The 115,343-nt window shown below is 31.0% G+C and carries 109 protein-coding genes and 2 tRNA genes (2 of these 111 only partly in view); 19 read left to right on the forward strand and 92 right to left on the reverse strand.

Annotated elements, in window-relative coordinates:
• The 4 genes from ACEN92_RS11010 to ACEN92_RS11025 all read right to left on the reverse strand — a co-directional run.
• Window positions 1-333: the beginning of a GDSL-type esterase/lipase family protein gene (locus ACEN92_RS11010; RefSeq protein ID WP_495638438.1), read on the reverse strand. Its footprint begins 999 nt before the window's first position; the window shows 333 of its 1,332 coding nt (coding positions 1-333); its start codon is at window positions 331-333; its stop codon lies off the left edge, out of view.
• A gap of 82 nt (window positions 334-415) precedes the next feature.
• On the reverse strand, window positions 416-1,894 hold the full coding sequence (locus ACEN92_RS11015) for an SGNH/GDSL hydrolase family protein (RefSeq protein ID WP_495638439.1): 1,479 nt from the start codon (window positions 1,892-1,894) through the stop codon (window positions 416-418).
• 264 nt (window positions 1,895-2,158) lie between these two features.
• Window positions 2,159-3,571: an HmuY family protein gene (locus ACEN92_RS11020; RefSeq protein ID WP_495638440.1), complete on the reverse strand. Its 1,413-nt coding sequence runs from the start codon at window positions 3,569-3,571 to the stop codon at window positions 2,159-2,161.
• A gap of 20 nt (window positions 3,572-3,591) precedes the next feature.
• A complete protein-coding gene (locus tag ACEN92_RS11025; RefSeq protein ID WP_495638441.1) occupies window positions 3,592-5,742 on the reverse strand; it encodes a TonB-dependent receptor plug domain-containing protein in 2,151 nt (716 codons plus the stop codon).
• A gap of 105 nt (window positions 5,743-5,847) precedes the next feature.
• On the opposite strand from ACEN92_RS11025, the gene ACEN92_RS11030 reads away from it, so the two are divergent.
• Window positions 5,848-6,750, forward strand: a complete 903-nt coding sequence (locus ACEN92_RS11030) for a DUF6607 family protein (RefSeq protein ID WP_495638442.1) — start codon at window positions 5,848-5,850, stop codon at window positions 6,748-6,750.
• A 76-nt stretch (window positions 6,751-6,826) separates the two neighbouring features.
• Here ACEN92_RS11030 and ACEN92_RS11035 read toward each other — a convergent pair whose 3' ends face one another.
• The 3 genes from ACEN92_RS11035 to argS form a co-directional block, all read right to left on the reverse strand.
• Window positions 6,827-7,435, reverse strand: a complete 609-nt coding sequence (locus ACEN92_RS11035; RefSeq protein WP_495638443.1) for a hypothetical protein — start codon at window positions 7,433-7,435, stop codon at window positions 6,827-6,829.
• A 9-nt stretch (window positions 7,436-7,444) separates the two neighbouring features.
• A complete protein-coding gene (locus ACEN92_RS11040) occupies window positions 7,445-9,172 on the reverse strand; it encodes a hypothetical protein (RefSeq protein WP_495638444.1) in 1,728 nt (575 codons plus the stop codon).
• 198 nt (window positions 9,173-9,370) lie between these two features.
• Window positions 9,371-11,152 carry an arginine--tRNA ligase gene (argS, locus tag ACEN92_RS11045; RefSeq protein WP_495638445.1) on the reverse strand — a complete coding sequence of 594 codons (1,782 nt, stop codon included), beginning with the start codon at window positions 11,150-11,152 and terminating at the stop codon, window positions 9,371-9,373.
• Window positions 11,153-11,450: 298 nt separating this feature from the next.
• On the opposite strand from argS, the gene ACEN92_RS11050 reads away from it, so the two are divergent.
• The gene (locus tag ACEN92_RS11050) at window positions 11,451-13,871 is read left to right on the forward strand and encodes a TonB-dependent receptor (protein WP_495638446.1); all 2,421 of its coding nucleotides are present in this window, start codon (window positions 11,451-11,453) and stop codon (window positions 13,869-13,871) included.
• Between the two features lie 85 nt (window positions 13,872-13,956).
• On the opposite strand, the gene ACEN92_RS11055 is transcribed toward ACEN92_RS11050, so the two are convergent.
• On the reverse strand, window positions 13,957-14,628 hold the full coding sequence (locus ACEN92_RS11055) for a copper homeostasis protein CutC (RefSeq protein ID WP_495638447.1): 672 nt from the start codon (window positions 14,626-14,628) through the stop codon (window positions 13,957-13,959).
• A 333-nt stretch (window positions 14,629-14,961) separates the two neighbouring features.
• On the opposite strand from ACEN92_RS11055, the gene ACEN92_RS11060 reads away from it, so the two are divergent.
• The gene (locus ACEN92_RS11060) at window positions 14,962-15,393 is read left to right on the forward strand and encodes an IS110 family transposase (RefSeq protein WP_495638448.1); all 432 of its coding nucleotides are present in this window, start codon (window positions 14,962-14,964) and stop codon (window positions 15,391-15,393) included.
• The gene (locus tag ACEN92_RS11065) at window positions 15,387-15,962 is read left to right on the forward strand and encodes a transposase (protein ID WP_495638449.1); all 576 of its coding nucleotides are present in this window, start codon (window positions 15,387-15,389) and stop codon (window positions 15,960-15,962) included. The genes ACEN92_RS11060 and ACEN92_RS11065 overlap by 7 nt, the downstream gene beginning before the upstream one ends.
• A gap of 111 nt (window positions 15,963-16,073) precedes the next feature.
• On the opposite strand, the gene ACEN92_RS11070 is transcribed toward ACEN92_RS11065, so the two are convergent.
• On the reverse strand, window positions 16,074-17,081 hold the full coding sequence (locus ACEN92_RS11070; protein ID WP_495638450.1) for a 3-oxoacyl-ACP synthase III family protein: 1,008 nt from the start codon (window positions 17,079-17,081) through the stop codon (window positions 16,074-16,076).
• 465 nt (window positions 17,082-17,546) lie between these two features.
• Between ACEN92_RS11070 and ACEN92_RS11075 the strand changes: the two genes are divergently transcribed.
• A complete protein-coding gene (locus tag ACEN92_RS11075; RefSeq protein ID WP_495638451.1) occupies window positions 17,547-19,958 on the forward strand; it encodes a S9 family peptidase in 2,412 nt (803 codons plus the stop codon).
• A 63-nt stretch (window positions 19,959-20,021) separates the two neighbouring features.
• On the opposite strand, the gene ACEN92_RS11080 is transcribed toward ACEN92_RS11075, so the two are convergent.
• The 6 genes from ACEN92_RS11080 to ACEN92_RS11105 form a co-directional block, all read right to left on the reverse strand.
• Window positions 20,022-21,881 carry a M61 family metallopeptidase gene (locus ACEN92_RS11080; protein WP_495638452.1) on the reverse strand — a complete coding sequence of 620 codons (1,860 nt, stop codon included), beginning with the start codon at window positions 21,879-21,881 and terminating at the stop codon, window positions 20,022-20,024.
• A gap of 100 nt (window positions 21,882-21,981) precedes the next feature.
• Entirely contained in the window at window positions 21,982-22,260 is a 279-nt protein-coding gene (locus ACEN92_RS11085) for a DUF2805 domain-containing protein (RefSeq protein WP_495638453.1), read from the reverse strand.
• A 342-nt stretch (window positions 22,261-22,602) separates the two neighbouring features.
• Window positions 22,603-22,842, reverse strand: a complete 240-nt coding sequence (locus ACEN92_RS11090) for a GlsB/YeaQ/YmgE family stress response membrane protein (protein WP_495638454.1) — start codon at window positions 22,840-22,842, stop codon at window positions 22,603-22,605.
• A 34-nt stretch (window positions 22,843-22,876) separates the two neighbouring features.
• Window positions 22,877-23,584: an aquaporin Z gene (aqpZ, locus tag ACEN92_RS11095; RefSeq protein WP_495638455.1), complete on the reverse strand. Its 708-nt coding sequence runs from the start codon at window positions 23,582-23,584 to the stop codon at window positions 22,877-22,879.
• A 30-nt stretch (window positions 23,585-23,614) separates the two neighbouring features.
• Window positions 23,615-23,968: a DoxX family protein gene (locus ACEN92_RS11100; RefSeq protein WP_495638456.1), complete on the reverse strand. Its 354-nt coding sequence runs from the start codon at window positions 23,966-23,968 to the stop codon at window positions 23,615-23,617.
• 75 nt (window positions 23,969-24,043) lie between these two features.
• Window positions 24,044-24,946: an EamA family transporter gene (locus ACEN92_RS11105; RefSeq protein ID WP_495638457.1), complete on the reverse strand. Its 903-nt coding sequence runs from the start codon at window positions 24,944-24,946 to the stop codon at window positions 24,044-24,046.
• 186 nt (window positions 24,947-25,132) lie between these two features.
• Between ACEN92_RS11105 and ACEN92_RS11110 the strand changes: the two genes are divergently transcribed.
• Complete coding sequence (locus ACEN92_RS11110; RefSeq protein ID WP_495638458.1) at window positions 25,133-25,852, forward strand: DUF4369 domain-containing protein; 720 nt, start codon at window positions 25,133-25,135, stop codon at window positions 25,850-25,852.
• 116 nt (window positions 25,853-25,968) lie between these two features.
• Here ACEN92_RS11110 and ACEN92_RS11115 read toward each other — a convergent pair.
• Window positions 25,969-26,039, reverse strand: a tRNA-Gln gene (locus ACEN92_RS11115).
• A 244-nt stretch (window positions 26,040-26,283) separates the two neighbouring features.
• On the opposite strand from ACEN92_RS11115, the gene ACEN92_RS11120 reads away from it, so the two are divergent.
• Together ACEN92_RS11120 and ACEN92_RS11125 are read left to right on the forward strand one after the other, a co-directional pair.
• The gene (locus tag ACEN92_RS11120; RefSeq protein WP_495638459.1) at window positions 26,284-29,565 is read left to right on the forward strand and encodes a glycosyltransferase family 117 protein; all 3,282 of its coding nucleotides are present in this window, start codon (window positions 26,284-26,286) and stop codon (window positions 29,563-29,565) included.
• A gap of 92 nt (window positions 29,566-29,657) precedes the next feature.
• Window positions 29,658-30,293: a polysaccharide deacetylase family protein gene (locus ACEN92_RS11125; RefSeq protein WP_007803884.1), complete on the forward strand. Its 636-nt coding sequence runs from the start codon at window positions 29,658-29,660 to the stop codon at window positions 30,291-30,293.
• A gap of 23 nt (window positions 30,294-30,316) precedes the next feature.
• Here the strand turns inward: ACEN92_RS11125 and ACEN92_RS11130 are convergent, their stop codons facing one another.
• The 6 genes from ACEN92_RS11130 to ACEN92_RS11155 all read right to left on the reverse strand — a co-directional run bounded on the left by ACEN92_RS11130 (window position 30,317) and on the right by ACEN92_RS11155 (window position 34,814).
• Window positions 30,317-30,619 (reverse strand): thioredoxin family protein, encoded by a 303-nt coding sequence (locus tag ACEN92_RS11130; protein ID WP_243230929.1) that lies wholly within the window; start codon window positions 30,617-30,619, stop codon window positions 30,317-30,319.
• A gap of 72 nt (window positions 30,620-30,691) precedes the next feature.
• Entirely contained in the window at window positions 30,692-31,927 is a 1,236-nt protein-coding gene (locus tag ACEN92_RS11135; RefSeq protein WP_495638460.1) for a metallophosphoesterase, read from the reverse strand.
• Between the two features lie 177 nt (window positions 31,928-32,104).
• The gene (locus tag ACEN92_RS11140) at window positions 32,105-32,290 is read right to left on the reverse strand and encodes a hypothetical protein (protein ID WP_495638461.1); all 186 of its coding nucleotides are present in this window, start codon (window positions 32,288-32,290) and stop codon (window positions 32,105-32,107) included.
• Window positions 32,291-32,395: 105 nt separating this feature from the next.
• On the reverse strand, window positions 32,396-33,736 hold the full coding sequence (locus tag ACEN92_RS11145; RefSeq protein ID WP_495638462.1) for a sensor histidine kinase: 1,341 nt from the start codon (window positions 33,734-33,736) through the stop codon (window positions 32,396-32,398).
• Window positions 33,737-33,746: 10 nt separating this feature from the next.
• Window positions 33,747-34,421 (reverse strand): response regulator transcription factor, encoded by a 675-nt coding sequence (locus tag ACEN92_RS11150; protein ID WP_495638463.1) that lies wholly within the window; start codon window positions 34,419-34,421, stop codon window positions 33,747-33,749.
• A 177-nt stretch (window positions 34,422-34,598) separates the two neighbouring features.
• Window positions 34,599-34,814: a hypothetical protein gene (locus ACEN92_RS11155; protein WP_495638464.1), complete on the reverse strand. Its 216-nt coding sequence runs from the start codon at window positions 34,812-34,814 to the stop codon at window positions 34,599-34,601.
• 250 nt (window positions 34,815-35,064) lie between these two features.
• Here ACEN92_RS11155 and polA point away from each other — a divergent pair, with 250 nt between their 5' ends.
• Window positions 35,065-37,908 carry a DNA polymerase I gene (polA, locus tag ACEN92_RS11160; RefSeq protein ID WP_495638465.1) on the forward strand — a complete coding sequence of 948 codons (2,844 nt, stop codon included), beginning with the start codon at window positions 35,065-35,067 and terminating at the stop codon, window positions 37,906-37,908.
• 211 nt (window positions 37,909-38,119) lie between these two features.
• Here polA and ACEN92_RS11165 read toward each other — a convergent pair.
• The 6 genes from ACEN92_RS11165 to idi form a co-directional block, all read right to left on the reverse strand.
• Window positions 38,120-38,193, reverse strand: a tRNA-Thr gene (locus ACEN92_RS11165).
• Window positions 38,194-38,272: 79 nt separating this feature from the next.
• Window positions 38,273-38,539, reverse strand: coding sequence for a hypothetical protein (locus tag ACEN92_RS11170; RefSeq protein ID WP_026982865.1), 267 nt, complete (start codon window positions 38,537-38,539; stop codon window positions 38,273-38,275).
• A gap of 57 nt (window positions 38,540-38,596) precedes the next feature.
• A complete protein-coding gene (locus ACEN92_RS11175) occupies window positions 38,597-39,565 on the reverse strand; it encodes a type I phosphomannose isomerase catalytic subunit (RefSeq protein ID WP_495638466.1) in 969 nt (322 codons plus the stop codon).
• A gap of 60 nt (window positions 39,566-39,625) precedes the next feature.
• Entirely contained in the window at window positions 39,626-40,084 is a 459-nt protein-coding gene (locus tag ACEN92_RS11180) for a peroxiredoxin (RefSeq protein ID WP_495638467.1), read from the reverse strand.
• Between the two features lies 1 nt (window position 40,085).
• Window positions 40,086-40,499, reverse strand: coding sequence for a 6-carboxytetrahydropterin synthase (locus ACEN92_RS11185; protein ID WP_495638468.1), 414 nt, complete (start codon window positions 40,497-40,499; stop codon window positions 40,086-40,088).
• Window positions 40,500-40,519: 20 nt separating this feature from the next.
• Window positions 40,520-41,047, reverse strand: coding sequence for an isopentenyl-diphosphate Delta-isomerase (idi, locus tag ACEN92_RS11190; protein WP_495638469.1), 528 nt, complete (start codon window positions 41,045-41,047; stop codon window positions 40,520-40,522).
• A gap of 285 nt (window positions 41,048-41,332) precedes the next feature.
• Between idi and msrB the strand changes: the two genes are divergently transcribed.
• From msrB to ACEN92_RS11205, 3 genes are all read left to right on the forward strand, one after another.
• Entirely contained in the window at window positions 41,333-41,896 is a 564-nt protein-coding gene (gene msrB, locus ACEN92_RS11195; RefSeq protein WP_495638470.1) for a peptide-methionine (R)-S-oxide reductase MsrB, read from the forward strand.
• Window positions 41,897-41,902: 6 nt separating this feature from the next.
• Complete coding sequence (gene msrA / locus ACEN92_RS11200) at window positions 41,903-42,520, forward strand: peptide-methionine (S)-S-oxide reductase MsrA (RefSeq protein ID WP_495638471.1); 618 nt, start codon at window positions 41,903-41,905, stop codon at window positions 42,518-42,520.
• A gap of 121 nt (window positions 42,521-42,641) precedes the next feature.
• On the forward strand, window positions 42,642-44,048 hold the full coding sequence (locus tag ACEN92_RS11205; RefSeq protein WP_495638472.1) for an aminopeptidase P N-terminal domain-containing protein: 1,407 nt from the start codon (window positions 42,642-42,644) through the stop codon (window positions 44,046-44,048).
• A 154-nt stretch (window positions 44,049-44,202) separates the two neighbouring features.
• Here ACEN92_RS11205 and ACEN92_RS11210 read toward each other — a convergent pair whose 3' ends face one another.
• The 3 genes from ACEN92_RS11210 to ACEN92_RS11220 all read right to left on the reverse strand — a co-directional run bounded on the left by ACEN92_RS11210 (window position 44,203) and on the right by ACEN92_RS11220 (window position 48,101).
• Complete coding sequence (locus ACEN92_RS11210) at window positions 44,203-45,012, reverse strand: polysaccharide lyase family 7 protein (RefSeq protein WP_495638473.1); 810 nt, start codon at window positions 45,010-45,012, stop codon at window positions 44,203-44,205.
• Between the two features lie 425 nt (window positions 45,013-45,437).
• Entirely contained in the window at window positions 45,438-46,532 is a 1,095-nt protein-coding gene (locus ACEN92_RS11215; protein WP_495638474.1) for a DUF6630 family protein, read from the reverse strand.
• Between the two features lie 9 nt (window positions 46,533-46,541).
• Window positions 46,542-48,101, reverse strand: a complete 1,560-nt coding sequence (locus ACEN92_RS11220) for an NAD(P)/FAD-dependent oxidoreductase (RefSeq protein WP_495638475.1) — start codon at window positions 48,099-48,101, stop codon at window positions 46,542-46,544.
• Window positions 48,102-48,212: 111 nt separating this feature from the next.
• Here ACEN92_RS11220 and ACEN92_RS11225 point away from each other — a divergent pair, with 111 nt between their 5' ends.
• Window positions 48,213-48,452: a hypothetical protein gene (locus ACEN92_RS11225; protein ID WP_495638476.1), complete on the forward strand. Its 240-nt coding sequence runs from the start codon at window positions 48,213-48,215 to the stop codon at window positions 48,450-48,452.
• An 88-nt stretch (window positions 48,453-48,540) separates the two neighbouring features.
• Here the strand turns inward: ACEN92_RS11225 and recQ are convergent, their stop codons facing one another.
• The gene (recQ, locus tag ACEN92_RS11230; protein ID WP_495638477.1) at window positions 48,541-50,733 is read right to left on the reverse strand and encodes a DNA helicase RecQ; all 2,193 of its coding nucleotides are present in this window, start codon (window positions 50,731-50,733) and stop codon (window positions 48,541-48,543) included.
• 84 nt (window positions 50,734-50,817) lie between these two features.
• Here recQ and ACEN92_RS11235 point away from each other — a divergent pair, with 84 nt between their 5' ends.
• The 4 genes from ACEN92_RS11235 (at window position 50,818) to lptB (ending at window position 53,841) form a co-directional block, all read left to right on the forward strand.
• On the forward strand, window positions 50,818-51,783 hold the full coding sequence (locus ACEN92_RS11235) for a KpsF/GutQ family sugar-phosphate isomerase (RefSeq protein WP_495638478.1): 966 nt from the start codon (window positions 50,818-50,820) through the stop codon (window positions 51,781-51,783).
• 1 nt (window position 51,784) lies between these two features.
• Window positions 51,785-52,600, forward strand: a complete 816-nt coding sequence (tatC, locus tag ACEN92_RS11240) for a twin-arginine translocase subunit TatC (protein ID WP_495638479.1) — start codon at window positions 51,785-51,787, stop codon at window positions 52,598-52,600.
• Complete coding sequence (locus tag ACEN92_RS11245) at window positions 52,593-52,943, forward strand: carboxymuconolactone decarboxylase family protein (protein WP_078225803.1); 351 nt, start codon at window positions 52,593-52,595, stop codon at window positions 52,941-52,943. The genes tatC and ACEN92_RS11245 overlap by 8 nt, the downstream gene beginning before the upstream one ends.
• A 157-nt stretch (window positions 52,944-53,100) precedes the next feature.
• Entirely contained in the window at window positions 53,101-53,841 is a 741-nt protein-coding gene (lptB, locus tag ACEN92_RS11250) for an LPS export ABC transporter ATP-binding protein (RefSeq protein ID WP_007803831.1), read from the forward strand.
• A gap of 74 nt (window positions 53,842-53,915) precedes the next feature.
• Here lptB and ACEN92_RS11255 read toward each other — a convergent pair whose 3' ends face one another.
• Window positions 53,916-54,773, reverse strand: coding sequence for a glycoside hydrolase family 25 protein (locus tag ACEN92_RS11255; RefSeq protein ID WP_495638480.1), 858 nt, complete (start codon window positions 54,771-54,773; stop codon window positions 53,916-53,918).
• Window positions 54,774-54,783: 10 nt separating this feature from the next.
• Window positions 54,784-55,494 (reverse strand): CDP-alcohol phosphatidyltransferase family protein, encoded by a 711-nt coding sequence (locus ACEN92_RS11260; RefSeq protein WP_495638481.1) that lies wholly within the window; start codon window positions 55,492-55,494, stop codon window positions 54,784-54,786.
• A gap of 189 nt (window positions 55,495-55,683) precedes the next feature.
• Between ACEN92_RS11260 and ACEN92_RS11265 the strand changes: the two genes are divergently transcribed.
• Both ACEN92_RS11265 and ACEN92_RS11270 read left to right on the forward strand, forming a co-directional pair.
• Window positions 55,684-56,751 (forward strand): putative type IX sorting system protein PorV2, encoded by a 1,068-nt coding sequence (locus ACEN92_RS11265; RefSeq protein WP_495638482.1) that lies wholly within the window; start codon window positions 55,684-55,686, stop codon window positions 56,749-56,751.
• Window positions 56,752-56,787: 36 nt separating this feature from the next.
• Complete coding sequence (locus ACEN92_RS11270; RefSeq protein WP_495638483.1) at window positions 56,788-57,921, forward strand: lipoprotein N-acyltransferase Lnb domain-containing protein; 1,134 nt, start codon at window positions 56,788-56,790, stop codon at window positions 57,919-57,921.
• A 4-nt stretch (window positions 57,922-57,925) separates the two neighbouring features.
• On the opposite strand, the gene ACEN92_RS11275 is transcribed toward ACEN92_RS11270, so the two are convergent.
• From ACEN92_RS11275 to ACEN92_RS11560, 58 genes are all read right to left on the reverse strand, one after another.
• Entirely contained in the window at window positions 57,926-59,320 is a 1,395-nt protein-coding gene (locus ACEN92_RS11275; protein ID WP_495638484.1) for a sugar transferase, read from the reverse strand.
• 55 nt (window positions 59,321-59,375) lie between these two features.
• A complete protein-coding gene (locus tag ACEN92_RS11280) occupies window positions 59,376-60,722 on the reverse strand; it encodes an O-antigen ligase family protein (RefSeq protein ID WP_495638485.1) in 1,347 nt (448 codons plus the stop codon).
• Complete coding sequence (locus tag ACEN92_RS11285) at window positions 60,722-61,798, reverse strand: glycosyltransferase (RefSeq protein ID WP_495638486.1); 1,077 nt, start codon at window positions 61,796-61,798, stop codon at window positions 60,722-60,724. The genes ACEN92_RS11280 and ACEN92_RS11285 overlap by 1 nt, the downstream gene beginning before the upstream one ends.
• A complete protein-coding gene (locus ACEN92_RS11290; protein ID WP_495638487.1) occupies window positions 61,795-62,913 on the reverse strand; it encodes a glycosyltransferase in 1,119 nt (372 codons plus the stop codon). The genes ACEN92_RS11285 and ACEN92_RS11290 overlap by 4 nt, the downstream gene beginning before the upstream one ends.
• Window positions 62,913-63,467: a serine O-acetyltransferase gene (locus ACEN92_RS11295; RefSeq protein WP_495638488.1), complete on the reverse strand. Its 555-nt coding sequence runs from the start codon at window positions 63,465-63,467 to the stop codon at window positions 62,913-62,915. Before ACEN92_RS11295 ends, ACEN92_RS11290 begins: the two co-directional genes overlap by 1 nt.
• A gap of 3 nt (window positions 63,468-63,470) precedes the next feature.
• Window positions 63,471-64,280, reverse strand: a complete 810-nt coding sequence (locus tag ACEN92_RS11300) for a class I SAM-dependent methyltransferase (RefSeq protein WP_495638489.1) — start codon at window positions 64,278-64,280, stop codon at window positions 63,471-63,473.
• 91 nt (window positions 64,281-64,371) lie between these two features.
• On the reverse strand, window positions 64,372-65,550 hold the full coding sequence (locus ACEN92_RS11305) for a glycosyltransferase family 4 protein (RefSeq protein WP_495638490.1): 1,179 nt from the start codon (window positions 65,548-65,550) through the stop codon (window positions 64,372-64,374).
• Window positions 65,551-66,201, reverse strand: coding sequence for a CatB-related O-acetyltransferase (locus ACEN92_RS11310; protein WP_495638491.1), 651 nt, complete (start codon window positions 66,199-66,201; stop codon window positions 65,551-65,553).
• Entirely contained in the window at window positions 66,198-67,607 is a 1,410-nt protein-coding gene (locus ACEN92_RS11315) for a CDP-glycerol glycerophosphotransferase family protein (protein WP_495638492.1), read from the reverse strand. The genes ACEN92_RS11310 and ACEN92_RS11315 overlap by 4 nt, the downstream gene beginning before the upstream one ends.
• A 40-nt stretch (window positions 67,608-67,647) precedes the next feature.
• A complete protein-coding gene (locus tag ACEN92_RS11320; protein ID WP_495638493.1) occupies window positions 67,648-68,523 on the reverse strand; it encodes a hypothetical protein in 876 nt (291 codons plus the stop codon).
• Complete coding sequence (locus ACEN92_RS11325) at window positions 68,523-69,956, reverse strand: MBOAT family O-acyltransferase (RefSeq protein ID WP_495638494.1); 1,434 nt, start codon at window positions 69,954-69,956, stop codon at window positions 68,523-68,525. The genes ACEN92_RS11320 and ACEN92_RS11325 overlap by 1 nt, the downstream gene beginning before the upstream one ends.
• Window positions 69,957-70,078: 122 nt before the next feature.
• Window positions 70,079-71,788, reverse strand: a complete 1,710-nt coding sequence (asnB, locus tag ACEN92_RS11330; RefSeq protein WP_495638495.1) for an asparagine synthase (glutamine-hydrolyzing) — start codon at window positions 71,786-71,788, stop codon at window positions 70,079-70,081.
• The gene (locus ACEN92_RS11335) at window positions 71,776-72,738 is read right to left on the reverse strand and encodes a 2-hydroxyacid dehydrogenase (protein WP_495638496.1); all 963 of its coding nucleotides are present in this window, start codon (window positions 72,736-72,738) and stop codon (window positions 71,776-71,778) included. The genes asnB and ACEN92_RS11335 overlap by 13 nt, the downstream gene beginning before the upstream one ends.
• A complete protein-coding gene (locus tag ACEN92_RS11340) occupies window positions 72,720-73,409 on the reverse strand; it encodes an acylneuraminate cytidylyltransferase family protein (RefSeq protein WP_495638497.1) in 690 nt (229 codons plus the stop codon). Before ACEN92_RS11340 ends, ACEN92_RS11335 begins: the two co-directional genes overlap by 19 nt.
• A 1-nt stretch (window position 73,410) precedes the next feature.
• The gene (locus tag ACEN92_RS11345) at window positions 73,411-74,217 is read right to left on the reverse strand and encodes a glycosyltransferase family 2 protein (RefSeq protein WP_495638498.1); all 807 of its coding nucleotides are present in this window, start codon (window positions 74,215-74,217) and stop codon (window positions 73,411-73,413) included.
• Window positions 74,218-74,230: 13 nt separating this feature from the next.
• Window positions 74,231-75,388, reverse strand: a complete 1,158-nt coding sequence (gene neuC, locus ACEN92_RS11350) for a UDP-N-acetylglucosamine 2-epimerase (RefSeq protein ID WP_495638499.1) — start codon at window positions 75,386-75,388, stop codon at window positions 74,231-74,233.
• Window positions 75,385-76,389, reverse strand: a complete 1,005-nt coding sequence (locus tag ACEN92_RS11355; RefSeq protein ID WP_495638500.1) for an N-acetylneuraminate synthase family protein — start codon at window positions 76,387-76,389, stop codon at window positions 75,385-75,387. The genes neuC and ACEN92_RS11355 overlap by 4 nt, the downstream gene beginning before the upstream one ends.
• 3 nt (window positions 76,390-76,392) lie before the next feature.
• The gene (locus tag ACEN92_RS11360) at window positions 76,393-77,490 is read right to left on the reverse strand and encodes a glycosyltransferase family 4 protein (protein ID WP_495638501.1); all 1,098 of its coding nucleotides are present in this window, start codon (window positions 77,488-77,490) and stop codon (window positions 76,393-76,395) included.
• Window position 77,491: 1 nt separating this feature from the next.
• Entirely contained in the window at window positions 77,492-78,517 is a 1,026-nt protein-coding gene (locus ACEN92_RS11365) for a glycosyltransferase family A protein (RefSeq protein WP_495638502.1), read from the reverse strand.
• Window positions 78,518-79,522 carry a glycosyltransferase family 2 protein gene (locus ACEN92_RS11370; RefSeq protein WP_495638503.1) on the reverse strand — a complete coding sequence of 335 codons (1,005 nt, stop codon included), beginning with the start codon at window positions 79,520-79,522 and terminating at the stop codon, window positions 78,518-78,520. It lies immediately after the preceding gene.
• Window positions 79,503-80,390, reverse strand: coding sequence for an FkbM family methyltransferase (locus ACEN92_RS11375; protein WP_495638504.1), 888 nt, complete (start codon window positions 80,388-80,390; stop codon window positions 79,503-79,505). Before ACEN92_RS11375 ends, ACEN92_RS11370 begins: the two co-directional genes overlap by 20 nt.
• A gap of 45 nt (window positions 80,391-80,435) precedes the next feature.
• Window positions 80,436-81,335 (reverse strand): glycosyltransferase family 2 protein, encoded by a 900-nt coding sequence (locus ACEN92_RS11380; RefSeq protein ID WP_495638505.1) that lies wholly within the window; start codon window positions 81,333-81,335, stop codon window positions 80,436-80,438.
• Entirely contained in the window at window positions 81,332-82,255 is a 924-nt protein-coding gene (locus ACEN92_RS11385) for a glycosyltransferase family 2 protein (RefSeq protein ID WP_495638506.1), read from the reverse strand. Before ACEN92_RS11385 ends, ACEN92_RS11380 begins: the two co-directional genes overlap by 4 nt.
• 20 nt (window positions 82,256-82,275) lie before the next feature.
• Window positions 82,276-83,190 carry a glycosyltransferase family 2 protein gene (locus tag ACEN92_RS11390; protein WP_495638507.1) on the reverse strand — a complete coding sequence of 305 codons (915 nt, stop codon included), beginning with the start codon at window positions 83,188-83,190 and terminating at the stop codon, window positions 82,276-82,278.
• A 6-nt stretch (window positions 83,191-83,196) separates the two neighbouring features.
• Window positions 83,197-84,252 carry a glycosyltransferase family 2 protein gene (locus ACEN92_RS11395; RefSeq protein WP_495638508.1) on the reverse strand — a complete coding sequence of 352 codons (1,056 nt, stop codon included), beginning with the start codon at window positions 84,250-84,252 and terminating at the stop codon, window positions 83,197-83,199.
• A 110-nt stretch (window positions 84,253-84,362) separates the two neighbouring features.
• Entirely contained in the window at window positions 84,363-85,148 is a 786-nt protein-coding gene (locus ACEN92_RS11400) for a glycosyltransferase family 32 protein (protein WP_495638509.1), read from the reverse strand.
• Window positions 85,138-86,094: a glycosyltransferase family 2 protein gene (locus ACEN92_RS11405; protein ID WP_495638510.1), complete on the reverse strand. Its 957-nt coding sequence runs from the start codon at window positions 86,092-86,094 to the stop codon at window positions 85,138-85,140. The genes ACEN92_RS11400 and ACEN92_RS11405 overlap by 11 nt, the downstream gene beginning before the upstream one ends.
• A 158-nt stretch (window positions 86,095-86,252) precedes the next feature.
• Window positions 86,253-86,861, reverse strand: a complete 609-nt coding sequence (locus tag ACEN92_RS11410) for an acyltransferase (RefSeq protein ID WP_495638511.1) — start codon at window positions 86,859-86,861, stop codon at window positions 86,253-86,255.
• A gap of 5 nt (window positions 86,862-86,866) precedes the next feature.
• Window positions 86,867-87,994, reverse strand: coding sequence for a dTDP-4-amino-4,6-dideoxygalactose transaminase (rffA, locus tag ACEN92_RS11415; RefSeq protein ID WP_495638512.1), 1,128 nt, complete (start codon window positions 87,992-87,994; stop codon window positions 86,867-86,869).
• Window positions 87,995-87,996: 2 nt separating this feature from the next.
• Complete coding sequence (locus ACEN92_RS11420; protein ID WP_495638513.1) at window positions 87,997-89,031, reverse strand: ketoacyl-ACP synthase III; 1,035 nt, start codon at window positions 89,029-89,031, stop codon at window positions 87,997-87,999.
• Window positions 89,006-89,755, reverse strand: coding sequence for an SDR family NAD(P)-dependent oxidoreductase (locus ACEN92_RS11425; protein WP_495638514.1), 750 nt, complete (start codon window positions 89,753-89,755; stop codon window positions 89,006-89,008). The genes ACEN92_RS11420 and ACEN92_RS11425 overlap by 26 nt, the downstream gene beginning before the upstream one ends.
• Before the next feature lie 2 nt (window positions 89,756-89,757).
• The gene (locus ACEN92_RS11430) at window positions 89,758-90,816 is read right to left on the reverse strand and encodes a 3-oxoacyl-ACP synthase III family protein (RefSeq protein ID WP_495638515.1); all 1,059 of its coding nucleotides are present in this window, start codon (window positions 90,814-90,816) and stop codon (window positions 89,758-89,760) included.
• 9 nt (window positions 90,817-90,825) lie between these two features.
• Complete coding sequence (locus tag ACEN92_RS11435) at window positions 90,826-91,371, reverse strand: GNAT family N-acetyltransferase (protein WP_495638516.1); 546 nt, start codon at window positions 91,369-91,371, stop codon at window positions 90,826-90,828.
• A 3-nt stretch (window positions 91,372-91,374) separates the two neighbouring features.
• On the reverse strand, window positions 91,375-91,608 hold the full coding sequence (locus ACEN92_RS11440) for an acyl carrier protein (protein ID WP_495638517.1): 234 nt from the start codon (window positions 91,606-91,608) through the stop codon (window positions 91,375-91,377).
• Between the two features lie 12 nt (window positions 91,609-91,620).
• Entirely contained in the window at window positions 91,621-92,943 is a 1,323-nt protein-coding gene (locus ACEN92_RS11445; RefSeq protein ID WP_495638518.1) for a glycosyltransferase, read from the reverse strand.
• Window positions 92,931-94,184 (reverse strand): ABC transporter ATP-binding protein, encoded by a 1,254-nt coding sequence (locus tag ACEN92_RS11450; RefSeq protein WP_495638519.1) that lies wholly within the window; start codon window positions 94,182-94,184, stop codon window positions 92,931-92,933. The genes ACEN92_RS11445 and ACEN92_RS11450 overlap by 13 nt, the downstream gene beginning before the upstream one ends.
• 61 nt (window positions 94,185-94,245) lie before the next feature.
• Window positions 94,246-95,109: an ABC transporter permease gene (locus ACEN92_RS11455; protein ID WP_495638520.1), complete on the reverse strand. Its 864-nt coding sequence runs from the start codon at window positions 95,107-95,109 to the stop codon at window positions 94,246-94,248.
• Between the two features lie 111 nt (window positions 95,110-95,220).
• Complete coding sequence (locus ACEN92_RS11460; protein WP_495638521.1) at window positions 95,221-97,188, reverse strand: polysaccharide biosynthesis protein; 1,968 nt, start codon at window positions 97,186-97,188, stop codon at window positions 95,221-95,223.
• Between the two features lie 82 nt (window positions 97,189-97,270).
• Window positions 97,271-98,155 carry a glucose-1-phosphate thymidylyltransferase RfbA gene (gene rfbA, locus ACEN92_RS11465; protein ID WP_495638522.1) on the reverse strand — a complete coding sequence of 295 codons (885 nt, stop codon included), beginning with the start codon at window positions 98,153-98,155 and terminating at the stop codon, window positions 97,271-97,273.
• A gap of 84 nt (window positions 98,156-98,239) precedes the next feature.
• Window positions 98,240-99,088 carry a dTDP-4-dehydrorhamnose reductase gene (rfbD, locus tag ACEN92_RS11470; RefSeq protein ID WP_495638523.1) on the reverse strand — a complete coding sequence of 283 codons (849 nt, stop codon included), beginning with the start codon at window positions 99,086-99,088 and terminating at the stop codon, window positions 98,240-98,242.
• Window positions 99,088-99,636, reverse strand: a complete 549-nt coding sequence (rfbC, locus tag ACEN92_RS11475) for a dTDP-4-dehydrorhamnose 3,5-epimerase (protein ID WP_495638524.1) — start codon at window positions 99,634-99,636, stop codon at window positions 99,088-99,090. Before rfbC ends, rfbD begins: the two co-directional genes overlap by 1 nt.
• 14 nt (window positions 99,637-99,650) lie before the next feature.
• Entirely contained in the window at window positions 99,651-100,790 is a 1,140-nt protein-coding gene (locus ACEN92_RS11480) for a DegT/DnrJ/EryC1/StrS family aminotransferase (protein ID WP_495642342.1), read from the reverse strand.
• Window positions 100,783-101,208 (reverse strand): cupin domain-containing protein, encoded by a 426-nt coding sequence (locus ACEN92_RS11485; RefSeq protein ID WP_495638525.1) that lies wholly within the window; start codon window positions 101,206-101,208, stop codon window positions 100,783-100,785. Before ACEN92_RS11485 ends, ACEN92_RS11480 begins: the two co-directional genes overlap by 8 nt.
• Window positions 101,205-102,170: an MraY family glycosyltransferase gene (locus tag ACEN92_RS11490; RefSeq protein WP_495638526.1), complete on the reverse strand. Its 966-nt coding sequence runs from the start codon at window positions 102,168-102,170 to the stop codon at window positions 101,205-101,207. Before ACEN92_RS11490 ends, ACEN92_RS11485 begins: the two co-directional genes overlap by 4 nt.
• Before the next feature lie 39 nt (window positions 102,171-102,209).
• On the reverse strand, window positions 102,210-103,277 hold the full coding sequence (locus tag ACEN92_RS11495; RefSeq protein ID WP_495638527.1) for an EpsG family protein: 1,068 nt from the start codon (window positions 103,275-103,277) through the stop codon (window positions 102,210-102,212).
• A 94-nt stretch (window positions 103,278-103,371) separates the two neighbouring features.
• A complete protein-coding gene (locus ACEN92_RS11500) occupies window positions 103,372-104,271 on the reverse strand; it encodes an NAD-dependent epimerase/dehydratase family protein (RefSeq protein WP_495638528.1) in 900 nt (299 codons plus the stop codon).
• The gene (locus ACEN92_RS11505) at window positions 104,271-105,086 is read right to left on the reverse strand and encodes a glycosyltransferase (RefSeq protein WP_495638529.1); all 816 of its coding nucleotides are present in this window, start codon (window positions 105,084-105,086) and stop codon (window positions 104,271-104,273) included. The genes ACEN92_RS11500 and ACEN92_RS11505 overlap by 1 nt, the downstream gene beginning before the upstream one ends.
• A 206-nt stretch (window positions 105,087-105,292) precedes the next feature.
• Window positions 105,293-106,426, reverse strand: coding sequence for a glycosyltransferase (locus ACEN92_RS11510; protein ID WP_495638530.1), 1,134 nt, complete (start codon window positions 106,424-106,426; stop codon window positions 105,293-105,295).
• A gap of 10 nt (window positions 106,427-106,436) precedes the next feature.
• Window positions 106,437-107,210 (reverse strand): glycosyltransferase family 2 protein, encoded by a 774-nt coding sequence (locus ACEN92_RS11515; protein WP_495638531.1) that lies wholly within the window; start codon window positions 107,208-107,210, stop codon window positions 106,437-106,439.
• 20 nt (window positions 107,211-107,230) lie between these two features.
• Window positions 107,231-108,466: a hypothetical protein gene (locus tag ACEN92_RS11520; RefSeq protein ID WP_495638532.1), complete on the reverse strand. Its 1,236-nt coding sequence runs from the start codon at window positions 108,464-108,466 to the stop codon at window positions 107,231-107,233.
• Window positions 108,456-109,283, reverse strand: a complete 828-nt coding sequence (locus ACEN92_RS11525) for a glycosyltransferase family 2 protein (RefSeq protein WP_495638533.1) — start codon at window positions 109,281-109,283, stop codon at window positions 108,456-108,458. The genes ACEN92_RS11520 and ACEN92_RS11525 overlap by 11 nt, the downstream gene beginning before the upstream one ends.
• A gap of 2 nt (window positions 109,284-109,285) precedes the next feature.
• Window positions 109,286-110,389 carry a polysialyltransferase family glycosyltransferase gene (locus ACEN92_RS11530; RefSeq protein ID WP_495638534.1) on the reverse strand — a complete coding sequence of 368 codons (1,104 nt, stop codon included), beginning with the start codon at window positions 110,387-110,389 and terminating at the stop codon, window positions 109,286-109,288.
• Window positions 110,389-110,898, reverse strand: a complete 510-nt coding sequence (locus ACEN92_RS11535; RefSeq protein WP_495638535.1) for an acyltransferase — start codon at window positions 110,896-110,898, stop codon at window positions 110,389-110,391. The genes ACEN92_RS11530 and ACEN92_RS11535 overlap by 1 nt, the downstream gene beginning before the upstream one ends.
• The gene (locus tag ACEN92_RS11540) at window positions 110,895-112,163 is read right to left on the reverse strand and encodes an oligosaccharide flippase family protein (RefSeq protein ID WP_495638536.1); all 1,269 of its coding nucleotides are present in this window, start codon (window positions 112,161-112,163) and stop codon (window positions 110,895-110,897) included. Before ACEN92_RS11540 ends, ACEN92_RS11535 begins: the two co-directional genes overlap by 4 nt.
• 76 nt (window positions 112,164-112,239) lie before the next feature.
• Window positions 112,240-113,472, reverse strand: a complete 1,233-nt coding sequence (locus tag ACEN92_RS11545; protein WP_495638537.1) for an N-acetyl sugar amidotransferase — start codon at window positions 113,470-113,472, stop codon at window positions 112,240-112,242.
• Window positions 113,472-114,128 carry an imidazole glycerol phosphate synthase subunit HisH gene (hisH, locus tag ACEN92_RS11550; RefSeq protein WP_495638538.1) on the reverse strand — a complete coding sequence of 219 codons (657 nt, stop codon included), beginning with the start codon at window positions 114,126-114,128 and terminating at the stop codon, window positions 113,472-113,474. Before hisH ends, ACEN92_RS11545 begins: the two co-directional genes overlap by 1 nt.
• Window positions 114,128-114,973 (reverse strand): imidazole glycerol phosphate synthase subunit HisF, encoded by an 846-nt coding sequence (gene hisF, locus ACEN92_RS11555; protein ID WP_495638539.1) that lies wholly within the window; start codon window positions 114,971-114,973, stop codon window positions 114,128-114,130. The genes hisH and hisF overlap by 1 nt, the downstream gene beginning before the upstream one ends.
• Window positions 114,974-115,006: 33 nt before the next feature.
• On the reverse strand, window positions 115,007-115,343 hold the end of the coding sequence (locus ACEN92_RS11560; protein ID WP_495638540.1) for an oxidoreductase. The gene runs 407 nt beyond the window's last position; only the last 337 of its 744 coding nucleotides appear in the window; its start codon lies beyond the right edge, outside the window; it ends in the stop codon at window positions 115,007-115,009.

The raw sequence follows: 115,343 nt of genomic DNA on the forward strand, positions 1-115,343 counted from the left end.
ATATTTTTTGACAGGATAAATGTTTCGGTAACCCTCCCATTTTCTGTTTGAATAAAAACGTTCATTATAAGAACCGTTTGTTTTTGCCAATTGATAAGGAAAAACAAATCCGCGTCCTGCATTCCCAAACTTTTGCTGCAGTTTTTTCCTGATTTCATTGGTCATTAAATCTCCCTGAATATGCGAGTCACCAATATGAACAATATTTATTTTTTGATTATTGCCAACCTCATTTTCTTTTAATTTAGCAAAAACACTTTCTAATACTTTAGCATTATAAAGATGATTCCCTGTGTAGATTTCAATCGTAGCGGTATCGATTTTACTAATCATGTTTTTAACTGTTGAAAGTGAGACTGACTTTTGCGCTTTGCTGTTTACCGATAATAAAAGACAGCAAAAGAAAATAATAAGTTTATTCATTTACACTATCTTTTATGACAGATACAGAATCTGTTTTAGTTTTTCTAACGGGTTTTGATGCACCTGAATCACGTTTTTCACGCAACGCCTTATATTGTTCATAACCTTTATTCAGCTGGCTATATAATAAATTTCCTATTGCCTTTGCTCCACGCTGGTTAAAATGCGTATAATCTTTATTAGCCCGTACAGGAGATTCATCTGTCCATTTTACCATAGATCCGTCACCACCCATTAATGTATACAGATTCACAAATCCTGATTCGGTTTCGAGAGCATATCTTTTTTGAGCTTTCATTAAAGGAACTACTGCGGAATCTGTTTTCATTTCAAGATCATATTTAGTCGATTTATCAGCTGTTGAAACAATCAAAATAGAAACGCCCGGAAAAGACTCTTTTATTTTATTTACTGTTTTAGTCATCCCTCTTTGATACCAGGAATAATTTTTGGTTCCATAATTAAGAACATTGGTTCCATAATGCAAAACAATAAGGTCATACTTCAGATTGTTATTGAATGCCTGCATTACACTGGCATTAAACATTGAAATTGGCAATCCGGAATTTCCTCTTTGTGAAAAGTTATCTACATGAACTCCGCTTCCGTTATCAAAATTAAAACCGTAAATCGGAATTGAATCTGACTGTGTAAAATTTGCTTTGAATGCTTTTATACTTCCTGAAGTTACTTTTAATGTGTTGACCAAATTATTCGGAACAAGATTTTTTCGCAATGTATCTTTACCGATAATAAAACTCACATTCCCCTTTTTGGATGATTTCCCGTAAAATAAGGTTGGATTGTCTAAAGCAGTCGAAAATTTATTGCGTCCAGCTTCATATTGCACCCATGTCGCATTTGCTTTATCGTTTGCAAAAAACACATGTCCGTTCACTCCAAAAGGACTTATTGGTCTTTTTACATTTAAATACGATTGTGTTTTCCAGTTTTTTGAAAACAGTGTTTTTACAGAACCTCTTGATGCAGATGATTCTGAAATTATCGAAACAAAACCAACTCCATTTCCGCCGAAACGTTCCTGATAATTCATTCGGATATCCTGTACGATTAAATCGCCGTCAGTCATAGAGTCTCCATAATAAGCAATACGAACTTTTGCTTGTGGATTTTTTTCAAGCTGATATAATTTTTCATAAAAAGAAATCAGGTATTGATATCCTTTATAATCCTCAAAAGTTTCAGATGGAAATTCTATACCTTCGGAAGCATCGAAAATAATTTTTTCCTTGTCGAGATTTTTCTCATCTTCATTAATACTATCTCCATTTTGAGACAGGGAATCTTTTGCTACCGATTCTAAAAGCAGCCTGTCGATGAGTACATTCTTGGAATCAACTTTGGTATCCGAGAAAATTTTATTCGGCAAAACTTGTTTAAATCCAATAAAAGCTATGAATGCCAATGCTACAATTGCAAAAGACTGAAAAAAATATGATTTTGTATTCACTTAGTACTTATATATTTGAAGAATAAATTCACAAAAAATTAATTTAAATTCCTATTAATTCTTTATAAAAAAATCTGCGCAAAGATAGGATTAAACATTAATTTATAATCCTTTTTAACAATAAAAAAAGAGGCCAGATAAATCTAACCTCTTTTCAAAAAAAACAAAAAAACAAAGCTAATGAGTGACTAAATATCATGTCGGAATTATTTAACACTCTGTCAAAAATTTGAAGTGTAAAAGATTCCTATATGTTTTATTAGATTATTTTAAAATTGCATATTGAAAAGTAGGATGACCTCTTTCTAAATCAGCTTTCGCACCACCCGTAAATTTCAATTTATAAACATTTCCTGCCGGATCTTTAATTACAAAGAAACGGTCTGTTTTTAATACAAATTGAGAAACTGGAATTCCGTCAGCACCAGTAACACTAGTACCTCTCCAATTTGATCCGATATTTCTCTGATCAGCTGTAAATTTAGTGTTATCAACATTTGCTAAGGTAAATGCTTCATAGGTAAATGCAGTAGTAAGCACTTGATATGCTTTTGCATTTCCATTTAAGTTATTAGAAACAAAATCTGGGTAAAAATATGGTACAGTTGATGCTCCAGAAGGAATAATATTTGTAAAAGTTGTAAAATTAATATCCCACTGATTTTTTTGTGGTTCAACATTTACTACTTTTTTATCTGTTAAGCTAAAAAACGTAAAATTATAAGCACTGTTTTTAGAAATAATAATTTCTTCGTGAGTAGTTGCATCAATGTTAGCATATTGAACTTTATAATCGTTTCCGCTTTTCAAAACTCTAATTTTTTTCCATCCTCTGGTGTCTCCTCCAACAGCTCCTTCTTTTCCTAAAACTGGCGCTGTCGCAGCTGGCTTATTACCTAAGTAAAGTAAATATACTTTATTTTCAGAATCAGTAGCAGAAACAGCCGCAATAGCAGTTTTTGTAATATCCCCAGTTGGATCATCAACTTGAGAAGCAATTCCTGTTCCTTGAGAAATAATCATAGTTTCATCAGAAATCTGAACTTCATCAATATTAGTAGTGGCCAATTGTTTAGCAGCCATTTTTACAGAACCGTTCAAAACCACTCTAAAATCTGTCCCGGAATAAAATCCTAAATCCCAAGAATCTCTAACGATTGTAGTCATTTTTCCACTACTCAAATCAACATATACCTGATTTGGCTCTAAAGGTCCGCCAACTTCAGCAGCTAAAACACCTCCTAAAGAAGCCGCTTCATTAAAGTTAATCTGAATTGATTTGTTACCTAATATCTGAGCACCAAAAGAAGTTCCTGTAATACTAAAAACAACGTTTTTAACTTCTGTCGCAGCTGCATTTTTAATTTTATTAAAAATAAACTCAACCGATGTTGCGTTCTGTGCAAAAGGTAAAATTATTTTTTTTGAAGCCGCCGCAGGAGTTGTAGTGTAGTCAGTAGAATAAGCCACTGCGGTTTCACTATACTCAATAGTTATTGTTCCTGCAACAGAAGCAGGTCTAGAGAATTTTATTTGAATTGGTGTTGCATCACTTGTCAAATTGTATGAAGCTTCAGCAAATGCAACAGCAACGTCTGACTGTTCATTATCGTCACTGTTACAGGCTGTAAAAACAAGTAAAACGAATGTAAGAATTAAGACAAAGTTCTTTTTCATAGTATTTAGGTATTTATATATTAATTAAAGTTTAAGTTATATGTAAGTTTAAGAAAATAAGAGCGCCCATATCCGAGCATCAGATCACTATTTGCTGGAGCATGTGCGCCTCCCGTTGATCCAGCATTGCCTTGTACAATTTGTACATTTGTGATATTAAACAGATTGCGTGCTCCAATAGTAACTTCAAATTGATTATTGAAGAATGATTTTCGAACGGAAGCATCCATCCAGCTGTATGGCTTTATTTCATTTAAATAAAATTTAGCATTACCGTTTTCATCGGTTCCTGCCGCAAACTGTTGCTGCTGTCCGTTGTATTTGTAATAAAGTGCCAACAAAACATTCCATTTTGGAATATTATAAGACAGGCTAGAATTCAATTGTAAAGAATACAAGTATTTATCGTCTGAAGTTATATTCAACTCAGCCAAATCAAGTTTTTGTGAAATCCCAACTAAGGCAGCCCCTACTTTTACATTCCAGTTTTTGTACGCATACTGTTCTGTTGTAGAAATATTCCACATTTTATATTTGTTGATATTAATATATTTGTATCTTGAAGGAACGACTTGCGTCAACACCATATCAATCCTGTCATCAACATCTAAAAAAGTCAAGGCTACATTATTAGCAATCTGTACTCCCGATTTAAAATTGCAAATTCGTTTAAAACTTAATTCGTATGAAGTACTGTTTTCCGGAACTAAATTAGGGTTCCCCTGCACATTATGATTAGAATCAACAAAATAAGTGTAGAGTTCATCAAAATTTGGTGTCCGATATGATTTTCCAAGTGAAGCCCGAGCCTCTAATCCTTTTTTGAAAAGATATCTTAATCCTAAAGAACTAGCATACTGATCCTCAAATACAGATTGAATCGAATAACGAAGTCCTGGACGAATGGATAATTTATCTGATAAACTAATTTCTGCAACTGTAAAAATGTCGTAATTTTCTAATCTCTTCCTAACATCTACAGACTGCAATACATTATCTAAAAATGTTCCCGCTGCACCGCTATAAAAGCCATTTTCATTTGTAATTTCATAACCTAATTGAAAATCAACTTTTTTATTGTTAAAAAAATTACTTAATGTTCCTGTAGAATAAAGCACTTCCTTAGACTGGTATGTAAATCTGTAATTCTCAGATTCTTCCTTTGTTTCTAATTGGTAATCAAACAATTCAGCATCTCTTTCCTGCTTTTGATGGGATATTGAAATATTATAATTTAATTTAGAAAACAACTTTCCATTAGCATTTAAATGGTGGTAAAAACGATTTGTTATATAACGCTTATCCCTCGCAAAATAAGTTTCCGGAAAAGGATAATTATCCTGAGGAACTAATATTGGACTATAATAGTCGACGTTCTCTCCATAATAATCAAACTTGTAAAAAATTTTAAAACTGTTCTTTTGATATCCCAACATGGCATTGCCAACCCATTGTTCTTTTGGCAGCCAAGTATATCCTCTTAACCCATCATTAACACTATAATCTTTACCTTGTTTATCATCATAAAATCCTTCAAAATTATTATGATTCCCACCAATATTAATAAACCAGTTTTCATTAAAATTATGCCCAACTTTTGCAGACTGAATATGACGCCCTTTATCAGAAATCGAATATTCATTTCCAACTGTTTCTTCCTGAACTGTGGCGCTAATATCCCATTTATGTAATCCGCCTTTTTTAGTTATAATATTCAAAATTCCACTAACAGCATTGGCTCCGTGAGTTACTCCCATCGAACCTTCAATTATCTCGATGCGTTCAACGTCATCAAGATTTACCTGTGTCAAATCTACATTGGTCCCCATTCCTGTATCACTTACTAATGGTATATTATCTACTAAAATTTTGAAATATTGTGAATCTAATCCAAACATAGAAACTGTCGAACGACCATCGCTTCCACTATTTTGAACCGTAATATTTAAATATTGGTTTAGAACATCTGAAAGGTTATTTGCTGCTAATTGTTTAATATCCTCTTTTGATATAACACGAACATTAAACACTGATTTTTTAATTGACTGTGGTTCCAACTGACCTGTAACGACAACCTCTGTAAGTTTATTTACAGAAATGGTATCTTTCTCCTGTGCAAAAGAAATTTGAAAAAAAAGAAACAGTGTAAAAAGTGTAATTTTGATTTTCATTATTTTTATTCAGTCTTAATAAGATTGCAAATATATAATTATTTTTATTTATTCTAAATAAAGTTTATATATTTGCCAAAGAAATTTAAAATCAAAAAAATAGTTATGATTACAAAAAATCTCTACTTTTCAGCCGTTATGGCCTTAACTTGTTGTCTTGGTTTCAGTCAGGACAAAAAACAGCAAGATATTAAATCGATAAAATCGATGTGTGGTTGTTATGAAGTGAAATTTAATTTTACAGAAACTTTTCAATATCCTAAAGATTCTCTTAGTTACAAACCTTCACAAACTAAACATGACTCTGGTTTAGAATGGATAGAATTAGTAGAAGACACACCAAACAAAATCGTAATGCAGCACTTATTGATTGTAAGTGATGATATGATTATTAAACACTGGAGACAAGATTGGTTATTTGAAAACACCGATTTATATTCATTTTACAAAAACACTTCCTGGAAATACCAAAAACTGGATAAAAAAGCCGTAAAAGGGCAATGGACTCAAAAAGTATATCAGGTAGATGACAGTCCGAGATACGAAGGATCTGCAACCTGGGTACATGTTGACGGACAAGATTATTGGGCAAATGTTACTGATGCACCACTCCCAAGAAGAGAACATACCAAACGTGATGATTATAATGTTTTAAAAAGGAGAAACATTCACGAAATTACTACTACAGGTTGGAATCATGAGCAGGATAATGACAAACTGATCAGAGATGACAGCGGAAAAGATGTTTTGCTGGCACAGGAAAAAGGAATGGATGTTTATACCAAAGTTCCGAATGTAAAATGTATTGCTGCCCAAAACTGGTGGAAAGCAAACAATGCTCTATGGAAAAATGTCCGTGATAAATGGCAAACTCTTTTTGACCGACATAAAGACTTAAACCTTGAAGCCAAAGTTGACAAAAAGGCATTATACACGCTTTTGTTTGATTTGAAACCTGATGCTTCAAAAGCAGAAACGGATGCGATTATTGACAAGTTCGTAAAATAAAAATGTTGTGTTAGTTAGTTGCAAAAAAGCCGATAGTTTTAGGACTATCGGCTTTTTATATAAAATTTAAAATAGTTCAGTTGATAATGTTAGGATCTGAATAGGTTTTTATTGTTTTCCATTTCCCATCTACCTTCTCCATCAAAATGGCTTTAGGCCCCTCACCAGTATGACCACCAATAACATAGGGAGAATAATAAAACAAGGCATATTTATTATTGCTCACTATTGGTTTTGAAATTATTAAACCATAACCTGCAGCATATTTTCTGAAATCCGGAGTATTTGGAACAATACGTTCATTAGTTTTTAAAAGTTTGAAATCCTTACCAGCAAAATTTTTCCTGATAAAATCCTTTTTTTTCCAATAATAGGCAATTGTGTCATTTTTGTATTTTTCTTTTAAAGCTTTGATTTCTAAAATATCTATAGGCCAGATGTAAGGAGGATACCCATTAGGCATTATTCTTATTTTATCGCCTAAACGAATATTTCTGTCTTCATACGCTTTTTCATAATAATCTAAAGGAAGTATGCGTGATGGTGCCTCTTCTACAACTATATTATAGTAATTTCTCAACTCCGCTTGCTCTTTTATAAAATCGTTTATAACCTGATTTTCTATGCTTCGGGAAGCACAGGAAATAAATAACAAACTAAATAAACAGTAAATATAATTTTTCATCTTAATAATTTAATTAGTACAGGGTTTGCCTTTGGGTATATATTTTCCATTTTCTGCATCATCAATGGTTATGTTTTTTTCTTCTGCTGTACGATTATTGGTTATTCTTCTTCTTTCTTCATAAGTTGGGGAATTGTAATCTAAAGGATAGCGATCTTTAAAAATTTGTGTATCTCCTAAGGTCGACAATACTAAATCGTGATAAAAAAGGTCTGCTTTTCCTGTATTTGAAACTGGGATTCCAGTCTGAAACTCTTGTAAACCATTTGCCATTACATCTAAATAATTCTCAAACATTTGTGAATGTTGAGGATCTGTAGTTCCTTCAAAATTATTAGAAGCATATTTCATAAATAAACAATCATAATTGTCGTATGCACAAATATTGCCATTATTATGAAAATCATCAAACAATGCAAAGAAATGGGCATGAATTATCTCATGTATAACTATTGCAGCTATTGCTAAATCTGTAGGAGGTCTTAGATTGTTATCTGTACCTTTTAGATATGTTTCCCTTATTGTTATAAGATAATTATTTTTACTGACCTGTCTTGTATCTGCAAGTGCATTTGGTTTATCTGGAGTCCCTATTACTATTTTTAAGGTATATGTTCCATTAACCGGGACTCCAAACTTCTCAAAGATACTTGCAATATCATTTTGTGTTAAGTTTTTTAGTTTCTCTAAAACTGCCTTTGTGCATGCATCAAGTTCCGTATCATCAATTTTCTTTTCAATTATGGCGGCATTAATCATTTTCAGGGCAAGTTTCTTATTATCCAAAGAGTTATTTTGTTTTAAAAAATTCTTAACTTTCTCTGCAATATTGTTATTATTGAACAAAAACTCTAACTGCTCATAATCAAGGGTACTTCCTAACAAATCATTTATTTCATTAGCAAGAATTGGCACGTCGCAATCTTCAGACTGACAGGGTGGAGGTAATGAAATACCAGTATCAACAGGACCACCACCACCGCTTCCTGAACCACCACCTCCTCCGCCCGGACCACCACTACCACCACTGCCGGGATTTCCTCCACCAGTTCCTTCACCGCATGCGTCCGAAAGATAGGCAACAACATGATAAGTAGAGTAAGGCAAGGAGCCATTGCCATCGCAATTATCTGCTTCGGAAGCTCCTGAATGATTCCCGCTATAGCATTTATGAGGTATTTCTACTACATCATAATAATAATAAACACAGCTTGATTTTGAGGTCTTAGTGGTAAGAGAAAAAGTTTCACTATTGATTTCCTTAAATCCAGTAACGGTAAAATTATTATGCTCGCTTGCTATTCCGTCAGGAAAATAATAGCTAATAATATAAGCTTTGAACTCTTCATCACCTAAATTCCGGGCTAAAATTAGATTGTCTATTGTTTTATTTGAAGCATAATTGTACTTCTCGATATAAAATGTGTAAGATTCTTTTAAATTATCTTGTCTTTTGGTATAAGTAACCTTATCTGTAAAAATCTTGAAATCTTCGGTTTGAATATTTTTACTTTTTAAAGTTGATTCTTGAGTATCCAGGTTTGTCAGCTTATTAAAAAGGGAACTATTTGATTTTAAATAATCATAATTTTTATGAAGTAATATGAGATTTTCCTTTTCCTGATCTGGATTTTCAAGTTTGTCAATTTCACTACTACATCCATATAAAGTTAAGAAAAGCACTAAAGCTAAAAATTTTACAATAAATATTTTTCTTTGCTTTTTAATTTTACCCATGATTATTATTTAAATTTATAAATCGCTAATTATTTTTAACGGAGCAAATATATAAATAAAGTATTACAATTTTTTCGTTTTTTTATGAACCATCTTGTTGTTTTTTGACTTTACAATTAGTACAGAAATCATTTAATTCTAAAAAAGCCGATAGTTTTAGGACTATCGGCTTTTGTTGTTTTTAGAATATTTTAACTTTTACATTCTCTCCGGAACTTCAATTCCTAATAAGGTAAATGCAGATTTTATAACTTCGGCAACTTTTTGAGAAAGCTGGACTCTGAAAATCTTCTTGGTCAAATCAATTTCACCCAAAATATGTACCGACTGATAGAATGAATTGTATTCTTTTACCAGATCATAGGTATAATTAGCAATCAACGCCGGACTATGATTTTGAGCCGCATTTTGAATCACTTCCGGAAAAAGTTCGATTTGTTTAACCAACTCTTTTTCTTTTTCGTGAAGCACTTCGACTCCGCTCAGTGTGACATTGTAATCAAAATCTGCTTTGCGGATAATCGATTGGATTCTCGCGTATGTGTATTGTATAAACGGACCTGTATTTCCTGCAAAATCAACAGATTCTTCCGGATTAAATAAAATACGTTTTTTAGGATCTACTTTTAAAATGTAATATTTGAGGGCACCCAGGCCTATTGTTTTATATAATTTTGCTTTTTCATCTGCTGAATAACTATCCAGTTTACCCAGATCTTCTGAGATTTGTTTTGCCGTATCTGTCATATCCTGCATTAAATCATCTGCATCTACAACAGTTCCTTCACGGCTTTTCATTTTACCGGATGGCAAATCAACCATTCCGTATGATAAATGATATAGGTTTGAAGCCCAGTCAAATCCTAATTTTTTAAGGATTAAAAACAAAACTTTAAAGTGATAATCCTGCTCGTTGCCAACAGTATAAACCATTCCGCCAACATCCGGCATATCTTTTACACGCTGAATTGCTGTCCCGATATCTTGTGTCATATAAACTGCAGTTCCGTCTGAACGAAGTACAATTTTACGATCCAGACCTTCATCGGTTAAATCAATCCAAACTGAACCATCAGGATCTTTTTCGAAAACTCCTCTGTCAAGTCCAACCTGAACAACATCTTTCCCTAATAAATAAGTGTCGCTTTCGTAGTAATATTTATCAAAATTAACTCCAAGGTTTGTATAAGTAGTTTCAAAACCATCATAAACCCATTGGTTCATCATCTTCCAAAGCGTAATTACTTTTTCATCACCAGCTTCCCATTTCTTTAACATTTCCTGTGCTTCAATAATGATTGGAGCTTGTTTCTTAGCTTCATCTTCGGTTTTACCGGATTCTGTCAATTGAGAAATTTGAGCTTTGTAAGCTTTATCAAATTCAACATAATATTTGCCAACTAATTTATCTCCTTTTAAATTTGAGCTTTCCGGAGTTTCTCCATTCCCAAATTTCTCCCAGGCAAGCATAGATTTGCAGATGTGAATTCCACGATCATTGATGATTTGGGTCTTGTATACTTTTTTACCCGAAGCCTTAATAATTTCCGCAACAGAATAGCCTAATAAATTATTACGAACGTGACCTAAATGTAAAGGTTTATTGGTATTTGGCGAAGAATATTCAACCATGACCGCTTTATCCTGCGGATTCGGGGTTACATAACCAAATTTTGTATTGTTTTTTATTTCATTAAAGAAATCCAAATAATAACTATCCGCAATTACAATATTCAAAAAGCCAGACACTACATTAAAACGAGCTACTTCGGCAACATTTTCAACCAGATAATCTCCAATTTTATTTCCTAATTCGGCAGGGTTGCTTTTAATTACTTTCAATAAAGGAAAAATAACCATTGTAATATCGCCTTCAAACTCTTTTCTGGTAGATTGAAATTCGATTTTATCAACTGTAACGTCAAATAATGATTGTATTGTTTTTTGTATAGAAGGAGTAAGAATTTGTGATAATGACATGTAAACTTATTTTAAAGTGAGCAAAGATACTGCTTATTCATCAATTAGAGAAAACGAAAAACATATTAAATACAACAAAATGATTTGGATTTATCAAAATAGTAATCGCATTTATTTTCTGTTTTTTCAAAAAACCAATAGGCTAAACTATTATAAAACAGCATGTCTGAAAATAAATAAGATTTTATTTCAATTTTCCTGTAACATATCGGGGATAAAATAGTCTTAATAGGAGTTTTGAATTCATTTGAAGAAAAAACTATCATCGATCAATCAAAATAATCTTTTTAACCAAATTATGAAATTAAAATTCTTTCTGTTCGCATTACTGGGAGTAATTGCAACAGCTCAAGCCCAGAATCCGGGGACAGTCTCGGGAAAAATTACCGAAAAATCAAACAATGCACCTCTTTCATACGTAACAGTTTCAATCAAAGACAACGGAAAAGTAATTTCAGGAGTCAATACAGATGATAAAGGAGAATTTATCATTAAAAATTTAGCTTTGAAAAGTTATACAATCGAAATTCAATACATTGGATTCAGAAAATATATCGGATCTGTAATTTTAAGTGAAAATAAAAAAGAAGCGACTTTAAAAGTAGCACTTGAAGAAGAGGCAACACAGCTTAAAGGTGTAAACATCGTAAATGAACGTTCAACAATAGAACAAAAGATTGACCGCAAAGTAATTACTGTCGGGAAAGATTTGACTACGGCGGGAGCTTCAGCATCAGATATCATGAATAATATTCCGTCTGTAAATGTTGATCAGGATGGAAAACTTTCGCTTCGCGGAAACGAGAATGTACGTGTATTGATTGACGGAAGACCAACAAACCTGGATCCGGCTCAATTGCTAAAGCAAATTCCCTCAACGTCAATCAAAAAGATCGAATTGATTACCAATCCTAGTGCGAAATACAATCCTGAAGGAATGTCAGGGATCATCAATATTGTTTTACACAAAAATGCCAATACCGGCTTTAACGGAACTTATAGTGGCGGAATTACCTTCGGGCAAACTGCAAAATACAATCAGTCTCTGGATTTGAATTACAAAACCGGAAAAGTAAACTTCTTTGGAAATGCAGGTAATAATTTTGGAACGCATTTTAACGACGGATTTATCACAAAATCTGATAAAAGTATTACTCAGAATTTAGACATTTCGAATGAAGATGATTCATATTTGTACAAAGTTGGAATGGATTATTTAATTGATGACCACAATACTTTGTCTTTTTACACAACTCAAAATAAAGCAACGGGGCTTGGATTATTCAAAACTAACATTGATTACCTTAATTCATCTGAAGGAATTAGTAATATATATCAAAAAGCAAGATATCAGGGACCTAACAAAACCGGAACTTACAATTTGGCCTATAAGCATATCTTTAAAAAAGAAGGTCATACTTTAGATTTTGAAGGAAATTATAGTGTCACTGAAGAAACTCAGAATGCCGGTTTTGACACTGAGACTACAAAAACTGACAATACTTCCAACAGCATTGTTTATAACGATTTTATAAATGACGAAAGAAAACTAGGCACTTTTAATGTTGATTATGTAAATCCTTTAAACGAAAAAACCACTCTTGAAGCCGGTGCAGAAGCCAGAATAACGAGATCAGATAATGACTATACAACAAGTAATCCTTTAGTTGCGGCTACTGACAGAATTTCTAATTATACTTATGATACCGATATTTATTCTGCTTATGTAACTTTTGGTCAAAAATTCACCAAATTAAGTTATCAGGTAGGAGCCCGTTTTGAGAGTTATAAAGTAGCTGCTAATTTAAATAACGGCAAAACCAAATTCGATGATGATTATATTACCTTATATCCATCAGCTTATTTAACTTATAATTTAAATGAAAAAAACACTTTGCAACTTAGCTACAGCCGTCGTGTAGACCGCCCAAGTTTAGAACAGACAAAACCTATTCGTGAGTTTTCTACTCCATTGGTTACTTCATTTGGAAATCAGGAACTAAGACCTCAGTTTACTAATTCTGTTGAATTGAATTACACTAAAACCTTAGAAAAAGGCAGTTTTACTACAGGTATTTTTGTCAGAAGTATCAATGACCAGATTAGCAGAACTTTACGCCCGGATATATCAGATCCAAGTGGGAACAAACAAATTTTGTCTTTTATCAATTACGATCATAATACTGCTTATGGTTTTGAAGTTTCCTTAAATTACAAAATCACCAAATGGTGGGATATTCAGCCATCTGTCGACTTTTCAAGTATTAACCAGCAGGGAGTTGTGTTTTTGTATGATGAAACACAAAACCCAAAATACATCGCAAAGGAGAGAACCGTTACAGTTGCAGCATTCAACGGCCGTATGAATTCTAACTTTAAAGCTACAAAACGTTTAAGCTTTTTATTATTCGGATTTTACAGAAGTTCTGTTGAAGATATACAGCAGGAAAGAAAAGAAATGTACAAAATGGACATGGGCTCACGTTATTCTTTATTAGACAACAAAATGAATATAAGTGTACGTTTTAATGATGTTTTCAATACTATGAAATTTGCTTTTGATACCAACTACCCTTATCCGCAATCAGGGCAATTTAAATGGGAAAGTCAAACCGTATATTTAGGTTTAACCTATAATTTTGGAGGGGCAAAAATCAAAAACCTGCAGCGTAAACAAAGAGAAGATAATACTAATAAAGGTGGCGGTGGAATGTTTTAGCCTCCATCTTAATTAGAACATTATAGTTTTTAAATATTTTTGTAGAAGAAAGGCCTGGAGTATGCCAACTCCATGCCTTTTTTATTTATAAAAAATTTCGCAATTCTTTTATTTCTTCCGGATTTGCTGTTTCTGAATTATCAGTAATAGCTGATGAATGATAAAAAGTGGGGTCTAATTTATCCTGTAATAATTTAATATTTGAAGATCGCAAACCTCCACCGGGCATAATCTCAATTCGGTCTTTTGCTAATTTTTGAATTTTTTCCAAATTAAAAATTCCTTCTTCAACACTTGAAGCATGTCCGGAAGTCAGAATTGTTTTAAAACCACAATCAATCACATCTTCCAGGGATTGCTCGATATCTGTTACAACATCAAAAGCACGATGAAAGGTACAGGGAAGCGGTTGTGCCAAATAAACCAATTCATGGTTTCTGGTTTTATTTACACTTCCATCCGAATTTAAGATTCCGAAAACAAAACCATTAACTCCTAATTTCTTGAATTGTTTTATATCTTGTTTCATTTCCACAAACTCTTCATCAGAATAGACAAAGTCTCCTCCCCGTGGCCGTATTATCACATGCATTTTGATAGCTGATTTCTCCCTGACTCTTACCGCTAAAATATAATTAGGTGTTGTTCCTCCTAATTTCATATTCTCACATAATTCGATTCTGTCTGCACCTTTTTCTTCAGCAATCAATGCCGATTCATAATTAAAACAGGCTATCTCGAGTTGATTTTTTTTCATTTTATTTATTTTAAAAAGCTTCAATTCCTCCTGACAAATATAATTACTAAATATCTATTTAATCCAACTGTCATCCTGAGCGGAGTCGAAAGCTTGTCAATTGGAATGGGCTTCGACTCCGCCTTTACTTTGGATTTGATAAAAAGCTTTAAATTTATTCAAAGGAAAGCAGAGGTGAACTTTCGACTCCGCTAGTTAAGAACTATGCTGTGCATTAGTCCTCTGCCTTCCCCTTGAATCCCGTTGAATTGCTTCAAATAGAATGATAGACATAGCGGTCTAATAAAGGCTCTAAAGAAGTTCAACATTTTTGTTTATCTTAAATTCAAAGTTATGAAAAAGTATTCATTTTATGTCGGCATTGATGTATCAAAAGCTAAATTAGATATTAATATTCTTGATGCTTCAACTCTTAGGTCAGAGCATTTTAGCATAGAAAATAATATCAAAAACATTTCTGTTTTTATCAAAAATATGAGCAGGCAGGTTAATAAAGAATATATTCTTTTTTGTTGTGAAAACACAGGTATTTATACCAATCATATATCAAGTGCTTCAGTAAAACTCAATCTGGATTTATGGATTGTTCCTGCGATTGAAATAAAAAAATCAAAAGGAATTTCAAGAGGAAAAAATGATAAAATTGATGCCAGGGATATTTCTTATTACAGTTACAGAAACATAGATAAATTAAAACTATTTACTTTAACAGGCATAGAGATTCAAAAACTAAAAATTCTTTATACCGAAAGAGAAAAATGCTAAAAGCCTTATTGCTTATACAAGCTACAAAAGAAAATAAAGATTTTACAGATAAAATAATTTTCAGGGAAGTATCTCAAATTAACCAGGCTCTGGCTAAATCTATTAAAAATTCGATCAATAAAATTGAGTCGAGAATTAAAGAAATAATTAAATCAAACGATCAATTAACCAAACAAATCCAACTTATCAGATCAATTCCCGGGCTCGGAGAACAAACCAGCGTGTATTTGATTATTGCAACAAAAGGATTTACAGCGTTTAAAAACTGGAGGCAATTTGCCTGTTACTCTGGTGTTGCCCCTTTTGAACATAGCTCTGGTTCCAGTGTAAAAGGAAGGACCAGAGTGAATCATATGGCTGATAAAAAAATGAAGTCACTATTGCAAATGTGCGCTATGACAACATTAAAATATGATCCACAATTAAAGGAATATTACAATAAGAAAAAAGTGGAAGGCAAAAACTCAATGTTGGTTTTAAATAATATCAGATGCAAACTTATAAGCAGGGTCTTTGCTGTTATAGCAAGGGAAACTCCATATATAAATACCTATAAATTTGCATCGTAATTTTTTAGTACTTTTTGTTGTTTTTTATCATAGAATGCTCAGCCTGACAAACGAATACAAAAAAACCTGCCTCAAAACGAAGCAGGCATATATAATATTGTAAAAACTAAATTACCATTTAATGATAGCACTTGCCCAGGTAAATCCGCTTCCAAAAGCAGCTAAAACAACTGTGTCACCGGATTTAATTTTCCCTTGTTCCCAGGCTTCTGTCAAAGCAATCGGAATAGAGGCAGCAGTTGTATTTCCATATTTCTGAATATTATTATGTACTTTATCATCTGACAATTTAAATTTATTTTGAATGAATTGCGAGATTCTCAAATTTGCCTGATGCGGAATCAACATATCAATATCCGAAACCTGCAGGCCATTTGCTTCCAAACCTTCGTTTATAACTTCTGCAAAACGAACTACTGCATTTTTAAAAACAAACTGACCATTCATATATGGATAGTAGCTTTCGTCATTCGGATCATTATCTGCTAAAATATCGGTTACCCAGCGTGCTCCCATTCCTGGTGCCTGCAAAGCTAATTCTTCGGCATGTTGTCCTTCTGAATGTAAATGTGTTGATAAAATTCCTTTTGTCAAATCTTCTTCACGACTTAAAACTGCCGCTCCTGCCCCATCTCCAAAAATCACCGAAACACCACGGCCACGAGTTGTCATGTCTAATCCTGTTGAATGCACTTCAGAACCAATTACCAAAATGTTTTTATACATTCCGGTTTTAATATATTGGTCAGCAACCGAGATTGCATATACAAAACCAGAGCATTGGTTTCTAACATCTAAAGCTCCAACAGTTCTTAATCCTAAATCACGTTGTACTAAAACCCCAGGCCCTGGAAAATAGTAATCCGGGCTTAATGTTGCAAAAACTACAAAATCAATATCTTCTTTGGCTATGCCGGAACGTTCAATTGCTATTTTAGCAGCCTTAACCCCCATTGAAGTTGTGGTATCTTCTCCACGGATAATATGTCTGCGCTCCTGAATTCCTGTTCGCTCCTGGATCCATTCATCATTGGTATCAATAATCTTAGACAAATCATCATTTGTCACAACATTTGAAGGAACATAATATCCTAAGCCAGCTATTTTTGAATGATACATATTCTTTTTTTATTTGTTAAAAATTGGACTGCAAATTTAAACATACTTTAAAACATTATCGTACAAATTACTACTTTTTTCGTAATTAACAATTCGATAAATTTTTAATTTTTTTTATTATAATTATACTTTTCTAAAAAAGACGCTTTTGTTTAGAAAATCAAAAAACTTAATCAATAACACAAGAATGTAAACAAGAATGTAACAAGTTTAAAATACTTTAGACTAATTAATAATAACCTGTTGGGTAATTCATTAAAGCTCTTATTTGATATAAAAAACAAATAGATTAAAAGTATAAGTTTTGAGTAAACATTTTATACTTCCAGAAATCATTGTCATCCTGAGCGAAGTCGAAGGCTTATTATCAAAGAAGGGCTTCGACTTTGCTCAGGATGACGCCAATTTGAGTTACATCCCCAACAGGTAATAATTACACTTTTTAAACAATAAAAAACTAAAATTATGAAATTAAAGGTTAGTCTGCTCTTGTTTTTGAACATTGGCTGTATTGCTTTCGCACAAGAAAACCTAACGTATCAAAAACCTCCTAAATCTATTTTGGATTTGGCAGATTACGAAAGAGCACCTTCTGTATCAATGGATACTAAAAAAGAGTACATGCTTTTATCATACAGAAGTACCTATAAAACTTTAGATGATCTAAATCAGGAGGAGCTTCGTTTAGGCGGTTTAAGAATTAATCCCATAACAAATATTTCAAGCACTGTAACCTACATCAATAATTTAAAAGTACGAAAAATAAATGGTACTAATGAAGTACAAGTGACAGGATTACCGGACAATCCTAAAATAAGCAATATACTCTGGTCGCCCAACGATAAGAAAATTTTGTTTTCGCATACTACAAATTCCGGCGTTGAACTGTGGGTTTTAGATGTTGCCGGTGCAAATGCAAAAAAACTTACCGAGGCAACTGTAAATGCAAACCTTGGCAATCCGTTTAGCTGGTTTTTAGACAACGAAACTATTTTGGTAAAAATGCTGCCTAAAAACAGACAGCCATTAGTTGATTCTAAAAAAGACCTCCCAAAAGGGCCGATAATTTCAAATACTTCCGGAGAAAAATCTCAAAACAGAACTTATCCTGATATGTTGAAAAACAAAAATGATGAGATTAATTTCGAAAACATTATTACTTCTGAACTATATAAAATCAATCTTAACGGAACTGCTGCTTTATTTAAAGAAGCAGCAATGTATGCCGGAGAAAAAATTTCGCCTGACGGAAATTATATTATGTTGACTACTATTCAAAAACCGTTTTCATATGTAGTTCCGCTAAACCGATTTCCATCCAAAACAGTCGTTTATGATAAAAACGGAGCAGAAATAAAAATTGTAAATGAAGTTCCTTTAAATGAAGTAATCCCAAAGGGTTTTATGGCTGTCAGAAAAGGAAAAAGAGAAATGACATGGAGAAATGATAAACCGGCGACTTTATCCTATGTCGTAGCTTTAGATGAAGGAGATCCTGCTAAAAAAGCAGATTTTAGAGACGAAGTTTTTCTTTGGGAAGCACCTTTTGCAAATAATCCAACTACATTAATAAAAACACCTCAGCGTTTTAATAGCATCACCTGGGGAAATAACAATATAGCAATCGTCACAGATGAATGGTATGACACTCGTAATACTAAAACATATTTGGTAAACCCATCAAATTCTGAAGAGCAGCCAAAAGTAATTTCGGATAGAAACTCACAGGATATTTATTCGGATCCGGGTGTTTTTGAAACCAGAAAAAATGAATACAACAAATATGTATTAGCAATAGAGAATGATAATGCATACCGTATTGGTGAAGGTTTTACTAAAGACGGCCAATATCCGTTTATAGATGAGTTCAATTTAAAAACATTGAAATCTAAGCACATTTACACTTCTGCTTATAAAGACAAAAAAGAAGATATAATGGAAATTGAAGATTTTAAAAGCGGAAAAGTTTTAGTTCAGATCCAATCAAAAAGTGAATATCCGAATTATTATTTCAGAAACATCAAAAAACAAAACATCCTGACACCAATTACGTCTTTTAAAAATCCATTTGAAAGTATTAAAAATGTCAGCAAAGAAGTCCTTAAATACAAACGTAAAGATGGTGTTGAACTTTCAGGAACATTATATTTACCGGCAGGTTATGATAAGGTAAAAAAAGAGAAACTGCCTTTATTAATCTGGGCTTATCCTACAGAATATAAAGATAAAAACAGTGCGGGGCAGTCCACCCAAAATTCAAATGAATTTACATTTCCTTACTACGGTTCATTTGTGTATTGGGTAACCAAAGGATATGTTGTTTTAGATGATGCTGCTTTTCCTATTATTGGTGAAGGCACTACAGAACCTAATGATAATTTCATTTCACAATTGATTGATAATGCCGAAGCTGCAATCAATGCAGTTGATGCTCTGGGTTATATTAATCGTAAAAAAGTTGCTGTTGGAGGACATTCCTACGGCGCTTTTATGACCGCTAATTTATTGACACATTCTAATCTTTTTGCTTGTGGAATTGCACGAAGCGGAGCCTACAACAGAACATTGACCCCTTTTGGATTTCAGACAGAACAGCGGAATTATTGGGAAAGTCCGGAAGTTTACAATACAATGTCTCCTTTTATGAATGCTGATAAAATGAAAACGCCAATTTTATTGGTTCATGGTGAGGCTGATAACAATCCCGGGACTTTTACTTTGCAGACAGAACGTTATTTCCAGGCTTTAAAAGGATTAGGAGGTCCTGCAAGAATGGTAATTTTACCTAAAGAAGCCCATGGCTATGTTGCTAAAGAAAATATTCTGCATTTGCTTTGGGAACAAGATCAATTCTTAGAGAAATATTTAAAAAACTAGTTAACATTAAACAAAAAGCCCCTAAAAATAAATTTAGGGGCTTTTTTTCTCAATTACTTTATCTTAACCTTTTAGCCATGCATTTCTAAGTTTATCTTTAGATGCATCAGTAGCTTTAAAAGTTTCTTTTTCTTCGTATGGAAGTTTTACTGTTCCTTTGATTGTTTGTTCAGCACCGGCACGTTTTATTTGAACTGTAACAGCGTCATTCTCTTTCCAATTTTCACTCTCTCCAATTAAATCATAAATATTATCCAATGTATATGGCTTGTTATTTATTGACGAAATAATATCTCCCCCTTTAAGTTTTAAGTTGGTAAAAAATGCATTCAATTCAATATCTGAACGAACACTTATTATTTTCGTTTTTGGATCAATAGCTATATATGGAGTTTGTCCTTTTAGGAAAACTGGCCCTGCTGTTTTTTCAGATGCTTTAGTAACTCCTACTTTTGCTAAATAAACATCATAAGGAATTGGGGTTGTTCCTGCAACATAAGTCTTTAAAAACTCTCCTACTTCAGGATAAGTCAATTCTGTTATCTTCGCAAAAAGTTCATCATCATTAAATGGTTTGTTAACACCATATTCTTCTGATAATTTGTGCATTAAATCAAGAATTCCTCTTTCTCCATTACTTTTTTCTCTAATAATAATATCAATACACATCCCTATTAATGCCCCTTTTTGATATACATTTAAATATTGGTCTTTATAAGGCTGTTCTAAAACATTTTTACTCATTGTTGTAAATGGCATTGTATCATTTAAGCTTTTTGCTCCTTCAATTTTACCAGCAATACGAGTATAAAACTCAGTTTCATTGATTAGCCCCTGATTGATTTGAAAAAGATTGGCAAAATACTCTGTTACACCTTCATACATCCATAAATGTTCGGACATTTTTGGTGCATTATAATCAAAATACTGAATTTCTTTTGAATGGATTGTTAACGGAGTTACAATATGAAAAAACTCATGAGAAACCACATCTTTCATCGATTCTACTAATTGTTCTTTTGGCATTGATTCAGGAAGAACTACAGTAGTGGCTGTAGGATGCTCCAAAGCCCCAAAACCATGGGCATCATCTTTTGCTAAACTTGACAAATACAATAAAACAGTATATTTTTTAGTAGCATTTACTTTTCCTAAAAAGTTTTTTTGAGCTGTCATCATTGTTTTCATTTCCGGCGTAATACTTTCAGCGGTAAATTTTCCTGTAGGAGAATAAACAGCTATTAAAATATCCATTCCATTAACATTAAATGTAGTGTAATCCGGCTTAGAATACATTATCGGATTTTCTACTAAAAAAGCGTAACGCGGTGTCACAAAAACATCACTGGTTTTACTGGCATCTTCGTCTGTCATAGAAGTCGCCCCCCAAAGTGTTTCAGGATGTGTAATAGTAACTTTGTAAGGAACGTCTAGTTTATCCTGAAAATACCCCACAAAACCATGTGTATTTACAAGGAAGTTTTTACCTGCATTGATATTTGTTCCCGCTGGTGAAAACACATCGTCATTACCAAAACCGGTACCTTTTTCAGTATCAAAAGTATCTCCAACTAAATAGGTAATGGTTTTTAATTTTTTTGCATCCGAAACAGACCATGAATTATCATCAATTCTCTTTACGGTTAAAGTATTTCCTTTAGCATCAAAAGCCTTAAAATCATCCGAATATTTACCATAATTATCGGTAGAATATGTTCCGGGAACAGTTTTGGGGATACTGTAAATAACTTCATCCTTTTTTATTTCAGGAACTGTAACGGTTACCAAAACCTTATCATCTTTTACGTCAGTAAGATTAATGTTAACAGCTACTGTATTATTTTTTGCAGAGCCTGATCCGCTCCCTGTCTTACAACTCCAAAAAGCTGCTGCAAGAGCGAATGTGTAAATTATTTTTTTCATTGTTTAGAGTTTAAGTTTGTGTATGAGTCTTCCAAAATGGAAAACTGTTACACTATTTAGGTATAAATAAAAAAACTCCTGTGATTTCAGGAGCTTGATATTAGTCTAGTTTATTTTTTATATAGTATTTTCCGTCCAAATCTTCATCAAAATCATCTATTTTAGCTGGTTTTGGTTTTGGTTTATTTGCAATTGCCTTCTTTTTCCACATCTCAAATTTTTCAAGAGGCATTTTCTTTTTCATTATTTCCAGAATTTCTTTTTCTGAAAATCCAAATTCTTTTTTAATAATTTCAAATGGGTTCCTTTCCTCTAATGCCAACGAAACAAGTTTTTCAGTTTGCTCCCAATTCAATTCTTTGCGGTTACTCTTTTTCATCACGTGAAAATTAATTCAAAATAGAGATTAATGATTAATAGATTGATTTTCAATTTAAGTATCAATATTAATAAAAAAAATAATTAGTTCATCAGATTGGGTATATTTTTTTTACTGATTTTAGGTATTTTTTGCGAGTCTTGATTTTTAGAACAGATTTTTTAATAAATTTTTCAATTTGTTACTTCTTCTTCTGCCAAATAAGTATTAACTCCAACGATTATGTTTTATTTGTTCCTAATAAAATCATCTTTAAAATTAAGGTTTGTCTTATATAAAAAAGAGAAAATCAAATATAAATACAAGATTTTCTCTTTTTAAAATAATTACTTTCTGAAATATTTATCTTCTAATCAGGCTGATTATAAACAATAATACCCATGCTCCACCAACGGCAATTAGGATCTGCCAAAGAAGTCCGCCACCACCAATTCCAAACCTGCCTGCAATCCAGCCACCAATGAATCCTCCAACGATTCCAACGATAATATTGCCAATTAATCCAAAACCTGCGCCTTTCCAAACCTGGCCCGCTAACCATCCCGAAATTGCTCCAATAAGTAAAAAATACAAAAATTCCATAATTTTAAATTTTAATGTTAGTAATTGAATTATATTATGCTTCGCTGTGATTTTGCAATATTGTTTTATAAATAAATCCAGCCACGATTGCTCCTAAAATCGGAGCTGCCCAAAACAGCCAAACTTGCGATAATGGTTCTCCTCCGGCAAAAACAGCCTGAGATAATGATCTTGCAGGATTCACGGAAGTATTAGTAATTGGAATACTTATTAAATGAATTAATGTCAAAGCTAATCCGATAGCGATTCCGGCAAATCTTCCGTTTGCAAATTTATCTGTTGCACCCAATATTATTAACAAGAAGAAGAAAGTAAGTACAAATTCGGCAATAAAAGCAGATGACATTGAATAACCATCCGGCGAAAATGCTCCAAAACCATTAGAAGCAAAAGCACCGGCTCTGGTATTATCAATTACATTTCCCGCTTTTCCGGACCAGATAACAAACAATGTTCCGGCAGCTGCAAGAGCCCCGATACATTGTGCTATAATATACGGAACCAGATCTTTTGCAGGGAATCTTCCACCAGCCCACAATCCTAAAGTTACTGCAGGATTAAAATGCCCTCCTGAAATATGGCCAACAGCATATGCCATTGTTAATACTGTCAAACCAAATGCTAAAGAAACACCCACGAATCCAATCCCTAAATCCGGGATTCCGGCTGCAAAGAGTGCACTTCCGCAACCTCCAAAAACAAGCCAGTACGTTCCGAAAAATTCGGCAAATAATTTTTTCATAATAAATAATTTTTAATTAATGGTTAATAGTCAGGTATATTGGTATGCCCATACAATCAACAAAAACTGTAACGGCATACGTAGTAATAAAATCCATTTTGGTAAACCAAAGCTTGCTTTTTTCTCCTGATACATGAATAAATTTGCCGGAAATACAGCAATTAACAATACTATGATTCCCCAGGCAGAAAAATGGGTCAAAAAAGGAAGAGTCAGAAAAATGCCTAAAATTATTTCGGCAGCTCCGCTTAAAATATTTAATAGCCTGGGATTTGAAAAATAAGGAGGAATGATTTTAAAATACATTCGGGGGTTTCTGAAATGATTAATCCCTGCAATAATATAAAGAAAAGCCATCAAATATAAGTGCCAGGGTAACTCCATATAATCACAATTTTAGCACGAATTTAATAAAAAACTAAAGACATTTATGTATTTAAGTATGATTTATTTTACAATTTAATCAATTCGTTTTTTCGTGAAATTAATATTCATAATAATAATAGCCAAAATAATAAACAGGATCCCAATCCATTGCAAAAAAATGACTTCTTCATTTAATAAAACAAATGCCATCATTACAGAAACCGGCAGTTCAAGTGCCGAAACAATACTTCCTAAACCAATTCCGGTTAACGGAAAACCTGCATTCATAAGCATTGGAGGAATGATTGTTCCAAAAAGCGAAAGAATAATTCCCCATTTCATAAAAATAGCCAAATTGAAAGGAGTGTTCTGTGTTGCAAAGGCAAACGAAAAAACAATAACAGCTCCACCCAAAAGCATATACAGGCTTCGTTGAGCCGAAGAAATTTCGGTTGCTACACGATTAGCAGTAAACATTGTTGCAGTAAAAGATGCAGCTGCCAGAATCCCCCAACCAATTCCCCGCCAATCTAATTCAATATCATTATTAATAATATTGGTCGCTAATACAGTCCCGACAAGAACAATAAATACAGCTATTATTTTTTGAAGCGACGGCAGTTTTTTTTCTAAAATCATTTCAAGTAAAACCCCCATCCAAACAGTTTGCATAAGGAGAACAATACCAATTGAAACCGGAATATACTTTACAGCCAGATAATAAAACAAGCTGGTCATGCCTAATGAAGTTCCTGCAAGCATTAAACTAAAAATATTTTTACGGGTAGCTTTTACTACATTTTCTTTATGCTTCACTTTTTGAAAAGCATTAATCAGCAAAATCCCTGAAATACCCAGTATAAATTGAGAAGTAGTAACTTCGGCAGTAGTGAAACCTTCGCTGTAGGCCATTTTTACAAAAGTAGCCAGCATACCGTAACTTGTAGCGCCTAAAGCGACCAGAAAAACTCCTTTCAGGACATTTTTTTGTAACATTTTTATTTTATTTTAAAATTTTGAGCCTGCAAAGATAGGATATAGTTTTTAGCCGGTAGTTCATATCTGTTTAAACTTGGAAAAAGAAGAAATTTATAAGGGATAGAATTTATTCTAAAAAAATAAACCTATCACTTCCACCTCATTTAAAAAATTTCTTTATTTTGCAGCAAAATCTAAAAAATAATGAAAAAATCAATTATTGCGTTTATTGCAATTGCCTTATTAGTAATCTCATGTGACAAAAAAGAATCAACAGACGGCTTACACATTTCCGGAAATATAAAAGGCTTAAAAAAAGGGACTTTATATATCCAGAGAGTTGTTGACACTGCACTTGTTGCCATAGACACTATTAAAATTGATGGTAATTCAGCATTTGAAAGTACTATCAAATTAAAATCTCCTGAAATGCTATACTTATTTCTGGATCGTGGTGTAACCAATTCATTAGATAACAATATTATGTTTTTTGCTGAGCCGGGAAATATAAATATCGAAGCAAATCTTGATAATTTTATAAATGGAGCAAAAATTACAGGTTCAAAAAACCATGAACTATATGAAGAATATAAAAAAATAAGCTCTCGCTTTAATGATGAAAACCTTTCGTTAATTGAAGCAAAATTCAAAGCTTTAAAAAGACAGGATCAAAAAGCTATTGACAGCCTTGTAGAGAAAGGAAATTCAAGTACTAAACGAAAATATTTATTCGCGACCAACTTCGCTATCAACCATAAAGATCACGAAATAGCACCATATATAGCTTTAGCAGAGATTTACGATATTAACATTAGGTTTTTAGATACAATTCAAAAATCTATGACACCTAAAGTAGCAAATTCATTATACGGTAAAAAGCTTACCAAGTATGTGAATGACATCAAAAAGCAAGAGCAGAAATAATTTTTTATCATAAAAAAAGTCCTGAAAAATTTTCAGGACTTTTTTTTGTTTATATTAAATTCTCTTAAGAAAAAAACAAGGAATAAAAAAAGCCTCTCGATTGAGAGGCTTTTATGTTGGTCTACAAGGACTCGAACCTTGAAAGACTGCACCAAAAACAGTTGTGTTACCATTACACCATAGACCAGCAGTGCGGTTAAGCGAGTGCAAATTTAAAGCTTTATTTAGTTTGTGCAAACTTTTTGATCAAAAATTTTCATTTTTTTTCATTTTTTTTTCTTTAAAATTCAGAATAAGGTCACAAGTATTTCATAAACAATAGTTTACTTTTATTAAATAGTTTTGTAGAATTTTTTGTTAATGCTCGTTTCATTACACAAAAAAACATTTTCTTTGTATCATCAAAATATTCAAAAATTTAACACCAAAATATGGCACAATTCAATTTCAACAAATGGAATACAATTATTGGTTGGTTTGCATTTGCAATCGCTTTAACAACCTATACATTAACTGTTGAACCTACAATGAGCTTTTGGGATTGTGGCGAATATATTGCAACAGCCGCTAAGCTTGAAGTTGGACATCCTCCCGGAGCTCCTTTATATCAGATGATGGGTGCGTTTTTTGCCATGTTTGCAATAGACAATCAGCATGTTGCAGTAATGGTAAACATGATGTCTGTTTTTTCAAGTGCCTTTACTATTTTATTTTTATTTTGGTCTTCATCTATGATTTTGAAAAAAATTGTAGCCCGATTTGCCGAAATTGATCAAAATAATTCAATTGTAATTTTAGGGAGCTCTTTCGTTGGAGCTTTAGCCTATGCATTTTCGGACAGTTTCTGGTTTAATGCTGTTGAAGCCGAAGTTTATGCTATGGCCTCATTATTAATTGCATTGCTTTTTTGGCTTGGCTTACGTTGGGAACAAGACATGGATGACCCAAAAGGAAACAAATGGCTATTAATTATTTCGCTTGTTATTGGTCTTTCATTTGGAGTGCATTTTATGGCATTGTTAACTATTCCTGCCATTGGTTTTCTTTATTACTTTAAGCACTATGAAAAAGTCACTATAAAAAACTTCATTATTGCAAATGCTATAGTAATTGCCATTTTATTATTTATTTTCAAATTGCTTCTTCCGTTAACCATGGCTTTCTTTGGCAAAACCGAAGTATTCATGGTAAACAGCATGGGATTACCTTTTAATTCAGGAACCATTTTTGTTGCTTTACTTTTTATTGCTTTCTTTTATTTTGGATTAAAATATACTAAACAAAAAGGATTCGTTTTTTACAACACTATTATTCTTTGCATCTTATTCATTTTAATAGGTTTCTCAACCTGGATGATGCTGCCTGTTCGCGCTAATGCAAATACAGTAATCAACGAAAACAAACCATCAGATGCTACAGAAGTTTTAGCATATTATAATCGTGAACAATATGGTGTGAACCCTTTGTTTTATGGACCTCAATATACCGAAGTATTTGCAGGATTGGATGCAGAAACACCGTATTTAGATAAAAAACCCAACTACGAAAGAGACTATAAAACCGGTAAATATATTATTACCAACAATTATAAAAATGCAGATCAGAATAGCGATGACAATCAAAAAACGATTCTGCCTAGAATGTGGAGTACAGAAACGCAGCATATTCAAAACTATATCAATTTTACAAATCCTCCTCAATTCAAAATAAATCCTAATTATGCTTACGAGGATGATTTAGCAAAATACGGAATTGATGCCAGCCAATTATCTGAGGAAGAATATAACAAAGCTACTGCTCAACTACGCAATGAGGTTGAAAAAACAGTATCAGAATTCAGAAAAGCGTATGCTCAAAAGCAAATCGATAATGAAGGTTATGTAAAATTCTTAAAAAGTTACGGCGATTATTTAATCATCGAAAAACCATCAACAGTTGATAATTTCAGTTTTATGTTTGAATATCAATTCGGATACATGTACTGGAGATATTTGATGTGGAATTTTGTAGGGCGCCAAAGTGATGTTCAGGGAAAATATGATAATTTAGACGGTAACTGGATCAGCGGAATTAAGCCGTTAGATTCGTTACACTTAGGCTCACAGGATAATTTACCTACAGATGTTTTAAATAACAAAGGAAGAAATGTTTACTTTTTCCTGCCTTTCATCTTAGGGCTTATCGGAATTATGTATCATGCAAATAAAGACCTTAAAAGTTTTTATGTTCTCTTAGCTTTATTTTTATTTACGGGAATTGCACTCAAAATTTACTTGAACGAAAGACCTTTTGAACCTCGCGAAAGAGATTATGCATTAGTTGGTTCTTTTTATGTTTTTGCTATCTGGATAGGCTTCGGGGTATATTCACTCTATGAATCTCTTCAAAAATATCTTGCCCCAAAAATTGCAGGTCCAATTATTATTGCCGGAAGTTTATTAGCAGCTCCTGTCTTAATGGCTTCTCAAAACTGGGATGATCATGACAGATCCGGTAAATATACAGCCGTTGCAATGGCAAAAGCATATCTGACTTCGTGCGATAAAAATGCCATTCTGTTTACTATTGGTGATAATGACACCTTCCCCCTATGGTATGCACAGGAAATTGAAGGCATCAGGACAGATGTAAAAATAGTAAACACAAGTCTTTTCATGACCGATTGGTACATTGATCAAATGAAAGCCAAAGCTTATGAATCTGACCCGTTGCCAATATCTTTCACACATGACGAATATGTTGGGGATAAATTAGATTATGTAGCCCATATTCAGAAAGTAGAAACCCGTTGGGATATTAAAGATTTTATCAAATTCATTAAAAATCCAAAATCTACTGTAGGTTTACAAAACGGTCAGACCATTCACTTTTATCCAACAGATAAAATTAGGATTCCGGTAGATAAAAACATCATTATCAAAAACAAGGTAGTTAATTCTAAATATAATGATTCTATAGTACCTTTTATGGATATCGATATCAAAGGAAGTGCTCTTTACAAAAATCGCTTAATGATGTTGGATATTTTAGCTAATAACAACTGGAAAAGACCAATTTATTTTAGTGGCGGTGCTTTTGATGATGAAGATTATTTATGGCTTAAAGACTATTTACAGCTTGATGGGATGGTGTATAAATTAGTACCTGTAAAAAACACCCCTTCAAAAGACGGCGGACCAATGGATATGGGACAAATTGATGCCGATAAAATGTATGACATCGTAATGAAATGGGACTGGGGAAATAGCAACAGTGACAAAATCTATCATGATCCTGAAACCAGAAGAAACAGTATCACCTATCGTACCAATCTTTCTCGCCTGATGAATCAGCTTATCGAAGAAGGCAAAATAGAGAAAGCCAAAAATGTTATCAATCTGGCAATAACGAAAATGCCGTTAGATAAATTCGGATATTATTCACTTGTTGAGCCTTTCACCAGTGGTTATTACAAGGTTGGGGAAAAAGAAAAAGCACATGATTTATTAAATAAACTGGTTCAGAAATACAAAGAAAACCTTAATTATTATGCGACTTTAAGTGCAGGTGACCAATCTGATTTAGCCATTGATATTATAACAGATATTGAGCGTTACAGAAGCTTGCTTCAGGTTATGAAAGACAACAAAGATTTGGCCTTTTATAACAATCACAAAACAACTTTTAACACCTACGTAAACGTTTTTGAACGATTTGGTCGTGAAAAAGAATAATATACAAAAAATATAGTAATTAAAAAAATGCAGCACTGTTTGATAAATAGCGCTGCATTTTTTAATTTTACATATCTTTTAATCCTTTCAAAATGAGCTTTTATTGGGTAAAAACTAACGCATTTATAAAAAGAGTGTTTTCTAAATATTGTTGGGATATTCCTAACAATGAAAAGAAAATATATCTCACTTTTGACGATGGCCCAACTCCCGAAATTACAGATTGGGTTTTAGCTGAATTAAAAAAGCACGATATCAAGGCTACATTTTTCTGTATTGGAAAAAACATAGATTCTAATCCGGAGTTATTTTTGAAAATAAAACAAGAACATCATTCGATTGGAAATCATACCATGAACCACATGAATGGCTGGAAAAGCGAAACGAATGAATATATTCAAAATGTAAAGAAATGTGCGGAAATCCTATCCCAAAAATACATTCCGTCGTTATTGTTTCGTCCACCTTACGGAAAGATTAAAAGGCAGCAATCGAGACTCTTAAGAAAATTAGGTTACAAAATAATTATGTGGGATGTTTTAAGCGCCGATTTTGACCAGAGTATCAGTCCTGAAAAGTGTCTTGAAAATGTTGTAAAAAATGTAAAATCAGGAAGTGTAATTGTTTTCCATGACAGTATAAAAGCATCACAAAATTTAAAATTTGCATTACCTAAAACTTTGAGTTTTCTGAAGGAAAATGGATTTGTATTTGATATTGTTACTTAAACAATATCAGTAGAGAAAATCTTTTATAAACCAAACTGCTCCTGAACAATTCCTATAATGGTATTAGCATCCAGTTCTCCGGATTGTCTCCAGATCATTTGTCCTTCTTTATAAATCATCAAAGTAGGAAGTCCTTTGATTCGTAAAGCTTCTGCCAGTTCCTGATTTTTATCAACATCAATTTTGATTACTTTGGCTTTATCACCAAGTGCTGCCGCAACATCCTTAATAACAGGATGCATAGAAACTGACGATTCATTCCAATCTGTGTAAAAGTCAATCAACACAGGGACCTGAGCATTTATTAGTTCTCCAAATTTTGACATAAAACCAAAAATTAAATTTTTAAATCTACTAAAAAGAGATTAACATTATACAAATGTAGCATTTTTGCCGAATTAAGCCACATTATGACCCTTTTTTAGTTCAATGACTGTTATTTCCGGCATGATACCAACTCGTCCCGGATAGGCATGAAAACCAAAGCCTCTGTTCACATAAACATATCGGCCAACATTTTCATACAGCCCAGCCCATTGCTTATAAATGTATTCTGCTAAACTCCATTTAAAATATCCGGGAATTTCAATACCAAATTGCATGCCATGTGTATGACCTGACAAGGTAAGATGAAAGTTCTTAGGATGATTTTTTATTTCATATTCCCAATGACTCGGATCGTGGCTCATTAAAACTTTAAAATCTCCTTGCGCTACTTGTTGTGAAGCTTTATTTAGATCCCCGGCCATTTTAAAATTTTTACCCCAATTTTCAACACCAATCAAAGCTATTTTATCCTCTCCTTTTTGGATATAAGTATGTTCATTTAATAACAATTTAAATCCAATTTGGTCGTATAGTTTTTTTATTGCCTGAAAATTTTCGTCTTTTTCCTTTTCAGAAGGCCAGGTTACATATTCACCATAATCATGATTTCCTAAAACCGAAAATTTACCATATTTATAATCTTTTATTCTATTAAATGTATCCAGCCAGGGATGCATTTCTGTCGCATGTGTGTTTACGATATCACCTGTGAACAAAATCATATCCGATTCCTGCTCATTAATTAAATCAATAGCATAATTTATTTTTTCGGCATTATCGAAACTTCCGCTGTGTACGTCTGAAATCTGAGTAATTCTAAATCCATCAAAGGCATCCGGCAAATCAGGAAAAAATACCGTTTGTTTAATAACCTTAAAATTATATTTCCCTTCAAAAATTCCGTAAATCAACGACAGAAAAGGAATTGCTGCCAAACCTAAACCTATCTGACTAATAAACTTTCGTCTATCAGGCATTATTTCTGTTCGTGGAGCATTGTACATACAGTAATTTAAGATACTTGCCCCTAATCTGAAAATATCTTCACCCAACAAAACAAGCGTAATTATAATCTTTGGAACATAAACCAAAAGCATCAGGCCCATTGTAAACATGGTCTGTTTTGTTTGCCCTACAGAACGATCAAACTGAGTAAAAGAATAGATGATAAAAATTAAAAGCAGCAAACTTACAACTTGATAACCCACTAAAACCCATCTTAATTTGATAAGTGTACGAAAGGCCTGATAGGAATAAAACTCAATGAATAAGAAAACAGCACAAAGAATTACAAAACGAATGATCATTAGTTTATAGTTTTAAGCAAAGTAACAAAGAATGAAAATTGTATCGCTTTTTATTACCAAAATTTTAACTCAAATAATCACAAAAAGCTGATAGATTTCTCTACCAGCTTTTCATCTACCAAATTTTTTAAAACCATTTTAATCCACAACAAAGTTTACAGAGTAAACAAATGTCGTTTATTTTTTAGCCTTTGAAGTTTCTGACTTAACAGTTTCTTCTTTCCCGGCTTTTTTCTCCGCTATTTTATGTTTTTTAGGAGCTTTTACTTCTTTTGCCGGAGCAGTTTGAGCTGGGGTTGTTTGTGCATTTACCATTGCTGCAGTTCCTAAAACAGCTACTGCTAACATTACTAATTTTTTCATGATCCTAGTTTTTATGATTGTTATTATTTCATTTATTATACCTCAAAGATATATTCACTAAATGAAGACTAAATGAAGATTAAACCATCAGGGAAAAATTAACTTTTAATTAGGTTTTATGGCTTCCGGAAACAAAAGCGTGAAAGTTGTTCCTTGATTTATCTGTGAAGTAACTTTTATTTCGATATGATGAAAAGAAGCAATACTGTCTGCAATTGCGAGCCCTAAGCCCTGCCCATCCTGATCAGAACTGATTCTGGCAAACCGATTGAATACTTTTTCCAGTTGAGAAGGATCCATACCAATACCTGTGTCGGTTATTGAAATAAAATATTGATTATTTAAAAATCCGTCAGAAACAATAATTTCACCTTTTGGCAGATTGTATTTGATTGCATTAATTATCAAATTATAAATCAGAATATGAATCAGCGTTTTATTGCCTTTAAAACTGAAATCATTCTTCATAATATTAGAGAAATTAATTTCTTTATCTTCAATTCTGTCCTGAAGATCTTCCTTCATATCGGTTATGATTTCATAAAAATAAATCTCTTCATTGGCTTCATATTGATTATTTTCGATTCTGGAAATCAACAATAAATTATTAATGATTTTTTTCAGCATATCCAATGTTTTAAGCGAGCCGGCAATCTTATCTACCGCATTATTATCCAGAGAATCATTTTGCAGTAAGTTTTCGAATTTATTTTTAAGTAATGCAATTGGAGTCAGCAGTTCATGCGAAACGTTAGAAATGAATTGTTTTTCTTTTTTGAAAAGTTCTGCAATACGATCCATCATTTGATTTAAAACAAAATCCAGCTCCCTAAAATCTCTCGATCCTGCTTTTATTGGCGTATGATCAAAAGCTTCGGGCTGGTTGACACGCCTGATTTTTGTGTCGATAATTTTATAAAAAGGTTTTAATAAATATTCGATATAGAAAGTATCAGCCAAAAAAGTGATCAAAACGATTATTACAAAAACAATCAGGATAAAAAACCGAATTATGAATGTCAGGTCATTAATCTCTTCTAAGCTGCTTCCGATTTCAAGCTGATAGTCAATTTTTCCGTAAATAAAATGATACTGTAATATCCTGTATTCATTCATTTCTCCTTCGATAACGCGATAATCATTTATAAAAAGGGTTTTGAAATTCTTTTTATTAGTCTTTGGAGGTAATCTGGAAAGTATTAAAAATTCACTGTGCAGTGTTGAAAATTGTGAATAGGTTTCTGTAGAATCATTTCGAACAATAAAATCATTGATTTCATTCTGGTCCAAATTGTCAATAAACTTTTTCTTTTTTTCCAATAAACTGTTATTTATATGCTTGTAAACTACTTTTTCAACCAAAATAGGCAGCATTAACCATAAAATTAAAATCACCAACAATCGGGTTAGTGCATTAAAAATGGCCAGCTGGTGTTTTATTTTCACAGTATTTTATTTATTCATTAATACGATAACCAACATTTCTAACAGTTTCAAACCAATCTATTCCGGTATGCTTATCGAGTTTTTTTCGAAGGTTTCTAACGTGAACATCAATAAAATTAGAATCTGAATTCACTTCAAGGATATCTCCCCAAATATGTTCTGTTAATTGCAATCTGGTAATCACACGATTTTTATTCAAAACCAGATATTGAAAAATATCAAACTCTTTTTTAGTCAAATTAATAGGTATCTCGTTATAATTTACCTTGTAATCCTGTAATTGCAACGAAAATCCGTGAATCATCAAATCATTCTGTGTAAAACCATGCATCCTCCTAATTACAGCAAACAAACGGGCACTTAATTCGGTTAAGGCAAACGGCTTTGTCAGATAATCATCTGCTCCAAGATCTAAGCCGTTAATTCTGTCATCTAATTCGCCACGGGCGGTTATTACAATTACTGCTGTTTTCGATTTGGTTTTTCGAAGTGCTTTCAAAACCTCAAAACCATCTCTGTCAGGCAAACCAAGATCTAACAGCATCGCATCAAAATCATTACTGTTTAACTCTTCAAGAGCATCACTGCAGGTATTTGCAATTTTGCATATATAGCCCACATTACATAAAAAATCATATACCTCTGCAGCCAGTTCTTTATTGTCTTCAACAATCAAAATATTCATAAACAAATCGTTTAAACACAACTAAAAATAATCAATTATAAAAAGCTATGTTATCTATTATTAAAAAATTAACGAATCAAAAAAAAAGCTGACAAATTTCTTTATCAGCTTTCTCCATAATTATCCCTTCTGTTTTGCTCCTCTTATAATTTTTTAAAAGCAAAACAAAAACAACTATTATTTTTTTACAGTAGATGCCTCTGATTTTGCAGCTTCTTTTTTCTCAGATTTTGCTTTTTTCTCAGATTTGTGTTTAGGATGTTTTGTGGCTTTAACTTCTTTTGCCGGAATGATTTTCACTTCTTTTGCGGGACCAACTTTTACAGCAGGAAATGCATTTACCATTGCTGTAGTTCCTAAAACTGCTACGAGTAACATCAAAAAATTTCTCATGATTTCTATTGATTTAAATTAATAACCTTTTAATTATAATCAAATGTACTCCTGTAAAATGAAGGCAAAATGAAGATAGAATTGAACCTGAAAATTTTAACTCGACATTAACGATTTGATATCAATATGTATTACAATGCCGGTAATAAAGACGCACTGCTGTGCGTCTCTACATATGTTTATATTAATTTTCAGAAGGGAATAGTTTTTAAAAGCCAATTGATTATTTTTACAGACTAATATTTTTTTTATGTCAACTCAAAAACGTCTTTTTCTTCTTGATGCCTATGCATTAATATTCCGTGGTTATTATGCCTTTATAAAAAACCCAAGAATTAATTCCAAAGGAATGGATACATCTGCAATTATGGGTTTTATGAACTCGCTTCTGGATGTTATCAAAAGAGAAAAACCAGATCATTTGGCAGTTGCTTTTGATAAAGGAGGAAGTCATGTACGAACAGAAATGTATACTGAATATAAAGCAAACCGTGATGCTACGCCAGAAGCTATAAAAATTGCAATTCCGTACATTCAGGATTTATTAAATGCAATGCATATTCCAATTATTGAAGCAAATGGTTGTGAGGCCGATGATTTGATCGGTACAATTGCAAAACAGGCCGAAAAAGAAAACTACAAAGTCTATATGGTTACACCTGATAAAGATTTCGCTCAATTGGTTTCTGAAAATATTTTCATGTACAAACCTGCTCGAATGGGTAACGGAATAGAAATTTGGGGCGTTCCTGAAGTTTTGGCCAAATTTGAAATTGAAAGACCTGAACAAGTAATAGATTTTCTTGGAATGATGGGTGATGCTGTCGATAATATTCCGGGATTACCGGGGGTTGGAGAAGTTACCGCTAAGAAATTCCTAAAAGAATTTGGTACCATGGAAAATCTTTTAGCAAATACACATTTGCTAAAAGGAAAAATGAAAGAAAATATCGAAGCCAATAAAGAGAAAGGATTACTTTCTAAAAAACTGGCTACTATCATTATAGATTGTGATGTTGTTTTCAATGAAGCTGATTATGAGCTGACACGTCCTGATATTGAAAAAACAGATGCTATTTTTCAGGAACTGGAATTCAGAAGAATGGCAGAGCAATTTGATAATCTTTTTAAAATTGGCGGAGGAAATGAATTAGCATCTTCTGCTAGTCCAGACGCTAAATTATACAAAAAGCCACAGCCCAAAAACGAAGATCAGTTTGATCTTTTTGGAAGTGCAACTACCGATGAAAACCCGGAAATGGGGAGAACATCTTTTTATAACACTTTAGAGAACACACCTCACTCTTATCAGACCATACAAGGTGATTTAGGAATAAAATTGCTTTTACAGAATTTACAAAACCAGACTTCGGTTTGTTTTGATACCGAAACCACTGGTTTAGATGCTTTAAACGCTGAATTGGTTGGGATTTCTTTTTCTTATGAAAAAGGAAAGGGATTTTATGTTCCGTTTCCTGAAAGTCAGGAAGAGGCTCAAATTTTAATAGATAAATTTGTTCCTTTTTTTGAAAATGAAAACATTGAAAAAATAGGTCAGAACTTAAAATATGATTTGAAAATTTTATCTAATTACGGAGTTACTGTAAAAGGAAAACTTTTTGATACTATGATTGCGCATTACCTGATTAACCCGGATATGCGTCATAATATGGATATTTTGGCAGAAACATATTTGAAATATTCTCCAAAATCAATTGAAACATTAATTGGTAAAAAGGGCAAAAATCAAATCTCAATGCGTGATGTTGCTCTTGAAGAAATTAAGGAATACGCTGCTGAAGATGCTGATGTAACTTTTCAATTAAAGGAAATTTTTACTTCTGAACTGGATAAAACCGAAACTAAAAAGTTATTTGATGAAATCGAAATTCCGTTGGTCAGTGTTTTAGCTGACATGGAAACGGAGGGAATTCGTTTAGATGTTGAATTTTTAAGTGCAATGTCTAAAGAAATGGATGTTGAGATTAAATCTTTAGAACAAAAAATTTACGAAACTGCCGGAGAGAAATTCAATTTGGCTTCTCCGAAACAATTAGGAGATATCTTATTTGATAAAATGAAAATTGGCGGTGTTAAACAAAAGAAAACCAAAACAGGTCAATATGCAACCGGCGAAGAGGTTTTGACTTATTTAGCCAATGACAATCCAATTGTAAAAGAGATTCTGGATTGGCGTCAAATGGTAAAATTGCAAAGCACTTATATTTTGGCTTTACCGGAACAAGTAGATAAAAAAACACTGAGAGTACATACCGATTATATGCAAACTGTTGCAGCAACTGGCCGCTTGAGTTCTAACAATCCGAACTTGCAGAATATTCCGATTCGTACCGAAAGAGGCCGTCAGATTCGTAAAGCATTTGTTGCCCGTGATGAAAATCATACTTTAATATCTGCCGATTACTCGCAAATTGAATTGCGAATCATTGCTGCTTTAAGCGGTGAAGAAAATATGATTAAAGCTTTTCAGGATGGGGAAGACATTCACAGAGCAACTGCTGCAAAAGTTTTTAATGTTCCTTTGGATGAAGTTTCCCGTGAACAAAGAAGCAATGCCAAAACCGTAAATTTCGGAATTATATACGGCGTTTCGGCTTTCGGATTGAGTAATCAAACTTCCTTATCCCGCAGCGAAAGTGCTTCTTTAATTGAAGCTTACTATAAAACATATCCAAGATTAAAATCTTATATTCAGGAACAAATTGAGTTTGCCCGCGAAAAAGGATATGTACAGACTATTTTAGGCCGTCGTCGTTATTTAAAAGATATCAATTCAGCAAATGCAGTTGTTCGAAGTGCTGCTGAACGAAATGCCGTAAATGCTCCAATCCAGGGAAGTGCAGCCGATGTGATTAAAATTGCGATGATCAACATTCACAAAAAACTAAAAGAAGAAAACTGGAAGTCTAAAATGCTGCTTCAGGTACATGATGAGCTTGTGTTTGATGTACACAACGATGAACTAGAGAAAATCCAGCCTATGATTAAACACGAAATGGAAAATGCTTTTATCATGACCGTTCCATTAGATGTTGAATTAGGTTTGGGTAAAGATTGGTTGGAGGCACATTAGAAAGACAAAAAATACAATTTCCATATAAACTAAAAACATCCTGAAAATTCAGGATGTTTTTTTTTATAAAAATAGAAATCATAAATCCGTTTAGGGTAATATTTGTATTTTTCAGGATTTAAAAATCCTGAAATTTAAAACTTTAAAAACATATTTTTAAAGTTTACTCCAAAAAAAAAAAACCATCACTAAAGTGATGGTTTAAAATCTGAGCCGGCGGAGGGACTCGAACCCACGACCTGCTGATTACAAATCAGCTGCTCTAGCCAACTGAGCTACGCTGGCGACTCATTACGGGTGCAAATATAAGTTGGTTTTTCGTTTTTCCAAAATAAATTTGCACTTTTTTTATACTTTTTTTTGCTTACAATTCGTTGATTTTAGCAATCAATTGATTAGCAGTTTCTTCCAATTCTACATTGATTTGTTTGAAGTGTGCTTTTTTGTTTTCAACGTTCTTTGCATTCACTTTTGTGATCAAAGTATCAAAAGCAGCGATAGCCTGATCGATCAAAGCATTCGTTTCCGGAGTGGGATTTCCTGTTGTAGACATTTCAAATAAGTAAATTGCCTCAATAATATCTCCTAATACGAAGTTGATGTCTTTCTTTAAATTTTTAACGTTTGCCATTTTTATTTTAATTTTAATTTGCGACTGCAAAAGTACATATAATCTTTTTATAACGTGCTATGAAATGTAAATTTCTAAAATTGAAGCTTTTCCAGTCAAAATAAATGCATTTATCTCAGCAGGAACCAAAACAGTATCTCCTTTTATGTAGGATTGTTTAAAACCATTATATTCAATTTCAAAGCTTCCCTCAATACACATATAAACTGTAAAAGTTTCTCCGGATTTAGAAACTTCAACCTTATTTTCCAACGGAATAAAATTGGTTGTAAAATAAGGACAATCTACTACTACATTTGATGTGTTGGTTTTTGTCTCATACTTCTTCTGTGTTTCAACTTTATTATAGTTTATAGCATCAAGTGCTAAATCTACATGAAGTTCTCTTGTATTTCCTTGTGCGTCTTTACGATCAAAGTCGTACAGACGATACGTAATATCAGAAGTCTGCTGAATTTCTGCCACTACTAAACCAGCGCCAATAGCATGAACTGTTCCTGTTTCTAAAAAGAAAACATCTCCCGGTTTTGCTTTTACATCATCTAAAATCGAAACTAAGGTTTTATCATTCAAATGTTTTAAATATTCTTCTTTGCTTGAATCTTCTTTAAATCCAACAATTATTCTCGCATCAGCATCTGCCTGCATTACATACCACATTTCGGTTTTACCAAAAGAATTATGTCGTTCTTTTGCTAATTTATCGTTTGGATGCACCTGAATTGAAAGATCTTCACGGGCATCTAAGTATTTAAAAAGCAGTGGAAATTGCTTTCCAAAACGTTCGTAAACTTTCGTTCCCAAAATTTCATTTGGACTTTCATCAATAAGCTCCATCAATGATTTTCCTTTCAAAACTCCATTAGCCACAACACTTACATCTCCTTCTACAGTAGATAATTCCCAGCTCTCCCCGGTAATATTTGAAGTAATAGGTTTATTAAGAATTGTTTTTAGTTTTTCTCCTCCCCAGATTCTTTCTTTTAATATTGGGGCAAATTGCAAAGGGTACGTTTTTGGATTCATAGTTTTTTAATGGCTAATATCTTTATTATTTTAATGTCGATGTAATACTATTTTTTAAATTTAAAGTACTAATTCTTTAATTGTTTCAAGTGCTTTCGGAATATGTTTTGCAGCATTTATACTATCAAAAATCAAAATAACAACTCCATTCCTATCTATAATATAAGTCACTCTTCCCGGCAAAAGACCAAATAAATTATTATGAACGCCAAAAAGGTGTCTTAATTTTTTATCCTGATCTGATAATAGTATAAAAGGTAATTGATGTTTATTGGCAAATTTATGATGTGATTTCACACTGTCACTGCTTATACCAATAACTTCTGCTCCAAGATCTTTAAAATCTTCGTATTGATCTCTAAAACTACAGGCTTCAGTAGTACATCCGGGTGTGTTGTCTTTTGGGTAAAAATAAATCACGAGTGGCTTTCGACCCAAAACACTTTGGCTTTCAAAAACTTCTCCGTGGCTATCCTTTGCAGTAAAATTTGGAACTATATCTCCTATTTTTAATGACATTTTATTGTTCTCCTTTATAAGTTACAAAATTGCGGTCCGTTTCATTCAAAACGATTTCTAAATCAAAATCAGGTTGAATTCTTTTTCTAATTTTATTCCATATCACAACAGCAATATTTTCAGCTGTTGGATTCAAATCCTTAAATTCCGGAACATCCAGATTCAAATTTTTGTGATCAAACGGAATCTCTACTTCTTCAAGTATAATATCCGCTAATACTTTCACATCTAAAACAAAACCGGTTTCGGGGTCAATTTTTCCTGTAACACTTACTGTTAAACCATAATTATGACCATGAAAATTAGGATTATTACATTTTCCAAAAACAGCATCGTTTTCTTCTGATGTCCAATCTTTCCTATGCAATCGATGTGCAGCATTAAAATGTGCTTTTCTTGATATGGTTACTTTCATGTGGGCTTGGTTAGTATGGTTTAAATTGTATGATCCTCCAAATAATGATAAAATTCATCAAAAATTATTTTGAACCAAACGGTATAAATTTCCGGTTGTCTTTGAATGTCAGTTTTTACATCTTCTATTTTCATCCATTTCCAATCTTCAACCTCATCAAAGTTTATAGCCGGGTTTTCGCTATAATACCCAATCATTACGTGATCAAGTTCATGTTCTGTTAAACCATTATCAAAAGGTGCTTTGTATATAAAATGAAACAACTCTTTCAATTCGGTTCTAAAACCCATTTCTTCAAATAATCTTCGGCTGCCGGCTTCTATATTTGATTCACCTTCACGCTGATGGCTGCAACAGGTATTAGTCCAAAGTAAAGGAGAATGATATTTTTGATGTGCCCGCTGCTGGAGCATGATTTCATTTTTACTGTTTAAAATAAAAACTGAAAAAGCGCGATGTAAAAGAGCTTTTTCGTGTGCTTCTAATTTTGGCATTAAGCCAATTTGCTCATCATTTTGATTAACTAGTATTACGTTTTCTTCCGTCATAAGGTATATTGATATAACAAAAATACGAAAAAAGAAATGGCTTGAAAATCTCAGAAGAGATTGTGAAAAGTTTAACGAGCAAAAAAACAACAACAAGTTAATTATCAGAAAATTGAACGCTATTTATTTTACAAAAACCTTTAAAAAACAAGGCATAAAACTTAATACATTTGTTTTACGTAAATAATAAAAAGTTAAATCATACTTAAAAAAATCTCAATTCTAAAGTGCACAACGTTTCGAAACAAACTCTCTCCGTACCTTTGAAATACTAAATTAAATCACATGAAAATTATTAAAATAAAAAAACAGCTTTTAAGCCTTTGCTTTTTAATTCCACTCTTTATTTTTCAAGCCTGTGGACAAAACACAAAAAAAACAAATACAAAAACAATTATTATGGAAAATAAAATCAGTAAACCCGGAAATCCATATTATTCAAATACCGACACTACAAAGCTAAACATAACTGACGCCGAATGGAAAAAAGTACTTCCCGAAGACGTTTATGCTGTAATGCGTCAGGCAGATACAGAAAGACCTTTTACCGGAAAATATTGGAATACTGATGAAAAGGGAACTTACTATTGCGCTTCATGTGGAAATAAGCTTTTCAGATCCGGGGCAAAATTTGCCAGCAGCTGCGGATGGCCAAGTTTCTTTGAACAGGACAATAAAAAAAGTGTAATTTACAAAAATGACAACTCACTCGGAATGGAAAGAATCGAAGCACTCTGTGGAAGATGCGGCGGACATTTGGGGCATTTATTTGATGACGGCCCTGCTCCTACCGGAAAACGTTATTGCATGAATTCGATTGCCCTTGATTTTATCCCGGACACTAAATAATCAATTATGAAAAATATATTTTTAATACTCGTTTTTGCATTATGCCTAAATGGGTTTGCCCAAGATAATAAGGCTAAAAAAACTTCAAATTTAGAAACCATTACACTTGGAGGGGGATGCTATTGGTGTGTTGAAGCAGTTTATGAAAATTTAAACGGAGTAAAATCTGTTGTTTCCGGATTTTCAGGAGGGAAGATTGCCAACCCTACTTATGAGGAAGTTTGTACCGGAAGAACCGGTCACGCTGAAGTTGTACAAGTTACTTATGATAAAAATGTGACAGATATTTATGAAATTTTCAAAGTTTTCTTTACGGTTCATGATCCTACTACATTAAACAGACAAGGTGCTGACGTAGGCACACAATATCGCTCTGTAATTTTTTATAAAAATGCGGAACAAAAAAAAGCTGCAGAAAATATTATAACTGAACTTAACAAAGCAAAAGTTTATGATAGCCCAATTGTAACAAAAACAGAACCGCTTATAAAGTTTTACAAAGCTGAGGATTATCATCAGAATTATTATTCAAACAACAAAAACCAACCATATTGCAAAATGGTAATCCAGCCCAAAATAGAAAAATTTGAAAAAGTTTTTAAAGACAAATTAAAAAAGAAATAATTATTAATTCAATAGGTAGCCGCTCATGAAAAAGGGCGGTTTTTTATTCAAAAAAAAGCACTTTTTTTTTGTAAATTGCATTTGCTATAAAATCAAAATCATCAACAAAATCACCTAAAAAATGAAGCATTTACTTCTATTTTTTTCATTCCTAATTACTGTTTCCCAAGTCCACTCTCAGGAAAATTTACCAACAGATTATCTTTCAAAGGAATTTCATAAAGGTCGTCGTGAAGCTTTTAGAAATCTTATGCCTGCTAATTCAGTTGCCGTAGTTTTTTCTTATCCTGAAAGAGTTTTTTCTAATGATGTTAATTACAATTTTCATCAAAATCCAGATTTATATTATTTAACGGGCTACAAAGAACCTGATGCTGTATTATTGATTTTTAAAGAAGCACAAGGAACAGGTGAAACTTATAACGAAGTACTATTTGTCAGAGAAAGAAATGCTGCCCGGGAAATATGGACAGGAAGACGTCTTGGTATTGAAGGAAGTAAATTCAAATTGGGTATTTCTACAGTTTACAACGGAAAAGATTTTAAGGATTTCGCTGTCGATTTTAAAAAATTCGATAAAATAATTTATGACAAAATCCCAATTGACATCGAAGATAACAAAAGTGGTTTTGATTTATTTGGTTTGCTACAAACGTTCAAAACCAAAGCTGCTATAACAACAGAAGACAAAACTTCATTAGCTAAATTTGCAGACATTACAAATTCACTTCGCGAAATCAAAACTCCCGAAGAAATGGATTTAATGCGTAAAACTGTTAAACTTTCCTGCATCGCCCACAACGAAGTAATGAAAGCTATTGGCCCGGACATGAGCGAAAATGAAGCTGACGGAATTCATGCCTATATTCATAGAAAATATGGTGCCGAAGGTGAGGGTTATCCTCCAATAATTGGTGTTGGAGCAAACGGCTGTATTTTACATTATGGCGAAAACAACAGTACAAAAATGAACAATCAGTTGCTATTAATGGATGTAGGCTCTGAGTACCATGGTTATTCTGCCGATGTTACCAGAACAATTCCGGCAAATGGAAAATTTACCGAAGAGCAAAAAGCCATTTATCAATTGGTTTATGATGCACAGGAAGAAGTTTTTAAAATCTGTAAGGAAGGAACCCGCATTCAGGATTTAAATACAAAATCAAGAGAAGTGATTACAGCAGGATTAATTAAGCTTGGAATCATCACAGATTCCCAAGATTCCAGAATTTATTATCCGCACGGATGTTCGCATTTTCTTGGTCTGGATGTCCATGACAAAGGAAATTACGGAGGCAACTTAAAAGAAAATATGATTCTGACAGTTGAACCTGGAATCTATATTCCGGCAAACAGTAAATGCGATAAAAAATGGTGGAATATCGGTGTTCGTATTGAAGATGACATTTTAATTAAAAAAGATTCATACGAGAACCTATCAATTGATTCTCCACGAAAATGGAACGAAATTGAAGCTTTGTCCAAACAAAAAAGCATGTTCAATGAAATGAAATTTCCTAAAATATAATTTAAAAAAAATATAACGCAAGCTTCAAAACTGAGTTAAAAGAAATCAACAAAATATGTATTTTCAAAGCCCTAAAAGAAAAAGTCTGTAACACTTAGGTGTTACAGACTTTTTAAATATTTATTTTCGTGTTATACTTATAACATTATTTTATTTAGTGTGAAACTTCTAATGAATAAAATTTTACATTCGCATATGCTCCGGTTTCATCGCCCTGAAGATTACATCCAACGGTAAAGTAATTATCAAACACTCCCCATTGCTTATAATTGTCTCCGGAATACACCTTATCATCACCGTTAACACTAACTTCCATCTTTCCGTCAGTAATTTCAATTTGTAAAGTAAATTTATCAAAACCTACTTTATTTTTAAATGTATAACCATCGTCATCAATCCAAGAGTCTTCTTTCAATAAATCATTTCCGGAAATAGAAGGATCTGCAATTCTTTTTGATCTCAATTTTATATATCCATTATCCCAAAAAACTTTTAAAATCGATGGTGCAGTTTTGTCTTTCGCACCTATTAAATTAACCTGATCTTCTTTTAACCTGCCTCCAATCTGAACAAAAATAACCCGAGGATTAACATCATTCTTTTTAGAAATATCTCCCATTCTTACAACCGCTTTTAGTTTTGCGCCACCTTTAAAAGTCCAACCGGCATCACCACCAAACGAATTTTGCTCTTTTAATTCTGTTTTATTAAAAGATCTTTTAGATTTTATAGATGGATAAACATAAAAAACCAATGATCTGTCAGACAAATCATTAAACATAAATTTCTGGATTTCTAAATTCTCACTATAAGCTAAAAGTTTTGGAGCTTTATATGTTGTTACAGTACCTTCGGGAATAGTCAGTTTCCATGGAGTCAAATCTATTTTTGGCACTTTTTGAGCATGAATTATAAAAGTAGTACTTGTGAGTAATAATAAAAGATAAGTTCTAATTTTTTTCATTTTTGGTTAGTTTAGGATTAAAAATGTAAATAATTGATTTTCAATAACACTAATTTAATGATGTTTACATGTAATCGATTGCATAAAATTAGCTTTTTTTTTAATTTCACTATATTTTTTTTGAATTTTTTTTGAATTAATAAAAAATGTAGCTTAAAAACAACAATTAAACTCTATTCTTAGAAAATAAGTAAAAAATACTTAATAAAAACTTCAAACTTTAAATATCTTTTAAAGTCAGTTATATAATAAAAAAGTCTATTACAAAGTAATTACAGACAAAAAAATGATAAAGAGTGTTTTTTACCCTAAAAAAACTTAGAATTAATAAAAATTTGACCCACAAATGAAGATTACATAAAAACAGTCAGCATAAAGCAACGAACTCAACTTTGTAATCTTGCCAACTTCGTTTTAAAAAATTGTCATGCTAACTTATCAATTGGAATACTAGTTAATGATGACAATTCTAATATTCTGTTTACATCTTTTTTATTTACTACAAAAAACATATAACTATCGCCTAATGTATCATAAGTCATTAATTCAAAACCTAATTTTTCTAAAGCTGACTGAATATAAGGAAATAAATTGTGACTGTAAGTCTCTTCCGGATATACGAAATTAAGGTCCTGGCCAATCATTTCTGAGATAAAATATTCTGCATCTTCGGGATCAAATTTCCAATCACTGTCCCAAGAATCTACGTTTTCAAATAAAACAAAATGACCTTCAATTATCTCGTGATATTCTTTTGATTCTTTTTTAAAATTCTTCAAAAGCTTTTTTGATTGTTTTTGAACCAACTTTTCCTCTACATTTCCTCTGGAAACCAAATTAATGAATTCTTCGAAAGTTCCCTGAGTAACCTCAATATCGTGAGGCAGCAAACCCTCTTGCGATGGCAATTGAATACCTTGAGGTAATTCTATTTTTAAATATTGGCAAATACCCTGCAAAACTCTTTCAAATTCCTTAAATCCAATTGTTTGAATCTCATTTTTAGGATTATTAATATCAATATATTCTGTATCTAAAATTGCTTTTGTATAATCCATAAAAAAATTATGATTGTACAAAATTCTAAAATCATTAGTTTCCAAACTATCCGTACAACAAAAGAATATGACGAAATTATGCAAAACGTGTTTCAGGTACTTTTTCATTTCCGGAGTTGGTACCGTATAAAACTGAATATGTATATAATCGTATTCTAATTCTTCAAGCATTTGCTCTTGAGAAACAGGTCCTATATTAATCTTTTTATACAATTCATTCAAAACTTCGTAAGCATTTTTAAAACCTGCTTTTTTAATTTCATTTTGTGCTTCTTCATAATCAAATGAAGTTGGGAAAGAGTATAAACTCACAGAAACCTTATCGTGAATTCCTTTCATTTTAAATTCAAATCTATTCTCCTCATTATATAAATAAGTATAAATAGCATCAATAACATCAAAAGATACGATGGATTTTGGGTCGTTATTTCTACCAAAGAAATTTAAAAAAAAGTCTTTCATTCTGATATATTATTTTAAAGTTTCAGCAATCATTAAAGCACATTTTTCGCCGTCAATCGCAGCAGAAATAATGCCGCCTGCATAACCCGCACCTTCTCCACAAGGATACAATCCTTTTATTTGCAAATGTTCGTAAGTTATAGGATCTCTTGGAATTCTGACTGGCGATGAAGTTCTGCTTTCCGGTGCATGTAAAATCGCTTCGTTTGTTAAATAACCGCGCATTGATTTTCCGAATTCCTTAAAGCCTTCACGCAAAATCTGCGATAAAAATCCGGGGAAAACCTGTCCCATTTCAACCGAAGTTGTTCCCGGAACATATGATGTTTTCGGAATATCTGCTGAAACTTTATTTTGGGTAAAATCGACCATTCGCTGTGCCGGTACTTTTTGAGTTTCTCCCGCTAAATACCATGCTTTTTGTTCGATACTTTTCTGAAATTCTATTCCGGCCAAAGCTCCAAATTTTGCATAAGGCTTGAAATCTTCCAATTTCAATTCGATTACAATCCCTGAATTTGCTGTTGCCTGATCTCTTTTTGATGGTGACCAGCCATTTGTAACCACTTCTCCCGGACTCGTTGCGCAAGGTGCAATTACTCCACCCGGACACATGCAAAAGGAATACATTCCACGTCCGTTGACCTGCTTTACTATAGAATATGGTGCCGGCGGTAAATGTTCGCCACGATAATCACAGGTATACTGAATACTATCTATTAATTCTTGTGAATGCTCTGCACGAACTCCTAAAGCAAAAGGCTTGGCTTCAATAAAAATTTTCTTTCTGTCTAATAACTCAAAAATATCCCGAGCCGAATGTCCCGTTGCTAAAATCAATTTATTTGCAAAAATGGTATCCCCTTTTTGAGTTACAATTCCTTCCACTTCATTATTTTTCACCAAAATATCAGTTACTCGTGTATCAAACAAAACCTGACCACCAAATTCGATGATTTTATTCCGAATGTCTTCAATGATTTTGGGTAGTTTATTTGTCCCGATATGCGGATGTGCTTCAATCAAAATATCATCTGAAGCACCAAAAGCCACCAAGAGTTCTAAAATTCTGGTTACATCACCGCGTTTTTTAGATCGTGTATATAATTTTCCATCAGAATAGGTTCCTGCCCCTCCTTCACCAAAACAATAATTAGAGTCTTCATTAACCAAATGATCTACGTTGATTGCTTTTAAATCACGACGGCGCCCGCGTATGTCTTTTCCACGTTCAATTACAATCGGCTTTAAGCCTAATTCAATTAATTGCAATGCGGCAAAAAGACCGGCCGGGCCGGCTCCAACAACAATTACTTCCTGCGCTTTAGAAACATCTTTATATACTGGTAATTCGATTTTGGTTTCCTGAAAAAGCTCTCCCTGCACATAAATGAGCACTTTCAAATTGATTTTTATCGCTTTTTGGCGTGCATCAATTGATTTTTTCAGAATAGAAATATGCTGAATTTCTTTAGGAGAAACCTTTATTTGTTTAGACAAATAGTCGCGCAACAACATTTCGTTTGAAGCTATTTCCGGCGTTACCTGAAGTAAAAGTTCTCTTGGCATTGTATTTTATTTATCAATTAGCTTTTCTATTTATGAAAAGAACATGCAAAAATAACATTTTGAACCGAGACTTTGTACCTTTGCTACTTTGAAACTTTGTACCTATAAATAATGTCCAGAAAAATAAAATTAATTTGGGATTTTCGTGGTCCGGCATCGGCAAAAACAGCTGAGCATCATGAAATTCATTTAAAAGAATATATTGTCATAGAAAAACTTCCGTTGAATATTACGGGTTTTAAAATTATAAATGACATGCAGGCAATCGCTTTTATGGTTGTCACAGATGAAAATATGATTCATGTTCGTGATGCTTTGAAACCGCATCGTGGGGAAGTTTACACGGAGTAAATTCCAATAAAAAATTCCAAATTCCAAGCTAATGAAGCAATTAGAATTTGGAATTTAAATTTAATATTCTGAATTTTGGAGTTTAACGCTAATTAGCTACTTCGCTAATAAATTTAATTCGCATCAAGCGTAATTCATCGATATCGTATTCTCCATCGAATTCTTTAAGGGCATCTTCGATTTTATCAGATTCTGATTCCATAAAATAATCGTGAATTTCTTCCTGCTGATCATCATCGAGCATATCATCAACCCAATATTTAATATTAAGTTTTGTACCGGAATACACAATTTGCTCCATTTCTTTAATCAAAGTATCCATAGTCAGACCTTTTGCAGAAGCAATATCGTTCAATGATAATTTTCGATCAATATTTTGAATAATATACAATTTATTAGCCGAGTTTACTCCGGTAGATTTTACTACTAAATCATCTGGACGAATAATATCATTATCCTCTACATAACGATTAATTAAGGCTACAAATTCGCTACCATATTTCTTGGCTTTTCCTTCTCCAACTCCGTGAATATTATACAATTCCGTTAAAGTCACAGGGTATTTTAACGCCATATCTTCAAGAGAAGGATCCTGAAAAACAACAAATGGAGGAACTCCCAGTTTTTTAGCTACTTTTTTACGGAGCTCACGTAACATCGTCATCAAAACTTCGTCTGCTGTTCCTGATGATTTTGCTGCGGTAACTATGGCATCATCTTCTGCTTCATTATATTCATGATCCTCAGACATCATAAACGAAACGGGTTTTTTAATAAAATCCAATCCGCTTTGGGTAATCTTCACTACACCATAGGTTTCAATATCCTTAGATAAATAACCCGCTACCAGAACTTGTCTTAACAATGCCATCCAGTATTTTTCATCATGATCAGACCCTGAACCAAAAAAGGACTGTGTATCAGTTTTATGTGCTTTAATTACAGCATTTATACGGCCAATTAATGTAAACACAATTTCTTTTGATTTATAAATATGCTTGGTATCGCGAACAATCTCTAACAATTTAACAACTTGATCTTGTGCCTCAATTCTTGTTTTAGGATTACGAACGTTGTCATCCATATCTGCTCCATCACCATCATCCGGGAATTCTTCGCCAAAATAATGCAACAGGAATTTTCTTCGTGATATAGAAGTTTCGGCGTAAGCCACAACCTCCTGCAATAAAGCAAAACCAATTTCCTGCTCAGCCACCGGTTTACCAGACATGAATTTTTCTAATTTCTCAACATCTTTATAGGAGTAGTACGCCAAACAATGTCCTTCTCCTCCATCACGGCCTGCACGACCTGTTTCCTGATAATAACTTTCGAGTGATTTTGGAATATCGTGATGAATTACAAATCTAACGTCCGGTTTATCAATTCCCATTCCGAATGCAATTGTAGCTACTACCACATCAACGTCTTCCATCAAAAACATATCCTGATGTTTTGCTCTTGTTTTAGCATCTAAACCAGCATGATAAGGAACGGCGCTAATTCCATTTACTTGTAAAACTTCAGCAATCGTTTCTACCTTTTTTCGGCTTAAACAATAAATAATACCTGATTTTCCTTTGTGTTGTTTGATAAATCGAATAATATCAGACTCTATATTTTTGGTTTTCGTACGAACTTCATAGTATAAATTAGGTCTGTTGAATGATGCTTTAAAAGTATTTGCATCAGACATGTCCAGATTTTTAAGAATATCTTCCTGAACCTTTGGAGTTGCTGTAGCTGTAAGTCCAATAATTGGCACTTGTCCTAACTGCTTAATTATATTTTTTAAATTTCTGTATTCAGGTCTGAAATCATGTCCCCACTCAGAGATACAATGGGCTTCATCTATTGCTACAAATGAAATAGGCACACTTTGCAAAAAAGCCACATATTCTTCTTTTGTCAAAGATTCGGGCGCTACATACAAAAGTTTGGTTAAACCGGAAGTAATATCTGTTTTTACCTGAGCAATTTCAGTTTTTGTAAGAGAGGAATTCAATACATGGGCAATACCATTTTCAGAAGAAAGACTTCGAATGGCATCAACCTGGTTTTTCATTAAAGCAATTAAAGGCGAAACAACGATAGCTGTTCCATCCTGAATTAAAGCAGGCAATTGATAACAAAGAGATTTACCGCCACCAGTTGGCATAATTACGAAAGTATTTTTTTTATTTAAAATACTCGTAATGACTTGCTCCTGCAAACCCTTAAATTGGCTAAAGCCGAAATACTTCTTTAATTCCTTATGTATTTCAATTTCGTTTGAATTCATTCTTTATATTAATGGTATTTTGTATAAATTTGCATTATAAAGATACAAATTTCTTTCACACTCACAAATTTTAACTTTCCTGTTTTGATTACAAAAGAAAATATTTTAGCTATCGCAAAAAAAACAATACTCTCTGAAAGTGAGGCAATTACAAAACTAATTGATTATCTGGATGAAAATTTTTACGAAGCTGCACAACGCATTTATGAAACGAAAGGAAGATTAATTGTTACAGGCATTGGAAAAAGTGCCATTATTGCTCAGAAAATGGTCGCTACTTTTAATTCAACGGGAACCCCTTCTATGTTTCTCCACGCTTCAGAAGCCATTCATGGTGATTTAGGAATGATACAAAATGAAGATGTCATAATCTGCATTTCAAAAAGCGGAAATAGCCCTGAAATCAAGGTTTTAGTTCCATTATTGAAACGTTTTGGAAACATTTTAATTGGAATGACCGGAAATGTAACTTCATTTTTAGCCAAAGGTTCTGACTATGTTTTAAATACAACTGTTGATATGGAAGCATGTCCAATCAATCTCGCACCAACAAACAGCACCACAGCACAATTAGTTATGGGAGATGCTTTGGCGGTTTCTTTAATGGAAATGCGTGATTTTAAACCCGAAGATTTCGCCGTTTACCATCCAGGCGGGGCTTTAGGAAAAAGATTATTACTTCGCGTAAAAGATATGATTGAGAATTCATTAAAACCAATGGTTTCTCCGGATACTTCTGTTAAAAAAGTAATTTTCGAAATTTCTGAAAAAAGATTAGGTGTAACCGCTGTTATAGAAAATGACAAAATAATCGGAATCATTACCGATGGAGACATTAGAAGAATGCTAAATGACAGAGATTCTATCGCTGATTTGACTGCAAAAGATATAATGTCAAAAAATCCAAAATTAGTAACATCAGAAACAATGGCTGTAGACGCTTTAAATATTCTTGAAGATTTTTCTATTACACAATTAATAGTTTCCGACAACGGAACATACAAAGGCATATTACATTTACATGACATTTTAAAAGAAGGAATCGTATAACATGGCAAAGAAAAACCTTAACGAAATGTCGTTTTTGGACCATCTGGAAGAATTAAGATGGTTATTAGTGAGAAGTACTTGTGCCATTATGATAATGGCTTTTATCACCTATTTTTTTAGTGATTACTTATTTGATGAAATAATTTTAGGACCAACAAGACCTACCTTTTTTACTTACGTATGGTTTTGCGACTTATCGCACCAATTAGGTTTCGCTGACAGCATCTGCATTACTGAACTGAATTTTATTATTCAAAACACGGAAATGGAAGGACAAGTCAATATTTTTGTGTGGATGTGTATTTTAGCAGGCTTCATTTTGGGTTTTCCTTATATTTTATGGGAGCTTTGGAAATTTATCAGTCCTGCTTTATATGAGAAAGAAAGAAAAAATGCTAAACTGTTTATTTTCACTTCCTCTCTCCTGTTTTTTTTAGGTGTAATTTTTGGATATTTTATTGTAATTCCTATGTCCGTGAATTTCGTTGCCACTTTCTCTGTAAGTGATGTGGTAAAAAATCAATTTACCCTTGACTCATATATGGGAATGGTAAAAACAAGTGTTCTGGCGAGTGGTTTATTCTTTGAGCTGCCTATTATCATTTACTTTCTAACAAAATTAGGTTTGGTAACACCTGATTTTTTAAGAAAATATTGGAAATATGCCGTAATTCTCATCTTGATTATTGCAGCAATCGTAACTCCTCCGGATGTAGTAAGCCAAACTATTGTAGCAATACCAATGTTGATCATCTACGAAGTAAGCATCCTGATTTCGAGAATTGTTTATAGAAATAAATTAAAAGAAAATGTCTGATATCATTCAAGAATTTAACGACTATCGTTCTAAAATGAACGAAAAATTACTAGCTGACAACAACAAAATTGTAAAGCGAATTTTTAATCTTGACACTAATGCTTATGCACCAGGCGCTTTAGATGTAAAAACAAAAGAACTTTTAGGCTTAGTAGCTTCTGCTGTTTTGCGTTGTGATGACTGTGTAAAATATCATTTAGAAACAAGCCATAAAGAAGGTGTTACAAAAGAAGAAATGATGGAAGCAATGGGAATCGCAACTTTAGTTGGAGGAACAATCGTAATTCCTCATTTACGCAGAGCGTATGAATTTTGGGAAGCCCTTGAAGAAGCTGGTAATTAGAGAATGAGATAATTAGTCAATTAGATAATTTCAATAGGATATGTTAATTCCTTTAATTGATTGACTTATTTTAACTTATTTTGCCCTTCTCAAGATAAGAGATGAAATTTTATATACAGTCAATTATCTAATTGACACATTATCCAATTAAACAAAAATGAAGCTAAGAGCCGATAATTTAATCAAAACCTACAAAGGTCGAAGTGTTGTAAAAGGAATCTCTGTTGAAGTAAATCAAGGAGAAATTGTGGGACTTTTGGGTCCGAATGGTGCCGGAAAAACAACTTCATTTTACATGATTGTTGGATTGGTTAAACCAAATTCAGGAAACATTTATCTTGATGATTTGAATATTACCGATTATCCGATGTATAAGCGTGCACAACAAGGAATTGGTTATCTGGCCCAGGAAGCATCTGTTTTCAGAAAATTAAGCATTGAAGACAACATCCTGAGCGTTTTGCAATTGACTAAGCTTTCAAAAGAAGAGCAAATTGCAAAAATGGAAAGTCTGATTGAAGAATTCAGCTTAGAACACATTCGCACCAACCGTGGTGATTTACTTTCCGGAGGAGAGCGCCGTCGTACCGAAATTGCCCGTGCCTTGGCTACAGACCCAAAATTTATTTTATTGGATGAACCTTTTGCAGGGGTTGATCCTGTAGCTGTAGAAGATATCCAGAGAATTGTTGCCCAGTTAAAAAATAAAAATATTGGCATCTTAATTACTGACCACAACGTTCAGGAAACCTTAGCTATTACTGATAAAACTTACTTAATGTTTGAAGGTGGAATTCTGAAAGCCGGAATCCCTGAAGAATTAGTTGAAGATGAAATGGTTCGCCGTGTTTATCTTGGTCAAAATTTCGAATTACGTAAAAAGAAATTAGAATTCTAAAAAATACAATACTCTGTTGCGGTTTTAGTTCCAGTTTTTTACTAAGACTGAAAACCGAAAACGGAGATTTATGGTTAATCAACTGTAATAAACTGTAATTGCTGTAAATCGCCATTGTAAATATTTATATCGACAGTTCTCTTAATTCCCGGCACGGTTGCTTTTTCCGTAAATTGCCAAAACAACCAGTCGTCTTCTATTTTTTCCCTGTAAAAATTATAATTGGCGATCCAAAAAAGATACTCTCCAAATTCTTCTTTTAAAAAATCAGAATAATATCGTTCCCCTGTATAGATTATCGGACGTACTTTATAATGATTTTCTACTCTTAACAACCAGCGTTTCAATCCTTTTTTCAAACTATCCAAAGATTGATTTTTTGGAAGTTTTTCTATATCCAAAACCGGAGGCAAATCACCTTTTTGAAGTGTAACTGTCTTAATAAAAAGATCAGCTTGTTCTATAGAATTTTCATTTGGCCGATAGTAATGATAAGCTCCACGGATCATTTTATTTTCCTTGGCACCAATCCAATTTCGTTTAAACTGAAAATCTTTTCTGTCTCTTCCGACCGTAGCTCTGATAAACACAAAATCTATTGGGTACCTTTGTTCTAGAGTGTCCACATAAGACCAGCTGATTTTTCCCTGATACTCGGATACATCCAAACCAATCGATTTTCCTTTGTGCTTAGCCAAAACCTGAAAATTCCGAACATCTGAAAGCCGCTTATCTTCTGCTTCTTTTTCAGAAAGCTTATCTGATTTAAATCCGAGATAATATGCTAATCCTCTGCGATAATGATACGCAATTCCTAAAAAAAGGCCAATAAAAGCTATTATAATTATATTCCGGAATAATTTCCCAAATAAAGAACCTGAGTTTGGTTTTCTACTTGAAGTTTGTCTTCTTTTAACGGGTTTTCTTGCCATTCCAATAAAACTACTTTTTCAAAAACTTATTATTTACTATTGACAACAGCACATAAAAAATAATAATTAAGGGAATTGCCAGGTAATGAAGTAAGAGTACTAAAATAATAGAACATAATATAAAAACCATTTGAAGCGCATTATCTTTTAAATTGAACTTTTTAACTTTCAATGAAAACAATGGTATTTCTGCATTCAAAATATAGGCACTGCAAAGTGTAATTACAAGTAATATCCATTGATTTGTTAGGATTTCAAGTATGATTAAAGAGTCTGAAAACTTAATTACTAAAGGCAAACTCAGAATAAAAAGAGCATTTGCAGGTGTTGGCAATCCAATAAATGAATCCGTTTGACGTGTATCAATATTAAAATTTGCCAATCGATAGCAAGACCCCAAAGTCACTATGAATCCTAAAAAAGGGATCATAGGATTTGTTCCTAATTCGTGAGCGCTGTTTGTAAACATCGAGAACATAACATACCCTGGAACAACTCCGCTGGTAACCATATCTGCCAAAGAATCTAATTGCAAGCCAAGCGGACTTGAAACTTTGAATAATCTGGCAAAAAAACCATCAAAAAAATCAAAAAATATTCCTAAACAAACCATGTAAAAAGCCATTTCGTAATTACCTTCTGAGACAAAAACCACTGCAACACAGCCACAAAAAAGATTAATAAGTGTAATTAAATTAGGAATGTGTTTTTTAATATTCATCTTTTATAATTTTGAAGATTTAAAGAGCAAATTTAGCATAATAAGTCAATGTTCTAATCGTTTTTAATAGAGTTTTTTATTATAAAACCAAACTTTTGTATTATTTATGGAAAGGAAGGAATTAGCTCAGTAAAAAATTATATTTTTGATAAAAAATTAAACAAGCTTAGGTTTGAAAAAATAAATACCTTGAAAAAAATCTTAGTGTTTTTATTATTTTGGGTTTATACGGCACATTATACACAAACCGTTCGAAAATATTCGAATGAATTTATGAATATTGGTGTTGATGCTGCAGCTTTAGGAATGTCAAGTGCCGTGGTCGCTTCAACTAATGACGTTAATTCTGTTTATTGGAATCCTGCCGGACTGACACATCTTGAAGATCATCAGATTTCGTTAATGCATGCCAATTACTTTGCAAATATTGCGCAGTATGATTATATCGGATATGCAATTCCGATTGACGACAGAAGTGCCTGGGGAATTTCAATGATTCGTTTTGGAGTTGATGATATTTTAGACACAACACAATTAATTGACAATCAGGGAAATATTGATTATAATCGTATTAACTTATTCTCAACCGCAGATTATGGTTTTACATTTTCATACGCCAGAAAATTACCTATTGAAGGATTTCAATATGGTGTAAATGCCAAAATCATTAGACGTGTAATTGGTAAATTTGCTAATTCCTGGGGATTTGGTTTTGATTTTGGACTTCAATTCGAAAAAAATGACTGGAAATTTGGATTGATGCTTCGGGATATTACCACTACCTATAATATTTGGAATATTGACGAAGAAGAATATAAAAAAATAGCTGATGCAATTCCGGGAGAAAATCAGGAATTACCTGAAAGCACTGAAATAACTTTACCAAAAGCACAATTAGGAATTTCAAAAAAGTTTGAATTTCATAATGATACCAGTCTTTTGGTTGCTACAAATTTGAATATGCGTTTTGAGCAGACTAACGATATTATTTCATCAAAAATCGTTAGTATCGACCCGGCATTAGGATTCGAATTTGGTTATACAGAGCTTGTTTTTTTAAGGGCCGGAGCTGGAAATTTTCAAAATGTAATACAATTAGATAATACCGAGAAGTTAAGTTTTCAGCCTAATATTGGACTTGGTTTTAAATACAAAGGAATTCAGGTTGATTATGCTTTAACTGATTTAGGAAATCAAAGTACTGCCTTATACTCAAATATATTTTCTTTAAAAGTAGATTTAGGTATTTTTAGATAATAATTTTCACAAGTATAAAACACAAAAAAATTAAACATGAAAGAATTATCATTTCAAAAAATATTTTTTCTGTTACTATTATGTATCAATTTTAGTTTTGGTCAAAATTTACCATTAACAGAAAATGCTCATGTTAGTGTAATTACATGTGGTTTAGGCAATGAAACTTATTCTTATTTTGGCCACACAGCGATTCGTGTTGCCGATCCGGTTAATAATATAGATCTAGTCTATAATTATGGCGCTTTTGATTTTAGCACCCCTAATTTTGTTGCAAAATTTGCAAAAGGTGATTTACAATATTTTGCAGTGGTACATCCTTATAATGATTTTATAAACGAATATAATTATGAAAAAAGAAGTGTCTACGAGCAGGAATTACTTATTGATAGGGATTTAAAACAAAAAATATTCGACAATTTAAATTTAACATTACTTTCTGAGGACAGGTATTACACTTATAAATTTATTGATAAAAACTGTACTTCAATGGTAGTTGATATTATCAATAAATCATTGAATAAAACTGTAATCACTAAAAAAGGAGATACGGACAAAACATACAGAAGCATTTTATTTCCTTATTTTGACGGGCATTTTTATGAGAAGTTAGGAACAAGTATTATTTTCGGAAGAAAAGTAGATCAATTAGGCACTAAAATATTCCTGCCATTCGAATTGAAAAATAGTTTAGAAAAAACAACTTTTGAAAATCATCCTTTGGTGAGTAAAAGTAAAACAATTTTAAATTTCAAAAAAGAAACACCAATCTCATGGTGGAATAATATTTACAGTTACATTTTTATACTTGCCTTTATTGTTTTTATAAACAAAAAAACGATAGACAAAATTTACTTATTGGTTTTATGTTTAATGGGATTCTTTTTTGTAGCAGTCGGATTTTATTCATTTCATCATGAATTGGCAATGAATTACAACATACTCTTATTCAGTCCATTTTTATTGATTTTAATTCTTTTTTCGGTTGTAAATAACAAAAGATGGACTTATAAATTTGCCGTTTTACATTTGATATTATTAGTTATTTATACGCTTTTCATCATTAACAAAGCACACTTTTTTATTGTTTTGCCAATGATAATTACCAGTGGAGTCGTATTGACCAGAATTGCAATTCGTAATAAAAAAAGAATTCCGATAATAATCTAAAGAATTATTGCCCTCTGTAGAACAAAACTGTGGTTATGGTTTTAAAGGTAATACTCAAATCAAGAAAAATGCTCCGATGTTTGATGTAGTATAAGTCATATTGAAGTTTTATCAGGCTTTCTTCTATAGATTCTCCATAGGAATAATTTACTTGTGCCCAACCAGTAAGACCTGGTTTTATAACATGCCGGGTTTCATAAAATGGCATTATGTCTGCAATTTCTTTCACAAAAAATGGTCTTTCCGGCCTGGGCCCAATAATTGCCATATCTCCTTTTAAAACATTTATAAACTGAGGAAATTCATCAATTCTTGCCTTACGCATGAATTTCCCAAATGGTGTGATTCTTTTATCATTTAATGTGGCAAAAACGGCTCCGTTAACTTCAGAATTTTTAACCATTGTCCGAAACTTATATATTTGAAATGTTTTCCCATGTTTTCCCACCCGCTCTTGTGTGTAAAATAAGTCTCCTTTATTTCCAAAAATATTTCCTATAAAAATTAACGGAATAAAAATGGCACAAAGAATCAAACCGATTAAGGAAAAAACAAATTCCAGAAACGCTATTAACAATAAATACAACTTATTATTATTACTTCTGCTAAATGGAAAAAAACGATAAAAATCTCTGGAAATATATTGAACCGGAATACGTTGTGTTTTACTTTCGTAAACCTGTGTATATTCTCTGATAATATTTCCTGACTCTAATAAATGGAGCAATTGCTGATATAAATCTGGTGTAATGCCATCAGTTTTATGAGAAGCTATAAGGATTTCTGAAATATTGTTTTGATGAACAAAAGCCAATAGTTCCTGTTTTTCAATTTCTTTAATATAATGTAAATTCAAATCCTGTTCCGTTACATCGTCTGAATTTACAAAACCAATAACTTTATAGTGTGGATCAACATTTTCAAGACCTGAAACAAGTTCTTCAACCTGATTTTTATTACAAATTAAAACTACACTTTGAGAAAACCGGTATGTTGCTAAAAAATAAACATAAAAAAAACGCCAAAGTAATAATGCACTTAAAATAGCACCATAAAAAACAAGTATTGCTGATCGGTGTTGAGGAAGCTCCGGAGATAAAACAGGTGTAAACAAATAAAGTAAAACTGTCGCTGTAGTGGACAGAATTACACTTTGAAGAATTTGAAACTGATTACTCGCTACTTGTAAGTTATACATTTCAAAAATTGCCCCAAAAATGTATATATAACCTATCAATAAAACCAGCCCCTGAAAGTTCATTCTTTTAAACTCAAAATAATGATATTCAAAATAATGATCAGCCAAAAATAACATTCCCAATACAAAAACTGCATCGAAAAGACGAAGTAATACTTTACGTTCAGATATTTCGAAATGCATTTTATTTTTTGCAAGCATCAATTCTATTATTTGGGTATTTAACCAGAGACAAATGTATTTAAAAAAACCAGAATTAATTTATTGAAGTTTGTTCTTTTTCAGGTTTTTTAACTTGAACTGAAAGAAGAGTCAAAGCATAAATAAAAGCAGGAGCAGCTGTACGCATGGCAGCATGATTAATAGTTAAAAGCCAAAATGCATAAAAAGATAAAAAATAAAGATGCTGCCTGTTGTTAATGTAAAGAATTAAAGGTGTCATTAACAATAATAAAAGTCCAAATATTCCAAACAAACCATGTTCACTCAGCATACGTGTTATTTCATTATGCGATGCAACATTAACACCAAAATTATCCTTTCTAAATTGTTTTCCCATTCCCGCACCCACCCCAAGAACTGGATTATCCATAAAGACTTTAAGTTCAACGTCCATAATAGCTTCTCTCCCTCCTAAACGATCTTTTTTAGTTCTTCCAGCAGCATCTTGGTTTGAATATCTTTTTTCGATTAGACCCGAAGTCTGAATTGACGTATAAGACCATATAACAATCCCCATTAAACCTGTAAATAAAAACACAAAGCCAAATTTTCCTCTTATTTTTGACTTTGAATGAAAATACAAAATTCCTAATAAAACTAAAATCATTATAACTCCCGTAATAACCCCCCCTCTTGAAAAAGTAACAATTGCCCTGTAACTAACAAGCAAGAGTAGAGAACCGTTGATTACAGTTAATATTTTTGATTTGGAAAACAGTATAAACTGTGTAAAAAACACAAACATTCCTAATCCTAAAATCGTAGAAACCTGATTAGGACCAAAACCTCCCGAAGTTTCAAAATTAGAGCTTGTTCCTGTGACAACATCTTTTACACTTGGATTATATAAAAACAAATAAACCATGGTTGCAACTATAGGTAAACCCATAGCAACCACAACATTCTGCAAATCATTAAATAAAATCCTTCTTTTATACATATATATAGCAGAAATTGCTAAACAAACTGGACCTGATAAATTAAAAACTAATAATTTTCGAATATCTATACTAAAATCGGAGGTTGATGTCACTAAAATACCTGGAATTAACAGAATCAAAAAGAAACAATAAACAAATGTATTTATCGAAAAATTACTGTAGATCATACCCAAAAGCATAAAAAATATAACATTTACTTTAACGAATTCATTATTAAAATTACCGCCGGTCATTCGTAAAAAAACCTCAACACCTACCATATATGCTGCTATTAAGAGCACTTCATTATTTTTATTTTTCGTAACATAAACAATATAAAAACCAACAATTGGAATTAAAAGCGCATAAATTTTTGATAAAAAAGGCAATACAAAAACTGCTAAAGCAATCAATGCATGAATTATAAGAAGATAATTATAAGACAATGAAGTACTTTTCATTATTTGATTTTTTGATATTCTAAAATTAATCTTTCAATCCCAACTTCTTCAGAATAATTTTCTTTAACTGATTGTTTAAAATTATCTCCTAATCTTTTTCTAAGCAAATCACTCTCAACCAATTTAAATAATTGACTTTTTACCTGAGAATCAAAAAAAGGATCAAACAACAAACCGTTAAAACCATCTTTAATGACTAATGAGCAATATCCAACGTTAGTTGAAACAACAGGTAAATTTCCTAAAGCATATTCTAGCAAAGTTACTGGAAATCCTTCCTCTGTTGAGGATAAAACACCAATGGATGCTTGTGACAAAATAAACTTTATATCGTTTTTATTTCCATACAAATGTACACGATTCTCAAGAGAATAAGATTTTATAAAATTTTTTATTGTATCTGAATAAGAGTCAAAATAATCTTTACCTATCAAATGTAAGCTCCAGTCTAACTCATTTAATTTTAATTCGTAAAAAGCTTTCAGAATCAAAATATGATTCTTAGGATCTTTTAGATTTGCTAAAAAAACAATTCTTTTGCCTGCTGTTCCTTTTAGATAAGTTATTTCTGCCAATTCGTTTTCAAAAGTTGCAAAATTAGGTATAAACACAACTTTTGAACATTTCATGTTTTTCATGCTCCATTCTTTCAGTTGAAGATTAACAACAAAAATGGAGGAAAAAAAAACAGACATAAAAATTAAAACCTTATTTTTTTTAACAGATTCCTTAACGCGTGACCCATAATGGTCGTGCCAGATTATTTTTATTTTTGGAAGAGTCAGCTTTACTAAAACGGCTATAAAAAAAGAAGAACTATGGGCGTGAATTATATCAATTTTGTTTCTTAATATAAAGTTTCTTAATTTAAAAACTGCCTTTAAATCCAAACTTTTCTTTTTATTCAAAAACAAATACGACACATCTGAATTAATTTGGTTTTTCAAAACACCTTCTTTTCTGGTAGCAATTAAACCTGAAAATGTTATTTTTTTTGTTAAAGCATTCGCATAATTTACTGCCATGCGTTCTGCACCACCAGCCGCCAGAGAATCTATGATCTGTATTACTCTCATTTAACTAATAACTTTTTAATTTCAGCTTCAAAAACGTCTGTAGTGTATTTTTGCGACCAGTCACTCGCTAATTTACTTTTAGTAAAAAAACCTTTTTCATCACCCAAAATTTCTTCCAATTGATTTATATCTTTTTCCAAATTCATCTCTAACAAAACACCTCTATTAGCATAATCAAGCATAAAAGGAACGCATGAAACTTTGGTTGCAATAGGAATACAGCCCCAAAACATACCTTCGGCAATAGCTTTTGGCCAGCCTTCACTTTTAGACGGTAAGATAACAAAATGGCTGTTTTGATATGCTTCTTTTATTGTTTCCTTATTTTGATTTCCCTTTAAAAAAATATTTTTATACAATTTATTATTTTGAATATATTTTTCCAAAGAATTTCTTTGTACTCCTTCTCCATATAAATCCAACTTAACATTATTTCCGTTTTCAATTAACTTTTCAACTAATTTAATAGCATATATAGGATTTTTGCCTGAAACCAAACTCCCCACAAAAATGAATTTTACTCCGTAGCTAAAACTCAATTTTTGTACAGTTTCTTTTTCAGAGTGTGAATAGGTAGCAGTAAAAAAAGATTTAATATTTATAGATTGTTTAGGCCATTCTCCATAAACTAACACTTGCATATTTTTAGTCAAAAAAGTATTATTTAAAATATATTTTTGCAATCTGTATGTCCATGGCTGCTTACTTTTAGGATCCCAATTGCCTGCATATTTAGCTGTTTTAGTCTTACCTGGAAATAATATTTGAACAAAACAAGCCAATAAACCGATATTTCCGGGACACCGCAGATGAATATGCTCAGCACTTTTCATTGCATTAAATAAAAGTAAAACATTATAAAAACTATAAAATATTAATTTCAGTGCATTCTTAAAAGAATTCAGATTGGAGTCAATTAATTTAAAATGACCTGAAATCTCAAAAGGAATTTTAGAAATTAAAAGCCCGTTGTCGTTTTTCCAAACTGGACAACAAAAAATAATTTCGTCACTAAACTTTTTTAAAATAATCAATTCACTAACATATGGGCCATAAGCATAACTGAATCTATCCTTAAATATTAATGGTGCATTTGAAACAATTAACAACTTCATTAAATGTATCCTTTTGAACCCTTTTGGGAAATTAAAACTGCAGGGACACCCAGTAAAATCGAATTATCAGGAAAAGAATCTTTTACCATTGAGTTTGCGCCTACTAATACATTATGTCCTATATTAATTTTACCAGCAATAACTACATTCGCCCCGATATAGACCTCATCTCCTAAAGTTGGCACTCCCCTATTCTCATCAGTACCGGAAACACCAATCGTTACTCCTTGCGAAATATTACAATTGTTTCCAATAACTGAATTTGAATTTATAATAATTCCTCCAAAATGTCCGATATAAAATGAGTGGCCAATTTTTGCTGTATATGGAATTGAAATTCCTGTTATAATCTCGATACTTTTTTGCCAAATCAAAACTGAAACCAGTAATGGAAGTTTAAAAATTTTCCATTTTACTTTAGTATAAATACAATGTCCAATTCTATATTGAAAAGTTGCCCAAAAACCTTGAGTAAAAAAAATAATACCAAAAAAATGTCCGCCATATTTTTGATACTTTTTATAATCTGATACTATTAACTGAAATAAATTCATTAATTATTTTTTTTTCTTCATCAACATTGTCAAATGCATACAACCAAATAAGGCTGAATCTGATGTTTTAGAATTATTCCAATCCTGGTTATGCCACTTTTGTCCAATTTCTTTCTTCTTCTCTTCAGAAATCGGCAATATATTTATCAAAGCCATCCATTTTGATTTTCCCAAAAGACCTCTTCTTTCAACTATATTAAAGGAGTTTTGAAACTGAAAATATGTTTTTTTTGTGAATGGCCATTCCCAAGCTGCATCAGATTGAAAAGGGCGGTATATTCTTCTTAATATCTTTACAGGAAAACTGGTTTCAAGTGGATCATAACTTATAATTTCACCTCCCGATGCTAATTTTTGGTTCAATTTATCAATTAAAACAGCTGTGTTTTCAAAATGATGCAAAACTCCATAAGCATAAATTAAGTCAAAATTGTCAGCAGTAAACTCATCCGAAAGAAAATCAATTGCCTCTGCTTTTGCATTTGGACAATGTTCAATTCTTTCATCTAATTTTTTAATAGCAACATCACTTAAATCAATACCAAAATATTCTTTTGCATTTTCCGCCAAATATATTGACCAATAATTTCCTGAAAAACAACCCAAATCTAATACTTTTTTAGAAGATAAATCTCCAAACCATTGTTTATGTAAAACATAAGATTGGTCCTGAATTCCAATATTTTTTTTAATTCTATTTAATAGACCATTTCTAAATCTTGACCATACATCAGTAATAAAATTTTTCTTTTTAGTATTGTAAAATTCTTTTTGCTTTATGTTCGTTTCTAAAATTATCTCTTTTGTTTTCATTCAATTTAAAATTCATTAAATATTAGTAAGTACTTAGTCTATAACTCTTCAAATGATCATAATAAGTTTTAACCTTTTATAAAATTATGAGTTAAATTATTTTTCTATTTATTTTTTGACCAGCTTTATTAATCACCAATTGATAAAAATCAATATTCTGAAAAACAATATGTTCCAGTCCATATTTTTTAAGAACAAATTGCCGGGCACTTTTTCCTATCTCTGTTGCTTTTTCTTTGTTGGATAACACCCAAACAATCTTTTCAGCAATATCATTTGGATTATAGGGATCACATAGTAACCCTGTTTCATAATTATTTATTGTCTCAGGTCCAGGTCCTAATTTGGTAAAAATAACTGCTTTTCCCATGGCCATAGCTTCTGGTGCAACCAAACCCTGAGTTTCCATATGAGATGGAAAAACACAGACAGACGCTTCTGCATATACCGTCGGTATATTAATATACGAAACGGCTCCATGAAAATGAATATCCTTTATGATTTTTCCTAATTGAGGAAATTCATTTTCTTTCAGCATATTCACATAGGAGCTTCCGTCTAAAAAAAACCAGTCTCTTCCATATATTTCTAATGTGGCATCTGGATATTCCTTTTTTACAATTGGAAATGCTTGTATTAATTGACGAATTCCTTTTTTCTCACAGACAGTTCCAACAAAAACAATTTTTGTTTTGGGCACATCTTTTTTAATTGGCTGAAAAAGCTCTGTATTTATCGGATTATTAATACAACATAATGGTTTTTCATTATAGCTTAAATATTTTTCGGTATGATTTTTTACATATTGAGATACAGCAATAAAAGCGTCACTTTTTTTAAAAGATCTTTTTTCCTGAAATCCTTTCCATTTATTAATTTTTCTATTTTCACTTTCTGCAAAAAAATGATGCCCGCCATGAAGTCGGATAATATATTTTATATCTTTTATTTTAGTAATAAAGGCAAAACCAAGTTCAGAAGATTCAATAATACTGATAGGGTTCTGATTGTGAATTTCTTTAACTTTTTTATTGATTTGTTTAAAATTAAAGTACCATGAAAATCCTTTTATTTTACTGCTTTTTAAACGATAAACCTTTATACCCTCTATAATTTCTGCCTCATAATTCGCTGTATAATTAATCCCCACTACAGATACCTTAACTCCTTTCTTAACCAATGCAATAGCAAGAGTTTTTATAAAACTCCCTATTCCGCCGTGGGGAAATCCATCTTTTGGAAATTCATTACTTAAGAAACAAATGTGCATCTATAAATGTTTTTTGACAAAAATATCGATTGGCAAATAAAAATCATTTACGTTCAATTTAATTTTTTCTTCAGACCAATTCCACCAGCTGATTTTGTTCAATTTCTCAATAATTTCAGGACTGTGTTTAAATTTAATTATTCTTGCAGGAACTCCGCCAACAATTGCATAATCAGGTATATCATCAGAAACCACAGCACCGGCTAAAACTGTAACACCATTTCCAATTTTCACTGCCGGTAAAATTGTAGCGTTCATACCTATCCAAACATCATTACCAATAATTATGTTACTTTTTTCTGGTCGCAGTTCTTCTTTGATGCTACTAACTTTATAAGTAATATTGTTAATTATTACCTGATCATTTTTTTCTAAAACTTCATGAAACAAAGGAAAAGTAGTAACCTGACTTTCTGTATGATAACCGGAGTCACAGATAAAATTAACATCATTTGCTATAGAACAATATTTACCTATTACTAAACTCGAGTTATTGTACCATTTCCAGAGAAATGCACCATTGTCATATGTTTTATCTCCAACAACCGCCCATTTGACATCTTTTAGATACGTGCTGTTTTTACCTTTTAAATAAGTATAATAATTGATTCCTAAAATACGCCACAACAATTTTCTAATATTTGCGATCATAACTTTTTATTTTCTTCAACATTATTCAATATGTCTGAAATATTAACGGATGCTTTATTAGTTTCTTCTACAATTATATTAAGCCATTCCATTAAACTATTTGTGGAAATCCAGTCTTTTTTATAAATTATCTTATCAATAATTTCTTCTTTATTGTTTAACCAAATTACTGCGTCCTGATTTGGCATACTTTTAAAATGCTGGAACTGATAAATAGTTTTTACAGACCAATCCTTAACCTTTTTATTTTCCTGATCATAGTTAATAAATACACATGGTTTATTAAACATAGCAAAATCAAAAGCCATTGTAGATCCTACATTAACAACTATATCCGAATAAAAAGCAGTACTAACCAATAATTTCACATCTTCAATAGATGGATAAACAGCACTCCATTCTTTTGAAGAATTAAAATGCCATACAGGAGTAGCTTCTTTTATTAAATCCTTATGTTCATTTACTACCTTTTCAAATCTACCCGAAAAATCTACTGGGCACCTTCTTAATAAAATCTGATATTCATCCTGTAGCCTGGCTTTGATAATTTCCTCAGCTATATCCTTTAAATAGCTTGGATCATCGGGAGATGTCAAAGTATCGTCACCCGAAAAACAAATAATTTTTTTATTTGGATCTAAACCATATTTTTTATAAAAAAATTCTTTATCAATTATATTGTTTTCATCTTCATAAAACTCAAATTGAGGACTGCTAGTGATAAGAACACTTTTTGGTAAAATTTCTGGATAATATAGTTCCATTTCCTTTTTCATATAGGCTGACCATACTAAATAACTATCTGCCCTAAGAGCCATACGAGCCTTCGGCAAATTATCCCAAGAATAAATTACAGTTGTTGTCTTAATTCCCAAATCTATTGCCGCAGCAAATATAGTTGGTGCTTTTAAAGATCTTTGATGTGAGCAAAAAACAACGCTTGGTTTTACTTTTTTTAAAATTTCTTTCACCTCATCATAAAAAATATTTTGGCGAATTACTTTTTGGTATTTTCTTTCTAACATTAAAATCTTAGAATAATCCTTGAAGAAATGAGCTAAACCTTCAATTAATTTATAAAAGATCTTTTTGGAAAATGTTTTTTGATTCCAATTCCAATATGCCAATACAGCTTTATTATTAACTTTGGCAGCATTATGATAGAGTCTGGAAAGACAAATTAATTCTCTTAAAAATTTTTCTTTAAGAGACTCATTATAAACCGGAATATTAATTGAATCACTAATTGACGTATTTTGCTTAATTGCTGTTATTGTTTCTGGATCAAAATTATGAAACAAAACCAAATCGTCTTTTATCTCTTTAAGCGCTTCTGAATAAAGATAATTCCTTACACCTACTCCATCTGGAAATAGTAATAAAATCTTACTTTTGTTTCCCTCCATTATATTGTTCTGTTTTAACCATTTTAAAAAAGAGATTGATTTAAAAAAAATCACTAATTATTTTTGCAGTAAATAATCTGGCTCCCTGATCATTCATGTGTCCACAAGACGAAAAATATTTATCTTCTGTCACTACATTTTCATAATTATGAATTTCAGGATACATCTTTTTAACTTTATCAAAATAATTCATCCCTTTAACATTTTCACACATTGGTGTCATTACGGCGATAAAGTTAATCTTATTGGCTTTACAAATATTTTTAATTTCTTCATAATATTTATTATGTGGCAAAGGATTTAAGTTAACAATATTATTTTTCATATTACCATTTTTGTGTTTCACCAACGGGTAATATCCTAAATTATCTAAGGTGTTTGTTTTTTCATTTTTCACAATTTTATAAATCTCCCTAAACCCTATTTTAGAATCAAATTTTATGTATCTGTAAAATGGTATATAAAATAATTCATTAAAATTATCCTGTGATGCAAAGTGTGCTTTTATAATTTTGGAGTTATGAATATAAGGTAAAAACTTTGCCGAAACACCTTCTGATTTCTTATCATTAGAAAGATTCAGATCAGCTTCCAATATTACATTTTTGATTTTATATTTTTTTTCTATCATTAATTTCAGCATTAACGATGCTTCAAACAAATGTCCACCGCTCATTCCATAATTAAAAGTTTTAATTCCTTTATCTTCAAATAATTGTGAAACAAAATGATTATTGGCCCGGGATGAACCTAAAATTAAAACATCAAATTTTTGAGGTTTTGAATTAATGACCATTTCGATTTTACCACGGTTTCTTGATTGCATAAATATTGCTGTGTATAATCCGTCGAGTAAAACTGCGAGTAAAACTGTTATAAGTACAATCTTGGTCGTATAAATTAAAAACTGCTTCATTAAAACTGAAAATATATAAATTCTTTATAATCTGAAAAAGTTCCGAAAGCAATAATTACTGCTATAGCTAAAGCTATTTTAAACATACTTCCTTTTCCGGAGAGGGGTTCTATTTTATTGCGACTATACCACTCTACTAAAACAAACAAACCAATAATCGGAAGCAATTCATAATTATATCGTTCATTTTCTAAATATTCAAAACTAAAAAAACCATTGGTAACAATCCTTTTTAAATATAGAACAGCATCTGTAATTGTCTTAGCTCTAAAGAAGACCCAGGCAATACATGTTAATGAGAAAGTATATAAAATACTTAAAATTACTTTTGTCGAATCAAAATTAAACTTCAGCTTAATTGTATCCATATTATTTCGATTGCTGTTTGATAAAAGTAAAGGCAAAAAATATACTGCATTTATAAATCCCCAAACAATATAAGTCCAATTGGCTCCATGCCAAAATCCGCTCACAACAAAAATGATAAATGTATTTCTGATTTTCATCCAGATTCCACCTTTGCTTCCACCTAACGGAATATACAAATAATCCCGAAACCAAGACGATAGTGAAATATGCCAACGCCGCCAAAACTCAGCAATATCACGTGAAAAATATGGATAATTAAAATTTCGCAATAAATCCAATCCAAACAATTTTGAAACTCCCAATGCTATATCAGAATACCCTGAAAAGTCTCCGTAAATTTGAAAAGCAAAATAAATTGCTCCCAGAATTAATGAAAATGAATTCATTGAGGAATAATTATCAAAAATAGCATTTGCATAAGTTGCACAAGTATCGGCAATGACTACTTTTTTTATTAATCCCCATATTATTTGATAAATTCCTTCTTTAGCTTTAACTAAGTCAAATTCCCGTTTAACTTTTATTTCAGGTAATAAATGTGTGGCCCTTTCTATAGGTCCAGCAACCAAAAGCGGAAAATAGCTAACAAATAAAGAATAATCAATAAAATTGTACTCAGCTTTGATGCGTTTATAATAAATATCAATCACATAGGATAACCCGTGAAAAGTGTAAAATGAAATTCCAACGGGAAGAATTACATTTAACAATATTGGGCTCGCTTTTACTCCAACTGAATTTAACAAATCAGAAAAAGAGGAAGCGAAAAAGTTATAGTATTTAAAAACTCCTAAGAATCCTAAATTCACTACGATACTAAGCCAAAACCAAAATTTTCGACTTTTTTCTGTCCGACTTTTTTCAATTCGGATACCAGTGTAATAATCTAGAAAAGTAGAGAAAACCAATAAAAATAAAAAACGCCAATCCCAACAAGAATAAAAATAATAACTGGCGACAATTAATAAGGTATTTTGGGTGCTTTTGGTTTTATTAAAAACGAACCAATACAAGAAAAAAACGATTGGCAAAAAAATAGCAAATGCTATGGAATTAAAAAACATAAAAAAATTGGTATGGAATTTAATATTATCGATTAATAATTTGAAATATTGAAAACTTCTTCTTTTAAGTTAAAATGAGCTAACTCTTTGGCTTTTCTAAAAACCACGGTAAACAACCATATTTAAGAAAGAGCTAAACCATTCACCCACTGCCAAATATAAAAGCTATTATCCTGTTTCCCATTACAATAGTCTCTCCAAATGGCTTTTACTTGTTTGCTATCTACAAAATCCATTTTGGAAAATTGTTCTATTTTTTCAGAAAAATAAGGCTTTAATTCTTGTGAAATCCATTCCCTTTGTGGGGTTTGCAATGCTCGTTTTGGAGCCAATGCAATAGAATTTCCTAAATAATCTTTTACTAAATCACGTAACAGCCATTTGGTTTGTCCATTTTGGATTTTCATAGTATCGCTTTGCGCAAATGCTAATTCCATCAATCGATAATCCAAAAATGGCTCTCGTAACTCCGTGCTGTGCATCATACTGATTCTGTCATTAAAACGTAAAGCTCTTGGAATTTTAGTATAAAACAAATCGCGGTACTGCAGATTCTGTAAATCATTATCGAAAGGCAGTTCATACACTTCCTTTAATGCCTTATTTCTAAATTCAGTTACCAAGGCTTCTGGCCGAACAGGACTTGAAGTAACACCTTGAATCACATTATTGCTTTTGTTATGATAATAGTCATATCCCGCCCAAGCTTCATCCATTCCCTGCCCATCCAGAATTACTTTAACTCCTTTTTGGCTCGCTGATTCAAACAATAAACTGTATGCTAGTGTTGGAAATCCGCCAAAAGGTTCATCTTGATAGAAACTTACTTTTTCAATCAGTTCCGGAATTTCTTTATAATCCAAAAGTACTTTATGAAGCGGATACGATGTTTCTTTCATTAATTCATTAACCCAAGGCAATTCGTCATATTTTTCATTATTGGAATAAAACGTAAAAGCCTGGATATTTTTTTGAGAAGGTAAATTTCTGGATACCAGATTGATCAAAGTAGATGAATCCAAACCGCCGCTAACATTCATTCCTAAAGGAACATCAGCTCTAAAACGAAGTTGAATAGAGTCTTTCAGTAAAGTTTCATAACGCTCTTTTAGTTCTTCTTTGGAAAGTTGCTTAATTTTCGAAATTCTTTCGGGAAAATTATACCATTGCTGTGATCTTACAACACTAAAATCTAGATTATTTTCAAAAACAATTTCAAAAAAATGCCCCGCTTTTAACTGCTGTATACCTTCGAAAAAAGTTTCATTTGGTAATCCATAGGTTCCAAAAGTATAATAGTTTGCCCAAACTTTTTGATTTTTGATTTTTGGAATTCCAGCTCCAAAAAGTGTTTTTATTTCACTTGAAAAATAGAACTGATTTTCAAAAAAAGTAAAATAAAATGGTTTAACACCAAATCTATCGCGAGCTGCAAAAAGAGTATTCGTTTTTTTATTCCAAACTGCAAAACTAAACATCCCATTGAGTTTATCTAGCGATTGAGCATCCCATTTAATGTAAGCTGCAAGTAAAACCTCAGTATCTGAATCAGTTACAAAATTATATTCTTTTTCTAACTCTTTTTTGAGTTCGAGATAATTGTAAATTTCACCATTAAAAACTATAACATAATTTCCACAACTGCTCATCATGGGTTGGTTAGCACTTTCAGACAAATCAATTATGCTCAATCGATTATGGCCCAAAGCCAGTTTTTCATCATTCCAAAACTGCAAAGCATCTGGCCCTCTATGCTTTTGTGCTTCGACCATCAGCTTAATCGTTGAAACATTTTTAGGATTTACACCTAAAATCCCTGCTATTCCACACATTTAATAATTTTTATAAATTTTTCTACAATATAATTCTCTGTCATCGCCATCGATTCATAACTTGCTCCGGCAATATGTGGCGTAATAATTAGATTAGTATTTTTTTTTGCTAATTTTATTAATGGATTAATAACTATTGTCGCTTTATCAAATTCATTTTCTAAAACATCTGTTGCTATTCCTTTTATTTTCTTTTTTTCCAATAAGTTTGCGATGATATTTTCATCCCACACATTTCCTCTTGAGGTATTGATCAGAATCGCATTTGGTCTGCAGCTTTGCAAAAGCAAAGCATCTACAAAGTTATGGTTTTCAGAGTTGTATGGAATGTGAATACTTATAATATCTGACCAGGCAAAAAGCTCGTTTGGGGATTTAAAATTTTTAAATTTAGATTTAACGGGATGAATATCGTAATAGCCAACATTCATTTGAAAAACTTCGGCGAAATTTGCTACTTGTTTCCCTACTCTTCCCAATCCTAATATTCCAAAATTTTTACCTTTTAAATTATTTCCTTTAAAATCGTCCCGACTCCAATTTCCTTTTTTCACATCATCATATGCAGAGGGAATATTTTTTAGCAAAGCCATTAATAATGCCCATGTATGCTCAGCTGTAGAAGGAATTGTCCCTAAAAACTCGGTTTCTCCCTTGAGGGAAATTATTTTCCCTCCAATACTTTCAAAATAATCAACATTTATATGATCTAAACCTGTAGTTGCTGTTAATATATACTTTAATTGAGAAGCCTTTTCGAGAATTTTTTGGGTCAGTTTAAATCGGAGCCTAATAAACAAAACATCAAAATCGGTTATGATATCTGTTAATTCTTCTGCAAAATTGAAGTTACGTTTTGTTACGTCAAAATACTTTTCAAGTTCATTGATAGCATCATGGCTAAAGTCTTCCGATTCTGTAATTAAAATTTTCATTTTTCCGTTGTCCATTCTTCATAAATTATTGATGCAATTTTGAAATCTCTTGGAGTATCTATATTAACAAGCCATTCAGCATCCATAATATAGGCTTTTTTGTTTTTTACCATAAATGACCTTTCAGTAAAAAATGATTGACTCTTTACAGCGTAAAAACATCCGTTTCTATAAAAAACAGGATTTAAATCTTGCCTCCTCATTGATTCAGAATCTTTTATAAACGGAATTAATTCATTATCCATTCCTAAATTATACATTCTTGCCGGATGTAAATCATCAAAAGGAACAACACTAATGACTCCATCCAGTTTAATCTCTCTTTCAAACATTTCAATAATGTTATCCAAATCTTTTCCTGTTCTTAATGGAGAAGTAGGCTGGAGCAAAACAATTATATCAAAATCTTCATTCAATGTTTTATAAGCATGTTCTACTGTTAGTACAACATTACTTGTATCGCTTGCCAGATCGTTTGGTCTCATTATAACTTCACAACTGTTCCCTTTTGCAATTACCGCAATTTCCTCACAATCAGTTGAAATAACAATTTTGCTAACCCTTGACGATTCTTTTGCGCAATTTATAGCATGCACAATTAAAGGTATTCCTCCTAATAATTTGACATTTTTCCTAGGTACTCCTTTTGAGCCTCCTCTCGCAGGAATGACAGCTAAAACTTTCATTTTAATTGTATTTTCCTTTTTCAAATTTTCGAGAAATTCTTGAAAATTCCCAATTAAGATGATTAGTCTTATACCATCTGTCCCAAGCAATCTTTAGTGCCCAAGGAATAGATTTAAAAAATATCCATATAAATCTTGAAGTTTTAAGCGGTACTATTCCATCTACCTGGTATTTAGAAATATGATCTCTTATGTCAACCTTATAATTATTTTTTCTATTGTATAAGAAATAACACGAAACGTTTGACTTTAAACTGTATCCCTTTTCCATAACTTCAAGTGACCATAGTTTTTCTTCATTTGATCTAATGGTTTCATTGAAAGGAATTTGAAGTGCAACACTTTTACGGATCGCCGAACAATTAGCAACTATAAGATTTTGCCAATCCTTTTCGTGAACGTAATTACTTTTATTAATTGTCAAATCACTTTTAACAGACTGCACAATTTGCTTTGTATTAGAAATGGGTATGCACCTAACAGCAGCGATGGATGGATCACTAAAATAATCAACGAAATTTTCAAAAAAATCACTTGATAAAAGTATATTATGAGAACTCAGCAATAAAACAATTTCATATTGACAATGCTTAAGCCCAAAATTTAATGCATATCCATAGGTGAATTTTTTATCTAATTTCACCACTTTACAACCAAATTCATTTGCTATTTCTATAGAATTATCAGTAGAAGCATCATCAATAATAACTATCTCATAAGGCAAATCAAATTTTTGTTTTTTAATACTCCGTAAAGCGTTTACTAAAGAATTTGCTTCATTTTTATTTCTTATTAATATCGAAATCATATTCTTTAATTATTTAATACATGATGGTTTTATGAAACTGCAATGGTACTTTTACTAACAAATCAGCTATGGATGAACCTGCATTTCCACCTCCGTAGACAGCTGAAGTTTCAGATTTCCCGTTTTCCAAAACTGTATGAACAGCGTCTATTATTTCGTTTTTATTATAATCGACATCAATTACATTATGACCACGATCGCGTTTATTTTGTCGGGATCCAATATTAATAACCGGAACCCCAAGATAAGCGCATTCTCTAATTCCCACACTGGAGTTACCCAGTAAAGCTTTAGCATTATTCAATAAAACCAGAAAATCATCGCCTTCCATATTCTTAAAAAAATGAACATTTTTTAACTTATGATATTCACGAAAAGCCCTAATTCCTGTAGAAGTTCCATCAGCGCCTGCATCAACATTCGGCCAAAACCACAAGGTAGGCATATTCAATTCGTTTACAGCTTCAAGAGTTTCTTCAATATGTTTTCTGGAATTCTGATATTCTGTCGTAACTGGATGCTGCATGACTACTAAATAGCCATTAGTTAAATCGGGATCAGATCCAACCCCTCCATATTTTTGATACGGATTAAAATTCAATCCTTTTATAGTATTAATTTCCGAAGCAATATCAATAGAGGGACAACCTGTGTTGAAAACAAAATCAGGATTTTCCCCTAATTTTATTACTCTTTCTTTTGCACTTTCTGAAGCAACAAAGTGATAATCAGCCAATTTCGTAATAGCATGGCGTACTTTTTCGTCTATATTCCCAGTAACTTCTCCTCCTTGAATATGTGCCAGTGGAATATTCATATAAGAAGCTGCAATAGCTGTTGCCATGGTTTCGAAACGATCAGCTACAGTCACAACAATATCAGGTTTCAAATTGTCAAAAACAGTAGACAATTCTAAAATTCCGATACCAGTCGTTTTGGCGGCTGCAGTCAAATTTTCTCCTTCTAAAACATTAAATACTTTTGCTGCAATAGCAAAACCATCTTTTTCTATATAATTTACAGCTGACCCATAGCGGTCCAATAAAGCTGAAGCGGCAACCACCAGCTGCAGTTCTAAATCTGTATGCTTTTGAATAGCAGATAAAACTGTTTTTACACGGCTGTAGGAAGGTCGCGCCGTAATGACTACCACTATTTTTCTTCTACTCATTGTATATTTTCTTCATTTAAAAAATCCCATTTATTTTTGTCAAAAGTAAGTCTTTTGCCAACAACATCCATAAATTTTGCTGCGTCAATCCCGCATCCTTTTGGCTTTTTTGCTTCTAAATCATCAATAGTTAGTATATGTCCTTGAGGCAGTTTTTTATTTATAGCTAATGATTTTTCAAACATTTGCTTTAAGGCTGCAAAATTTTCATTGGATTTTTTATCTATTGGATTATCAAGGGCTCGTTTAATATTTCTGATACCTATTACTAGATTTTGAATCTCATTAATGGTCAAAGAAGATTTTGAATCTGGTCCAAAAAGCTGTCTGTCAAAAACAGCATGAAATTCAAGAATACTCGCTCCTAGAGCAGTAGCAGCAATACAAGTTTCAATTTTTGCCGAATGGTCTGAAAAACCAATAGGCACATCATAACGATTTTTCAATTCCTGAATCACATTCAAACCATATTGCTCAGGATTAGTTGGATAGGCAGTAGTACATTGCAAAATAGAGAAATTGACATTTCTTTCTCTTAAAAAAGCAACAGTCTGATCTAACTCTTCGTAAGAACTCATACCTGAAGATAAAATCACAGGCTTCCCAGTTTGAGCTATTTTTTCTAAAATCAAAAAATTATTCACTTCACCAGAACCAATTTTGTATTGTTGAATCCCAATTTCTTCCAGCCAGTCAACGGCCAAATTACTAAAAGGTGAACAAATAAAATCTAATCCAACTTCATCACAATGATTTTTGATTCCTTTCCATTGTTCCAGGGAAAAACCCATTCGTTTCCAATAATCGAATCGTGTCTTATCTTCTAATGAAAACTTAACTCTAAATGGCTCTTCTGGACTGCTTTCTGCTTCGGCAATATGCATTTGAAACTTCACTGCATTCACTCCAGTGTGAGCGAGGGCATCTATATAAGAATATAAAATTCCTAAGCTTCCTTCATGCGCTTGACCAATTTCGGCAATGATATAAGGATTGTTCATAGTTTAAAACCTTTTTTTAGCATTCTCAATAATTATATTCATTTCTAAATTCCAATTTTCCATGGAGTATAATTCATCTGATAAATCAGGAAGTTGAAAATTTCCTTCTAAAAAATCATTTATGGCAATTTCCCATTCCGAAACAAAATGTGGGTTTTCAATCAACTTTCCAAGTTTTCCATACTGCAAAACTTCCGGAACCCCCCCCATTGCTGATGCTATACAATAATTCCCGCAATGCAAGGCTTCTATAAGGCTAAGTCCAAAACCTTCCTGACACAAAGTTGGAAAAAGATAGCAATCTGATGCCTGGTAATATTTTGGGAGTTCGTCGTTTGGAATCCTTCCTAAATATACAACTCCTTCTATTTTTTTCTTAGGATTACAACCAATAACTAACAGGACAATATTTGTATGTGAAGCATATACTTTTTTCCAAACATCTAAAATTAGATGTAATCCTTTTTGAGGTCTGTCTTGGGAACACCAAACAAAGACTTTCAGGTCACCAAAACCTAATTCCATTTTTAATTTCGTTTTCTCAGAATTAGAAATCTTACTAAATTTTTTTGTATCAATACCATTGTGCAAAACCGAGAAATAACTTGGTAACAAATTAATCTGTTCTTTATGTTGTGCATAACTATCATTGGTAAGCAAAATCATCTCATCAATGATTTCATAAAAATCTGAGCTCTTACCATGATTACCATAAGGCAGATATCCGTGATAAAAAAACTGAATATAACATTGTTTGGAAATTCCTTTTGAAATCAGATAATTTCTAAGAGGCTTCACTATTCCATAGTTATCAATAATCTGAATTATATATTTTTCATTTGGAGTAATCAATTTATCAAAAGCCTTAAAATATTCAAGGTATTTTCTCTTCAAAAATTTGCGTTGCATATTCTGCAGAAAAGTAAGTTTGACAAAACTATACTTTATTTCTTCAAATGTTTTTTCGGGTCTCGAACATACAATACAATCTATTTTGTGATTGTTTTCTAAATAATTCTTATAAAGCATAGTCCAACTTCCAATCTTTGAAAAAGGCATGGGGAATTGCGAAATAAGTATGACTTTTGTAGAATTATTCATATCATTCAGTATATTTTCTTACCTCTTCTTTAGAAAGACCTTTAAGCTCTAGACAATAATTCCATATTTTTTTTCTCGTAATAATTTTTTTAAACAATATACTTTTAACGATAAACTCTGCTTTTGAGAATTTAATATCTGGCAGATTGATTTCCAACTCTGGAAAAAAATCATTTGGTTTTATTTTCTCTAAAGTTTTCCTCATCCACTGTTCTTCCACATTCCCCAGGTGATAAGCAAAATTATCTTCTGTTGAAAGTCTCCACATTCCTTTTTTTATTACTGGAATATCCAGCAATTTGTCTTCGCTGTCACCACCCAGCATAAAGTTGGAATATTTTATATTGCTTTTTTCAAAAACTTCTTTTCTGTAAGTTGTTACAAAATGACCTGCACCAACAACAGCTTTAAAATCACCATTGGCAACCGTGAGATATTTTTCAAGATGCAGACTATTGTACATGTCAGGATTTCCAACGCTTGTTGCAAATGCTTTTAAAGCCTGAGGATTTTTAACCTTTGTAAAACGAAGCGATTTTGAAAACAAAAGATCAAACCAAATATTAAAACTATTACTTTTTAATGACTTTGAAGAAGGGGTTGGACAAACGGCCCCTGTTTTTGAAAAATTCTGAAAAATCTTATAGCTTTCTTTCTGCCAATCTTTTAAAAAAAGCACATCACAATCAGAAACAGTCACAAATTTAAAATCATGACCAGAAATACCTTTTAAAACAGCATTTAACTTACCAATGTTTTGTGTATGAATAAGTTCTTGGATTTTACTTTGTCGATATAAATCATCTAAGTAATTTACAACCTCAATACAGCTTCCATTGTTTATAACGACTATATAGGTTTTTGAGTGACATGTTTTAAAAAGTGATTCCAAACAATATTTTAATATCTGAAAACTATCTTTAAAATAACCTTCCAGATTGGGTATATAAACAGGTACAATCACTTGATGGAAATAATTAGATCGAGATATTTTTTTATCTTTTTGAGGATTAAAACCTATTCTCATTTAATTTTCAATTTGTTCTCTACAATCAACTTTAAAATACATTAATTTATATCCTTTACTAAAAAAAGAAACAATTAATAAACCAAACAAAATTTTAATTTTACTTAAAAAAGACTTGCGGCTTTTAATTAAAAGAAAGTACAATGATCTAAAATCTCTAAAATAGGAAATTAGCTCTCTTTTTGTTAATTGCCTAATTTCATAAAACAAATTAAGTTGTCTGGACAATAAATAATTGTATATCTTTTTTTTATCTATTAAATCAATCTTATCAATTTCAATTTCTACTTTTTTGAAAAATCTAACTTTTGAATGTAATGAGTTCAAAATATTTTTATCATCCTGAGTAACACTATTATTCCCTCTTCTAACTTTATAAAGAATGTCCTCTGCATAATAGTATTTAGGTTTTAAAATTAAAACTCGAAAATGAAAATCAGACTCATCACTATTTGATAAATCCTCATCAAATAACAAATTATTATGTTTTAAAAATTCTTTTCTCCATAATGGTGCTGCTGTTAAAAAATAATGATTTTTAAAAAGATATGCAGAAATAATATCATGAGAAGGAGTTCTATTTGCTTTATTAACAAATGTTTCACTCGTTCCTTCAATAAATGTTTCAGATAAACAAACACAAAAATCTAATTTTTTGTCTGTTTCTAAATAAGTGATTTGATTCCGTAAAAAATCTGGTAGCATAATATCGTCACTATCAAACCATTTCACAAATTCACCACTACTTAATTCAAAACCAAAATTTCTACATGAATTAGCACCTTTTTTCCTTTCATGAGGTCTAATATGAAAATGAAATCTTTTATCTTTTAAATAAGGAATTAAAATATCTGAAGTATTATCAGTACTATTATCATCAATTATAATACATTCCCAATTTGTATAAGTTTGGGCTAAAACACTATCCAGAGTCTCCTCTATTAGATTTGCACGATTATAAGTAGGAATTATTATGGATATTTTACTAGGATTGTCTGACTGCATAAATCATTCCAGATACTGGTGTTAAGTAGTTATTAAAAACTGTAAAATTGCTATTTATCAATAAAGAATTAATATAGTCTGCCCCTTTATCATGCCATTCAATCATGAAAATATCTATATTTTTGATTACTTCACTCTTCATTAAATTGTCAAAAATTTCATACTCTGCACCTTCGCAATCCATTTTAACAACAAATTTACTCTCTTTATTTAATTCAATAATAGGAGATAAAACTTTTGATGCTTCTTTTAAAACAACTTTTCTCTTAAATGAATCCTCTAATAGCAAAATATCTTTTTGATCATCACGTTGCCCACTCCTGCCTTTTCTATCACTATCAAACACAAAAACTACCTCTTTGTTTTCTCCTGCTAATCCAAAATTATGTGCAACAATCTTTTGGTTATTTAAAGAATTAAGTTGAAAATTTTTTTTTGCCTGACTGTAAGTCTCTTCAACTGGCTCAAAAGAAAAAATTTGTTTAACATTCTCTTTTTTTGAAAAGAAAAGTGTTGCCAAGCCAACATTTGCACCAATATCAAATACAATTACTTCTTGGTCAGTAAAAAAATCATAATCCAAAGAAAAATACACTTCATTTAAAATAAAAAATTCTTCTCGCGTTTGAATTAAAAAATGCTGTGAATCAAAATAAACTAAATAACTTTCTTCAGTTCTGTTTATTTTTAAATCTTGAAATTTATTTTTTAGATTTCGGATAAATTCATATGAATCGACAAGTATTTCATAATTATCAGTAAAATCACAAAATAAACTTAGATGTTTTATTCGCCTTTTCCTTTCTCTATTCTTATTTTGAATTTTAAACCCAAGTTTATTTATTAGTTGATAAAAAAAATTTCTCATAAGTATTTATAAAGAGTTTATTTCTTAAATTATTTTTTTTAATCTCTATTTGATTAATATAACGTAAATCAAACTTTTAATATTTCGCCATTTTATAAACCAAAAAGTATCTAGTTCAAAGAGAATTCTTATTGACAACATATAATGTTGTTTCACATGACTTATAACATTTTTACTCAAACGATTATTCAAGAGTTTAAACTGATTAACATTAATGACATTTTTTTTAAAAAATTCGTGAAGTAAAATTTTCAAATGCAATGGTAACTTTTGATAAACTTTTGTATCACTAGAAATATTGTTTTCATGTGTGCGATAATGAACTAGCATTTCATCTATATAATAAAATTTAGTTACAAACGAACATCTTATCCAATAATCAACATCTGCAAACGTCCCTGCAATTTTCTCATTAAATAAACCTACTTTATCAACTAAATTTGTGCGAATCATTGGTGTTGGCATCATGATAGTCCAATTTCCAAACATTTGCATTGCAATATCCCCATGCTTAGTAGTACTTGTTTTAGGTCTTCCAACAATTTTTTCTTTTAAATCACCTTCAGCATCTATTACTCCACAATAACAGTGAACAAGGTCAAATGTTGGATTTTTATCTAAAACATTTACTTGTATCTCTAACTTTTTTTCTAACCAGATATCATCATCATCCACAAAAGCGATGTATTTTCCTTTTGCCTCACGGATTCCAACATTTCTCGGTTTGGCTGGACCTCCTGAGTTTTCGATTTTAATGTATTTTACTTTATCAAATGTTTGACACAAAAACAAATTTTCATCATTTGGTGTCCCATCATCCACTACGATAATTTCAAAATCCTTAAAAGTTTGATTTAAGATACTCTGAAGTGTCAGTTTTAAATAATCGGTTCTTTTATATGTTGGAATAATAACAGAAACTGTGGGCTGGTTATTTAATTTCATATTGATTTTATTTTTAACAGAATAAATTTTACAAGAGAGCCAAAATACTTTACATCAACCTTATCAATTCCTTTTATCTTTCTCAAAAATTTATAATTAAAAACTTCTTTTTTATTAGACCAAACAAAATGCTTTACATAATGATCTAAAAAAATTTGAAATTTATAATTTTGTTCAAAAAAATTCAAATATTTAAGAGCTTCTTCATAAATAATTTTCGTTGAAGAAATACTTATCTTAGTTGTTGTAGAGTTTTCATGTCTCCTAAAAAAGTTTAGATTTTTATTCAAGAATGCAAATTCATTATTCTGAATCAAGTGACTCCACAAAAAGAGATCCGACAACTGTCTATTATTAAATAGTTCAACATTCATTTTATCTTTTGGTTTTCTAAAAACTACACTGCTTCCATTAGTTATATAAGTATTAAAAGGCATTCTATTAAAAAAAACGTTATTATCTATAACTTTACACTTGTTTATCTCAACATTTAAATCTTTTGTTCTATTAGTTGAATCGTAAATAATTTTATCATTTTCAACATAATTACTACTGCAAAAAGCTAATGCGACATTTTCATTTTGATCTAAAATTTCAACTAACTCTTCTAAAAAATCGCTATCAGAATAATCATCCGTTTCTGCAATCCAAATGTATTCTGTTTCGGCTAATTCAATTCCTTTTTTCCAAGAATTATAACCACTTCCTGAATTTTCATCATTTACAATAAAATACTTAACTCTAAAATCCGGATTTGTTTTTAGAAAGTCATTAATAACCTGCACACTATTATCTGAGGATTGATCATCAATTATAATCGCTTCCCAATTTTTAAAAGTTTGGTTCAAAATCGTATCCAGCCTATCCTTCAAAAACATAGCATGATTATAACTGGGTATTATTATAGAAACTTTGAACATTAGTTTACTTAAAATTAGAGTTAGGAGGATTTAAATCTTAAAATGAATTTAAAAATTTTCCTCGCTGGGTTTATCAAACCTGTTGTATTTAATATTTTTCGGATCATTAAACCTGCTTGATAAGCATTTGATTTTTTTACTGCATTTAAATTATTTCTAAATAACTTATTAGATTCTGAATATCGGGTCAGCATATGCACAGACAAACGATAATATTCATCATAAGTAAGTATTCCTCTAAAATTATCTAAAACTTTTAGATGATTATCACCAATACCGATTGTCTCCATTCGGCTTGATGGATGAATCCTGTAATAAGCCAGCGGTAAATCTACAAAAATACAATTTGTACTCTTTAATAGCTGAATCCAAACAACCCAATCTTCCTGAGCAGATAAATTTTCAGGGAATCTAATATTCTCAAATAATTTAGCATCAAAAAAACCGCATTGCATCTGTACAGAAAATGTAACATTCCACTTAAACAAAAAATTTTCCAATGTAAATATATCAGCTTCAAGTTTACAAAAAGGTGGCAGAATTTCTTTTGAATCTAATGAAAGCATGTTAAAATTGGATATAACAATTCCTGCCTCATTGCTTTTATCTTCTTTTAATTTATCAACAGATAACTTTATTTTTAATTTATCTAAAATATCATCGGAATCTAAAAATTGGATATACTTGCCGGAAGACTTCGAGATTCCAAAATTTCTTGTACTGCTTACACCACTGTTTTTTTTATAGAAATACTTAAACCGGCTGTCCTTGGTTACCCATTGCTGAGCAATAACTTCTGTGTTATCTGCACTTCCGTCATTCACAATGATACATTCCCAATCCGTATAAATCTGGTTATAAACAGATTCTAAAGCTTCATTTAAAAAAACACCCTGGTTATAACAAGGAACTATTACCGATACTGATACAGCCATAAATCATTAATTTTTCAAAACCGCATTTTTATTAAACTTACTGATTACTTTGGTTTTTAGTATTTCTCTTGTCTTACCTGTAAGTACAAATAGTAACTCTTCAATGGGCAAATAAGCAAGAGCTTTTAAACGCCATTTTTTGTCTAAACCTATAGACGTTTGCTCGAAATATAATCCAAAAACTAATCTTCGCTTTATGATTTGCAAAACATCATTTAACTCTTTTTGCGAATAAATTTTCAGTTTTTTATTTTTAAGAGCCAGCTGTTTTATCCACTTAAAAAATTTAGCTAAATCATTCATCGAAATCTTTTGGGTCATCCAAAGCATCTTTGCTATTAAATCATCTGAAAAAACTTCATTATCATAATTCAGCTTTTTAAATAAAAACAATTTAATACCTATGTCACCCTTTCTTTGTATATCATAAAACAGCTTAGTTACCTGAGTGTCATGAGATCTATAATAGTATAAAACTTCTTGTATGTTATATAACTTACATGCCCAGGAAATACGGGACCAAAAATCATAATCTTCTACATGCTTTTTATTTTCATCAAAACTGTAATTTTCTAAAGCTTTTTTTTCAAACATTACAGATCCTAAACTCATTGAGCATTGCATTAGCATCTCAGCAACAATTTCTTCATGAAATTCTTTATGTTTAATAATTTTACCATGATTCCCAAACCTCTGGAGCCAACAACCGCAAGCTTTTATTTCAGGATTATTTAATAGAACATCTAATTGTTTTTGAAAACGATCTGGAGTGCTAATGTCGTCTCCATCCATACGGGCTATATACTGTCCTTTTGCAAGCTTAATGCCCAGATTCAAACTATCTATAAGTCCTATGTTTTTAGGCTTTTTTATTAACTTTATTCTTGAATCTGAAAACTCTATAATCCGATTAACGGTATCATCAGTCGAGGCATCATCAATAATCAGCAATTCAAAATCAGAATAACTTTGATTCAAAATACTTACTATAGATTCCTTTATAAAAGACTCCACATTGTACACTGGCATAAGAACCGTTATTCTTGGATTTTTTTTATCCATTTAGAAAAAATATTTAAATTAAAACCTTGCAACCATTCAAATTTTGATTCATTACCAATTGCAAAGTTCGATAAATACTGAGTTTTTGTAAATTCTAGATTACTAAAATTTTAATTTCTTAAAGATTTTTTTATTGTTGCTGCTATTTTTCTAAAATAAACATATTTAAATTCTCTGCTATTATAAAGATGCTGAATCATTTTAAAAAAACCTTTGAAATACTCTCTGTTTTTAAAATATTGAAACTCAGTATATTCAACCCAAGAAGAACTCCATAAATGAACCGCAAAAGATACGTCCCTTATATATTTTTTATAATTATTTAATTCCTTTCTATTCTCATAAGGAAAAGGATAGAAATACAAAGATGGATATACTTTCACACCATTTTCAATAACTATAGTATTAAAATCATTTCTAAAACTATAAAGATCACGAAATTTTTGAGTTATTATTCTTGGAATTGAAATCTTCCAAAGTTGAGTTGCTTCCTCAAATTCTAAAAAATCATACTCCTCACTACAGGCTTTTATAAAACTATTATTTGGCAAACTCCCAATAATCGCACAATTGATAAATTCTGAATCTTCAGCTCCAAAAAAACAAATGTTATTTAACAAACTATTAAATGATTTTAGAACCATCATGTCGGTATCCAAATAAATACCTCCAAATTCCTCTATTTTTTTTAACCGTATATAATCTGCAACAAAGGCCCATTTTTTTTGACGATAGGCTTCTTTAACAAATGGATGAGAGAAATCTGTGTTTTTTTCATTCCATTCTGTAATTTGATAATCAGGTAAATGTTTTTTCCAAGAAGCTATACAGTCTCTAACCAGTTTTGGCTTTTTCTTTTCTCCATACCAACAATAATGAATCACTTTAGGAATCATATATTTTTTTTATTTTATTAATACCTCTTTTTAAAATTAGTTTGAGATATAGTTTATAAAAGATAAATCTAAAACTGAAAGGCAAATCAACAGAATGATTCTCTTTTGAAAAATATTGTCCTGTATTTTCAAATATCGAAATCCACAGATCTATTAACCATCTATAATCTTTAGAATAACTTGTTTTAAAATTAAGAACTTCATTAGCATAGTTAATCACTTTTATATTTTCAGTTAGTTTCTTAATATAATTATCTTTCTTATTTGAAGTGGCAGACAGATTATGAATTCTGAAAATATTTAATGGTTCTGCAATAAACACAACCTTTCCGGTCATAAAAACATCAATCCAAAATTTCCAATCCCCACAGTACTTATAATCAAAAGGATAAAAATTTTCTTCTATACTATCTTTTCTAAAAACTGCCGAACTGACATTTATTACGGGACATTTAAACCGCCCATACAGTCTCAAAATATGTTTACCTTCTTTTACATAGTTTGATTTCCAATTATCACTTTTGAAAGAATCCCACCAATCATTAAGCTTAAATTCATTATTTATACAGAATAAACTATTTGTATGAACTAAGACAGCCTTACTATTTTCTATTGTTGAAATGGCCTTATCTAAAAAAGAATCTTCTGCCCAGTCATCGCTTTCAGCAATCCAAATATATTTGCCTCTAGCTTTCTCAATACCGTATTGCCATAAACCAAATGGAGAACCTGAATTTTGTTCATTTAAAAAGATATGAGAAATTTTATCGTGATTTTTATAATTATTAATAATTTCCACACTTCTGTCATTTGAACAATCATCTAGTAGAATCAGCTCAAAATCCTGAAAGGTTTGTCCTAAAATACTATCTATCCTTTTTTCAAGATATTGAGCATGATTATAATTGGGTACGATTATGGAAACTAAAGGTAAATTATTTTTCATTTATTCAAATTCATTCTGTTTGCTATTAAAAAATTGTACTCCAAAAAATTAATTATAACTATTTAACTCTTAATTTATTCACACATTTTTTATTGTTCAAATTTAACTAGTAAACCTCTCTCAACTGTCTATTTTTTATAATATTTTTAACATCCAGATTAGCTGATCTTTTTAATTACTATCGCTGGTACACCAGCTACAACACAATTAGGGGGCACATTTTTAGTCACTACTGCATTTGTGGCTATTATACTATTCTCACCAATAGTTACATTGGGCATTATTGCAACTCCTTCACCAACCCAAACATTATTCTTAATAATAACCGGTCCCTTTGAAATTAAAGCCCTTTCATTTGGCGGCAGTTCCAACATTTGAATTGTAGGCTCACCATGATGGTGATCTGTAATATAAATTCTACTCCCAAACAAACAATTATCTCCTATTTGTATTGAGTTTATACACCCAATATGAATGTCTGTATTAAAAACAACATTATTACCAATTTTAATGTTAGGTATAAAATTATCCTGATAGTATAAATCAAGAGCTTCTATTCTAAATCGATCTCCCGCATAAAAATTATCACCAATTTCTATATATTTAGGATTAATAACTTTATGATCCTTCATTAATTGAAAATTATCTCCTACTGCTTTGAAATTATTTTTTAGAATATTTAGTTCTAATTGTTGCTTTTTTTTCAAGTATCTTTCAAAAGAAATAAATATTTTCTGCTTTATTTTTTGCTTTATTTTACTTATCATATTCACTATTTAAAACAATTAACAATAGTATCTATTTCCTTTTCATTCAACTCAAAATACATAGGCAGACGTAATAAAGTATTCGTAAATTTATCCGTATTTGGCAATACTCTACCATCATGCTTTGAAGAATAATATGGACTTGAATGTAATGAGATATAATGAAAAACGGCTAGAATATCTTGTTTCTTTAATTTTTCAATATATTTAGTTCTTTGTTCCAAAGCAGTAAACCTTAAATAAAACATATGTCCGTTATTGGTAGTATAATTTGGTAATTGGGGCATTTCTATTTCTAATACCTCAACAATAGGTTTTAATTGCTGGTAATAATATTCCCAAAGTTGTTTCCGTTTTTTTTGTATAGTTTCCAAATTCTCAAGTTGAGCCCAAAGGAAAGCAGCAATAACTTCTGATGGTAAAAAACTAGAGCCTATGTCAACCCATCCATACTTATTTATTTCACCTCTAAAAAATTGTGCGCGATTTGTTCCTTTTTCCCAAATAATTTCTGCTCTGTCTATAAATCGTTCATCATTAATTGCAATCATTCCTCCTTCACCCGAAATTATGTTTTTAGTTTCATGAAAAGAGAAAGCTGCTAAATGTCCGATAGAACCCAAAGCTTTTTTAACCCCATCTTTACCAATATAAAAACTATCAATCGCCTGTGCAGCATCTTCAATTACCAAAAGATTGTATTTACTGGCTAATTCCATTATTTTGTCCATATCACAAGCAACACCGGCATAATGTACTGGAACGATCGCTTTGGTCTTTGGCGTAATCAACGCTTCTATAGTATCGGCATCGATATTGGGATTATCAGAATACGAATCTGCAAAAACAATTTTTGCACCTTGCCTTACAAAAGCCAATGCTGTTGAAACAAATGTATAACTTGGAATAATTACCTCATCCCCTTCTTTAATTTCTGCCAGAATAGCGGCCATTTCTAATGCATCTGTACAAGATGTAGTAAGTAAACATTTTCCAAAACCATATTTTTTTTCGAAAAATTGTTGGCACAATTGGGTGTATTTACCATTGCCTGATATTTTACCTGAAGCTACTGCATTTTCAATATATCGGGTTTCATTACCAGTTAAATAAGGTTTGTTAAATGATATCATCTTTAAACTATTTTTATAACTGTACCACCCCAAGAATATCCAACACCAAAACCTGCCAATAAAACAGTATTATTTTTTGGCAATAATTTTTCTTTTTGTGCATGGTACAAAGCTATCGGAATAGTAGAAGAAACGGTGTTGCCACAATCATCAATATGAATGTAAAATTTTTCGTTTTCTATTTTACATTTTTTTCTTAAACTGTTCAGCATAAATTTATTGGCTTGATGCAAAATAAACAAATCGATGTTTTCTTTAGGTAAGTTATTTTTTTGAATTGTATTATTAATTAATTTAGGTATTGAAACTAACGTAAATAAAAATATTTCAGAACCATTCATAAATAAATAATCATCAGAAAGATAATTCCCATATTCATCTTGAATGGCTTCATTATTAGTTTTCGAATTTCTCATAGCTCCATTTTTCACAATAAGATTTTCTGCTCCTTTTCCGTCTGTTCCATACTCAAAATTACCAATTTCAGCAAAACCATCTTCTGAAGAAATTAAAGTTGCGGCTGCAGCATCACCAAAAATAGTTTTATTGCTTTTATCCTTTGGATGAATAAATTTACTATAAGTCTCTGCCGTTATAAAAAGAATATTTTTGGCTTGACCTGAAAAAACAAGTCCTTTTGCTAATCCCAAACCGTAGATAAAACCAGAACAGCCCAAGTTCATATCAAAAGCCCCAATATTAGTTTTTAAACCTAATTTTTCTTGAATAATACAAGCGGTAGTTGGCAAAAAATAATCTGGACTTTGGGTACATAAAATTAAATAATCAATAGTCGATTTATCAATATTATGCTCTTCAAATAATTTTTCAGCCGCTTTTACTGCCATATCACCAGAAGTTTCATCTTTTGCAGCAATATATCTACAATTAATTCCTGTTTTTTCAGCAATTTTGCCAATACTCCATTCTGGAAAATCTTTTTCTATAATAGAATTATTTAACTCATATTGGGGCAAATAATATGAAATGGCTTTTATATATGATTTCATATTAATAAGATATTGTTCTTCCTCCATCTAATAGAATATTAGTACCAGTTGTCCAAGATGCAGCATCTGATAATAAGTATAGAGCCGCATAAGCTACTTCTTCAGGAGTACCATATCTTTTAAGAGGATATTTTTGTTTGTCTAAATCTAATTGCTCTTGGGTAATATCACTTTTTTCCATAATTGGAGTTTCAACCATTGCAGCCATAACCCCATTAAATCTTATTTTTTTGGAAGCATATTCTAATGCAAGTCCTTTAATTAACCCATTTAAGGCTCCTTTTGAAGCTGAATAAATTGAGCCTCCAATATAAGAAGAAATAATACCAGAAGTTGAATTAATAAAAACAACAGATCCCCCTTTGTTGATTTTTTTTTGCTTCAATAATCGCTGTGTTAAGAGAGTTGGAATCTTAAAATTAATATCCATCATATCATCTAATTGTTCTTCTTTGAGAAAATTAAATAACATATGGCCTGAAATTCCCGCTGAATGAACAATCCCGTCTATTACATCTATACTATTTAAAAGTTTATCAAAATCATTTTGATTTGTTAAATCTGCTTGAATCATTATATGCTCACCTTTTTCCAACTCATTAAAAGTCAAAGCTAATCGCTCTAAATTACGGCCAGAAATAATAATTTTTGCCCCCATTTTAGAGCACTCAATGGCGGTAGCTTTCCCTATTCCGGAAGATGCTCCAGTAATCAAAATTATTTTATTTTCGAGTGAAAACGGATTGTTCATCTTTAAATTTCTATTAAATCAAGTACTGTTAATTTTTCTGTCGTGAGATAACAACTTCCCCATGACAAACCTACACCGAAACCACACAGCAAAAGTTTATTTTCACCATTCCGTAATTGATTTTTCAGTTCCGTTACCATCGTAACTGGAATTGAAGCAGAACTCGTATTCCCAAATTTATCTAACGAATAGGGTACCTTTTCCTTCTCTAATTTCAACTTCTTGCGGATCATTTCATTCATCATTTTATTAGCTTGATGAAAAACGGCAAAATCAATTTCTTCATTTGTGATTTTTGCAAAATCACAGAGCTCTCTAAAAGTTTTTGGTGCTTGATTTATTCCAAAACCAAAAACATCCATTCCGTCTAAAATAAGCTCACACTGATTTCTTTTAATTCCATCACCGTAATCGACAACAGCCAAAGAATTTTGATTAAATGGATTTCTAGAACCTCCATCATTAACAATTATAGCTTTATAACCTGAGCCATCAGACCCTAAGTTAAATTGCATTTCTTCATCATTCTCTTTTCTTTCTAAAACTACTGCAGATGCAGCATCCCCAAAAAGTAATGCAGTGCTTTTATCTTCTGGATTAACGATTTTACTTATAGTATCTCCACAAATGAGTAAGCCTTTTTTAAAAGCTGAATTTTGCATATAGGAAGCTAAGGTGCTTAGTCCATATACAAAACCTGAACAGCCTAAAGGCAAATCAAATGCTAAACATTTTTTTGACAATCCTAATTTGTTTTGTAATAGAGGAGCTGTATTAGGAATATTCAAATAATCTGGAGTTTGAGAAACAAAAATTAAAACATCAATATCGTTTTTATCAATATTCATTTCTAAAATTAATTTTTGTGCTGCTTCACATCCTAAATCAGAGGTTGTTGTAGTTATATCAACAATTCTAAATTCTGAAACACCTGTTGTTGCTGTAAATTTCTCAACATCTTCTTTAGAAAAAAGAGGATTTTCTAAATTCACTTTTTTTGTTTTGGGTACAGCTACAGCAATTCCTGATAAAACTACATTTTGAATTTTAAAACTAGCCATACTATTATCCTAATTACTTTCTAAATATTTCACAAGTCTGATTATCTTTTTATTGGTATAAAAGTCTTCCTTTTTTAAAATCAATTCAAAACTAATAGAGTTATTATCTATATCTCTGATTTGAAAACCCATTTGTTGATTATAAGCTAAAGCCTTTTTATTACTCTTTAGCACATGACTTTTCAAAGTATTTAATTTTAATGTTTCAAAAGCAAATATAATTATTGATAAAGAAGCTCGCATAGAAATATCACCTTCCCAAAAATCTCTATTTTTTAGATAAGCTCCGGGTTCACCAATTCCAATCTCAAAATCTATATCTTTAATATTATAAACTCCAAAAGGAGTTTCATTTTGATAGGTAACAAAATAGTAATTGGTTGATTTATCTAATTGATCATACCAAGATTTTTGCTGTTCTGGAGTAATAATTTCCTGATATTGCATAAAAAGACGGACATCATCAGAATTTCTCCAAATCCTAACCATTTCCAAATCGGCTTCTGATAAAGGTCTAAAAGTAATTCTAAACTTAGAAAATTCAGGAAGTTCCATTTTTTATTTTACACTTATCTTATCAAAAAGATCTTTTACAGTTTCTGAAGTTCGAATGTCATCCCCAGTAAGCTTAACATCATATTCTTCATCTACCATAGCAATAACTACCAATGCTATTAAAGAACTCCATTCCTCTAAATCTCTGAATTTTGTTTCCAGTGTAACACTTCCTGGTTCTACCTCATCTAATAATAATTCGAAATTTTGAACAAATTTTGAAATCTCTAAATTCATAATTTTATATTTTTAAGCATTAATTATTTCGTTAAAAACTCTTGAAGCAAACTCAAAGGAAGAGTATTGCTGTATTTGCTTAACTGCATTTTTAGAATAAGAATTATATTCGTCTATAGTTAGGGTAACCATCTTCTTTATTCCTAAAGCCAAATCATTACTATCCTTTAATACAGCCTTATAACCATTAAAATCATTAATCACCATATTATTAACTACTCCCATATCAAATCCAACTACCGGAGTACCACAAGCCATAGCTTCAGACACCATCATTGGACCTGCATCTTCAATAGATGCATTTACAAATAAATCTATGGCCTGATATAGTAAAATCAACAATCTATAATCCGTAATATAGGCGAGTTTTTGTTTTTCGAAATTTAAATCTTCAAATTCTTGAGGTATATCCCGAGAAACTGCAAGTATAACAACTTTATTTTTTTGTTCCATCGATAATTGAGTCTCCAAAATTTTTAATGCTTCCATGAAATACAAAAATCCTTTTCTTGAATCATTTGCACTTTGGCAACCTGCTAAAATATAAAACTTTGAGCTCTCAAATCCAAAAACTCTTTTTGCAATATCTCTATTTTTTCCATTAAATAGTTTGGTATCGATTAAACTATTAATATTATGAAATACCTTTTGTTCTTTATAAATTTTGGATTCTTTCGCTTGCTTTAAAGTCCATCCAGACCCTGAAATTATCTGAAACTTTCCTTCTTGGGCATTTTTAAGTTTTGTTTCAAAATTTATTTTTGCCAAATCCCTACCATTTTTCCCAATAATTGCTGGACATTTTTCATCACATCCCTTTATATAACCCTCACAATCCCATGCATAATGACATCCTCCTGTAAAGTGATTCATATCAACTGTAATGTTATACACTTTAGCCTGTGTAAACTTATGTAAATTTAACAAGTCGGTACTATTAATAAATCTATCTGTCATACCTGTAATAATGAAATCTGGGACAAAACCTATTTGAGAAATTACATTTTCCGCAGATATATTTTCAACAGTTTCATTTTTACTAATAAAAGAATATTTACCATCAAAATGTATTGATTGAGGACTATGTCCCATTTTACGAACTAGCTTGTTTTTAATTTTCATAAATACCCTAACTGCAATTGGAGGTACGACGTTCTTTTCTTGTTTCCCTATATATTGAACAATGAACTTTTCATTTCTTGTCTTATGCTTCACCAACATACTTACAGTATACCCTTGTTCTAGAAAGAAACACCCCAATCTAGTCATGGCTTCGTAAGCTCCATTAATGTCTCCTGTAGAGAGTAATAAAATTTTCTTTTTTATATTTCCCATTCAACTGGTATCTTAAAAATTCCATTTTCAACATCACCATCCTTGAATTCTTCCTGAGTAAGATTTATGATATTTAAGTTTAATTTCCGTTGTGGAAAATCCAATAGTTTCACTTTTGGTATATCCAAGGCAAAACCAACAACATAAGAATTTGCTATTAAAACATCTCTAGGTACTTTGACAATCCAAGTATTTACTCCTATAAAATCTAACACTCTTCTGTTTATAAAAAATAAATTTTCATATTTATCCAAAATAGAAAAATTTAAACGTGCATTTTCTTGATCAAAATTATTCCTCAAAGTTATATGAATGTATATATCCTGATCAGTAAAATATTCAATTACATCATTCTTATACTCATCTTTTAATTCCACTTTTAAAACCTGAGTTGCCTTACTGTCATCATCTTCATAAATTATTTTAGAAGTATTTTCTTCTCCAGAATTAATCTCTAAATATCTGGATAAAGCTTCATCAATATTGCCATCGAATTTTACCTTCCCATTTTCCATCACTATTCCCCTAGTACACAGACTCTTTACCGCTGCCATATTATGACTCACAAACAAAACTGTTCTTCCACCTTCTCTCGAAATATCCTGCATTTTCCCAATTGCCTTTTTCTGAAACTCTGCATCACCTACAGCTAATACTTCATCAATCACCAAAATTTCAGGTTCTAAAAATGCTGCTACAGCAAAAGCCAAACGAACCGTCATTCCGGAGCTGTATCTTTTTACAGGTGTATCTATATAACGTTCACAACCGGAGAACTCTATAATTTCATCAAGTTTAGAGGTAATTTCTTTCTTGGTCATTCCTAAAATAGCTCCGTTTAAGAAGATATTTTCACGACCTGTCATTTCACCATTAAAGCCTGTACCAACCTCTAAAAGTGAAGCAATGCGTCCACGTGATTTTATAGTTCCTGTAGTTGGAGCTGTTACTTTAGATAAAATTTTTAAAAGTGTCGATTTTCCTGCACCATTTTTACCTATAATTCCAAGCACTTCTCCACGTTCTACCTCAAAATTAATGTCCTGCAAAGCCCAGACATAATCTGAAGTTCCTTTGGTAGATCGGTCATTAGTATCACCAATTCTTAAATATGGATTTTCTTTGCCTCGCAGCGCATGCCACCAACGATTCAGATCGTGGCTTAAAGTCCCGGTACCGACCTGTCCTAAACGATATTGCTTAGAGATGTTTTCTGCTTTTAAAATTATATCTCTTTCCAATTATGAATTATAAATTATGAATTGTAAATTATTAAACAGCTTAGTTTAAAAATATGGCTTACTAAACAGTGTCTATGAAACTCTTTTCGGTTTTATTGAAAACTAAAAGACCAATAAAAAATATAGCAATAGTAACTAATAAAGTATAACTTAAACCTAAAACTGAAATTCCTCCAATATTTAAAAGCATATAACGAGAAGTCTCTATAATATACGCCAGAGGATTGTATTCTACGAGCCATCCAAATTTAGGCAGTTTATTCTTTATTAATGCCATTGGATACATTACTGCCGACAAATACATTAACAGTTGTATCCCAAAACTCACCAAATAACTAAAATCACGATATTTAGTTACCATAGAGGAAATTAACATTCCTAATCCTAATCCTAAAATTCCCATAACAGCAATTAAAACCGGAAAAAAAACAACCAAAGTGTTCAATATCAGACTGTATCCCTGAAAGTAATAAAAAATATAAAATACTATAAAGATCAGAAATTGAATTCCGAATTTAATTAAATTAGAGATTACTACTGAAAGAGGTGTAATAATTCTGGGAAAATAAACCTTCCCAAATATGTTTGCGTTAGCTTTAAAAGTATCAGAAGTTCCATTTAAACAAGCTGTAAAGTAATTCCAAACTGTAATACCGGCCAGATTAAATAAAAATGGAGGTATGCTTCCCGTATTTATTCCGGCTACATTATTAAAAATTATAGTAAATGTTACCGCTGTAAATAAAGGCTGAATCAAATACCAGAGGGGGCCTAAAACTGTTTGTTTATAAACTGTTATTACATCTCGTTTTACAAAAAGAAATAATAAATCTCTATATTGCCAAATTTCTTTAAAATTTAAAGAAAAGAAATTATTTTTTGGTGTTATTTCAAACAACCAATCCTTATCATTGGTATTATTCATTTTATATTCAGAGTTACAACTATATTATAATACTGGCTAAAAGATTACTTGAAAAACAAAAGGCGTTTTTTATAAACACCTTTTAAGATTTATTAAAGTAACTTTAAGATTCTATTTGTCCAAAACTTCAAAAGCAGAATTCATACTTTTAAATTCAGGAACAATTTTTTTCATTTTACTTACTATATCATCATTGTTATAAAAAGTTGCAATTGTTACAAGTTCATCTATTTCTACATGTAAATTTTCATATTCGTCCTGAATTTCCTGTGCTATCATAATTTTATTATGATAAGTTGGTAACGTTTTAGAAGTGTCATTTAGTAATTCTTCATACAATTTTTCACCAGGTCTAAGTCCAACAATTTTTATTTTTATCTCTTTATCAGGAATGAAACCTGCTAGTTTAATCATCTTTTTAGCTAAGTCAATAATCTTTACGGGTTTCCCCATATCAAATATGTAAATCTCACCGCCATTTCCCATTGCTCCTGCTTCTAAAACCAATTGACAAGCTTCAGGAATAGTCATAAAATAACGAATAATATCCTGATGAGTTATAGTAACAGGACCTCCTTCTGCAATTTGTTTCGTAAATAAAGGAACAACAGAGCCATTAGAACCTAAAACATTTCCAAAACGAGTAGTAATAAATTTTGTAACTCCCTCTTCCTTTTCCCTTTTATTTTTTAAGAATAAAGACTGTACGTATTTCTCCGCTATACGTTTACTGGCTCCCATAACATTACTAGGGTTTACGGCCTTATCTGTAGAAACCATTACAAATTTCTTCACCTTATATTTACAGGACAAATCAGCTAAATTTTTGGTTCCTTTTACATTTGTAAGGATTGCCTGAGAAGGGTTTTCTTCCATTAAAGGCACGTGTTTATAGGCTGCAGCATGAAAAACTACCTGTGGACTAAAGTCAATAAATACTTTTTCCAAAGCTTTTCTGCTTTTAACATCAGCAATAACAGCTCTTATTTTAGTTTGCGAATCTAATGCCAAGGTTTCTAAACACAAATTATGCAAGGGGGTTTCTGCATGATCTAAGATTACAATCATTTTAGGATTAAATCCCAACACCTGTCTTACAATTTCACTGCCAATTGAACCTGCAGCTCCTGTTATTAGTATGACTTTATCTTTTAATTGTTTGGATATGGATTTGCTGTCTAAAACAATCGGTTTTCTTTCTAACAGATCTTCTATCTGAATATTTTTTACTTTTTGAGAAATTTCTTTTTGATTTTCCCAATTCGAAATTAATGGAACTGTATAAACTCTGTAATTAAATTCTAAACACTGATCAACAATAATTAGCTGATCTTCTTTAGATAAACTTTTATCAGCTATAATAACCCCTTCTGCCGCTACAGACCTCATTAATGCCGGCAATTTTTTCTTTTGAATCAATATTGGCAAATCCAACATTCGTTTTGAGGCATTTTGACTATTTTTATCAACAAAACCAACTATCTTAAATCTTGAAGGTGTTTCGAATTTTAGTGCATTTGCTACAGAAATTGCGTTAGCATCTGTACCGTAAATAACTGTTCGTATTAATTTAGAATCTGTTTTTTCTGAAAAATAGATTTCAAAAGTTTGCTTTACAATTACGCGATATAAAAATAATCCGCAGAAAGAAAGTACTAAATTTATAAAAAGTGCAGTGTTTAAAAAAGCTTTATGTCCTGAATATAACTCAAAAGCTAAATTAAAAAGTAAAAAGAAAATCAAAACTGACATTTGTGAAAACAACAGTTTTATTGCATCAATATAAGAAGAATGTCTGATAATACCTGAATATGTTCTAAATAACCAAAAGAAAAAAACATTAACACATATAAGACACGATATAAAATAAAATTGATACGACGTTACAATATACCCTAAAGCGGTTCCCTCAAACAACATATAGGTAAAGGTAAATGAAAAAACAAGTACCATTATATCAATAGCTACAATAATCCATCTGGGCAAATAACTAAGATTATTAATATTTGCTTTAAAGTTCCGTGGGGAAAAATAATTATGAAGCAAAGCCGCTATTTTAGTTTGTCTATCTGTATTCAAATTTGTTATATTTAGTATTGAAAACTCAGTACACTTACAAAAGTACTAATTAAAGATTTTAAAAAAATATTTCTCTATAAAATTAAAATCTGACTCCTTTATTCTTTTGTTTTAAAAATTCGATCAGATAAGATCCATAGCCCGATTTAACAAGAGGTAATGCAAGTTCTTCAAGTTGCTGATCTGAGATAAAACCTTGTCGCCATGCTATTTCTTCAATACAACCCACTTTTAATCCCTGCCTTTCCTCTAAAACCTGAACGAATTGTCCGGCCTGCATTAAACTATTAAAAGTTCCAGTATCTAACCAGGCTGTTCCTCTGCTTAAAATACCAACTTTTAAAGATTCTTTTTCTAAATAAACCTTATTAACATCTGTAATTTCATATTCACCCCTTGCACTTGGCTTAATATTTTTAGCTATTTCTACTACTGAATTATCATAAAAATATAATCCTGGAACAGCATAACTTGATTTTGGACTTTCTGGTTTTTCTTCGATAGAAATAGCCTTTAAATTCTCATCAAATTCCACTACTCCATAACGCTCCGGGTCCGAAACGTGATAAGCAAACACCACTCCTCCATTCGGTTTTGTATTTGATTTTAAAAGTTCCTGCATATTAGATCCAAAAAATATATTATCCCCTAATATCAATGCAACATCATCGTTCCCAATGAATTCTTCGCCAATTACAAAAGCCTGAGCCAAACCATTGGGAACAGCTTGTTCAGCATAACTAAATTTACATCCCAAACTAGAACCATCTCCTAATAATTTTTTAAAATTTGGCAAATCATGAGGTGTAGAAATAATCAATATTTCATTTATTCCTGACATCATCAATGTAGACAATGGGTAATAAATCATTGGTTTATCATATACAGGCATCATTTGCTTACTCATAGCAAGAGTCAAAGGGTGTAATCGTGTTCCTGAACCACCGGCTAATATAATTCCTTTCATCTATTTTATGTTTTTTTTTAAAAGAATTAAATTTCTTTTTTAAATTTTTCTTTTAGAAATTTTGAAAACTTCAAATCCTCTTTTTTATTTAATAAACATTTTTTCTAAACTTTCTTTATAATCCGGCACATCTAAATTATAAATTGTTTTTATTTTTTTCTTATCTAATAATGAAAATTCAGGACGCTTTGCCGGAGTTGGATAAGATGCTGATGGGATTCCTCCAATATTACAACTATATCCTCCAAGTTCTTTTATGCTCAACGCAAACTCATACCAACTTATTTCTCCTTCATTTGAATAATTGTAGATTCCAGGTATCCAATTTGAGGACTCCAAAATATCCAACATCGCTTGTGCTAAATCAGCTGCATAAGTTGGAGAACCGATTTGATCATTCACTACATTAATTGATTCTTTTTCCTGCATCAATCGTTGCATTGTTTTAACGAAGTTATTTCCAAACTTACTATAAACCCAAGAAGTCCTTATAATAATTGAATTCGGATTTTCATTCAAACATGCTATTTCACCAGCTCTTTTACTGGCTCCATATACATTTATCGGATTTGTTTCTGCTTCTTCATTTAAAGCGACTGAAGAAGCCCCATCAAACACATAATCAGTTGAAATATGAATCAATTTTGAATTATTTTCTGCAGTATATTTTGCAATTAATTCTACTGCGAAATGATTTACAGTAAATGCTAAATCTTTCTCTGATTCAGCTTTATCAACTGCTGTATAAGCACCACAATTTAAAATCACATTGGGCTTAATTTCGTTTAATTGTGTTTTTAAAACCTCTAAATTATCTAATGTAATTTGTGTTCTGTCTGCAAAAATCCATTTATATTGAAGATAATTTGATGATAAGACTAAAAGTTCAGAACCTAATTGCCCATTTGCCCCTGTTACTAATATTTTTTTCATTAAAATAAACTATTACAATTTTCAATAAAAGGTAAAATTTGATCTTTTTCTGAAATAATAGCCTCCTCTAAATCCATTCCCCAATCAATTTTCAATGACGGATCATTAAATTTAATTCCACCTTCAGAGGCTTTATTATAAAATTGGTCACATTTATACATTACCGAAGCCGTCTCGCTAACAACAGAAAATCCATGAGCAAAACCTTGCGGAACTAATAATTGCTTTTTATTTTCAGCAGACAATAAGACACTAAATGCTTTTCCATAAGTTGGAGAGTTTTTTCTTAAATCTACAGCAACGTCTATGATTTCTCCTTCTAAAACACGAACTAATTTAGTTTGTGCAAAAGGCGGATTTTGGTAGTGCAGACCTCTTAAGGTCCCTTTTTTAGAAAAAGATTGGTTATCCTGAACAAATTCAATATTTATTCCTAAAGCCTCAAATTTAGTTTTACTATATGATTCAAAAAAATAACCTCTTTCGTCCCCAAAAACTGTTGGTTCAATTATTACTAAACCTTTTATAAAAGTTTCTTCAATTTTCATTTAAATTTCATTCTTTATTTAAAAAAAGTATTAATTACTTTTTTAATTCTATTTTTATCCTCTACTGTTAAATTAGTCCCTGAAGGCAGGCATAATCCTTTTTCAAATAAATCTTCAGCTACTCTATTCCCATAATACGGATAGTCACAAAAAACGGGTTGCAAATGCATTGGTTTCCAAAGCGGACGGCACTCAATATTTTTATTTTCAAAAGCAAACCTTAAATTTTCTCTATTTATATTTTTTTTAGTATTTGGTTCAACTACAATAGTATTCAACCAATAGTTAGAAAAATAATTTTCATTTATAACTTCAAAATGGGCTACATCCGCAATAGATTCAAAAATTTCTCTATAAAAAAGATGCATTTCTCTACGGGCAGCAACATTATCATTTAAAACTTTAATTTGCCCAAGGCCTACTCCTGCGCATATATTACTCATTCTATAATTGTATCCAATTTGGCTATGCTGGTAATGAACCGCATCATCCTTAGATTGAGTTGCATAAAAAACTGCCTTGTCTTTTAATAATTTTGAATCAGATATTAAAGCCCCACCACTGGAAGTTGTAATAATTTTATTTCCATTAAAAGAAAAAACTCCAAAAGTCCCAAAAGTTCCACACTTCTTCCCTTTAAAAGAACTTCCAAGGGCTTCGGCACTATCTTCAATAATGGGAATTTCATATCGATCTGCAATAGCATGAACTTCATCAATTTTATATGGATTTCCATACAAATGAACAGCAATAATAGCTTTAGGCTTTATACCCTTTTTGATTCTATCCTGAATTGCAATTTCAAGATTTTCAGGACATATATTCCAGGTTTCCTGCTCGCTATCCACAAAAACAGGAATTGCTCCCTGATATAAAATAGGATTAGCTGATGCCGAAAATGTTAAACTTTGGCAAACAACCTCATCTCCCGCTTTTACTCCTAATAAAATCAATGCCAAATGAATTGCAGATGTTCCAGAATTTAAAGCAGTTACAAATGATTTTTCAACAAGATAATTTTCCAGTACCTTTTCAAAATCATTTACATTTGGTCCTCCTGAAGTTATCCAATTATCATCAAGTGCTTTCTGAATATATTTTTGTTCAAAACCACTTTGTTGTGACAAGGATAAAAAAATTCGTTTATTATCCATTAATTTTCCAATAATCTGCAGTATAACGAATATCATCATCGCCAACCTTTGCTAATGGCAAGGTCGAAAATGATATTAATTTCGAGTTTGTCTCTAATGATTCTATTGCATTGGCATAGCCTGCCGGAACATGAACTATCTTACTTTCTGAAGCATTAACAATTATAGTTTCAATATTCAAATTCTTTGAAGGACATTCCCAATTATCAATTTTCACAAAATGAATTTTAAAGGACCCGCTTAAACAATAAAAATTTTTAGCGTCTAATTTATGCCCTTGCCATGCACGTATAGGATTTTGATCAGAATTGCTTATTATATAAAATCTTTCAATATCCCTAAAACTAAAATCATTTACATAAGAAATGGTTCCCCGATGGTCGGAGAAATTTGCTCCGTAAATTATTTTATGACTCATGAATTTAATTTTAAATTGGTTTTATTTAACAAATAAAATTTCAGAATATAAATCAGAAGTAAAGGAAGAATAACAATTATAAATAAGATTACGTTCTGAACTTTATTATATAAAAACACAACCACAACTGAAACTATTACTTGAGCAACTGCATAATATAGAGCAACTAATCTGTGTTGAATTTTATATTCGTTGCTCAAAACCTGATATAAATGCAAGCGATGAGCCTCAAAAATATTTTGTCTTAAGTACAACCGATGTAAAATAGTACAACAAGCATCTGCTCCATAAACAGCTAAAAATAAAAGCCAAATGACTGAATTTGTTACTAAAATAAGTTTCAAAACCAAATAAATGACCCAAAAAGCAATTGCTATACTACCAACATCTCCTGCAAAACATTTAGCTTTTTTTCTATAATTAAAAAAAAGAAAAACCAAACTGGCAATCATAGCATATTTTATAAAATTCCCATCTGTAAATAGCTGAATATTTTTATTTACATATAATAATGACCCCATTACTACCAAAGTATATAAACCTGTTATACCGTTTATACCATCCATAAAATTATAGACATTTATTAACCCAACAGCTATAATATAAGTCAATAAAATTCCTAAAAGAGTAATTGAATTAAAAATCTCTAAATCATAAAAAATCAAAGTAATAGCCAAAAAATGAATCGAAATTCTAATCTTATTTGACAAATTCTGAATATCATCCCAAAAGCTAACTAAGCTCACTAATGTAATTCCGATAAAGAAAAAATAATTATTTTGAATATATTGTGCAAAATAAAGCAATGCCGAAAACCAAAAGATAATCCCTCCTCCGCGTAAAGTGATTTCAGTATGAGAGCTTCTTTGATTAGGTTTATCAATAATATTAAAATGATCAGCTACTTTAAAATAAAGTAACATTAAAATTATTAAAAGAAAGCCCAGTATTGTATACTCCATTATTTATGTTTAAAATTCACTATTCTATTTTTATATTATTTAAATACTTTTTTTAAACAATACAGACTTATATGGAATTAATTTCTGCTCTTCATATTTTTGTTTTTCACCATCTATTTTTATTGCTCTAAAAAAAGGAAATATATAAAAGCAACATATGAAACTTGTTAGCCAGAATTTTTTATTTAATAATGCATAAAAAATAATTTCGGAAACCAGAAGTATTTCAAAAATTCTAAAATAAATATAAATTCTAGTCAACTCTGTAGATTCAGAAAAGATATTTACAAAAATAATTGAAAACAAGTAGGCTAATAACAAATATTTTTGATTTGTTAATTGAAATTCATATTTATCATAATACCACAAAACAATCAAACCCGTAACATTTAGTAATAGTAACTTCATCAAGGGAACTGGAACAGCAAATTTACTTGAAACGTAAAATAGGTAATGTGAATCTTTTAAAAAAAGATTCAGCAAATGAATAATTCCAATTTGTGACACAATAAATGAAATCATCATTGATACATATAAATAACGAATTTTCATACATCTTCCCCATTTAAATACTATTAAAAAAACTACACAAGGAATTAAACAACTGTAATGAATTGAGATACCTAATATCATTAATAAAAAATAACTCCAATATCGCTTTTCCAATAAAAAACTAAAAGCATAAAAAGCAATAGTAACCGACAAAAATTGTCTTATATAGGTAAATGAATATAAAAACAAAACCGGAATCATAAAATAAAGCACTAACGGAAGAGTACTTTTTTTAGTGTATTTTCTGATGCCTAAATAAGCAAAAAGGTAAGTAAAAAAAGAAAAAAAGAAAAAAAGAAATGTATAATCAAGATTAAAATACCTGAACACTTTCATAATAACTAGAAATCCAAACTCTACATCATTATCCCTATTTCCATTAAGATACCAGTGAACATAACTATTATAATCCCAACCTATTCTGTCTCTAAATCCTCCAATAAAAATCATGACAATAAAAAGACTTAGACTAATGATTTTTTCTGTACTTGGATAGTAATAACTAACAAAGAACAAAGCCAGTACTATAATAACCAATAAAATATAAAAAAACATATTTTCCGTTATTTGTTCGCCATATGTAATAAATTATTTAAATAACAACTAATTATTTGTATTATCAAGTAATTCTTAAATATCATTCTTTCAATTATTTATTAATTTTAAAAGAATTTATCGTTTTAATAAGTCCTTCTTTGACTGAAACTGGAAGTTGTTTTTTTATTTCTTTTTTAATTTTTGCATTACTAACAATGTAACTTCCTGTCAATTTTTGCATTCTTTCTGTATTCAATGTCAAGTGCAAATAATTACCTAATTTAGCCATACTTTTTATTAAAATAGTTGGAATCTTCCAAATTTTGTTTTTTTTACCTAAGTTGATTCCTATTAATCGAATCACTTCGTTAGTTGATAATGAATCATCATCGGCCATATGATAAATACCATTAGGAACATCCTTATTCTCTAATAATTCTTTAATTATAAAACAAAGGTTTTCTACACTTAAAAAAGAACGTTTATTATCAAAAGCGCCCAATGGCCATGGGAATCCTTTAGCAACTAATTGATATAATAGATTTAGATTACCTTTATTCCCAATACCATGAATCATACATGGTCTAATAATAAAAACCTTTTTTTCGCTTGCTATATTTCTGCTTAAAATATATTCTTCAGCTTGTCTTTTAGAAATACCATAATGTGTCTTAGGTCTTGGTAAGCATTCTTCTGTTAAAACTCCATCGACTTCATCTGCAACCGCTTTTACAGTACTCATAAATATAAATAAAGTAGCTTTAGAATCTAAAAAAGCATCAAATATTTGTTTTGTTAATTCAAAATTAGCTTCATAATATTCTTTAGGATTTGAAACATTTTTAATATCATGCGCTTTACCTGCTAAATGTATAATCCCGTTTTCCTGAATATCGAAACTTTGATCAATTTTATAACGAACACTCATTAGTTTCAAATCATAGTCATTTTTTAAATAATCAAATAAATTTAGACCGACAAATCCAGAAGCACCAGTTATTGCTATTTTCATTATTTAAATTGAGATAATGCTTTATTATTAATTTCATTTTTTTCAGAATCAAAAAACCATCCCCATTTATTAAAATACGTCATAGCAGAAGTTATAAATATTTTAAACAATTTACCGTTTTTATTTGCTCCAGATTCGTATCCGTGATAAACAGAGACTAAAGGAAAATAAATTGTTTTGTAATGCTGATGGATTCTACGAGATAAATCCCAGTCTTCAAAATACATAAAAAACTTGTCATCATATCCACCTACCCTTTTTATTGCTTCTAAGTTTAATAAAGTGAAACATCCAGAAAGAACCGGAGCATTATAAATTATTTTTTCAGGCACTTTCCTCAATTCATAACGATTAATAAATTTTTTATAAGCCTTATTTGGCCTTTTTAATTTTCTCAACAATATACTTAATGGGCTAGGTAACAGCTTGGGTAAATTCTGCACGCTACCATCCAAATTTAAAATTTGAGGCATCATCATCCCTATGTTTTGATCATTCACAACATAAGATACCATTGATGAAATTACATCAGTGTCAAAATAAATATCTGGATTAACTATAAAATGATATTTCACCTCGTTTTCCATTGCTTTTTTTATGGCAATATTATGTGCTGCACCAAATCCAGGATTGGAGGGATTATGAATATATTCTATTCTATTATCAAAATTTTGAAAAATCCTTAGATTATCTGATTTAGAATTATCAATCAGATATAGTCTTATTCTTTGTTTTGTGTTTAAAACACTAACAATAGTTTTTTTAAGTTCAGATGTATCATTATGATAAAGAACAATGCTTGCAGTTATTAACATTCTAAATTAAAATTTGTGCTTCTAGAAGAGAGCTGTTCATTGATTTTATAAATTATTTTTTATTTCTTTAAATTAAAAATAATTTATAATGAATTTTAGAGAATAATATTAAAACTTAAATTAATACATTACAAAAGAAAATATACCCTTTTTTATCTTAGAAAGTAAACTTAAGTATTCGATAACAAAATGTGAAGAATCTTTTTTTATGACCCTTTTATACTATTACAAATTTGTAAATATTTCTCTGTTCTCTTTTTTGAAGTTAAAAATGAAGCTAAATTCTTTTCTCCGTTTCTTATTAAATCTTCCCTAATTTCTCGATTATTAACAAGCATTATTATTTTAGAAACAATTTCATTTTCATTATATGGATCAAAATATAATGCAGCATCTTTGCATACAGTTTTAGCAAAAGGCAGATTTGAGGTTAAAATTGGTTTTTTCATTTTCATTGCTTCTGGATAATTAGCTGACAAACACTCTAGTGTTGTAGGCAAAAAAAGGGAATCACATTCATAATACAATTTTGGACACATTGCAACATCAACTCTTCCAATATTTATTATACTTTCTTTTGCTTCTTCATTAAAATATTTTTGAAATAAACTTTCATCTATTGTCAAGACAAATTTTATATTTATTTTTAGTTTCATATTTTTTAACAACGGAACAATTTTATTTAATATTACAAGATTTTTATGTGTAGCAAACGAGCACAAACTTAAAAAACGAAATTCTTTATCACTTTTTTGAGGAAGAATTTTAATATCAGAAACTGTAAAATGATTAAAATAATCATTAAAAGTGTTTGTTACTGTAAAAACATTTTCTTTATTACATTTTAAGAGCTCTGCTAATCGAGAAGAAACATCCTCAGTTTCACTTACAAAATAATTACCATTACGTTTTAAAAAATAAACATGAATTATTTTAAAAATTTTCACTTTAAATTTTTCAATCAAAGAAATATTCTTAAAATAAGGCGAATCATTGTAGATAAAATGAGAGTTTGCAAAACCCATTAAATGAGGTTTCTTTGGCGTCCACCATGAAGGTCCAAAAACACTAAAAACACAATCAGGATTTATTTGAGATTCTAATTTTCTGAGTTTCATACGAATAAAAAAACCTTTAATTCCATATAAAGGATGCGAGTCAATATTATAAAAAAAGAAATTTGCTGGAAATTGTTCTTTATTTATTTGACTTAGAACTGTTTTACTCAAAAAAATATGATAATCATTTAATGGGATATATATGCATTCAGTAATAAAAGATACTGCAACTTGCGTTACACCTGTACTACTTAAAGTGGAACAATTTATCAGCAATTTCATTTTACTTTATTTATAACTTTATAGAAACTAAATAGTTAATTATTTTAGTTCTAAAATAATATTTACAAATCATTATTATATAATCTACATAACACAAAAAATTGGCTCTACTTTTATTTGACAACTTTAATTTTAAAACTTCATCAGCTACACGAAAAATTTGACTGGCACTAACACCGCCTTCCCTTACCTTTACCGTTATTATTGGTAAAAAGTATGGAGCAATAATATCTGAGCATTTTAATAGAAAATCATAATCCCCTGCAATTTTATAATCAGTATTAAAATTATTAGTATGCTGAAATAAGCTTTTATGTTGTAAACAGCCAACATGTGCAATACAATTATAAGTTTTCATTTTTACACTCCATGGTTTTCCAGTTACTCTAATTGGTTCCAAATTTTCTTTTACAAGCATCATTTTTGAAGATATAAAATTTAAACCTGGATTTTTATTAATTGATTTTACATATTCTAAAATTGAATCTTCTAATAATATATCATCACTCCCGATAAATGAAATCCAATCTCCGGTAGAAAGTTTCAGTCCTTTATTCCATGCATCGTATATCCCTTTATCCTTTTCAGAAATAAACGTCAATCGTCCATTAAATAAACCTTCATAACTTTTAATTATCTCCATTGTTTTATCAGTCGACTTACCATCAATTATCAAATATTCAATATTCTCATATGATTGGTTTAAAACAGACTCAATGGTATCAACAATTGTTTTTTCTGAATTAAATGATGCTGTTATAATTGTAATTTTTGGAAATGTCATTATTTGAAATAGCTATTTGACTAATTAATTTGTTCCTCAACAGGATATGGTACCATTCTATCTAAAATTCCTTTATATCTTACATAATAAATAATAGAAATAAAAATCAAAAGTGTAAATACAGACGACATTTCTGGTCTTGAATAAAAATTTAAAAGTATTAATAATAAAATTTTTAAGTAAAAAAAAATGTCTTTTTTATTCATCAACATAATTTGACAACTAAAATATATTAAAAAAGCATAGTAAAATAAGGAACCAAACACGCCGTATTGAGCAAATACAGAAAACAAATTTGACCCATAAATTTCTTCTTTTGTTTTTCCAGAACCCAATATTGGGTAATTATAAAAAACACCTTTATCATGTTCAATCAAAGGTGTGCGATTGTTTCCCGCAAGTCCTGAATCGTCCATTTCAAACCTTTTAAAAGTAAAATCATACACTTTACTTATAGATTCGTCTTCCTTGTTGCTAATTATATAAAAGGAAGCAACACCTAACATAGTTGCAATTATTATAATATTTATAAAATTTGACCGGGTTATATAAAAAAATAAGAAGTAAACTATGATAGAAATATAAAATGCTACAGATAAAGTAAATACAGTTAAAATAATTAATCCTAATTCCATCTTTTTATTTTTAAAATATATCTTATTCAGAATTATGGCAAAAAATGAAAATAAGGCAAAAGTACCAGGTTCATCAAAAAAACCAGAATATCTTAAAACCCGTATATTAGAAACATTAAAATAAAAATTAGACGTCGTTAGCCATAAAAAATATGATGTTCCTGATTCAGAATATTGAACTTCAAATAAAGGTTTGACACCAACAAATAAGTGAGCAAAAAAAATGAATGTTCCTCCGATTCCCATCGCCAAAATAATATAGATATAAGATTTTACAAATTTTTCGAACCCTATAAAACCATTAATATAAGTAACAATTATAAAAAGTGATACTAGCTGAACGCAGAGATTTAAATTTGAAAAATCATTATGGTACAAACTTGCAAAAACATAATAAATTATTTGAAAAAAAATGATTGATAATATTTTAAAATCAAAAATTTGTTTTTGATTTCTCATCATAACTTTAACAGTCATAAAAAACAATCCTGTAAATGTCAGTATTTTATAAGGATGTCCTGGCCATGAATAAAATATAAAAGGAGCTGTACTTGTTAAAGTAATCCATAATAATATTAATGGCTTATTATTTTTTATAAACTGCAAAGTTTTACGAACCATGCATATATTTTTTTTTAATTAAAACAAATAAATTTACAATTAAACTTAAAAGACCAACATCCTTAAAAATTAAGGAAAGGTATTTCATTGAATCCTTTTTTTCATGAGTTTTATAATATCTAAAAAAAGAAGACCAGAAAATTTTTGACAATATAAATTTTGAATTCAAAAGTCTAAAATTATCATATCTGATAGCAAAGCTGTTATCGTGGTACTTTTTTTCGATATTTTGACTTATACCTAACTCATTATAAATTGCAATAATTTTATCAATATAAAGCCATTTAGAACTGTTTAAACAATAAAGTTTTATATTAAATATATAATCCGAAGCTGATTTATACTCTGTGCTAAAAGTTCCTTGTTTTTCAAATACCTCTCTCCTATAGAATATTGCTTGATGACAAATACTTCTATTTACCATTTTTTCGTGATCAAATTTACCATCAAATATCTTATTTGATTGCTTAAACAAAACATTACCATATATCACATCGTAATCATCATAATTACTTATCGAAAACACATTAGATAATGTTGATTCACTATATAAAATATCATCGCAACCTAAAAAATAAATCCAATTTCCTTGTGCCAAAGCTATACCTTTATTCATTGCATCATAAACTCCATTATCAGGTTCTGATATAAATTTTATTTTTCCTTCATATTTATTTAAAACATTCAGAGTACCATCTGTTGAAACACCATCAACGATAATATATTCAAAATCCTTATAATTTTGATTAAGCACACTCAGTATACTTTCTTCTAAAGTTGAAACGCCATTTCTGACAACTGTAATTATACTAATCATTATTATTTATTAATTATATCGATTATGGAAAACTCATCGGAATCATTAATTGAATTTTTAAAAGCACAAAAACCAATTTTAATATCTTCAATTTTTTCAGGAGATTGACAATTTATACTCTTCAAAAAATGTCCAAAAGTGTAAAATGAATCATCAGGAAATAATTTATTGAACATGTTATTTAAAAAAATTGGTATTATTCCTTTTTCCATCAAATTAAATGTTGCCGTTGAGTTGAATGTTATAGAATATTGAACAGGATATTTTATAATAATGTTTTCTGCAATATCATTTTCTGAAATAATTATAATATTAGAATATTTTTCCTTTATAACTTTTTTTATTTGTAATATTATTTCTTTAGTATCAGAAGGATGGAATTTAAAATAAAAAGGAGAAAAATTACACGAAATTATAAGTAAGTCATCAATATATTTTACATACTCTTTTTCTGTGAGAAACCATAAATATTGAGGCTGATTAAAAAAAATCGCCCCATGTTCATACAATATGTTAATAGGTTCTTCTACCAAGTTAAGCTTATATAGTGGAATATCACGTTTTATACTATTACCATAGTTTACAATCACTCCATTAAAAATGTAATCTTTCATTACTGGAAGAGTTTCAACACCATATTTTTTAATCTCGATTAATTTGAAATTGAAAAAGTATTTAAGTAAAAAAGCTCTGATTTTATCTTTTCTTGCAATTTTACCTATTTGCATATTGAAATAACACATGGTTGCAGTACCATCTTCAAGTAAAAAAATCTTTGCTCCTGCTTTATGAAATTTTTGTATAATATGCTGATTTAACAAATCCATTTCAGTATGAACAAGAAGTGTATCGTTATTATCGATGGCTAATTCATCATCTACTTTTTTCAAGATACTTTTAAATTTCTTCGCATTTACAAGTAACCCTTTTAATGATGCAATTAATCTATCGGGATAATGGTAAATTTTCAAAAATAAATCACTATCATCTATTACATTGAGAGAATATGGTATTTGAATTAATCCTAATTTATGAGATGATAATTGTTTTGCCAATTTCATATCTAAATGCAGATGGTAATCGTTATTTACAAGAAAATATATCATTATTTTATATCTTTGAAACGAATAATTTTTGCTGGTACCCCTCCAACAATTGCATAATCAGGAACATCTTTAGTAACCACTGAGTTTGTTCCGATAATAGTATTACTCCCTATAGTAATTCCAGGTGACACAAGAACATTTGCTCCTATCCAAACTGCATCTTTAATAACTACGCTACCGACTCTCGGCTTAATTTGATCTTTAAAATTAAAATCTGCATCTACTTCTGAGCTATGTGTCCAAACTTTAAAAAAAGGCCCAATACTACAATTCTCTCCAATTGAGACACTGGCTTCTCCTGAAACTTGTAGTAATGAAAACCGACCTATATAGCTATTCTTCTCTATAATTATTTTACCATCTCCATACATCAAAATTCCTTCACCATTAAAGTTAAATGATTTATCTATAGTATATTTTTTTCTGTAATTTTTATATATTTCCAATTGATAACAATCTTTACACTTTGAAAATATTTTAGCTATTAGGGACATTATAAAAGATTTCATATTCTATCTTTAATTTTTACAAAAGTACTAAGCCAGGGTAACGGATACACTTTATTACTATAAATTGCAATAGTTATAAAAAAGACAAAAAAGCTAATAAAAGTTGCATATGCCGCACCCATTGGGCCTAAAATAGGAATCAAAAAATAATTAAGACTTACATTAATAAGTATATTAACAAAGGATAAATAAAAAAATACTTTCGTCTTTTTCAGATAAAAAATTATATTCGCAAACAACAAATATAATCCCTGAAAAAAATAACCTAATGTTATCCATATAACATATTTTGATCCGGTTGAGAAATTATCATCAATAAACCACCTAAAAACTAATGGAGTAAAAAGCCAAACACAAAAAACTATCATGATCATTAACCCAATAAATAACCAATAGACTTTGACCACTTTTGCTTTAGCTTCATATGTATCTATTGAAAATAATTCATAGCTGAAAGGTATAATTGCATTAGCAAAAGCACTACATAAAATTGATATTGCCGAACCTAAAACGTATCCAATGTTATATATACCCAATTGCTCTTTTCCACAAAAATGATCTATAAACAATCTGTCGGACATATTGATAACCATACCGCCAATTATATGAGGAACTAATGGCAGGCCAAAAGACAAAGAATCTTTCATGTTGATCCAGGTAATGCTTTTTACCAGAAGTTTTCTTTTTTTGTATAGTATATAGATTGCAGCTATAAATAATAAAAAAATTGAAGAATACTGACCAATTAATCTTCCCATGTACCCATATTTAAATATGATTACAAGTAATAAGGAAATTAAAATGTTTAATCCTGAATTGAAAAGGCTATAAGATATATATTTTATTGGTTCATTCTTTATTTGATAATCAATTAATAATAATGAATTAAAAAAAGACAAAAAACAAAATATAGGAATACACATTATCCATAAAACAGATAATTCTAAATAACTCTCTAGTGAAACCTTAAATATTAAAATTAATATTACTAAACAAAATGTAATTAATAAGGGAGGAAAAATAGAAGAAGTAAAATAACTAGGATAATTATCCTTATTACCATTAAAATAGTTTACTGAAATTGCCCCTTGAATTCCTAAAGTAATTAGGGGCAATGTGAAACTAAAAATAGATGTAATTAATGCTAAAGAGCCAAAATCCTTTGGTGTTAAATAGAATGTAAATACTGGAAGCAGAAAAAATGCCAATCCTCTTTCAATAAAAGAAGCTGCTGTATATAGCGAGAAAGATTTAAATAAATTCATTTATTCTATCGTTTAAATTTGAGGCATAAAATCATGTCTCAATTAAACTTATCATTTTTTTTAAGTTAGACTTTATTTAATCTTCTAAACCTTTTCCCGCAACATTATGTCTCAATTTCCAATTTCCCGCTTCATCTTTGTCCCATAAATGTGGAGATCTGAATTTATCGCACAATTCATGAAAGTATTCCGGTTCCATACCAATATACTCCATTACATCATTAAAATATCTATCAGGGAATTCTCCGTCAAAGCGGTTTACTAATGCTACTCCTTCTTCTCTAGTAAGATGTCTATTTCTAATTTCCTGTGAAGCATCATATGTAGCTCTTCCTATACCAAATTTTATATATGTCGTATAAAAGTGCAAATCATCAATTTTATCATCAATACCGCTATATTTACTAAAAGTACCTTGGGTTCTATGTGGTCTTGCTTTAAATCCTGTATTTTCAACAGCATAATAATAAACTTCTTGTGGAGTCCATTTTAGATAATATCCTAAGTAATGAACCTCAATATTTGCTCTTTCAAGTTCTTCCACTTTTGGTGGTAAATAAGCCATTAAATCACTTAATCTAACATCATATTTCTCCATTAGTTCTTTGATTGAAACACCTGCCAAAAATACTTCATCTAAGTGTTCGAAACTAAAATATGATTTATCTCTTAACGAACTCATGTTATCAGCCAATGGATTTCCATATTCGGCTTCATTTTCTCCATAAAAAATCAAATTGATTCCTTGTTGTGCAGCAATTTTAGGAGCTAAATTTTTTTGACCTAAAATAAAAGTCTGAAATGGATGTAATAAATTTTCAATTGACAGTTTAGTTAATAATTTCATAACCTTACCATTTCGATAAAAAGACACATTATCAAAACCACTATCTAGCCAGTTTCTCCAATTTTTCAATCCGTAATCAGTATACAATATTGGTGGCCATGTTACCGTTAATGGATTCATGTTATATTTGTATTTCAAAACATGTGCCTGATATGCACTATCTTTTCCACCACTACCTGGGACTAAACAATCATAAGAACCATCATTTTTTCGATGCTTATCCAAAAGTTTTACCAATTCTTCTTCTCGCATACCCCAATCAATATTATCTTTGATTTCGGCAGTTCTACATGCATCGCAAACACCATGTTCATCAAAATTCATGGTTGTTTTTTTACTATCTTTAGTATGCTTAAATTCAATAGCTGATGTAGGCCTTTGATTTGACATAACACACTTCGTACAAAAGCTTACTTCTTGAGGAAGGCCATAATATGCCTCTCTTTTTTTATTTTCTGACATTATAATAAATTATTAATTAGAGCCCAATTTTTATAAATAGATATTCCTTTATCCGCACTTTTCTCTGGATGAAATTGAGTTGCGAAAATATTGTTTTTCAAAATGGATGAACAAAATTCAACGCCATCATAATTTGTTTTTGTTAAAATGCAAGAATCATCCACAGGTTTTACATAATAGGAATGAATAAAGTACATGAAATCATGGTTTCCTAATTCAGACAGTGCTGATTCATTCCAGTCTTTCTTAAATTTATATATAGTATTCCATGCAATATGTGGTACTTTTATCATTCTCCCTTCTAAACTTTCCGGAAATCTTTTAATAACTCCCGAAATTAAATCTAATCCCCGCCCAGCTCCAAACTCTTCACTTTCTGTAAAAAGTAATTGCTGACCAAGACATATTCCAAAGATAGGTGTCCCATTTTTAACTTTTTCTTGTATTGCAATATCAAGCTGAAACTTTTTTAAATTATTCATTGCTTCTATAAATGCACCTACACCAGGGAGAATTAAAGCGTCTGCATTTAAAATGTCCTGTTTGTTAGAACTAATTTTAGCATTAATGCCAATAGTATCACACGCTTGTTTAACACTAAAAAGATTTCCCAACTGATAATCAATAATTATTACATTACTTTTACTATTTTCCATTATAATCTACAATCTATATGGTTGCTAATTAATCTTTTTTTAACATCTTCAATAGAACAAGGCTCAAAAGTATGGAAGCTTCTTTTTTGATTTAAAAATTCAACATTTCCCTCTAGGGAAGAAGCCTTAGATTCATTTTCTTTTATAAAATGATAATGAAACAAGGAAGATATCATTGCTGAACTTATGTTGCCTTCTTTAAGAACATCTACTACATGATCTTGCTTACCAGCTCCACCATGAGCAATAACTGGAATACTTACCAAACTTGTAATTTTAGAAATTAAATCCAAGTCATACCCTTGACCTGTACCTTCTCTATCAACAGAGGTTATAACTATTTCTCCTGCACCTAATTCATCAACCCTTTGAGCCCATTCAAAAACATCAATACCTGTATATTCTCTACCATTATCTGTGTATGCAAGGTACTTGCCATCACTTTCTTTTATTGCTTCAATAGCAACTACTATAGTAGATGAACCAAACATTCTGGATGCATCTTTTATTAGTTGTGGATTTTTTATTGCAGCAGTATTTAAACATACCTTATCAGCTCCCACTCTTAAAACTTCTTTGATATCCGAAATTGATCTTAATCCACCACCAACAGTAATTGGTATAAATATTTTCTTTGAAGTTTCTAAAATAATATCATGAAGGCTATTTCTTTCATATAAAGAAGCAACAACATCCATAAACATTAATTCATCTGCACCTTGCTCATAATAATATTTAGCAAAATCAGCTGGCTTTCCTAAAACTCTCAACCCTTCCAAATGAATTCCTTTAACTAAATTTGGCCCTTTTATATCTAATCTGGGAATTATTCTAACTGTTTTCATTTCGTTTTTATAATCTTTATTTAAAATTTTATATCAAATTGCTGTCCAACCACCGTCGACGATTAAATTTTGTCCTGTTATATATTTGGAATCATCAGATAATAAAAAAGCTACAGCTGGAGCAATATCTTCGGGTGTTCCTAATCTTCGCATAGGCACTTTTTTACAATAGTTATTAATGAAAGTTTCATTCTGATTATCGAAAATTCCTCCTGGTGAAACTGCATTTATTCTAACTTGTTGTGGGCCAAAATATGAGGCTACATATCTTGTAAGGTTAATTAAAGCACCTTTTATGGCTGAATAGGCAGCTGGCATTGTCATTGTTGTTCCCTCATAAATATTAAAATCTGCACCTACAACACCATAA

Source organism: Flavobacterium sp. Flavsp81, assembly GCF_059491325.1.

What these genes read in the sequence shown, in the direction of transcription:
- ACEN92_RS11120 (WP_495638459.1), top strand. Translation starts at nt 26,284, where the DNA reads ATGGCACAATTCAATTTCAACAAATGGAATACAATTATTGGTTGGTTT.
- ACEN92_RS11485 (WP_495638525.1), bottom strand. Translation starts at nt 101,208, where the DNA reads ATGAGTCATAAAATAATTTACGGAGCAAATTTCTCCGACCATCGGGGA.
- ACEN92_RS11320 (WP_495638493.1), bottom strand. Translation starts at nt 68,523, where the DNA reads ATGAAGCAGTTTTTAATTTATACGACCAAGATTGTACTTATAACAGTT.
- rfbA (WP_495638522.1), bottom strand. Translation starts at nt 98,155, where the DNA reads ATGAAAGGAATTATATTAGCCGGTGGTTCAGGAACACGATTACACCCT.
- ACEN92_RS11070 (WP_495638450.1), bottom strand. Translation starts at nt 17,081, where the DNA reads ATGTATCATTCAAAAATAGCTGGCTTAGGATATTATGTTCCTTCAAAT.
- ACEN92_RS11245 (WP_078225803.1), top strand. Translation starts at nt 52,593, where the DNA reads ATGTCTGATATCATTCAAGAATTTAACGACTATCGTTCTAAAATGAAC.
- ACEN92_RS11060 (WP_495638448.1), top strand. Translation starts at nt 14,962, where the DNA reads ATGAAAAAGTATTCATTTTATGTCGGCATTGATGTATCAAAAGCTAAA.
- ACEN92_RS11520 (WP_495638532.1), bottom strand. Translation starts at nt 108,466, where the DNA reads ATGGTTCGTAAAACTTTGCAGTTTATAAAAAATAATAAGCCATTAATA.
- ACEN92_RS11090 (WP_495638454.1), bottom strand. Translation starts at nt 22,842, where the DNA reads ATGGAATTTTTGTATTTTTTACTTATTGGAGCAATTTCGGGATGGTTA.
- ACEN92_RS11420 (WP_495638513.1), bottom strand. Translation starts at nt 89,031, where the DNA reads ATGGAGGAAGAACAATATCTTATTAATATGAAATCATATATAAAAGCC.
- ACEN92_RS11025 (WP_495638441.1), bottom strand. Translation starts at nt 5,742, where the DNA reads ATGAAAATCAAAATTACACTTTTTACACTGTTTCTTTTTTTTCAAATT.
- ACEN92_RS11360 (WP_495638501.1), bottom strand. Translation starts at nt 77,490, where the DNA reads ATGAATAATTCTACAAAAGTCATACTTATTTCGCAATTCCCCATGCCT.
- ACEN92_RS11430 (WP_495638515.1), bottom strand. Translation starts at nt 90,816, where the DNA reads ATGGCTAGTTTTAAAATTCAAAATGTAGTTTTATCAGGAATTGCTGTA.
- ACEN92_RS11035 (WP_495638443.1), bottom strand. Translation starts at nt 7,435, where the DNA reads ATGAAAAATTATATTTACTGTTTATTTAGTTTGTTATTTATTTCCTGT.
- ACEN92_RS11340 (WP_495638497.1), bottom strand. Translation starts at nt 73,409, where the DNA reads ATGAAAGTTTTAGCTGTCATTCCTGCGAGAGGAGGCTCAAAAGGAGTA.
- argS (WP_495638445.1), bottom strand. Translation starts at nt 11,152, where the DNA reads ATGTCATTATCACAAATTCTTACTCCTTCTATACAAAAAACAATACAA.
- recQ (WP_495638477.1), bottom strand. Translation starts at nt 50,733, where the DNA reads ATGAATTCAAACGAAATTGAAATACATAAGGAATTAAAGAAGTATTTC.
- ACEN92_RS11205 (WP_495638472.1), top strand. Translation starts at nt 42,642, where the DNA reads ATGAAGCATTTACTTCTATTTTTTTCATTCCTAATTACTGTTTCCCAA.
- ACEN92_RS11130 (WP_243230929.1), bottom strand. Translation starts at nt 30,619, where the DNA reads ATGTCAAAATTTGGAGAACTAATAAATGCTCAGGTCCCTGTGTTGATT.
- ACEN92_RS11100 (WP_495638456.1), bottom strand. Translation starts at nt 23,968, where the DNA reads ATGGAGTTACCCTGGCACTTATATTTGATGGCTTTTCTTTATATTATT.
- msrB (WP_495638470.1), top strand. Translation starts at nt 41,333, where the DNA reads ATGAAAATTATTAAAATAAAAAAACAGCTTTTAAGCCTTTGCTTTTTA.
- ACEN92_RS11375 (WP_495638504.1), bottom strand. Translation starts at nt 80,390, where the DNA reads ATGAGAAATTTTTTTTATCAACTAATAAATAAACTTGGGTTTAAAATT.
- ACEN92_RS11020 (WP_495638440.1), bottom strand. Translation starts at nt 3,571, where the DNA reads ATGAAAAAGAACTTTGTCTTAATTCTTACATTCGTTTTACTTGTTTTT.
- ACEN92_RS11125 (WP_007803884.1), top strand. Translation starts at nt 29,658, where the DNA reads ATGAGCTTTTATTGGGTAAAAACTAACGCATTTATAAAAAGAGTGTTT.
- ACEN92_RS11500 (WP_495638528.1), bottom strand. Translation starts at nt 104,271, where the DNA reads ATGAAAATAGCAATAACTGGTGCTTCTGGATTTGTCGGTCTAAATTTA.
- ACEN92_RS11210 (WP_495638473.1), bottom strand. Translation starts at nt 45,012, where the DNA reads ATGAAAAAAATTAGAACTTATCTTTTATTATTACTCACAAGTACTACT.
- ACEN92_RS11175 (WP_495638466.1), bottom strand. Translation starts at nt 39,565, where the DNA reads ATGAATCCAAAAACGTACCCTTTGCAATTTGCCCCAATATTAAAAGAA.
- ACEN92_RS11155 (WP_495638464.1), bottom strand. Translation starts at nt 34,814, where the DNA reads ATGAGAAATTTTTTGATGTTACTCGTAGCAGTTTTAGGAACTACAGCA.
- ACEN92_RS11225 (WP_495638476.1), top strand. Translation starts at nt 48,213, where the DNA reads ATGTCCAGAAAAATAAAATTAATTTGGGATTTTCGTGGTCCGGCATCG.
- ACEN92_RS11535 (WP_495638535.1), bottom strand. Translation starts at nt 110,898, where the DNA reads ATGAAATCTTTTATAATGTCCCTAATAGCTAAAATATTTTCAAAGTGT.
- hisH (WP_495638538.1), bottom strand. Translation starts at nt 114,128, where the DNA reads ATGGAAAATAGTAAAAGTAATGTAATAATTATTGATTATCAGTTGGGA.
- ACEN92_RS11490 (WP_495638526.1), bottom strand. Translation starts at nt 102,170, where the DNA reads ATGGAGTATACAATACTGGGCTTTCTTTTAATAATTTTAATGTTACTT.
- ACEN92_RS11170 (WP_026982865.1), bottom strand. Translation starts at nt 38,539, where the DNA reads ATGGCAAACGTTAAAAATTTAAAGAAAGACATCAACTTCGTATTAGGA.
- ACEN92_RS11085 (WP_495638453.1), bottom strand. Translation starts at nt 22,260, where the DNA reads ATGAAAAAGAGTAACCGCAAAGAATTGAATTGGGAGCAAACTGAAAAA.
- ACEN92_RS11285 (WP_495638486.1), bottom strand. Translation starts at nt 61,798, where the DNA reads ATGAGAGTAATACAGATCATAGATTCTCTGGCGGCTGGTGGTGCAGAA.
- ACEN92_RS11040 (WP_495638444.1), bottom strand. Translation starts at nt 9,172, where the DNA reads ATGGGTAAAATTAAAAAGCAAAGAAAAATATTTATTGTAAAATTTTTA.
- ACEN92_RS11260 (WP_495638481.1), bottom strand. Translation starts at nt 55,494, where the DNA reads ATGAATATTAAAAAACACATTCCTAATTTAATTACACTTATTAATCTT.
- ACEN92_RS11280 (WP_495638485.1), bottom strand. Translation starts at nt 60,722, where the DNA reads ATGAAAAGTACTTCATTGTCTTATAATTATCTTCTTATAATTCATGCA.
- ACEN92_RS11215 (WP_495638474.1), bottom strand. Translation starts at nt 46,532, where the DNA reads ATGAAAGACTTTTTTTTAAATTTCTTTGGTAGAAATAACGACCCAAAA.
- ACEN92_RS11080 (WP_495638452.1), bottom strand. Translation starts at nt 21,881, where the DNA reads ATGAAAAAAATAATTTACACATTCGCTCTTGCAGCAGCTTTTTGGAGT.
- ACEN92_RS11310 (WP_495638491.1), bottom strand. Translation starts at nt 66,201, where the DNA reads ATGATCGCAAATATTAGAAAATTGTTGTGGCGTATTTTAGGAATCAAT.
- ACEN92_RS11325 (WP_495638494.1), bottom strand. Translation starts at nt 69,956, where the DNA reads ATGTTTTTTAATTCCATAGCATTTGCTATTTTTTTGCCAATCGTTTTT.
- ACEN92_RS11410 (WP_495638511.1), bottom strand. Translation starts at nt 86,861, where the DNA reads ATGATAAGTAAAATAAAGCAAAAAATAAAGCAGAAAATATTTATTTCT.
- msrA (WP_495638471.1), top strand. Translation starts at nt 41,903, where the DNA reads ATGAAAAATATATTTTTAATACTCGTTTTTGCATTATGCCTAAATGGG.
- ACEN92_RS11545 (WP_495638537.1), bottom strand. Translation starts at nt 113,472, where the DNA reads ATGTCAGAAAATAAAAAAAGAGAGGCATATTATGGCCTTCCTCAAGAA.
- ACEN92_RS11445 (WP_495638518.1), bottom strand. Translation starts at nt 92,943, where the DNA reads ATGGGAAATATAAAAAAGAAAATTTTATTACTCTCTACAGGAGACATT.
- ACEN92_RS11510 (WP_495638530.1), bottom strand. Translation starts at nt 106,426, where the DNA reads ATGAAATTGCTGATAAATTGTTCCACTTTAAGTAGTACAGGTGTAACG.
- hisF (WP_495638539.1), bottom strand. Translation starts at nt 114,973, where the DNA reads ATGAAAACAGTTAGAATAATTCCCAGATTAGATATAAAAGGGCCAAAT.
- ACEN92_RS11150 (WP_495638463.1), bottom strand. Translation starts at nt 34,421, where the DNA reads ATGAATATTTTGATTGTTGAAGACAATAAAGAACTGGCTGCAGAGGTA.
- idi (WP_495638469.1), bottom strand. Translation starts at nt 41,047, where the DNA reads ATGACGGAAGAAAACGTAATACTAGTTAATCAAAATGATGAGCAAATT.
- ACEN92_RS11435 (WP_495638516.1), bottom strand. Translation starts at nt 91,371, where the DNA reads ATGGAACTTCCTGAATTTTCTAAGTTTAGAATTACTTTTAGACCTTTA.
- ACEN92_RS11355 (WP_495638500.1), bottom strand. Translation starts at nt 76,389, where the DNA reads ATGAACAATCCTTATATCATTGCCGAAATTGGTCAAGCGCATGAAGGA.
- ACEN92_RS11030 (WP_495638442.1), top strand. Translation starts at nt 5,848, where the DNA reads ATGATTACAAAAAATCTCTACTTTTCAGCCGTTATGGCCTTAACTTGT.
- ACEN92_RS11185 (WP_495638468.1), bottom strand. Translation starts at nt 40,499, where the DNA reads ATGAAAGTAACCATATCAAGAAAAGCACATTTTAATGCTGCACATCGA.
- ACEN92_RS11480 (WP_495642342.1), bottom strand. Translation starts at nt 100,790, where the DNA reads ATGGATAATAAACGAATTTTTTTATCCTTGTCACAACAAAGTGGTTTT.
- ACEN92_RS11180 (WP_495638467.1), bottom strand. Translation starts at nt 40,084, where the DNA reads ATGTCATTAAAAATAGGAGATATAGTTCCAAATTTTACTGCAAAGGAT.
- polA (WP_495638465.1), top strand. Translation starts at nt 35,065, where the DNA reads ATGTCAACTCAAAAACGTCTTTTTCTTCTTGATGCCTATGCATTAATA.
- ACEN92_RS11345 (WP_495638498.1), bottom strand. Translation starts at nt 74,217, where the DNA reads ATGATTTCGATATTAATAAGAAATAAAAATGAAGCAAATTCTTTAGTA.
- ACEN92_RS11295 (WP_495638488.1), bottom strand. Translation starts at nt 63,467, where the DNA reads ATGAATTTATTTCAGTTAATAGTATCAGATTATAAAAAGTATCAAAAA.
- ACEN92_RS11050 (WP_495638446.1), top strand. Translation starts at nt 11,451, where the DNA reads ATGAAATTAAAATTCTTTCTGTTCGCATTACTGGGAGTAATTGCAACA.
- ACEN92_RS11505 (WP_495638529.1), bottom strand. Translation starts at nt 105,086, where the DNA reads ATGTTAATAACTGCAAGCATTGTTCTTTATCATAATGATACATCTGAA.
- ACEN92_RS11075 (WP_495638451.1), top strand. Translation starts at nt 17,547, where the DNA reads ATGAAATTAAAGGTTAGTCTGCTCTTGTTTTTGAACATTGGCTGTATT.
- ACEN92_RS11390 (WP_495638507.1), bottom strand. Translation starts at nt 83,190, where the DNA reads ATGGCTGTATCAGTATCGGTAATAGTTCCTTGTTATAACCAGGGTGTT.
- ACEN92_RS11140 (WP_495638461.1), bottom strand. Translation starts at nt 32,290, where the DNA reads ATGAAAAAATTAGTAATGTTAGCAGTAGCTGTTTTAGGAACTGCAGCA.
- ACEN92_RS11135 (WP_495638460.1), bottom strand. Translation starts at nt 31,927, where the DNA reads ATGATCATTCGTTTTGTAATTCTTTGTGCTGTTTTCTTATTCATTGAG.
- ACEN92_RS11220 (WP_495638475.1), bottom strand. Translation starts at nt 48,101, where the DNA reads ATGCCAAGAGAACTTTTACTTCAGGTAACGCCGGAAATAGCTTCAAAC.
- ACEN92_RS11370 (WP_495638503.1), bottom strand. Translation starts at nt 79,522, where the DNA reads ATGCAGTCAGACAATCCTAGTAAAATATCCATAATAATTCCTACTTAT.
- ACEN92_RS11110 (WP_495638458.1), top strand. Translation starts at nt 25,133, where the DNA reads ATGAAAAAATCAATTATTGCGTTTATTGCAATTGCCTTATTAGTAATC.
- ACEN92_RS11270 (WP_495638483.1), top strand. Translation starts at nt 56,788, where the DNA reads ATGAAAGAATTATCATTTCAAAAAATATTTTTTCTGTTACTATTATGT.
- ACEN92_RS11440 (WP_495638517.1), bottom strand. Translation starts at nt 91,608, where the DNA reads ATGAATTTAGAGATTTCAAAATTTGTTCAAAATTTCGAATTATTATTA.
- ACEN92_RS11530 (WP_495638534.1), bottom strand. Translation starts at nt 110,389, where the DNA reads ATGATATATTTTCTTGTAAATAACGATTACCATCTGCATTTAGATATG.
- ACEN92_RS11380 (WP_495638505.1), bottom strand. Translation starts at nt 81,335, where the DNA reads ATGAAATTAAATAACCAGCCCACAGTTTCTGTTATTATTCCAACATAT.
- ACEN92_RS11275 (WP_495638484.1), bottom strand. Translation starts at nt 59,320, where the DNA reads ATGCTTGCAAAAAATAAAATGCATTTCGAAATATCTGAACGTAAAGTA.
- ACEN92_RS11495 (WP_495638527.1), bottom strand. Translation starts at nt 103,277, where the DNA reads ATGTTTTTTTATATTTTATTGGTTATTATAGTACTGGCTTTGTTCTTT.
- ACEN92_RS11455 (WP_495638520.1), bottom strand. Translation starts at nt 95,109, where the DNA reads ATGAATAATACCAATGATAAGGATTGGTTGTTTGAAATAACACCAAAA.
- rfbC (WP_495638524.1), bottom strand. Translation starts at nt 99,636, where the DNA reads ATGAAAATTGAAGAAACTTTTATAAAAGGTTTAGTAATAATTGAACCA.
- tatC (WP_495638479.1), top strand. Translation starts at nt 51,785, where the DNA reads ATGGCAAAGAAAAACCTTAACGAAATGTCGTTTTTGGACCATCTGGAA.
- ACEN92_RS11315 (WP_495638492.1), bottom strand. Translation starts at nt 67,607, where the DNA reads ATGGAGGGAAACAAAAGTAAGATTTTATTACTATTTCCAGATGGAGTA.
- ACEN92_RS11105 (WP_495638457.1), bottom strand. Translation starts at nt 24,946, where the DNA reads ATGTTACAAAAAAATGTCCTGAAAGGAGTTTTTCTGGTCGCTTTAGGC.
- ACEN92_RS11065 (WP_495638449.1), top strand. Translation starts at nt 15,387, where the DNA reads ATGCTAAAAGCCTTATTGCTTATACAAGCTACAAAAGAAAATAAAGAT.
- ACEN92_RS11385 (WP_495638506.1), bottom strand. Translation starts at nt 82,255, where the DNA reads ATGTTCAAAGTTTCTATAATAATACCCAGTTATAATCATGCTATGTTT.
- ACEN92_RS11305 (WP_495638490.1), bottom strand. Translation starts at nt 65,550, where the DNA reads ATGCACATTTGTTTCTTAAGTAATGAATTTCCAAAAGATGGATTTCCC.
- ACEN92_RS11425 (WP_495638514.1), bottom strand. Translation starts at nt 89,755, where the DNA reads ATGAACAATCCGTTTTCACTCGAAAATAAAATAATTTTGATTACTGGA.
- lptB (WP_007803831.1), top strand. Translation starts at nt 53,101, where the DNA reads ATGAAGCTAAGAGCCGATAATTTAATCAAAACCTACAAAGGTCGAAGT.
- ACEN92_RS11405 (WP_495638510.1), bottom strand. Translation starts at nt 86,094, where the DNA reads ATGAAAAATAATTTACCTTTAGTTTCCATAATCGTACCCAATTATAAT.
- aqpZ (WP_495638455.1), bottom strand. Translation starts at nt 23,584, where the DNA reads ATGAAAAAATTATTTGCCGAATTTTTCGGAACGTACTGGCTTGTTTTT.
- ACEN92_RS11525 (WP_495638533.1), bottom strand. Translation starts at nt 109,283, where the DNA reads ATGATTAGTATAATTACAGTTGTCAGAAATGGCGTTTCAACTTTAGAA.
- ACEN92_RS11395 (WP_495638508.1), bottom strand. Translation starts at nt 84,252, where the DNA reads ATGGATAAAAAAAATCCAAGAATAACGGTTCTTATGCCAGTGTACAAT.
- asnB (WP_495638495.1), bottom strand. Translation starts at nt 71,788, where the DNA reads ATGTGTGGAATAGCAGGGATTTTAGGTGTAAATCCTAAAAATGTTTCA.
- rfbD (WP_495638523.1), bottom strand. Translation starts at nt 99,088, where the DNA reads ATGAAAAAAATATTAGTAACAGGGGCAAATGGGCAATTAGGTTCTGAA.
- ACEN92_RS11255 (WP_495638480.1), bottom strand. Translation starts at nt 54,773, where the DNA reads ATGGCAAGAAAACCCGTTAAAAGAAGACAAACTTCAAGTAGAAAACCA.
- ACEN92_RS11300 (WP_495638489.1), bottom strand. Translation starts at nt 64,280, where the DNA reads ATGAAAACAAAAGAGATAATTTTAGAAACGAACATAAAGCAAAAAGAA.
- ACEN92_RS11365 (WP_495638502.1), bottom strand. Translation starts at nt 78,517, where the DNA reads ATGAGAATAGGTTTTAATCCTCAAAAAGATAAAAAAATATCTCGATCT.
- ACEN92_RS11290 (WP_495638487.1), bottom strand. Translation starts at nt 62,913, where the DNA reads ATGAAGTTGTTAATTGTTTCAAATGCACCATTAATATTTAAGGATAGA.
- ACEN92_RS11055 (WP_495638447.1), bottom strand. Translation starts at nt 14,628, where the DNA reads ATGAAAAAAAATCAACTCGAGATAGCCTGTTTTAATTATGAATCGGCA.
- ACEN92_RS11335 (WP_495638496.1), bottom strand. Translation starts at nt 72,738, where the DNA reads ATGGACAACGGAAAAATGAAAATTTTAATTACAGAATCGGAAGACTTT.
- ACEN92_RS11515 (WP_495638531.1), bottom strand. Translation starts at nt 107,210, where the DNA reads ATGACATTTCCAAAAATTACAATTATAACAGCATCATTTAATTCAGAA.
- rffA (WP_495638512.1), bottom strand. Translation starts at nt 87,994, where the DNA reads ATGATATCATTTAACAAACCTTATTTAACTGGTAATGAAACCCGATAT.
- neuC (WP_495638499.1), bottom strand. Translation starts at nt 75,388, where the DNA reads ATGAGTAGAAGAAAAATAGTGGTAGTCATTACGGCGCGACCTTCCTAC.
- ACEN92_RS11400 (WP_495638509.1), bottom strand. Translation starts at nt 85,148, where the DNA reads ATGATTCCTAAAGTGATTCATTATTGTTGGTATGGAGAAAAGAAAAAG.
- ACEN92_RS11540 (WP_495638536.1), bottom strand. Translation starts at nt 112,163, where the DNA reads ATGAATTTATTTAAATCTTTCTCGCTATATACAGCAGCTTCTTTTATT.